This window comes from Bacillus mobilis, assembly GCF_001884045.1.
Taxonomy (GTDB): Bacteria; Bacillota; Bacilli; order Bacillales; family Bacillaceae_G; genus Bacillus_A; species Bacillus_A mobilis.
Map to the genome: position 1 here is coordinate 1 of NZ_MACF01000105.1, position 108,288 is coordinate 108,288.

97 protein-coding genes, 3 pseudogenes, 6 riboswitches and 1 other annotated feature are annotated in these 108,288 nt (G+C 35.9%); of the genes and pseudogenes, 33 read left to right on the top strand and 67 right to left on the bottom strand.

Annotated features, from left to right (window positions below; all coding sequences use genetic code 11):
* Positions 1-651: pseudogene (locus BAQ44_RS31445) on the top strand (cell wall anchor protein); the annotation flags it as partial.
* Between the two features lie 114 nt (positions 652-765).
* On the opposite strand, the gene proS reads toward BAQ44_RS31445, so the two are convergent.
* Together proS and BAQ44_RS17835 are read right to left on the bottom strand one after the other, a co-directional pair.
* On the bottom strand, positions 766-2,196 hold the full coding sequence (proS, locus tag BAQ44_RS17830) for a proline--tRNA ligase (protein WP_071722706.1): 1,431 nt from the start codon (positions 2,194-2,196) through the stop codon (positions 766-768).
* Between the two features lie 46 nt (positions 2,197-2,242).
* Positions 2,243-2,449 (bottom strand) — a binding site (T-box leader).
* Positions 2,450-2,542: 93 nt separating this feature from the next.
* Positions 2,543-2,836, bottom strand: a complete 294-nt coding sequence (locus tag BAQ44_RS17835; RefSeq protein WP_073518143.1) for a YesK-like family protein — start codon at positions 2,834-2,836, stop codon at positions 2,543-2,545.
* Positions 2,837-2,990: 154 nt separating this feature from the next.
* Between BAQ44_RS17835 and BAQ44_RS17840 the strand changes: the two genes are divergently transcribed.
* Positions 2,991-4,304, top strand: a complete 1,314-nt coding sequence (locus BAQ44_RS17840) for an alkaline phosphatase family protein (protein WP_071722708.1) — start codon at positions 2,991-2,993, stop codon at positions 4,302-4,304.
* 108 nt (positions 4,305-4,412) lie between these two features.
* Positions 4,413-5,696, top strand: a complete 1,284-nt coding sequence (locus tag BAQ44_RS17845) for an MFS transporter (protein ID WP_071722710.1) — start codon at positions 4,413-4,415, stop codon at positions 5,694-5,696.
* A gap of 43 nt (positions 5,697-5,739) precedes the next feature.
* On the opposite strand, the gene BAQ44_RS17850 is transcribed toward BAQ44_RS17845, so the two are convergent.
* From BAQ44_RS17850 to BAQ44_RS17885, 8 genes are all read right to left on the bottom strand, one after another.
* Positions 5,740-6,132: a hypothetical protein gene (locus tag BAQ44_RS17850; protein ID WP_071722713.1), complete on the bottom strand. Its 393-nt coding sequence runs from the start codon at positions 6,130-6,132 to the stop codon at positions 5,740-5,742.
* 12 nt (positions 6,133-6,144) lie between these two features.
* The gene (locus tag BAQ44_RS17855) at positions 6,145-6,396 is read right to left on the bottom strand and encodes a helix-turn-helix transcriptional regulator (protein WP_080119822.1); all 252 of its coding nucleotides are present in this window, start codon (positions 6,394-6,396) and stop codon (positions 6,145-6,147) included.
* Positions 6,397-6,452: 56 nt separating this feature from the next.
* Positions 6,453-7,685, bottom strand: coding sequence for an MFS transporter (locus BAQ44_RS17860; RefSeq protein WP_071722715.1), 1,233 nt, complete (start codon positions 7,683-7,685; stop codon positions 6,453-6,455).
* 65 nt (positions 7,686-7,750) lie between these two features.
* Positions 7,751-8,332, bottom strand: coding sequence for a TetR/AcrR family transcriptional regulator (locus tag BAQ44_RS17865; protein WP_001254436.1), 582 nt, complete (start codon positions 8,330-8,332; stop codon positions 7,751-7,753).
* An 80-nt stretch (positions 8,333-8,412) separates the two neighbouring features.
* A complete protein-coding gene (locus BAQ44_RS17870; RefSeq protein WP_000817921.1) occupies positions 8,413-8,556 on the bottom strand; it encodes a hypothetical protein in 144 nt (47 codons plus the stop codon).
* Between the two features lie 126 nt (positions 8,557-8,682).
* Positions 8,683-8,934: a hypothetical protein gene (locus BAQ44_RS17875; RefSeq protein WP_000394367.1), complete on the bottom strand. Its 252-nt coding sequence runs from the start codon at positions 8,932-8,934 to the stop codon at positions 8,683-8,685.
* A gap of 13 nt (positions 8,935-8,947) precedes the next feature.
* Positions 8,948-9,262: a thioredoxin family protein gene (locus BAQ44_RS17880; protein ID WP_063262170.1), complete on the bottom strand. Its 315-nt coding sequence runs from the start codon at positions 9,260-9,262 to the stop codon at positions 8,948-8,950.
* A gap of 10 nt (positions 9,263-9,272) precedes the next feature.
* Complete coding sequence (locus tag BAQ44_RS17885) at positions 9,273-9,644, bottom strand: DnaJ family domain-containing protein (protein WP_063262171.1); 372 nt, start codon at positions 9,642-9,644, stop codon at positions 9,273-9,275.
* 370 nt (positions 9,645-10,014) lie between these two features.
* Between BAQ44_RS17885 and BAQ44_RS17895 the strand changes: the two genes are divergently transcribed.
* Positions 10,015-12,039 (top strand): glycosyl hydrolase family 18 protein, encoded by a 2,025-nt coding sequence (locus BAQ44_RS17895; protein WP_071722719.1) that lies wholly within the window; start codon positions 10,015-10,017, stop codon positions 12,037-12,039.
* A 454-nt stretch (positions 12,040-12,493) separates the two neighbouring features.
* On the opposite strand, the gene BAQ44_RS17900 is transcribed toward BAQ44_RS17895, so the two are convergent.
* The 7 genes from BAQ44_RS17900 to BAQ44_RS17930 all read right to left on the bottom strand — a co-directional run bounded on the left by BAQ44_RS17900 (position 12,494) and on the right by BAQ44_RS17930 (position 19,990).
* Positions 12,494-14,032, bottom strand: coding sequence for an ABC-F family ATP-binding cassette domain-containing protein (locus tag BAQ44_RS17900; RefSeq protein WP_071722721.1), 1,539 nt, complete (start codon positions 14,030-14,032; stop codon positions 12,494-12,496).
* 305 nt (positions 14,033-14,337) lie between these two features.
* Positions 14,338-15,111 carry a hypothetical protein gene (locus tag BAQ44_RS17905; RefSeq protein WP_071722723.1) on the bottom strand — a complete coding sequence of 258 codons (774 nt, stop codon included), beginning with the start codon at positions 15,109-15,111 and terminating at the stop codon, positions 14,338-14,340.
* A 66-nt stretch (positions 15,112-15,177) separates the two neighbouring features.
* Complete coding sequence (locus BAQ44_RS17910) at positions 15,178-15,927, bottom strand: ABC transporter ATP-binding protein (protein WP_061676689.1); 750 nt, start codon at positions 15,925-15,927, stop codon at positions 15,178-15,180.
* Entirely contained in the window at positions 15,924-16,922 is a 999-nt protein-coding gene (locus BAQ44_RS17915; RefSeq protein WP_063262176.1) for an ABC transporter substrate-binding protein, read from the bottom strand. The genes BAQ44_RS17910 and BAQ44_RS17915 overlap by 4 nt, the downstream gene beginning before the upstream one ends.
* Positions 16,919-17,692, bottom strand: coding sequence for an ABC transporter permease (locus tag BAQ44_RS17920; RefSeq protein WP_001057159.1), 774 nt, complete (start codon positions 17,690-17,692; stop codon positions 16,919-16,921). The genes BAQ44_RS17915 and BAQ44_RS17920 overlap by 4 nt, the downstream gene beginning before the upstream one ends.
* Positions 17,664-17,984: an MTH1187 family thiamine-binding protein gene (locus BAQ44_RS17925; protein ID WP_000082898.1), complete on the bottom strand. Its 321-nt coding sequence runs from the start codon at positions 17,982-17,984 to the stop codon at positions 17,664-17,666. The genes BAQ44_RS17920 and BAQ44_RS17925 overlap by 29 nt, the downstream gene beginning before the upstream one ends.
* A gap of 100 nt (positions 17,985-18,084) precedes the next feature.
* Positions 18,085-18,186: riboswitch (TPP riboswitch) on the bottom strand.
* A gap of 61 nt (positions 18,187-18,247) precedes the next feature.
* Positions 18,248-19,990, bottom strand: a complete 1,743-nt coding sequence (locus BAQ44_RS17930) for a methyl-accepting chemotaxis protein (RefSeq protein WP_071722725.1) — start codon at positions 19,988-19,990, stop codon at positions 18,248-18,250.
* Positions 19,991-20,133: 143 nt separating this feature from the next.
* Positions 20,134-20,218: riboswitch (cyclic di-GMP riboswitch) on the bottom strand.
* A 283-nt stretch (positions 20,219-20,501) separates the two neighbouring features.
* Between BAQ44_RS17930 and BAQ44_RS17935 the strand changes: the two genes are divergently transcribed.
* A complete protein-coding gene (locus BAQ44_RS17935; protein ID WP_000498711.1) occupies positions 20,502-21,815 on the top strand; it encodes an anaerobic C4-dicarboxylate transporter family protein in 1,314 nt (437 codons plus the stop codon).
* Between the two features lie 182 nt (positions 21,816-21,997).
* Here BAQ44_RS17935 and thiE read toward each other — a convergent pair whose 3' ends face one another.
* Positions 21,998-22,657, bottom strand: coding sequence for a thiamine phosphate synthase (gene thiE / locus BAQ44_RS17940; RefSeq protein ID WP_071722727.1), 660 nt, complete (start codon positions 22,655-22,657; stop codon positions 21,998-22,000).
* 17 nt (positions 22,658-22,674) lie between these two features.
* Positions 22,675-23,490: a hydroxyethylthiazole kinase gene (thiM, locus tag BAQ44_RS17945; protein WP_116758380.1), complete on the bottom strand. Its 816-nt coding sequence runs from the start codon at positions 23,488-23,490 to the stop codon at positions 22,675-22,677.
* Positions 23,491-23,553: 63 nt separating this feature from the next.
* Positions 23,554-23,663, bottom strand: a riboswitch (TPP riboswitch).
* 267 nt (positions 23,664-23,930) lie between these two features.
* Here thiM and topB point away from each other — a divergent pair.
* A complete protein-coding gene (topB, locus tag BAQ44_RS17950) occupies positions 23,931-26,120 on the top strand; it encodes a DNA topoisomerase III (protein ID WP_071722729.1) in 2,190 nt (729 codons plus the stop codon).
* A 41-nt stretch (positions 26,121-26,161) separates the two neighbouring features.
* On the opposite strand, the gene BAQ44_RS17955 is transcribed toward topB, so the two are convergent.
* The 4 genes from BAQ44_RS17955 to BAQ44_RS17970 all read right to left on the bottom strand — a co-directional run bounded on the left by BAQ44_RS17955 (position 26,162) and on the right by BAQ44_RS17970 (position 33,597).
* The gene (locus tag BAQ44_RS17955) at positions 26,162-28,987 is read right to left on the bottom strand and encodes a YhgE/Pip domain-containing protein (protein WP_071722731.1); all 2,826 of its coding nucleotides are present in this window, start codon (positions 28,985-28,987) and stop codon (positions 26,162-26,164) included.
* A 306-nt stretch (positions 28,988-29,293) separates the two neighbouring features.
* The gene (locus BAQ44_RS17960) at positions 29,294-30,085 is read right to left on the bottom strand and encodes an endonuclease/exonuclease/phosphatase family protein (protein WP_071722733.1); all 792 of its coding nucleotides are present in this window, start codon (positions 30,083-30,085) and stop codon (positions 29,294-29,296) included.
* A gap of 4 nt (positions 30,086-30,089) precedes the next feature.
* Entirely contained in the window at positions 30,090-31,727 is a 1,638-nt protein-coding gene (locus BAQ44_RS17965) for a PTS transporter subunit IIBC (RefSeq protein ID WP_061678040.1), read from the bottom strand.
* Positions 31,728-31,932: 205 nt separating this feature from the next.
* The gene (locus BAQ44_RS17970; RefSeq protein ID WP_071722735.1) at positions 31,933-33,597 is read right to left on the bottom strand and encodes a glycoside hydrolase family 13 protein; all 1,665 of its coding nucleotides are present in this window, start codon (positions 33,595-33,597) and stop codon (positions 31,933-31,935) included.
* A gap of 245 nt (positions 33,598-33,842) precedes the next feature.
* On the opposite strand from BAQ44_RS17970, the gene BAQ44_RS17975 reads away from it, so the two are divergent.
* Positions 33,843-35,177 carry an FAD-binding oxidoreductase gene (locus tag BAQ44_RS17975; protein WP_071722737.1) on the top strand — a complete coding sequence of 445 codons (1,335 nt, stop codon included), beginning with the start codon at positions 33,843-33,845 and terminating at the stop codon, positions 35,175-35,177.
* 31 nt (positions 35,178-35,208) lie between these two features.
* Here the strand turns inward: BAQ44_RS17975 and BAQ44_RS17980 are convergent, their stop codons facing one another.
* Entirely contained in the window at positions 35,209-36,159 is a 951-nt protein-coding gene (locus tag BAQ44_RS17980) for a methyl-accepting chemotaxis protein (RefSeq protein ID WP_411931508.1), read from the bottom strand.
* Positions 36,151-36,501: pseudogene (locus BAQ44_RS31825) on the bottom strand (HAMP domain-containing protein); the annotation flags it as partial. The gene BAQ44_RS17980 and the pseudogene BAQ44_RS31825, both read right to left, overlap by 9 nt.
* 203 nt (positions 36,502-36,704) lie before the next feature.
* On the opposite strand from BAQ44_RS31825, the gene BAQ44_RS17985 reads away from it, so the two are divergent.
* The 4 genes from BAQ44_RS17985 (at position 36,705) to BAQ44_RS18005 (ending at position 41,003) form a co-directional block, all read left to right on the top strand.
* Positions 36,705-38,429 carry a methyl-accepting chemotaxis protein gene (locus BAQ44_RS17985; protein ID WP_071722739.1) on the top strand — a complete coding sequence of 575 codons (1,725 nt, stop codon included), beginning with the start codon at positions 36,705-36,707 and terminating at the stop codon, positions 38,427-38,429.
* Positions 38,430-38,599: 170 nt separating this feature from the next.
* The gene (locus BAQ44_RS17995; RefSeq protein WP_061678045.1) at positions 38,600-39,322 is read left to right on the top strand and encodes an amino acid ABC transporter ATP-binding protein; all 723 of its coding nucleotides are present in this window, start codon (positions 38,600-38,602) and stop codon (positions 39,320-39,322) included.
* Positions 39,323-39,422: 100 nt separating this feature from the next.
* On the top strand, positions 39,423-40,217 hold the full coding sequence (locus BAQ44_RS18000) for an ABC transporter substrate-binding protein (protein ID WP_061678046.1): 795 nt from the start codon (positions 39,423-39,425) through the stop codon (positions 40,215-40,217).
* A gap of 93 nt (positions 40,218-40,310) precedes the next feature.
* Complete coding sequence (locus tag BAQ44_RS18005) at positions 40,311-41,003, top strand: amino acid ABC transporter permease (RefSeq protein ID WP_061678047.1); 693 nt, start codon at positions 40,311-40,313, stop codon at positions 41,001-41,003.
* Positions 41,004-41,055: 52 nt separating this feature from the next.
* Here BAQ44_RS18005 and desB read toward each other — a convergent pair whose 3' ends face one another.
* Entirely contained in the window at positions 41,056-42,141 is a 1,086-nt protein-coding gene (desB, locus tag BAQ44_RS18010; protein ID WP_000661225.1) for a Delta(10) desaturase DesB, read from the bottom strand.
* Positions 42,142-42,723: 582 nt separating this feature from the next.
* On the opposite strand from desB, the gene BAQ44_RS18015 reads away from it, so the two are divergent.
* Positions 42,724-44,250 (top strand): FAD-dependent oxidoreductase, encoded by a 1,527-nt coding sequence (locus BAQ44_RS18015; protein ID WP_071722741.1) that lies wholly within the window; start codon positions 42,724-42,726, stop codon positions 44,248-44,250.
* Positions 44,251-44,393: 143 nt separating this feature from the next.
* Positions 44,394-45,695 (top strand): MFS transporter, encoded by a 1,302-nt coding sequence (locus tag BAQ44_RS18020; RefSeq protein ID WP_071722743.1) that lies wholly within the window; start codon positions 44,394-44,396, stop codon positions 45,693-45,695.
* A gap of 14 nt (positions 45,696-45,709) precedes the next feature.
* On the opposite strand, the gene BAQ44_RS18025 is transcribed toward BAQ44_RS18020, so the two are convergent.
* Positions 45,710-46,492, bottom strand: coding sequence for a nucleotidyltransferase domain-containing protein (locus tag BAQ44_RS18025; RefSeq protein ID WP_063262200.1), 783 nt, complete (start codon positions 46,490-46,492; stop codon positions 45,710-45,712).
* A 121-nt stretch (positions 46,493-46,613) separates the two neighbouring features.
* Complete coding sequence (locus tag BAQ44_RS18030) at positions 46,614-47,723, bottom strand: PRK06851 family protein (RefSeq protein WP_063262201.1); 1,110 nt, start codon at positions 47,721-47,723, stop codon at positions 46,614-46,616.
* A 148-nt stretch (positions 47,724-47,871) separates the two neighbouring features.
* Positions 47,872-47,984: riboswitch (SAM riboswitch) on the top strand.
* A gap of 84 nt (positions 47,985-48,068) precedes the next feature.
* Here BAQ44_RS18030 and BAQ44_RS18035 point away from each other — a divergent pair.
* A complete protein-coding gene (locus BAQ44_RS18035) occupies positions 48,069-48,701 on the top strand; it encodes a cyclase family protein (RefSeq protein WP_071722745.1) in 633 nt (210 codons plus the stop codon).
* A gap of 28 nt (positions 48,702-48,729) precedes the next feature.
* Here BAQ44_RS18035 and BAQ44_RS18040 read toward each other — a convergent pair whose 3' ends face one another.
* The 7 genes and pseudogenes from BAQ44_RS18040 to BAQ44_RS18070 form a co-directional block, all read right to left on the bottom strand.
* Positions 48,730-49,110, bottom strand: coding sequence for a hypothetical protein (locus tag BAQ44_RS18040; RefSeq protein ID WP_061678053.1), 381 nt, complete (start codon positions 49,108-49,110; stop codon positions 48,730-48,732).
* A 261-nt stretch (positions 49,111-49,371) separates the two neighbouring features.
* A pseudogene (locus BAQ44_RS31280) lies at positions 49,372-49,500 on the bottom strand (ATP-binding protein); the annotation flags it as partial.
* Positions 49,501-49,700: 200 nt separating this feature from the next.
* A complete protein-coding gene (locus BAQ44_RS18050) occupies positions 49,701-50,966 on the bottom strand; it encodes an S-adenosylmethionine decarboxylase related protein (RefSeq protein WP_063262203.1) in 1,266 nt (421 codons plus the stop codon).
* A gap of 236 nt (positions 50,967-51,202) precedes the next feature.
* The gene (locus tag BAQ44_RS18055) at positions 51,203-51,871 is read right to left on the bottom strand and encodes a YwrJ family protein (RefSeq protein WP_071722747.1); all 669 of its coding nucleotides are present in this window, start codon (positions 51,869-51,871) and stop codon (positions 51,203-51,205) included.
* 163 nt (positions 51,872-52,034) lie between these two features.
* Entirely contained in the window at positions 52,035-52,484 is a 450-nt protein-coding gene (locus tag BAQ44_RS18060; protein ID WP_063262205.1) for a PI-PLC domain-containing protein, read from the bottom strand.
* Positions 52,485-52,504: 20 nt separating this feature from the next.
* Positions 52,505-53,020, bottom strand: coding sequence for a hypothetical protein (locus BAQ44_RS18065; protein ID WP_063262206.1), 516 nt, complete (start codon positions 53,018-53,020; stop codon positions 52,505-52,507).
* A gap of 236 nt (positions 53,021-53,256) precedes the next feature.
* The gene (locus BAQ44_RS18070) at positions 53,257-53,496 is read right to left on the bottom strand and encodes a helix-turn-helix domain-containing protein (protein ID WP_080467727.1); all 240 of its coding nucleotides are present in this window, start codon (positions 53,494-53,496) and stop codon (positions 53,257-53,259) included.
* A gap of 179 nt (positions 53,497-53,675) precedes the next feature.
* On the opposite strand from BAQ44_RS18070, the gene BAQ44_RS18075 reads away from it, so the two are divergent.
* Entirely contained in the window at positions 53,676-54,044 is a 369-nt protein-coding gene (locus tag BAQ44_RS18075) for a hypothetical protein (protein WP_063262207.1), read from the top strand.
* A gap of 189 nt (positions 54,045-54,233) precedes the next feature.
* Here BAQ44_RS18075 and BAQ44_RS18080 read toward each other — a convergent pair whose 3' ends face one another.
* Positions 54,234-55,283 (bottom strand): NAD(P)/FAD-dependent oxidoreductase, encoded by a 1,050-nt coding sequence (locus BAQ44_RS18080; protein ID WP_071722749.1) that lies wholly within the window; start codon positions 55,281-55,283, stop codon positions 54,234-54,236.
* A gap of 331 nt (positions 55,284-55,614) precedes the next feature.
* Between BAQ44_RS18080 and BAQ44_RS18090 the strand changes: the two genes are divergently transcribed.
* From BAQ44_RS18090 to BAQ44_RS18100, 3 genes are read left to right on the top strand one after another with little or no spacing between them, the layout of a single operon-like run.
* The gene (locus tag BAQ44_RS18090; RefSeq protein ID WP_000732577.1) at positions 55,615-56,532 is read left to right on the top strand and encodes an iron-hydroxamate ABC transporter substrate-binding protein; all 918 of its coding nucleotides are present in this window, start codon (positions 55,615-55,617) and stop codon (positions 56,530-56,532) included.
* 48 nt (positions 56,533-56,580) lie between these two features.
* Positions 56,581-57,621, top strand: coding sequence for a FecCD family ABC transporter permease (locus tag BAQ44_RS18095; RefSeq protein ID WP_071722753.1), 1,041 nt, complete (start codon positions 56,581-56,583; stop codon positions 57,619-57,621).
* Complete coding sequence (locus BAQ44_RS18100) at positions 57,618-58,625, top strand: FecCD family ABC transporter permease (RefSeq protein WP_071722756.1); 1,008 nt, start codon at positions 57,618-57,620, stop codon at positions 58,623-58,625. The genes BAQ44_RS18095 and BAQ44_RS18100 overlap by 4 nt, the downstream gene beginning before the upstream one ends.
* Positions 58,626-58,674: 49 nt before the next feature.
* Here the strand turns inward: BAQ44_RS18100 and BAQ44_RS18105 are convergent, their stop codons facing one another.
* Genes BAQ44_RS18105 through BAQ44_RS31450 form a run of 3 tightly spaced genes read right to left on the bottom strand, consistent with a single transcriptional unit; the run spans position 58,675 to position 61,501 of the window.
* Positions 58,675-60,903 (bottom strand): S-layer protein, encoded by a 2,229-nt coding sequence (locus tag BAQ44_RS18105; RefSeq protein ID WP_071722758.1) that lies wholly within the window; start codon positions 60,901-60,903, stop codon positions 58,675-58,677.
* Positions 60,900-61,325, bottom strand: a complete 426-nt coding sequence (locus tag BAQ44_RS18110) for a hypothetical protein (protein WP_249024735.1) — start codon at positions 61,323-61,325, stop codon at positions 60,900-60,902. The genes BAQ44_RS18105 and BAQ44_RS18110 overlap by 4 nt, the downstream gene beginning before the upstream one ends.
* Complete coding sequence (locus tag BAQ44_RS31450; RefSeq protein WP_249024736.1) at positions 61,325-61,501, bottom strand: hypothetical protein; 177 nt, start codon at positions 61,499-61,501, stop codon at positions 61,325-61,327. The genes BAQ44_RS18110 and BAQ44_RS31450 overlap by 1 nt, the downstream gene beginning before the upstream one ends.
* A 272-nt stretch (positions 61,502-61,773) precedes the next feature.
* On the opposite strand from BAQ44_RS31450, the gene BAQ44_RS31135 reads away from it, so the two are divergent.
* Complete coding sequence (locus BAQ44_RS31135; protein WP_165761968.1) at positions 61,774-61,944, top strand: hypothetical protein; 171 nt, start codon at positions 61,774-61,776, stop codon at positions 61,942-61,944.
* A 65-nt stretch (positions 61,945-62,009) separates the two neighbouring features.
* Here BAQ44_RS31135 and BAQ44_RS18115 read toward each other — a convergent pair whose 3' ends face one another.
* Genes BAQ44_RS18115 through mtnK form a run of 3 tightly spaced genes read right to left on the bottom strand, consistent with a single transcriptional unit; the run spans position 62,010 to position 64,991 of the window.
* On the bottom strand, positions 62,010-62,651 hold the full coding sequence (locus BAQ44_RS18115; protein WP_000926556.1) for an L-fuculose-phosphate aldolase: 642 nt from the start codon (positions 62,649-62,651) through the stop codon (positions 62,010-62,012).
* Between the two features lie 54 nt (positions 62,652-62,705).
* On the bottom strand, positions 62,706-63,749 hold the full coding sequence (gene mtnA / locus BAQ44_RS18120) for an S-methyl-5-thioribose-1-phosphate isomerase (RefSeq protein WP_071722760.1): 1,044 nt from the start codon (positions 63,747-63,749) through the stop codon (positions 62,706-62,708).
* A 12-nt stretch (positions 63,750-63,761) separates the two neighbouring features.
* Entirely contained in the window at positions 63,762-64,991 is a 1,230-nt protein-coding gene (gene mtnK, locus BAQ44_RS18125; RefSeq protein ID WP_071722762.1) for an S-methyl-5-thioribose kinase, read from the bottom strand.
* Between the two features lie 588 nt (positions 64,992-65,579).
* On the opposite strand from mtnK, the gene ahpC reads away from it, so the two are divergent.
* Positions 65,580-66,143: an alkyl hydroperoxide reductase subunit C gene (gene ahpC / locus BAQ44_RS18130; RefSeq protein ID WP_000924417.1), complete on the top strand. Its 564-nt coding sequence runs from the start codon at positions 65,580-65,582 to the stop codon at positions 66,141-66,143.
* A 14-nt stretch (positions 66,144-66,157) separates the two neighbouring features.
* A complete protein-coding gene (ahpF, locus tag BAQ44_RS18135) occupies positions 66,158-67,684 on the top strand; it encodes an alkyl hydroperoxide reductase subunit F (protein WP_000599491.1) in 1,527 nt (508 codons plus the stop codon).
* A 47-nt stretch (positions 67,685-67,731) separates the two neighbouring features.
* Here the strand turns inward: ahpF and BAQ44_RS18140 are convergent, their stop codons facing one another.
* Both BAQ44_RS18140 and BAQ44_RS18145 read right to left on the bottom strand, forming a co-directional pair.
* Entirely contained in the window at positions 67,732-68,340 is a 609-nt protein-coding gene (locus BAQ44_RS18140) for an SAM-dependent methyltransferase (protein ID WP_071722764.1), read from the bottom strand.
* Positions 68,341-68,556: 216 nt separating this feature from the next.
* The gene (locus BAQ44_RS18145) at positions 68,557-69,672 is read right to left on the bottom strand and encodes a M20 peptidase aminoacylase family protein (RefSeq protein WP_061678069.1); all 1,116 of its coding nucleotides are present in this window, start codon (positions 69,670-69,672) and stop codon (positions 68,557-68,559) included.
* Between the two features lie 276 nt (positions 69,673-69,948).
* Here BAQ44_RS18145 and nhaC point away from each other — a divergent pair, with 276 nt between their 5' ends.
* Positions 69,949-71,370 (top strand): Na+/H+ antiporter NhaC, encoded by a 1,422-nt coding sequence (gene nhaC / locus BAQ44_RS18150; RefSeq protein WP_063262213.1) that lies wholly within the window; start codon positions 69,949-69,951, stop codon positions 71,368-71,370.
* Here nhaC and BAQ44_RS18155 read toward each other — a convergent pair.
* Positions 71,359-72,630, bottom strand: a complete 1,272-nt coding sequence (locus BAQ44_RS18155; RefSeq protein ID WP_063262214.1) for a hypothetical protein — start codon at positions 72,628-72,630, stop codon at positions 71,359-71,361. The two genes, nhaC and BAQ44_RS18155, sit on opposite strands and share 12 nt — an antisense overlap.
* A gap of 92 nt (positions 72,631-72,722) precedes the next feature.
* Between BAQ44_RS18155 and BAQ44_RS18160 the strand changes: the two genes are divergently transcribed.
* Together BAQ44_RS18160 and BAQ44_RS18165 are read left to right on the top strand one after the other, a co-directional pair.
* Positions 72,723-73,832, top strand: a complete 1,110-nt coding sequence (locus BAQ44_RS18160) for a mandelate racemase/muconate lactonizing enzyme family protein (protein ID WP_071722766.1) — start codon at positions 72,723-72,725, stop codon at positions 73,830-73,832.
* 15 nt (positions 73,833-73,847) lie between these two features.
* Positions 73,848-74,543 carry an N-acetyltransferase gene (locus tag BAQ44_RS18165; RefSeq protein ID WP_071722768.1) on the top strand — a complete coding sequence of 232 codons (696 nt, stop codon included), beginning with the start codon at positions 73,848-73,850 and terminating at the stop codon, positions 74,541-74,543.
* A gap of 193 nt (positions 74,544-74,736) precedes the next feature.
* On the opposite strand, the gene BAQ44_RS18170 is transcribed toward BAQ44_RS18165, so the two are convergent.
* From BAQ44_RS18170 to BAQ44_RS18180, 3 genes are all read right to left on the bottom strand, one after another.
* Positions 74,737-75,444 (bottom strand): M48 family metallopeptidase, encoded by a 708-nt coding sequence (locus tag BAQ44_RS18170; RefSeq protein ID WP_071722770.1) that lies wholly within the window; start codon positions 75,442-75,444, stop codon positions 74,737-74,739.
* A 94-nt stretch (positions 75,445-75,538) separates the two neighbouring features.
* Positions 75,539-76,057, bottom strand: a complete 519-nt coding sequence (locus BAQ44_RS18175; RefSeq protein WP_071722772.1) for a YehS family protein — start codon at positions 76,055-76,057, stop codon at positions 75,539-75,541.
* A 391-nt stretch (positions 76,058-76,448) separates the two neighbouring features.
* Positions 76,449-77,003, bottom strand: coding sequence for a hypothetical protein (locus BAQ44_RS18180; RefSeq protein ID WP_249024737.1), 555 nt, complete (start codon positions 77,001-77,003; stop codon positions 76,449-76,451).
* A 481-nt stretch (positions 77,004-77,484) separates the two neighbouring features.
* Between BAQ44_RS18180 and BAQ44_RS18190 the strand changes: the two genes are divergently transcribed.
* A complete protein-coding gene (locus tag BAQ44_RS18190) occupies positions 77,485-78,006 on the top strand; it encodes a hypothetical protein (RefSeq protein WP_249024738.1) in 522 nt (173 codons plus the stop codon).
* A gap of 57 nt (positions 78,007-78,063) precedes the next feature.
* Here the strand turns inward: BAQ44_RS18190 and BAQ44_RS18195 are convergent, their stop codons facing one another.
* The 4 genes from BAQ44_RS18195 to rlmD all read right to left on the bottom strand — a co-directional run bounded on the left by BAQ44_RS18195 (position 78,064) and on the right by rlmD (position 85,709).
* Entirely contained in the window at positions 78,064-79,704 is a 1,641-nt protein-coding gene (locus BAQ44_RS18195; protein WP_071722778.1) for a thiamine pyrophosphate-binding protein, read from the bottom strand.
* Between the two features lie 17 nt (positions 79,705-79,721).
* Positions 79,722-82,517, bottom strand: a complete 2,796-nt coding sequence (locus tag BAQ44_RS18200) for an EAL domain-containing protein (protein WP_071722779.1) — start codon at positions 82,515-82,517, stop codon at positions 79,722-79,724.
* Positions 82,518-83,094: 577 nt separating this feature from the next.
* Entirely contained in the window at positions 83,095-84,084 is a 990-nt protein-coding gene (locus BAQ44_RS18205) for a tRNA dihydrouridine synthase (RefSeq protein ID WP_071722780.1), read from the bottom strand.
* A 248-nt stretch (positions 84,085-84,332) separates the two neighbouring features.
* Complete coding sequence (gene rlmD, locus BAQ44_RS18210) at positions 84,333-85,709, bottom strand: 23S rRNA (uracil(1939)-C(5))-methyltransferase RlmD (RefSeq protein WP_000105045.1); 1,377 nt, start codon at positions 85,707-85,709, stop codon at positions 84,333-84,335.
* Positions 85,710-85,830: 121 nt separating this feature from the next.
* A riboswitch (purine riboswitch) is annotated at positions 85,831-85,932 on the top strand.
* 202 nt (positions 85,933-86,134) lie between these two features.
* Here rlmD and BAQ44_RS18215 point away from each other — a divergent pair.
* The 3 genes from BAQ44_RS18215 (at position 86,135) to BAQ44_RS18225 (ending at position 89,934) form a co-directional block, all read left to right on the top strand.
* The gene (locus BAQ44_RS18215; RefSeq protein WP_063262714.1) at positions 86,135-87,331 is read left to right on the top strand and encodes a NupC/NupG family nucleoside CNT transporter; all 1,197 of its coding nucleotides are present in this window, start codon (positions 86,135-86,137) and stop codon (positions 87,329-87,331) included.
* A gap of 174 nt (positions 87,332-87,505) precedes the next feature.
* On the top strand, positions 87,506-88,588 hold the full coding sequence (locus BAQ44_RS18220; protein WP_071722782.1) for a polysaccharide deacetylase family protein: 1,083 nt from the start codon (positions 87,506-87,508) through the stop codon (positions 88,586-88,588).
* A gap of 116 nt (positions 88,589-88,704) precedes the next feature.
* On the top strand, positions 88,705-89,934 hold the full coding sequence (locus BAQ44_RS18225) for an aminopeptidase (protein WP_061679424.1): 1,230 nt from the start codon (positions 88,705-88,707) through the stop codon (positions 89,932-89,934).
* Positions 89,935-89,974: 40 nt separating this feature from the next.
* On the opposite strand, the gene BAQ44_RS18230 is transcribed toward BAQ44_RS18225, so the two are convergent.
* The 10 genes from BAQ44_RS18230 to BAQ44_RS18275 all read right to left on the bottom strand — a co-directional run bounded on the left by BAQ44_RS18230 (position 89,975) and on the right by BAQ44_RS18275 (position 100,637).
* Entirely contained in the window at positions 89,975-90,298 is a 324-nt protein-coding gene (locus tag BAQ44_RS18230; protein ID WP_000263262.1) for a DMT family transporter, read from the bottom strand.
* Between the two features lie 47 nt (positions 90,299-90,345).
* Positions 90,346-91,797 carry an NADP-dependent succinate-semialdehyde dehydrogenase gene (gabD, locus tag BAQ44_RS18235; RefSeq protein ID WP_061679425.1) on the bottom strand — a complete coding sequence of 484 codons (1,452 nt, stop codon included), beginning with the start codon at positions 91,795-91,797 and terminating at the stop codon, positions 90,346-90,348.
* On the bottom strand, positions 91,790-93,157 hold the full coding sequence (locus tag BAQ44_RS18240; RefSeq protein WP_063262713.1) for a sigma-54 interaction domain-containing protein: 1,368 nt from the start codon (positions 93,155-93,157) through the stop codon (positions 91,790-91,792). Before BAQ44_RS18240 ends, gabD begins: the two co-directional genes overlap by 8 nt.
* A gap of 115 nt (positions 93,158-93,272) precedes the next feature.
* Complete coding sequence (gene gabT, locus BAQ44_RS18245) at positions 93,273-94,637, bottom strand: 4-aminobutyrate--2-oxoglutarate transaminase (RefSeq protein WP_071722784.1); 1,365 nt, start codon at positions 94,635-94,637, stop codon at positions 93,273-93,275.
* 154 nt (positions 94,638-94,791) lie between these two features.
* Entirely contained in the window at positions 94,792-95,538 is a 747-nt protein-coding gene (locus BAQ44_RS18250) for an HAD family hydrolase (RefSeq protein ID WP_071722786.1), read from the bottom strand.
* Between the two features lie 137 nt (positions 95,539-95,675).
* The gene (locus tag BAQ44_RS18255; RefSeq protein ID WP_061679429.1) at positions 95,676-96,581 is read right to left on the bottom strand and encodes a diacylglycerol kinase; all 906 of its coding nucleotides are present in this window, start codon (positions 96,579-96,581) and stop codon (positions 95,676-95,678) included.
* Between the two features lie 472 nt (positions 96,582-97,053).
* On the bottom strand, positions 97,054-98,481 hold the full coding sequence (gene gatB / locus BAQ44_RS18260) for an Asp-tRNA(Asn)/Glu-tRNA(Gln) amidotransferase subunit GatB (protein ID WP_046958896.1): 1,428 nt from the start codon (positions 98,479-98,481) through the stop codon (positions 97,054-97,056).
* A gap of 14 nt (positions 98,482-98,495) precedes the next feature.
* A complete protein-coding gene (gatA, locus tag BAQ44_RS18265) occupies positions 98,496-99,953 on the bottom strand; it encodes an Asp-tRNA(Asn)/Glu-tRNA(Gln) amidotransferase subunit GatA (RefSeq protein WP_000051449.1) in 1,458 nt (485 codons plus the stop codon).
* Positions 99,954-99,968: 15 nt separating this feature from the next.
* Positions 99,969-100,259, bottom strand: a complete 291-nt coding sequence (gene gatC, locus BAQ44_RS18270; RefSeq protein ID WP_000086999.1) for an Asp-tRNA(Asn)/Glu-tRNA(Gln) amidotransferase subunit GatC — start codon at positions 100,257-100,259, stop codon at positions 99,969-99,971.
* A 141-nt stretch (positions 100,260-100,400) separates the two neighbouring features.
* Entirely contained in the window at positions 100,401-100,637 is a 237-nt protein-coding gene (locus BAQ44_RS18275) for a YiaA/YiaB family inner membrane protein (RefSeq protein WP_001254393.1), read from the bottom strand.
* Positions 100,638-101,019: 382 nt separating this feature from the next.
* On the opposite strand from BAQ44_RS18275, the gene BAQ44_RS18280 reads away from it, so the two are divergent.
* The 4 genes from BAQ44_RS18280 (at position 101,020) to BAQ44_RS18295 (ending at position 103,472) form a co-directional block, all read left to right on the top strand.
* Positions 101,020-101,502 carry a MarR family winged helix-turn-helix transcriptional regulator gene (locus BAQ44_RS18280; RefSeq protein WP_071722788.1) on the top strand — a complete coding sequence of 161 codons (483 nt, stop codon included), beginning with the start codon at positions 101,020-101,022 and terminating at the stop codon, positions 101,500-101,502.
* A gap of 75 nt (positions 101,503-101,577) precedes the next feature.
* Entirely contained in the window at positions 101,578-102,759 is a 1,182-nt protein-coding gene (locus tag BAQ44_RS18285) for an ArsA family ATPase (protein ID WP_084669562.1), read from the top strand.
* Complete coding sequence (locus BAQ44_RS18290; protein ID WP_071722792.1) at positions 102,752-102,943, top strand: DUF3926 domain-containing protein; 192 nt, start codon at positions 102,752-102,754, stop codon at positions 102,941-102,943. Before BAQ44_RS18285 ends, BAQ44_RS18290 begins: the two co-directional genes overlap by 8 nt.
* 58 nt (positions 102,944-103,001) lie before the next feature.
* Complete coding sequence (locus BAQ44_RS18295) at positions 103,002-103,472, top strand: HXXEE domain-containing protein (protein WP_071722795.1); 471 nt, start codon at positions 103,002-103,004, stop codon at positions 103,470-103,472.
* A gap of 167 nt (positions 103,473-103,639) precedes the next feature.
* On the opposite strand, the gene BAQ44_RS18300 is transcribed toward BAQ44_RS18295, so the two are convergent.
* The 3 genes from BAQ44_RS18300 to BAQ44_RS18310 are packed head-to-tail and all read right to left on the bottom strand — an operon-like array spanning position 103,640 to position 106,190.
* Positions 103,640-104,494 (bottom strand): MetQ/NlpA family ABC transporter substrate-binding protein, encoded by an 855-nt coding sequence (locus tag BAQ44_RS18300; protein ID WP_071722798.1) that lies wholly within the window; start codon positions 104,492-104,494, stop codon positions 103,640-103,642.
* 21 nt (positions 104,495-104,515) lie between these two features.
* The gene (locus BAQ44_RS18305; RefSeq protein ID WP_001261881.1) at positions 104,516-105,181 is read right to left on the bottom strand and encodes a methionine ABC transporter permease; all 666 of its coding nucleotides are present in this window, start codon (positions 105,179-105,181) and stop codon (positions 104,516-104,518) included.
* Positions 105,171-106,190, bottom strand: coding sequence for a methionine ABC transporter ATP-binding protein (locus tag BAQ44_RS18310; protein WP_063262708.1), 1,020 nt, complete (start codon positions 106,188-106,190; stop codon positions 105,171-105,173). Before BAQ44_RS18310 ends, BAQ44_RS18305 begins: the two co-directional genes overlap by 11 nt.
* A gap of 123 nt (positions 106,191-106,313) precedes the next feature.
* A riboswitch (SAM riboswitch) is annotated at positions 106,314-106,419 on the bottom strand.
* Between the two features lie 242 nt (positions 106,420-106,661).
* Between BAQ44_RS18310 and BAQ44_RS18320 the strand changes: the two genes are divergently transcribed.
* Positions 106,662-107,225: a cysteine hydrolase family protein gene (locus BAQ44_RS18320; protein WP_071722803.1), complete on the top strand. Its 564-nt coding sequence runs from the start codon at positions 106,662-106,664 to the stop codon at positions 107,223-107,225.
* Between the two features lie 232 nt (positions 107,226-107,457).
* Here the strand turns inward: BAQ44_RS18320 and BAQ44_RS31140 are convergent, their stop codons facing one another.
* Together BAQ44_RS31140 and BAQ44_RS18330 are read right to left on the bottom strand one after the other, a co-directional pair.
* A complete protein-coding gene (locus tag BAQ44_RS31140; protein WP_000521647.1) occupies positions 107,458-107,607 on the bottom strand; it encodes a hypothetical protein in 150 nt (49 codons plus the stop codon).
* A 159-nt stretch (positions 107,608-107,766) separates the two neighbouring features.
* On the bottom strand, positions 107,767-108,288 hold a 522-nt coding region (locus BAQ44_RS18330), incomplete at its 5' end, for an IS200/IS605 family accessory protein TnpB-related protein (protein ID WP_084669564.1).

Consider the following 108,288-nt stretch of genomic DNA (forward strand, 5'->3'; position numbering starts at 1 on the left):
AATGGCTCCGGTGGTAACGGTTCTGGCGGCAATGGTTCTGGTGATAACGGTTCTGGCGGCAACGGCTCTGGTGGCAATGGTTCTGGTGGCAACGGCTCTGGTGGCAGTGGTTCTGGTGGCAGTGGTTCTGGCGGCAACGGCTCTGGTGGTAATGGTTCTGGTGGTAACGGTTCTGGTGGTAACGGTTCTGGTGGCAGTGGTTCTGGCGGCAGTGGTGCTGGTGATAACGGTTCTGGTGGCAATGGTTCTGGTGGTAATGGCTCTGGTGGCAACGGCTCTGGCGGCAACGGTTCTGGTGGCAACGGCTCTGGTGGCAACGGTTCTGGTGGCAATGGCTCTGGTGGCAATGGTTCTGGTGGCAATGGCTCTGGTGGCAACGGCTCTGGTGGCAACGGCTCTGGTGGCAACGGCTCTCAAGGTGGTAACCGTGTTAAAGGCGATAACAGTTCTCAAGGCAGCAACCGCGTTAAAGGCGATAGCAGCTCTCAGGGAGGCAACGGTTCTCAAGGTGGCAATGTAAAAGATAATGAGAAAAAACAAGGCGATAAGTTACCTAATACGGCAACACATTATCCTGCATCTATTTTAATGGGAATTTCAACATTCCTAATCGGTATGTTACTATTTATTCGCCGTAAAAATGCAAAATAAAACACATCCTTCCATCTAAAACATACATGAAGCAAATTGTAAAACTAAAAAGGACTTTGGATTGCATTTTATTATGCAGCCCAAAGTCCTTTTCATCCTCTATCAAAAAGCGCATTAATACGCTTTTCCCCAATACACCATTTGTTTAGCTTCTTTCCCACAACAAATACATTCATCAGCTACATGCTCTTGCTCAAAAGGCATACAACGTGAAGATACTCCAACCTCTTCTTTTAGTTTCTCTTCACAAGCCAATTCTCCGCACCACATTGCCTTAATAAATCCTTGCTTTTCATCCGCTACTTTTTTCATCTCTTCGAAATTCGTCGCACTATACGTATTCTCATCGCGAAATACTTTTGCCTTATTAAATAAAGAATTGTGAATTTCCTCAAGTAATGCTGGAATACGTTCTTCTAATTGATCCATTGATATAAATTCTTTTTCTTTCGTATCTCTTCTTACAAGTACGACTTGATTCTTTTCAATATCTTTAGGGCCAACTTCTAATCGAATTGGAATGCCCTTCATTTCATACTCATTGAATTTCCAGCCTGGTGTTTTATTACTAGCATCTATTTTTACTCGTGCAACCTTTTGAATATGTTCTTGTAACTCTGTTGCTTTCGCTAAAACTCCTTCTTTATGCTGAGCAATTGGTACAATAACAACTTGCACTGGCGCGACTTTAGGAGGCATTACAAGCCCATTATTATCACTATGAACCATAATAAGTCCACCTATCATTCTTGTTGATACACCCCAAGATGTTTGGTGTACATATTGCCACTTACCGTTACGATCTAAAAACTTAATATCAAATGCTTCAGAGAAATTCGTTCCAAAGTTATGAGATGTTCCTGTTTGAAGTGCTTTCCCATCATGCATTAAGCTTTCAATCGTATACGTCGCCTTTGCGCCCGCAAATTTTTCTTTCTCTGTTTTTTGTCCTTTAATTATTGGTATCGCTAAGTAGTCTTCACAGAAAGAAGCATATAGATTTAAAATATGTAACGTTTCAGCTTGAGATTCTTCTGCTGTTTCATGAATTGTATGACCCTCTTGCCATAAGAATTCAGTTGTACGAAGGAATGGTCGCGTCGTTTTCTCCCAACGAACTACTGAACACCACTGATTATATAGCTTTGGCAAATCATTATAGGATTGCACAATTTTTGAAAAATGTTCACAGAATAAAGTTTCAGATGTAGGGCGTACACAAAGTCTCTCCGCTAATTTTTCATCCCCGCCATGTGTCACCCATGCTACTTCAGGAGCAAACCCTTCTACATGATCCTTCTCTTTTTGCAATAAACTCTCTGGGATAAACATTGGCATATACACATTTTCATGACCAGTTGCTTTTAACTTCTCATCCATAACTTTCTGCATATTTTCCCATAAGGCATAACCGTACGGACGTAGAATCATACATCCTTTTACACTTGAATAATCAACAAGTTCTGCTTTTTTTACAATATCTGTGTACCACTGTGCAAAATCCTCTTCCATCTTCGTAATCGCTTGTACTTGTTCTTTTGCCATAGTCAGTCTTCCTCCTTTTGAAAATACAAAAAAGCCCGCGTCCCTAAATAGGGACCGAGCTTTGCCGGCGTTACCACCCTGATTCATGCACAAAAATTGCGCATGCTCTCTTTTTGATAACGGGAAATTCCCGCTGCATATGCAGAACTCAAAGGTAGGTTCCATATCGCCTTTTTAAGAATCTTTCAGCCTACTGGATTCTCTCTCTGCTAAAAAGGTTGAACATGTACTAGTCCTTTCTCATCGTTATAACGAAATAAATTTGTTGATTATCATAATACAAATTCTTTTTTAAAACAATAGCTAATTTTCTCATTTTTATATATTCTTTTCATTTTTTGCAGTTTTATACGTAGCTTTTTCTCGTGATTTTTAAAAGTTGATGTGCAATCATACCGATAAGTGTACCAAGTAGAACGAAGAAACCAATAAATCCATATCCCATTCCTTCCCATCCACCAATCACCATCATTGTAACCGGAAAGGATGCTAAGCAAAGAAGTATTAAACTAAGTGCAAATATAATATCGAACTGTTTGTTTGGAAACCGTTTCTTTAGTAAATACGAAATAGCAAATACAAGAATAATCGTAATTCCGCCAATGATATAAAAGATACTAAATTCATCTAGCCAATCCACAGTATTCCCTCCTTCCATTCATTCCCTTATACTTAATTATATGTTTAACTTTTCTGAAAATAAATAATAAATTTTCACCTAGAAATATATTTTTATTACTAGGTATTAATAGTAATATATAAGAATAGGTTTTATATAATCAGGAGGGAACTTTATGGATAAAGCATTAACAAATCACGTCATTATTTTATCTTTCGATTGCTTATCAGCTTTAGATTTTCCTATATTACAAAAACTTCCTAATTTCCAAACATTAATAAACAAGGGCGCGATGGCGAGAAAAGTGGAACCTATTTATCCTTCTGTAACATACCCAAGTCACTCAACAATCGTTACTGGAAACTACCCTAATAAACATGGCGTAGTTAGCAATACGTTACTTCAACCTGGACGCGAGTCACCAGATTGGCATTGGTACCGAAAATCCATTAAAGGAACAACGTTATACGATGAAGCACGTAAAGCAAATTTAACGACAGCTGCCCTTCTATGGCCTGTTACCGGCAGAGCAAATATTGATTACAATTTACCTGAAATTTTTCCAAATAGACCGTGGCAAAATCAAATTTTAGTTTCATTATTTAGCGGTAGCCCGCTATATCAATTAGATTTGAATCAGCGTTTTGGTCATATAAGAAATGGTTTATCACAGCCTGAACTCGATGATTTCGTACTCGCTTCTGCTGTGCATACAATCCAAACGAAGAAGCCGAATGTCATGTTTGTACATTTCACCGATTTAGACACCCAAAGACACTATCACGGCTTTGAATCAAAAGAAACAATAGCTGCAATTCATAGACACGATGAACGGCTAGGAAAAATTATTCAAGCTTTAAAAGACAGTAACCTATACGAAGAGAGTACAATTATCGCTCTTGGTGATCATAGCGCTTTAAGTGAAAACAAAGCCATTCAATTAAATGTACTATTCCATCAAAACGAGCTTATATCTATAAACTCAAAAGGAAAATTAATAGACTGGAAGGTCTATTGCCAAAGTTGCGACGGCTCTGCCTATGTATATGTAAAAGACAAAAATGATACAGATACCATTCGAAAAGTACAACTACTACTTGAAGAATTACTTCCAAATAAACAAAACGGTATTGAATTTATACTACATGATGAAGCTGTAAAAGACTGCGGTGCAGATGGTAATTGTTTATTTATGTTGGAAGCACAAGAAGGCTATTATTTCACTGAAAACTATACAGGAGATTTTATAAAGGAAATTACTGAAAAAGATGTTACGCCTAGTAAAAAATATACATTTGGTACGCATGGATACTCTCCAACAAAACCTAACTATGAAACAATTTTTATCGCTGCTGGGAAAGGGATAAAAAGCGGCATTACCATTCCATATATGAGGCTTATTGATGAAGGTCCGACTATCGCTAGACTACTCGGTTTACACTTAGGTGAAACAGACGGATCAATTGTAGAGGATTTACTTCAATTGTAAAGAACTGTGTATATATGTAAAAGTTATGTAAAAATCATCACTGTTTCTCTTTTTATAATTTTTATTTTTGTACACTGTTAGTAGAACAAATTTAAGGGGGAACATTATATGAAAAAAATGTCCAGACAAGAAAAAAGCTGGATATTATACGATTGGGCGAACTCGGTATATTCGCTCGTCATTACAACTGCATTATTCCCAATTTACTTTAAAGCAGCCGCAAAAGAAGCTGGACTATCTGGTGCAACTTCAACAGCATATTGGGGATATGCAAACTCGTTCGCTACACTTTTAATTTCTATACTTGCTCCTATTCTCGGCACAGTTGCTGATTATAAAGGGTTTAAAAAACGATTTTTCACATTCTTCTTCGGACTCGGCATCGTATTTACAAGTATGCTAGCAGTCGTCCCAACATCTCAGTGGTACTTATTACTAGGCTGCTATATGCTAGCACTAATCGGTTTTGCGGGAGCAAACATTTTTTATGATGCATTTTTAGTAGATGTTACCTCTAAAGATAGAATGGACCGAATTTCTACAAGAGGCTTTGCATTAGGCTATATTGGGAGCACCATTCCTTTTATCGGTTGTATCGCTCTTATTATTCTTGCTCAAAAAGGAACTATCCCTTTATCAGTCGGCATTGCTAGTCAAATTTCATTCGCGATAACAGCTCTTTGGTGGGGATTGTTTACAATTCCAATGCTAAAAAACGTAGAGCAAACGCACTATATTGAACGCGATCCAAGACCAATTGCAATGAGCTTCAAACGCCTTGCTGATACTTTTAAAAATATTAAAGAATATAAAACAGTCTTTATGTTCCTAATCGCCTATTTCTTCTACATTGACGGGGTCGATACAATTATTACTATGTCTACCGCTTACGGAACAGATCTCGGTATTAGTGCAACGAATCTATTAATCATCTTATTTGTTACACAAATTGTAGCTTGTCCATTCGCTTTATTATACGGAAAATTATCAGAAACATTTACAGGGAAAAAAATGCTATATGTCGGTATTATTATTTATATCATTATCTGCACATATGCTTATTTCTTAAAAACAACACTCGATTTCTGGATTTTAGCAATGTTAGTTGCCACTTCTCAAGGTGGTATTCAAGCGCTTAGTCGGTCCTATTTTGCAAAACTAGTACCTAAAGAATCTGCAAATGAATTCTTCGGATTTTATAATATATTTGGCAAGTTCGCAGCGATTATGGGTCCCGTATTAGTCGGTGTTACAACGCAATTAACGGGAAAAACAAACGCTGGTGTCCTTAGTATTATTGTACTGTTCGTTATCGGCGGATTTTTATTAACTAGAGTTCCTGAAAATAGTACATCCGTTACACCACCTAGTCCAAAAACCAAAACGCTATAAGAAAAAGATCCTCTTCATATGAGAAGAGGATCTTTTTCTTATTTTATCGATAACGTCTTACAATTAAAAATTCTACAGCCGGCTTTACAACTATCGCAGCGCATAACGCAAACAAAAGCGGTATGTTATGAAAATCAATCCATTTATTAAAACCTACCGATGCGAAAAACAAACCAAAAATTAATACAACAAGTACATAATACGTAACATTTGCACTTGTTTTTAATACATGCTTTTCTACATCTTCTTTCTCCTCCGTTGTCCCTTCCACATTATTCGATGCCAAACTTTTAAACATATAATGTAATGCGATGCTACAAATAAATAGTGCATACCAGTTTACTTGAAGTTCAATTAACCAATAATAAAGTGCAAACACTAACGTACTTATAGCCACTAATGTCGTAACTACAAGGCTTATTTTCTCTTTCCCCAACAACTATTCCCCCTACAGCTTGTACAAAAATAGTTTATCAACAGTTGTTCCTAATACTTCAGCTAAACGGAATGCTAACGCTAAGCTTGGATCATATTTATTATTCTCAATTGCATTTATCGTCTGTCTTGAAACTTTACACTTATCAGCTAATGCACCTTGTGAAATATTGTTTTCAGTGCGTAATTCATAAATTTGATTTTTCACATCTTTTCTCCTAACATGTAAAATCGTTTTTACAACATTAGTATATAGTCGGTACATTTCATTGTCAAAAGACTGCCACAAGAAAAGGGAGCAATTCTGCTCCCTTACAATGGTTATTTCGAGGCTAACGAATTTGTTAGTTCCTCTGTATTAGCGACATCTTCTTTATTTATTTTCATGCGTAGAACTGGCCCTATCGCAAATAAAATAAGTGACATTGCTATACAAAATACAGTAACTAGTGAGGTCATCTCCTTCAATCCTCCAGCTAGTGAAGTTCCAATTAACATTGCCCCCATAAACAGTGGCAAAATTGTTCCATTTACTCTTCCAATCATATTTTCTGGTACAAGTTGAATCATAAGCGTACCGACAACGATATTAACACAAGCTAAACAAATACCTGTTCCAAACCTCATGAAACTAGTAAGCCAAAATGATGTAGATAGCCCTTCTACTAAAAATGATATTGCTAATATGCTCATACCGAATACAAACATCTTTTTCGGATTCACTTTTGAAGCAAAAACTGCAGCAACAATCCCACCGACTAACATACCGATTCCATCAGCTGCGGCTAAATATTGAACTGCTTCTTTTTCCATTCCAAGCCGTTCTATTACAAGAAACACTTCTAATGGATTTGTTAGTCCAACAGCTAAGCCCATAATGGTGAAAGTGATCGTAATCATACGTAAATTTTTCGTATGAAGAACATATTTCCACCCCTCTTTTATATCATTTTTCAATGAATCTCTCGCCACTTGCTCTTGTTCCACCCATTTTGGTAAAAACGAAAGAGCAATAGCAGATAACAAAAATAAAATGATTAAGCTATATAGTGATGTAAATAAACCAAGTTGTGTGTACACAAGCGATCCTACTACTGGTCCAAAAATCAGAAATAATGACTGTAATGTTTGATTAAATGCAATCGCATTTGCTACCTGTTCTTCTTTTACGTAGCGCTTAAATATACGCGAAGATGATGGCTGAGAAAACTGACCTACAATCGCGGAAATGAGTGTTGCAAAAAATATAGCCTGCCAATAATCTAACTTTAACAACAAGACAATTCCTACAATAGACAGTACGCTTAATACATCTCCAGCAACCATCGTTCTTTTCGGATTCCAGCGATCAGCTAGCGCCCCACCGATAAACGAGAAAATAAAAATAGGTGCATATTCCATAACCGATAACAAAGAAACTGAAACTGGATCATTATTCGTTCGCTCCATTATGAAATATAAAAGAGCCATATTTCTGATCCAAATTGCAAATTGTTGTAAAATATCAGACGCCATAACGAGCATAAATGCTCGGTTTTTAAATAAAGCGTTCACTTTCATTCCCCTTTCATAAACCGACCGTTCGGTCTAGTTTTTTTGTAAGAAAAGCAACTGACTTATTATTCAGCTGCCATTCCTTTTAACAATACATCTATTGCCTTTTTATAAATACGTTGCAACTCTTTATAATCTAACTCGTAGTAAAGTACTCCAAGCCCCGATAATAATCCATTCACAATATACATAAGATCACGCGTATTATCTTCACGAAACTCTCCAGACTGTATGCCTGCTTCAATTAGTTTCTCAAACATAACATATGATTCTCTAGTTAAAGCCAATAGTTCATCCAAAATCTCTTTACTTACAACTTGGCTCATAGAGAATTCCTCTATTGCATTTGAAATGGGCTGCTGTATGTCCTCGACATGATATTCCGCGAGACCATATAGTTTTTCAGTATTCGTACTATACAACTTCTCTTTTTCATTCCATTTTTCAAGCCAATCATACGTATGCTGTTTCACTACAAATAAAAATAATTCTTCTTTACTTTTAAAGTGATAATAAATGCTTCCTTTACTTCTCTCTGTAATTTCACAAATCTCTTCCATAGATGTAGCTGCATAGCCCTTCTGTGAAAACAGACTTTCTGCTTTATAGGCAATTTCTTTCTTTATCTCTTCTGCGCTTCTTCTCATATTCACACCTCTTTAAACCGACCGTTCAGTCTAATAATAACAAATTAAAAACCTCTATCGCAAGAGGCTATATTCCTTATTTAAGAAAACGTACTTTCAAACCACGTTCGAATCATATGTATGATTCCAATTTTAAATCCTAATTTAACAAGAACTACGCCTCCCGCAGCTAATAAAAATAACACTACTTTCCCCTTGTTTTTCACTTTCAGTTCCCTTTTCATTTCTATTCCCCTTAGTACGTTAAAAATATTAATCAAACGTTTGTTTAACTGTTGTTATGCATATGTAAGCCAACTAATCAAACGTTTGTTTAAAAAGAAATACGCCCGTTATAGGGCGTATTCTCATCAATCACCGCCGCCTCCGCCACCATCGCAGCTACCTCCGCTATCTCCGCCAAAAGATCCCCCACAATCATGTGATCCTCCATGCGAGCTATCATTATCAGATCCAGCAAAGAAAAATAATGGTGATGAATTGTTAGATGAATTATGAATGTTATTTTGTTTCGTAAGATTTACCTTCTTTTTGTTTGATCGAACTGCTGTTACGATCGTTCCAACTACAACAAATAATAGTATGACAATAATAAATTCCATATAAAAGCCTCCCTTAATCTTCGAATAATTGAATGGTTCTTTCTAGATTTTCAAGTGAAATGAAGCGCGATTCACGAAGGATCTCTTTTCCATTATAAAATAATAAAACTGTTGGCCCTGTAAATACTGCATATCGCCCCGCAATTTCTTGCATGTCTTGTAGTAATATTTCTACTTTCTCTACGTATTCATAATTCTCTAGTACGCCATTTACTTTTCTTAGCATAACATCACAAACACCACAATTTTCTGTTTTAATAAAAAGCAGCACTAATTGTTGTTCTTCAATATATGTTGCTAATTCTTCTATCGTTTCAAATGTATTCATCTTATCCCTCTTAGCGTAATTTACGAAATACTTTACCTTGATACATACGAAAAGCTGAACTATCTTTAATCTTTCTCTTTTCCATTACCTGCTGAAAACGAAGCATTTTTGCTGTTAACTCTTCTTGTAATTCTTTTCTCTCTGCTTCATCATAACAGCACGCAATTAAGTCTTGTATTTTTAATATATCTTTTTGTAGTTCCATTTCTGGTGGAATCATGCCCGCATTTTTTAAAATTTTATAACTCATTCTAAGTTCTGGAGGTACCATTGAAAGGTCTTCTAATTGTAGTGGTTTTCCTTTTCCCGGAATATGATCAAGGTCTCCATTCCGTATTGCTTGTCGAATTTTTTCTTCAGCAATGTTCAAAAAGACATCCACACCATTCGCTCCTTTACATATTTTTACTATTATTTTACATGATATTTTCTCATCTTGCTACGCTATTACAAATTGACCCCATACAATTTTTTCTCAAATTTAATTACGAGGAGCCTTTTCCCCCCTAATCAATATTTTATTTTCATGTGTAATCTGTATTAAAGCCACTTCATATTGAGAAAGTCTTTTCGAGTCCAATAAAGCGTTTACACCAAATCTTACATTTGCTACGATTTAATCACCCCCAGCTCCCTTGTATAGACTTCGTGATGTCTGATCATTTTTATCAAGCTTTAATACGTCTAGATTCATTTTGGTTTATTGGCGCATGCCTTTAAATATATTTTTTATTTTGAAAGGAGAAATGACTATGAAATCAAAAAAATTCACGTTGCTATTACTATCCCTACTACTCTTCTTACCTCTTTTTCTCACAAACTTTATTACTCCAAATTTCGCATTAGCAGATTCACCAAAGCAAGGTCAAAAAATTGTTGGGTATTTTCCTTCGTGGGGCATTTACGGACGTAATTATCAAGTTGCAGACATTGATGCATCAAAGCTAACTCATTTAAACTATGCTTTCGCTGATATTTGCTGGAATGGAAAACATGGAAACCCTTCTACTCACCCCGATAATCCAAATAAACAAACGTGGAACTGTAAAGAATCTGGTGTACCACTGCAAAATAAAGAGGTCCCTAATGGCACTCTCGTACTCGGCGAACCATGGGCTGATGTCACAAAATCTTATCCAGGATCGGGTACAACTTGGGAAGATTGTGATAAATATGCCCGCTGCGGAAATTTCGGAGAACTGAAACGATTAAAAGCTAAGTACCCTCACTTAAAAACAATTATTTCAGTTGGTGGCTGGACTTGGTCTAACCGTTTTTCTGATATGGCCGCTGATGAAAAAACAAGAAAAGTATTCGCTGAATCTACAGTAGCTTTTCTTCGCGAATATGGATTTGATGGCGTGGATTTAGACTGGGAATACCCGGGTGTTGAAACGATTCCTGGTGGTAGTTATCGTCCTGAAGATAAACAAAACTTCACCCTACTCCTTCAAGATGTTCGAAATGCATTAACAAAAGCTAGTGCAGAAGATGGGAAACAATATTTACTAACAATCGCTTCAGGTGCAAGCCAACGTTATGCGGATCATACAGAGCTAAAGAAGATCTCTCAAATACTGGATTGGATTAATATTATGACATATGATTTCCACGGTGGATGGGAAGCTACTTCTAACCATAATGCAGCACTATACAAAGATCCAAATGACCCAGCAGCGGATACAAAATTTTACGTAGATGGTGCGATAGACATTTATACAAATGAAGGGGTTCCAGCGGATAAACTCGTATTAGGTGTACCTTTTTACGGACGTGGATGGAAAAGTTGCGGAAAAGAAAATAATGGGCAATACCAACCTTGTAAACCAGGTAGTGACGGAAAGCTAGCTTCTAAAGGTACTTGGGATGATTATTCTACCGGTGACACAGGTGTCTACGATTACGGTGATTTAGCAGCTAATTATGTGAATAAAAATGGTTTTGTTCGCGGATGGAACGATGTAGCGAAAGTACCTTATTTATATAATGCGACTACAGGAGCGTTTATTAGCTATGATGACAACGAATCTATGAAATATAAAACAGACTATATAAAGACAAAGGGTTTAAGTGGCGCAATGTTTTGGGAACTAAGCGGGGATTGCCGTACAAGTCCAAAATATAGTTGTAATGGACCAAAATTACTTGATACGTTAGTAAAAGAATTACTTGGTGGACCTATTACTCAAAAAGATACTGAGCCCCCAACAAACGTAAAAAATATTGCTGTTACAAATAAAAATTCAAACTTAGTTCAATTAAACTGGACTGCATCTACTGATAACGTAGGCGTTACTGAATATGAAATTACTGCCGGAGAAGAAAAATGGAGTACAACAACAAATAGTATTACAATTAAAAACTTAAAACCTAATATAGAATATACAATTTCAATATTAGCAAAGGATGCTGCTGGGAATAAATCACAGCCTACTTCCATTCTTGTAAAAACAGATGACGCTAACACAACACCTCCTGATGGAAATGGCAATGCTACCTTTTCAGTCACTTCAAATTGGGGAAGTGGTTACAACTTCTCGATTGTAATTAAAAATAGCGGAACGACCCCAATTAAAAACTGGAAATTAGAATTTGATTATAACGGCAATTTAACACAAGTTTGGGATTCTAAAATTAGTAGTAAAATAAATAATCATTACGTAATTACGAATGCAGGATGGAATGGTGAAATTCTTCCTGGTGGGTCTGTTACAATCGGAGGAGCAGGAACAGGGAATCCTACTGAATTTTTAAATGCATCCATTAGCGAAAACTAAATGTAACCTCCATTAATTATTTTACTAAAGTTTGAATTTAGGTTTGAGTGCTCTGACCTAAATTCAAACTTTTAATTTTATGAAAAATCACGAATATATATTACGATAACCTATTATAATCATATTTGGTTTCTAATATGAAGTTCATGTGAAGTTCATCTGAACTTTACATGAATTTCCTTCCAGTTCTATTGTCTTCTTATACTAATCACTTTATCCTTTACATATAGGAATTATTTTTCATTCCACTTCACACTATCTATATATACAAAGAAAAGATAGTGGCCTATTAGGGAAAGGCATCTAAATATAAACATAACATAAGAAAAAGCACGCTTATAAGCGCACCATAAGAGTGCTTCTTCATACAATTCTCATGTAAGAGTTCTCGAAAATCATGTTAATCACAAAGAAAAGGCCTTAGCTTATATAAGCTAAGGCCTTTTCTTTGTGATTATTGTTCAGCGTTCCATTCTTCTATATTCCATACTTTTGTAATCCACGCTTCATAGAAAGAAGGCTCATGTGAGACAAGTAAAACTGTTCCTGTATATTGTTGTAACGCTTCCTGCAAAGACTTCTTTGTTTCTATATCCAAATGATTAGTCGGTTCATCTAAAATTAAAACATTGCTTTTCGTTACGATAAGTTCACATAAACGCACTTTCGTTTGTTCTCCGCCGCTTAATAATCGAATAGGTTTTAATACGTGCTCTTCTTTCAAGCCACACTTTGCTAATGCTTGGCGTACTTCTTTCCTTGTCATATCTGGTCTTTCTGCCCAAACTTTCTCTAATGGTGTTGTTTCTGAAGCAAACTCTTCCTGTGCAAAATAGGCAGGATTTACTCGCTCGCCAACAGAAATTGAACCACTTAGCGGCTTTATTTGGCCTAATAACGTTTTTAACATCGTCGTTTTTCCGATTCCATTATGACCAACAATCGCTATCTTTTCTCCCTTTTTCACTTGTAAATTCAACTCTGGACATAACGGATCACTATAACCTATCCTTAGTTTCTCAGCCTGCAATATACGACTTACTGGCTCCTCAGAAACAGTAAAATCAAAACGGGATCGAGTTACATGATTAACCTTTTCAATCCTTTCCATTTTCTCTAATACTTTCTCTCGACTTTTAGCCTGTTTCGCTTTTCGAATTTTATTTTTTTGAATAAATGTTTCTAACTGAGCAATTTCTTTTTGTTGTTTCGCATGCGCCGATTGTAATTGTTTCCTTTGCAATTGATAACTTTGCACAAATTTTTCATAATTTCCTACGTACCGCTTCACTTTCCGTTCTTCTAGATGATAAATAACATTCGTAATACTGTTCAAAAATAATTCGTCATGTGAAATGATTACATAAGCTTTTTCATACAGTCTCAAATACGATTGCAACCATTCTATATGAGTTGTATCTAAATAGTTTGTTGGCTCATCTAGCAATAAAACATCAGCTTTTTCTAAAAGGAGCTTCCCAAGTAATAACTTCGTTCGCTGTCCTCCACTTAACTGTGAAACATCCTTTTTCAAACCTATTTCAAATAAGCCTAAGCCGATTGCTACTTCTTCAATTTCTGTATGAATTTGATAGAAATTAGAACTTTCCAATATAGTTTGTAATTCTCCATACTTTACTAACAGTTTTTCTATCTCTCCTGCCCCATTCATTTCTTCAGCAATTTTTAACATTTCACACTCAATCGCATACAGATTAGAAAATGCACTTTGTAAGTATCCCTCAATTGTTATTCCCTCTTGTAAATCCATATGCTGCTGTAAAAAACCTATCTTCACATGTGGAAACCATTCAATGTTTCCGTCATCATGTATAAGTTCTCCTGTTAAAATCCTTAACAATGTTGATTTTCCAATTCCATTTTTCCCAACTAATCCAACATGCTCGCCCTTTAATAGTCGAAAACACGCATTATATAAAATGGTTTTCTCACCATACGAATGACTTAAATTTTCTACTGTTAATATACTCATTTTTTTCTCTCCTCTACTTATAGTTCATAAGCTAAATAGAGAGAACAACAGTATAAAGCCTTATTTAATTGTATATATAAAAAATGGGTAAGGTGAATACACCTTACCCATTACATATTATCGTAAAAAAGGATTAAGGTTCTTTACCTGCTGTCTTCAATTTAGCTTAATTGTTAAAAATGGGCAGACTTCTCCCGTATCAAGCTAAAACCATTTGAAGAACAGTTGATAAAGTCATTTTATCCTTTCACTCCTTTAACATTTGTTATATTAAGAGTATAAACTACTCTGTTATATTCTATTCTCTATTTTTTCTTTTGTTCCTTCTCCGTTTTTTCATTTTCTGCGTAAATTTCTTTATACAACTTTTCTAATGCATATGGACTTGTAAAGATGAGCGTTAACGATTTCCACATATAAATTCTTCTTTGTAGTTCTATCCCATACTCTTTACTAACCATATTTTTCACTTCTGGAATATGTTCTTCGTTTTGAAATTGTTGTACAGATTTCAATTCCTTCGTCTTAAAATCCGTTAAAAGGCCTATTACAGTTCGTCCATGTTCCTGCGACCTTTCTTCTAAATCAAACTGAATGGAATGAACAAAACCTAAAACGTGAAAGATTTGAGCATGCAACCCGACAGCAGCACGCTGTTCCATTAAGTTGTAGCACTCTCGTTTTAACTCTTCTACCATTTCTAAAGAATTTCTATTAACTTTTCTTTTGCCAACAAACATAATTTTTACAATATGAGCGACTGCTCCCATACTTTTCAATACGCTCTCTAAAACTTCTACCGCATCTTCCACATAACCAGTTGAAATTATAGAATGAATAAATTCATCTAATAGCGCTTGAAACTTTTTAACTAAATGTAAATCACGTAATTCTGGAACATCTTTTCTCAATTGATCCCGGCCTTGAACCCACTTTAAAACTTCTGTCATTTCTTCTTCTCTTAATTCATGATGTTCCATACCATACTTCATTAATAAGATATGATTTTTTAATAAGGACTTTCTTTCTTCAATATTATCAACTGTTAACGAATCAACTATTTGCTCTATAGATTTCATCTTTCTCCCCCTATATAAAAAAGCCTCTTAACAGTAATTATACCAAAAACTGTTAAAAGGCTTTTTCTATTTTTTCATATACGGGGCTAATACTCTCAGAATTTCTTCCTTATCCTTCTTTAACTCAAGTGATGTTAACATATCCATCGTTCTCGGCCTAGGTAATTTCACTTGTACCTCACCAACTATTGAGGCTGGTCTTTGAGATAATATAAATATGCGGTCCGAAAGCAAGATAGCCTCATCTAAGTCATGTGTGACCATAACGATTGTTTGCTTCTCTTGATGCCAAGAGTTTAAAAGCCAGCTATGTACTTCCATTTTTGTAAAGGCATCTAATTTTCCAAAAGGCTCATCAAGTAGCATAATTGGCTTTTCACATAAATATGTGCGCAGAAAACTAATTCTTTGACGCATACCACCAGACAATTCATCTGGATAATGGTCTGCATATTCATCTAGCTCAAATTGCTTTAATGCTTCCATTCCCTCTGTTAGCCTTTGTTTTTTCGGTTTCCCTTCGATTTCCAATGGAAGAACTATATTTTGCAAAGCTGATCGCCACGGCAGTAATAAATCCTGTTGCGGCATGTAACTTACAACATCTTGCTCTTGCATTTGCTTATCTTTATACGTTACATTCCCACTTGTTGGATTTTCAACATTTGCAATCATATTTAATAATGTGCTTTTCCCGCAACCACTTGGGCCTACAAAAGAAACGAACTCTCCCTCTCGTATAGAAGCACTAATATTTGCTAATACATTCTTTCCATCAAAAGCTTTTACAACCTCTTTTATTTGTAATCCACTCATTTTTCGCTTGGAAGGAACTCATTTGTAAAGGCATCTTTTACATCAATCTTCTTCTTAATAACTTTGTTATCATATAAGAAATTCATGTAATTCGTCCAAACTTCTTCCTTCTGTACTCCCCATGCTTTTGCATCATCTTGATACTTCGTACTTAACCACTTTTGACTTTCTTGTACTAAGTCTTTATTTACATCTGGAACAGCTTTAATTAAAATATCAGCAGCTTCTTTCGGCTCTTTAATTGCAAAATTATACCCTTCTGTCGTTGCACTCATAAACTTTTTCACAAAGTCTTTATCTTGCTTCGTATGTTTTTCACTCGTAATCATAACAGGACTATAGAAATCAAGCGCTGGGTCTAAGTCTTTCACCATAATCGTATTTAACTCTTTTCCTTGGCGCTTCGCTTCAATTCCATCCCATCCGTAATAAATCCATTCAAAGTCTGCATCACGGCCTATTGATTTAAAGAAATCGGTTTGTCCTAAGATGATTTTTTCAACTTTATTAAAATCAGCTTGATGTTTCTCCATAATTGTCTTCAACGTTGCTTCTTCTGCTGGTCCTCCCCAGCCTCCGTAACGTTTACCTTCAAAATCTTTCGGTGAAGTCATGTTATCTTTCTTAAGCGATGCAAAAGCTGAAGTGTTATGCTGAATAATCGCTCCGACAGATACAACAGGAATACCTTCCACACGAGCCAACGTTACATTTTCTTGTGCGCTTATTGCGAAGTCAGCCTTTCCTGAAGCTATCATTTGCTCCGCTGTCACATTATCACCAGGCTGAATAATTTCTACATCTAAGCCTTGCTTTTTATAATAATCTTTCGCTTGCGCTACATATAAGCCAGTATGGTTCGTATTTGGAAACCAATCTAATACTACTTTTACTTTTTGATCTTTACTTGCACTATCTTCTTTCTTCGCCGGATTACATCCAGCCACACCTACTGCTAATAAGGCAGCCAACATAACTTTTAAACCTTTTTTCATTTTCTGCCGTCCTTTCTATATATCCATGGTGCTGTTATTCTTGCCATAAACTCCACGATAAAATACAGGCATAATGTCACCATAACAATAATCGCTGCCACACCAAATACTCGGGCTGTTAAAAAGGATTTTGTAGCTCGCGTAAGCATAACTCCTAACCCTTCACTGGCACCGAGCCATTCCCCAATAATCGCTCCCATTACGCTATATGTAACTGCAATTTTTAACCCTGAGAAAAAGTACGGAAGCACTGCTGGAAACTTTACTTTCTGGTAAACTTGCCATTTCGTTGCCTTCATCGTTTGCAACAACTTCAACATATTTTTATCTACCGTTTGAAAACCTTCTAAAATGCTAAGCGCAATCGGGAAGAAACAAACGAGTATGACTACCATTACTTTCGGTAGCATTCCATATCCAAACCAAATAATAAATAACGGTGCAAGTACAACGATTGGAATCGTTTGCGAAATAACAAGCAACGGATTTATTAAAATACGAAATAAAGGGATAACATCCATAATAATTGCAATACTTGTCCCAATTAAAATCGCAAAAAACAGTCCGATTAGAACCTCTTGTAACGTTTGCATCGTATTCGGTAATAGTAAATCTTTCATTCCAATTAATTCTTGAACAATGGCAGAAGGCTTCGGTAAAATCCACGGTTCAATTTTAAATAATGAAACAGATCCTTCCCATATCGCAATGAGAAGGATAAGCCAAATAGTTGTAATTATTTTAGATTGCTTCTGGTTTTGCATATTCATCACGGTACTTCCAAACCTTTTCATCTATCGTTACACCAGTGCTTGGACGATAATGGATTTTAATAGAAGTAATCACTTCCTCTGCTCCAGCATCCACACACGCTTGTTGTGCACGTTTAATGACATCAAGAAGTACATCTAATTCTCCTTCCAGCGTTGTTTCCATTGCCCCTACTTCATAACGAACTCCCGATTGTTGTACAACCTCAATTGCTTTATCAACAACAGAATACACATCTTTGTTCTTCGCTTGTGGTACTACTGAAAATGAAATTGTAACTTGTTGTGACATAGTAAAATCCCCCTTATAAAATAAAATGTTAAAACAAGAAAAGGCTTTCCTACTACGTAGGAAAGCCTTGTATGCAAGTTATTATAGAATAACATATGCTACATCACTTTAAGTAACTCCCTACGCTGGCATTATCCAGATCAGGTTGAGGGTCGATGTTTGTTTACATCCTCTCAGCCAATTGGCTCCCCGGTCCTTAATTCGTTTTCATTGTAGCATGATTTATTTTATTGAACAAACAAAAGCACGTATAATCATTTCATTTAACTTTTGAATTCCCCTATTAACTCTTGTAACTCCTGTGAAAGCCAGCTTAAAGAGCTAGCTAATTCAGCAATATCCTGTACAGACATTTCCTGTTCTTTCATACTTTCTTCAACATTACTATTACTATTCGCATACGTATTTGCGATAAGTGATAATTCATTTATAACCCGCACAATATTTTGGCTATTTTGCAATATATCACTTGAATTGTCAGAAACAACTCTAACTTGATTTGTAACAGATTGTGCTGATTTTGAAATTCCATCAAAGAAAGCACCACTACTTTCAACAAGTTTCATTCCAGATTCTACTTCTTTTAAAACATTTTGCATTGAAACAACAGCTTCTTCCGTCCCAGCTTGTGTTTCCCCTATTAATTTTGCTATATCTTTTGCTGACGCTGCGGTCTGCTCTGCTAATTTACGCACTTCATCCGCAACAACGACAAATCCCTCACCAGTTTTCTCAGCACATGAAGCTTCAATAGTAGTAGCATTTAGAGCTAGCGAATTCGTTTGATTTGAAATACCAGTAATTACTGTTATAATTTCACTAATTTCTTTCGATCTTGTTTCCAAAGAATAAATAATAGAAGATAAATCTTGTACTGCATTTTGTATTATGTTCATTTGATTAATCGTCTGTTCAATAATACCATTCCCTTTTACTGAATGATGCTTTGTACCTTCAGACTCTTTCGCCATTTGTTTTGCAGTATTAGTTATCTCTTCCATCCTATCTTCCATTTCATATATAATCTCTAAATACTTTGGTACTGCAGTTTCTTGTAATTGAATACCAGCCCTTAACTCAACTATAGAACTTACGATTCCTTGGACTGCCATGCTATTCTCTTTCGTACTCACTGACAATTCTTGTGAAGATGAGGAAACCTGTTCTGCTGTCTGCTTCACTTTATCTATAATCCCTTTAAACTTCTCGATGGTATTATTAAAATACGCATTAATAATACCAATATCATCTGGTCTTTCCTCTAATTTAATACTTAAGTCACCTTCACCGACTTTGCGCAATCCTTCACGTAAATCCCGCAATGGAGCAAGTGCGTTACGTACGATTAGAAATTGAATAACCGTTGCAATTAAAACAGAAATACAAATAAACAGTAAACCTTGTATAATGAACTTTTCTTTTGTCATAGGAACAATAGAAGCATCTACATCGGCTGCAACGATTGCCACAATATTATCTTTCTCATCTTTAATTGGCTCTAATATCGTTACCCATGATCCCAATGCGTCTTCATATACTACTGTCATGTTTGCTTTTTTTGTGCTCATTACTTTATCATATGCTTCCATCCAAAGATCTGGTTGTTTATAATATTCCCCCGGTCTTACTTCTACAACATTTGCTAAACCTGTGGACAAATCAATGATTTGTAGCTCACCTTTTTCATTTTTTTTCGCTCCAACAATATACGTTTGTCCAACACTGTTCAATTCTTCCGTTGATTCATCTAATTTCTCTGTTAACTTCTCTCTTTTTTCTCTTTCTGCGGTTGGATTTTTTGCAACATCTCTTAATATTTCTGCGTCTAATTTATGTAATACCGTATCTCCTGTTTCAAAAGAATGCCTTTCAAATATAGACATCATGCTATTTTGAAACATGTTAAAACTTAACGCTCCCATAGTACCAACAAGCGTCAAAATAACTGATACAGTTAGCAATACATTTTTTTGAAGAAATGATAGCTTGTGCCAATATTTTTTCATTAACATCACCTTTCTTAATTAACTTACTATAAAGTAACGCTATTAAAATATACACCTTATTAATAAATGATAATTATCCTCATTTGTTTACACACAAAAAAAAGACCAATGAAAAGAGCATTGGTCAAGACCAACCCTATCCGTCCGGTAACTGGCTAGCATAGCCTTACGGCCTTAGCTCCTGTAGTTTTGCGTCCTAATGTTTCCATTAGTTTGCCTTTCTCGCTGAACGAGTTGAACGATATGGGAGTTCTATGAGAATTAAAGTATTCTCTATCAAAGATTACAACATAAAAATTAAAATGTCTACCTATTTAGAGATGCAAATGTAAAGTTTCAACGTATTATTTTTTCGAAATAATTTAACAAAGTTCGTGAATGTTACAATTCTTGTGTTATATAATAAAAAATGTATATAACACAAGGATTGTTTTGAGTATTTAATTTAATTTTCATTCAAATTAAATTATTTAAATATATCTTAACTAATGAATTTCGGAGGTAGTTTATTATGTTTTGGCTACAATTTCTTACGTTACTACTCTGCATTTTTATTGGCGCACGCCTAGGCGGAGTTGGTCTAGGAGTAATGGGTGGCGTTGGTATGGCAATACTTGTTTTCGTCTTCCACTTACAACCTACAGCTCCTCCTATTGATGTAATGCTTATGATTTTAGCAGTAATTACAGCTGCCGGTGCACTGCAAGCCGCTGGAGGAATGGACTACCTTGTTCATCTGGCTGAAAAAGCATTACGAAAAAATCCAAAGCGCATTACATTCTTTGCTCCAATTGTTACTTATTTATTTACACTGTGCGCAGGAACTGGTCACGTTGCTTATTCTGTACTTCCTGTTATCGCAGAAGTCTCTCGCGAATCTGGGATTAGACCGGAACGACCAATGTCAATTGCCGTAATCGCTTCCCAACAAGCAATTACAGCTAGCCCTATATCAGCTGCAACAGTTGCTCTTTTAGCAATGTTAGCTGACTATAAAATCACTTTATTAGATATTTTAAAAGTAAGTATTCCTTCTACCTTCATCGCTTGTATGGTAGCTGCATTTGTTGCTAGCAAAATGGGGAAAGAATTAAATGAAGACCCTGAATACTTGAAACGATTAAAAGAAGGAATGATTCCTAAAATTGAAGAGAAGAAAGAATTTGTTGGTTTAAAAGGTGCTAAACTATCCGTTATCCTTTTCTTAGTAGGAACTTTCCTTGTCGTACTTCTCGGTTCATTTGAAGCACTTCGTCCAGGATGGATGGTCGACGGGAAGTTAGCTCGTCTTTCCATGCCAAACACAATTGAAATGGTTATGTTAACTATCGCAGCTCTTATTATTATTTTCTGCAAACCAAATGTAGAAAGCATCGTGTCTGGTAACGTCTTTAAAGCGGGGGCAACAGCAGTTGTTGCTATTTTCGGTATCGCTTGGATGGGAGATACTTTCTTTAACGGAAACTTAAATATGATTCAAGGATCAATTCAGCACCTAGTAACAAGTGCACCATGGCTATTTGCCATCGCATTATTCATTCTATCTATTTTACTATATAGCCAAGCCGCAACAGTACGTGCTTTAATGCCTCTTGGATTATCACTCGGTATTCCACCAGCACTACTAATCGCGATGTTCCCTGCAGTAAATGGATATTTCTTCATTCCAAACTATGGAACAATCGTTGCTGCCATTAACTTTGATCGCACTGGTACAACTGGCATTGGTAAATATGTTTTAAATCATAGCTTTATGATTCCAGGCCTAATCGCAACATTCACTTCTATCGGAATTGGAATGCTCTTAATTTCAATTATGTTTTAAAGAAAAAGCACAAACCTACAGTTTTAAAGGGTTTGTGCTTTTTTAATCAAACGTTTGTTTAAATAAACGAAACAACTCATTTTGCAACGCTACAAACCTATTCCGTTTCAAATAATCCCCCCTATTTCTAATTATCAATACCCAAAAAGCTATGTAGCATTTTAATACTACATAGCTTTTTTCTACAAACTCTTATTTACTTCCTCTACTAACTTCTTCGTACTTTCATACGCAGATTCTGCTAAACTAATTGCAGAAATAACTGAAACACCGTCCGCACCTGCTTCTATAACTGAAGCTGTATTTTCAATTGTAATGCCACCAATCCCAACGATCGGTATTGTAATTCCTTGTTCTCTAAAATGAGCTAAACCTTTCGTTCCTTGCACAGCTTTCGTATCTTTTTTCGTACTCGTTGGGAAAATAGGACCAACACCTAAATAATCAGCTCCGTTTTCAATTGCCCAATGTGCTTCTTCAATTGTATGTGTAGATACACCAACAATTTTATCTCCCATTTTTTCACGAACAGAAGTAATTCCTTCATCATCTTGTCCAACATGCACGCCATCTGCATCTAACTCGATAGCTAGTTCCACATCATCATTTACAATGAATGGGACACCGTACTCCTTACAAATTGCTTGTAGTTCTTTTGCGAAACAAATACGTTTCTCTCCCGTTAAAGCCCCTTCCCCTTTTTCACGGAATTGAAAAATTGTTATACCGCCTTCAAGTGCATCTCTCAACACTTGTAGTGGCTCCTTTGTACAATTGTTACTTCCCATAATGAAGTATACTGATAACAATCTAGACATTTCAGCCTTTGTAATACGTGACATCTAATTCCCCCTCCTTACTATATAAGCTCAATCTTCCCATACTTCTCAATATCATCTGAAGTTATATTCGCTAACTGATTTAAAAATTCAATTTGGAAACTACCAGGTCCCTGCTCCACCGTCTTAGCAGCTGCCAGTTCCGCAGCTACACCATAAAACGTTAATGCAGCTACTGCTGCCTTTACATAATCCTTTTCTACTGCTACAAATGCTCCTATTACAGAAGTTAGTAAACAACCAGTTCCCGTAACTTTCGTTAAAATAGAGTGACCATTTCGAATAAGAATCGTTCGCTCTCCATCTGTAACAACATCTTCTTTTCCAGTAATCACCGCAACTGTATTTAATTCATCAGCTGCCTGCCTTGCGATACTTACGATATTTCCATTTCCAGCACCGGCGTCTACTCCTTTAATTTCCCATCTCTCATTAATAACGTTCGCTATTTCAGCTGCATTTCCGCGGATAATCGCTAAATCAATTTCAGCTGGAATATGTCTTGCAACTTCTGTTCGATACGATGTTGCTCCTGCACCAACTGGATCAAACAATACTGGTACATGATTCACATTTGCTGATTTACCCGCAAGTAACATCGCTTCTACTTCTTCAGGACGAAGTGTCCCCATATTTAATACTAACGCTCCAGCAATGCTAGCCATTTCTGCTACTTCTTCTTTTGCATACGCCATTACAGGCGATGCCCCTAACGCTAACAAACCGTTAGCTGTAAAATTTGTTACAACAACATTTGTAATATTATGAACGAGCGGATTAGATTCTCTCACCAAATCCACTACTTTACTAATTTCTTTCATATTCATCCTTCTCATCCCCTAACTATAGTGATGGGAGATACACAAAAAGACACTTTGCGCGTACGCAAAGTGCCTGAACATGTGCTTTTACACTCTCCCTACGCTGGCATTATCCAACAGGTTCAAATGGTCAATGACGGATTAGTCATACTCTCAGTTTGCATCCACAAACTCCCATGTGTTTTGTATTCTTCTACTTCAAAGTCTACTCTTATTCTACTAAAATAACAAGTTCTTTACTTTTCTATTTCATATAGAAGCAATAATAAAACAACACGCATAATAAATATCTATTTCTCATAGTCTCATCATGGTGCATATTATGTTCTATCGCCATCATTCACCTTCAAATGGATGTTATCCCACTAAAAAACGTTCAAATCTGGAGCGAAACTGAATCTCAAGAAGATGTATGCTATAGTTAACGTATGGAAATTTGAAAGGATGTTTTAAATATGTCAAAAAGCGTTATAATCGCTGAAAAGCCTTCCGTTGCACGTGATATTGCGCGTGTACTTAAGTGCGATAAAAAAGGAAATGGCTACCTTGAAGGTAGTAAATATATTGTAACTTGGGCTTTAGGTCATCTTGTTACATTAGCAGATCCAGAAAGCTACGATGTGAAATATAAAAAGTGGAATTTAGAAGATTTACCGATGCTACCTGAGCGTTTGAAATTAACAGTTATTAAACAAACTGGGAAACAATTTAACGCTGTAAAAAGTCAGCTACTTAGAAAAGATGTAAATGACATTATTGTAGCGACAGATGCTGGACGTGAAGGAGAATTAGTCGCTCGCTGGATTATTGATAAAGTTCGAGTTAACAAACCGATCAAACGTCTATGGATTTCATCTGTTACTGATAAAGCGATTAAAGATGGATTCGCTAATTTAAAACCGGGTAAAGCATATGACAATTTATACGCTTCAGCAGTTGCACGTTCAGAAGCTGACTGGTATATCGGTCTTAACGCGACTCGCGCTTTAACGACTCGCTTTAATGCCCAGCTGAATTGCGGCCGTGTGCAAACACCTACTGTCGCTATGATTGCTAATCGTGAAGATGAAATAAAGAACTTCAAAGCTCAAACTTACTACGGCATCGAAGCACAAACGACGAATCAGTTAAAGCTGACTTGGCAAGATGCTAACGGTAATAGCCGCAGTTTTAATAAAGAAAAAATTGATGGCATTGTAAAAGTTTTAGATAAGCATAATGCTACTGTTGTGGAAATTGATAAAAAACAGAAGAAGTCATTCTCTCCTGGTCTTTACGATTTAACTGAATTACAACGTGATGCAAATAAAAAGTTTGGTTACTCGGCAAAAGAAACATTAAACATTATGCAGAAATTGTATGAGCAACATAAGGTGCTAACGTACCCTCGTACAGATTCACGCTACATTTCATCAGATATCGTTGGAACACTTCCAGAGCGTCTAAAAGCGTGCGGAGTTGGAGAGTACCGTCCTTTAGCATATAAAGTATTACAAAAGCCTATCAAGTCTAATAAGTCATTTGTTGATGATAGTAAAGTAAGTGATCATCACGCAATTATTCCGACAGAAGGATACGTTAACTTCTCGGCCTTCACAGATAAAGAACGTAAAATTTATGATTTAGTTGTAAAACGTTTCTTAGCTGTTTTATTCCCGGCCTTTGAATACGAGCAACTAACGTTACGCACAAAAGTTGGTAATGAAACGTTCATTGCACGCGGAAAAACTATTCTGCATGCCGGTTGGAAAGAAGTATATGAAAATCGCTTTGAAGATGATGATGTAACAGATGACGTAAAAGAACAACTTCTACCTCACATTGAAAAAGGCGATACATTAACTGTAAAGTTAATTATGCAAACATCAGGTCAAACAAAAGCACCTGCACGATTTAACGAAGCGACTTTACTTTCAGCAATGGAGAATCCTACAAAATATATGGATACGCAAAATAAACAACTTGCTGATACACTAAAATCAACTGGTGGATTAGGTACTGTAGCAACGCGTGCTGATATTATTGACAAGCTATTCAATTCATTCTTAATTGAAAAACGTGGTAAAGATATTCACATTACTTCAAAAGGCCGTCAGTTACTTGATTTAGTGCCAGAAGAGTTAAAATCACCTACACTAACTGGTGAGTGGGAACAAAAGCTCGAGGCAATTGCAAAGGGTAAACTGAAAAAAGAAGTATTCATTTCAGAAATGAAGAACTATACGAAGGAAATTGTTTCTGAAATTAAATCGAGTGATAAAAAATATAAACATGACAACATTTCCACGAAGTCTTGTCCAGACTGTGGCAAACCAATGCTAGAGGTAAACGGCAAAAAAGGAAAGATGCTTGTATGCCAAGACCGTGAATGTGGTCATCGTAAAAATGTATCTCGTACAACAAACGCTCGTTGTCCGCAATGTAAGAAAAAGTTAGAATTACGTGGTGAAGGTGCGGGACAAATCTTTGCATGTAAATGTGGCTATCGCGAGAAATTATCCACATTCCAAGAAAGACGTAAAAAAGAATCTGGAAACAAAGCTGATAAGCGCGATGTTCAAAAATATATGAAACAACAGAATAAAGAAGAAGAACCATTAAATAATCCGTTCGCAGAAGCTTTAAAGAAATTAAAATTCGATTAAATAAAAAGGTTCCTACCTCTATCGGTAGGAACCTTTTATTATTAATGAATAATTTTACTTCCTTTTGCGTTCTCAACGAATTTTTCACTCGATTTGTTAATTGGTGTTTTCAGTAATAACGCAGCAACAATCATAATTACTACGAAAGCACTTAACACAAGTAAATCTCGAGTTACAATATCCCATAGCATTCCGCCTACTGTTTCACGAATTGCACTAATTGCGTATGTGAACGGTAAGAACGGATAAATTGCTTGGAAGAACGCTGGTGTCATTTGAATTGGGAATGTTCCACCCGATCCTGCTACTTGCAGTACAAGTAAAATGATCGCCATCGATTTCCCAACGTTTCCGAAAATAGAAACGAGTGAGTATACGATACAAACGAAGACCCCACCAATAAATAAACTAAATAATACAAACCAGAACTTATCGACTACGTACGTACCGAGTAAGAATATATCTCCCATCGATACGATAAACGCCTGTGAAAGACCTATCGTTAAGAATGTTAATAAACGTCCGAAGTAAATTTCATGGCTCTTATAATTCGCGCCCTCTTCGTGTACTTCTACTGTTAATAATGAAACCATTAATAATGCGCCTACCCATAATGCAAGCACTGTATAGAATGGTGACATTGCTGAACCATAGTTCGGCATCGCAAATAATTTATTCTCTTTTAAATTTACTGGATTCGCAAAGTAGTCACTTTGCTTTTCAACATCATTTTTCAATAAGCGTATGATGTCTTTTATATCCTCTTCCGATTCAAAATCACGAATTTTATTTGCTAAGTCTTTAATCTTTTTCTCAGTCTCCGGCATGTCAGCTTTAATATCTGCTAATTTTTTTCTACCGTCTACTAAGCCTTTTGATGAATCTTCTAGTAGCTTTTTAACATCTGGAAGCTTTTTGTCTGCTTCTTTTAAAATTTGAGATGTGTTTTTAGACATACGTTTCGTACGTTCAATTGCTGTGTTAAAGTTTGGAACGATTTCTGAATCATATGTTGCTAAGAAATCGCCTAATTGAGCTGAAGCATTTTTAGTCGCTTCATTAATACTTTCTACAACCTCTTTTGTAGGCTTCTGTCCATTGTTAATTAGTGTAGTTGCCTTATTCGTTGCATCTATACCTTTTTGAACAGAATTTTGTATTTTGTTCAATTTTGCAATTCCGCCATTAAGGTTTTTGTCACTATTTACATCTGCTAATACCTTATTTGTGCTTTCTAGAACCGGAATTGCATCACCAATTAAATTCTTGGTAGCTTTTAATTGACCATTTAAATCGTTTAAAGATACTTTTGCCCACTCTAAATCAGTAACACCTTTATTTGATATGTTTGCTTTAGCATCTTCAACACCATTTTTAAACTTATCATATTCATTTTTCACACTATCGTATGCTTCATTTGCATCAACTTTAGCTTGATCGACTGCGCTAACTGCTTTTTTGTAATCTGCTACAAACGTTTCATTATAATCTTTTTCCGCTTGATCAATTAATCCATTTGCTGCATCTAATTTTTGATTCGCTACATCTGTTACATCTTTCTTTACTTCTTGTCCTGTACCGATAACATTTACAATATCTTTAATACCGTTGTTTGCATTTTCCATGCCGCTTTTTAGCTTAGTTAAGCGATCCACTCGCCCTTGGAAAAAGCTTTGACCAAAATCAGTCGTCGCCGATTTTTGTAGTTCAGTAAATACATTAATAAGATATGCAATACTATCTGTACGACCTTGAAGATTTTCAGAAACCGCATTAAGATCTTGTTTTGCCTTTTCTGGATCAAATTGACCATTTTGCAATCCATTCACAACACTTTTCCCGTATGTTGTTCCTGCACGTGCCGAGTTTAAAACGTTATTCACTGTTTGATTAATATTTCTTGCAATGTTTTTATAACCTTCATCGTTCAACTTTGAAAGATCCGGACGCGCTGGAAACTCCGGCAACCCTTTCATACCAGAAAAATCTATTCCCGGGTGCATTAGAAAATCCGTAAAAGCATTAGCTTTTTCCATTACATTTTTAGCCGCTGTTAAATGATTTCGTATCGTCCCAGGTGCATTTTGCAATGTTTGATCATTGTTTGCAAAGAACTTATCTAAGTTCCCTAACGCTTCTTGCCCATCATTAATAACACTTTCTACAACTGGCAACTCTTTCTGTGCCACTTTCACAACATCTTCTGCTCGAGTCGCATCATCTAACGCCTTATCCATTAATGTATTCATTTCTGGGAACTGCGCTTCTAACTTAAAGACAAGATCTTTTACTTTTTCGATACTTGGTAAGTTTGTTTCTAAATCGATTCCAAGGTCATTGAAGATTTTAAAAATCTCACCGTTCGCTGTTTTAACGAAGTTTTTACTAATTTCTTCCGTAATACCTGATGCACCTTTTGCTGTAATTTTCGGTGCAATCGCATTTACCTTTTCATTTACATAGTAATCAAGTTCTGGCTTCTGCGGATTTTCATCCAGAACAGTTGCAATCTTTTCAGAGAAATCTTTCGGGATTGTAATACTTGCATAGTAATCCCCGCGCTCAACTCCGTAAATTGCTTGTTTTTGATCTACAAATTTCCACCCAAGATTTTTGTTTTTCTTAAGAGAATCTACAATCTCGTCCCCGATATTGATATCTTTCCCTCTTAAATTAGAGCCTGCATCTTGGTTAGAAACTGCAATGGGAACCTCTTTTGTATTTCCATATGGATCCCAAGAAGCTTTAATGTTAAACCATGCATATAACGATGGTAAAATCATTAACCCTAAAACAATAACAATTGCAGCCCAATGTTTAGCTACATTCCGTAAATCTGTCTTATAAATACGCCAAATTTGTTTCATAGAAGTTATCACCTAATTATATATTTTTCCTTCTTTAGAAAATGATACATACATTTTGCAATTATATCACTTTCTGCATCGTGGATTAACCAAAAACGAACTATTTTTTCCCATTAACTTTGACTTACTACATTATATAACGAAGTCAGTCAAAGTATGAATACAAAATGACCAAATCAGTTTTACATTCAATAATAACAAATATATAGGAAATGTCATAAAAAATACAAGTATTTTATCTTGGAAATACTTGTATTCCTAAAAAAAATCCTCACAGCTTTTCATCATCTGTGAGGTTTTCTTCTATTATATATCTACTTGTACTTCTACACCGAAATGATCTGAAATTATATTTCGGTTTGTACCATTAAAAATGACTTTTGAAGAGCGAACTTTTTCACTTTGGTTACACAATATTAGATCGATTCGCAAATTATGTTTATTTTCATCCCAACCAGCAATCTCACCTTGGACAGTTGTTCCTTCATCCTTCTCTGTTGCTAGTTCATATGTGTCATACAAACCTTTTTGTATCATATACTCATAACCCTCTCCTTGCAAACGGGCATTATTATTAAAATCACCCATTAAGAAGGAAAGTTCATTGCGATTTACACGCTCCATTAAACGATCAACTTGAACTTTGAATGGCTCTTCTTCATCATTCCACCAACCGAGGTGACAAGAGTAAAACGTGATGTTCTTACCATTATAAGCAATTGTTGCACTTACAATTTTGCGTGTTTTCCAATACGTTGTATCCTTATTTTCTGATACAAAAAACGTATCTTCATTTATAACATTATGTTTCGTTAGAATCGCTAATCCTTCTTCATACACATCATATCCAATATGAGAAAAATCCCAAGTAATATTGTAATCTTTTACATGTAACACTCTTAACTCTTCTAATAGTAAAAGTCCAAAATTATCTTTTTTCTTGTGACCGCATACATTTTCAGCTTGTATAGACTGACTTACTTCTTGCAATGCGATCACATCATAATCTTCTTCTTGAATGACTTTAGCAAGATATTTTATCTTTTCTAGTTGATTCTCTTCTTGCCAAGAGTGACAGTTTAAAGTTAGCAATTTCATCTTATTACGCACCTAACATATCTTGAATGTCTGACTTTAATACATCAGCTTTCGGGCCATATACTGCTTGTACACCTTTATCTTTTACGATAAGTCCTAAAGCACCATTTTGTTTCCATTGTGCTTCTGGTGCAACAACATCTAAATCTTTTACTGTTACACGTAAACGCGTCATACAAGCATCTACGTCAGCAATATTTTCTTTACCACCTAATAAATCAATAACTTTTGTTGCTAATGAACCATCTTGTACATTTCCTGTTCCTTCTGATGACTCATCTTCATTATCAATGTAATTACCTGCACGGCCTGGTGTTGGTAAGTTGAACTTTTTAATTAAGAAATTGAATAATGTAAAGTTCAGACCGAAGAATACTAATGAAACGATAACGAAATTGATTAAATCTCTAGTTAATCCTGCATTAACCATCATCGGTGTACGAGTAATTAACTCAATAAATCCAAATGCGTGAACACGTAAGTTAATTAAATCTGCTAATGCGAATGCAAGTCCTGTTGTAATTGCATATACAACATACAATACTGGAGCAATAAACATGAACATGAATTCAATTGGTTCTGTTACACCTGTTAAGAATACTGCTAATGCTGCAGATAAGAACATTGGTTTATATTTTGCACGCTTTTCTTTATCAACATTACGGAACATCGCGAAAGCAATACCCATTAACGCTGCTGTTGAACCGATAACTTGTCCAGCTTTGAAACGAGCTGGTACAACATTATTTAATAGATCGTTATATGCTTTTGTATCTCCATTTGCTAATAAGTTATTTAAATCTGTAATCCATGCAAGCCATAATGGATCTTGTCCTGCTACAATTTGTCCCACTTTTGAGCCAGTTAACATCGTATACGTTCCGCCTAGCTCTGTGTAGTTCATCGGAATCGTTAACATATGATGTAAACCGAATGGTAATAGTAAACGCTCTAACGTTCCATATACAAATGGTGCAACAACTGGTGCACTATCTTTAGATGCTGCAATCCAGCGACCAAATTCATTTAATCCACTTTGGATGAATGGCCATAAAAGTGATAATACAATTGCAGTAACTGTAGACCAAACAATTACAACGAATGGTACGAATCGTTTTCCATTAAAGAATGCTAATGCCTGTGGCAGTTTGTTATAGTTATAATATTTGTTATATAAAGTAGCTCCTAAGAAACCTGTGATAATCCCTACGAAAACTCCCATGTTTAATGCTGGTGCACCAAGTACAGAAGTAAAGTAATCTTTTACAACTAAATCTCCTGCTAATACTGAAGAAACTGTCGCTTTTGAATCCGCTAACATTTGAGCGTTTACGCCAAATATAGCTCCTGTAATTCTGTTCGTTAAGACGAATGCTAATAGCGCTGCAAATGCACCACCTGCGCGATCCTTCGCCCAAGATCCCCCAATTGCTACTGCGAATAAGATGTGTAGATTTGTAATAATTGCCCAACCGATGTCTTCCATTACGCGAGCGATTGTATGAACTGCGTTAATATCCCCAGCAGACATCCCAATTAACTTACCGATAGAAATCATTAAACCAGCTGCTGGCATTACAGCTACAACAACTAATAATGCTTTCCCGAACTTTTGCCAAAAATCAAAAGACGTAATTTTCATCTGTTCTTCCTCCCCTTTATTTATAACAACATAATGATTTAAATTATAATTTCTGTTTCTATTATGAAAACGATTCCTTATACTACTTTATTTTTATCTTTACGCAACCGTTTTCATAAATCTATTTTAATAAAAGCGTTTTCACTTTGCAATAGAAATTTATTTTTTTTCATAAAAAAAGATGCTCTAAGAGCATCCTTTTTTATTACGAAATGCGATAAACCCTTGTTTCATAAGGCTTTAACGTAATTGTCGTCACTTGTTCATGTTCCGCAACTTTATAGTTATTTAAAAGCAAACGTTTGCGTTCTAGTGCAAATGAGCCCTCATTATACACTGCTTCCTCTTTTGAGATATTACTAATTACAACGATTTTTTCATCGTTTAATGTACGAGTATATACATAAATTTGCGGATCATCTTCTAAAAGTAAATCGTACGTACCGTAATTCAGTACATCATGCTCTTTTTTCAGGGCAATCATTTTCTTATAGAAGTTGAAAATAGAGTTTTCTTCATCCTTTTGCTTTTCAACATTAATTTCTTTGTAGTTTGGATTCATACCAAACCAAGGTGCACTTGTTGTAAAGCCAGCATTCATCTCATGGTTCCACTGCATAGGTGTACGTGAATTATCGCGGCAAGAAGCCCATATAATCTCCATCATATCTTGATGTGATACACCCTCTGCAATTTTCTCGCGATATAAATTTTTAATTGCTACATCATCGTAATCTTCAATATTTGGGAATTGAACATTCGTCATCCCAATTTCTTGTCCTTGATAAATAAATGGTGTACCGTGCATAAAGAAATACATTGCTCCAAGAGCTGTCGCACTTTCACGCCAATATTGTTTATCATCTCCCCAAGTTGAAACGATACGTGGCTTATCGTGATTCTCAATATATAAAGCATTCCATCCTTTATTTTCTAACCCTTTTTGCCATTTTGTTAATACCTTTTTCAATCCTACAACATCAAGATCTTTCTTCTTCTCTGCATCCCATAAACTTAAATGCTCGAATTGGAATACCATATTGAACTTACCTTGCTCTTCTCCAACCCAAAGCTCAGCATCTTCAATCTTAACGCCATTCGCTTCACCAACAGTCATAATATCATACTTAGAAAACGTATTTTCTTTTAATTCTTCTAATAAAGGTTGAATACCATCCACATTCATATGTTTATCAAAAGATGGTACATACTTTAGTTCTTTTGGATTTGGCATATCTTTAAAGCCATCTTCTTTTTTAATATGGCTAATTGCATCCACTCGGAAACCATCAATTCCTTTATCAAGCCACCAATTAACTGTATCGTATAACACTTCGCGAACTTCTTTATTCTCCCAGTTTAAATCTGGTTGTTTACGCGAGAATAAATGTAAATAATATTGTCCTGTTACTTCATCATATTCCCATGCCGAACCATTAAAAATACTTTCCCAGTTGTTTGGTTCCGCACCATCTTTACCATCGTGCCAAATATACCAATCACGCTTCGGATTGTCTTTAGATGAACGCGACTCAATAAACCATGGATGTTCATCACTCGTATGATTAATAACTAAATCAATAATAAGCTTCATATCACGCTTATGAACTTCATCTAGTAAAGCATCAAAGTCTTCCATCGTACCAAACTCATCCATGATATCTTGATAATCACTAATGTCATAACCATTATCATCATTAGGTGACTTATACATTGGACAAATCCAAATTACATCTATACCTAAATCTTTTAAATAATCTAGTTTCGCAATAATACCTTGTAAATCTCCAATACCATCACCATTTGAATCCATAAAGCTACGTGGGTAAATTTGATAAGCAACCGCTTCTTTCCACCATGTCTTATTCATAGTCATTCTCTCCTTTTGCATCCCATCGGAAAATTTATGCAAACGTTTTCGTAACACTATCATAACAAAATATGAATAGTTTGCAACTGTTTTCATTGAACTCTATGTAGATTCCTTATTCTTATGCTTTATTTATTTCTCACAAAAGCAAATCTCATTCCTCACCTGCTCTTGTCCACGCACGTTACATACGCTTTTCATATATTAATAAAAAGCACTGCTTATTTTTAGAAAGGAGTGATAAATTGAAACAAACAAAATTAACAGGTCGTATCGTTGTTCCCTCAGATCCTGACTATGACGTAGCCCGAATGAATTTAAATTTAAGTATTCCAAAACTCCCTTGTATTATTGTCTTTTGCCAAAATAAAAATGATGTGTGCAACGCCTTAAAATGGGCACGCGAACGTCATGTACCATTTCGCTTAAGAAGCGGCCGTCATAGCTATGAAAATTTTTCTCTTTTAAATAGAGGACTTATTATTGATGTGAGTGAAATGCATCGCATTACTGTTAATACAGATACATTAACAGCAACAATTGAAGCTGGTGCAAATCTTGGCACTGTTTATAAAGAGCTTTGGAATTATGGTGTGACAATACCGGCTGGTACAAGTGCAAGCGTTGGAATTGTTGGATTAGTACTTGGCGGTGGTATCGGTATGCTTTCACGCTTATTTGGATTAACATGTGATCAATTAGTAGAAGTTGAAATGGTACAAGCGTGCGGTAAATTTGGAGCAAAAATCATTCGCGCAAACGAACATGAAAACCATAACTTGTTTTGGGCATGCCGCGGCGGCGGCGGTGGAAACTTCGGAATTGTTACTTCTTTAACTTTTCGAGTGCATCCTATAAAGAATGTATCAATCTTCTCAATTACATGGGAATGGGAAGATTTTATCGCTGCATTTCAAGCGTGGCAAAACTGGGCACCTTATATAGACGAGCGTCTCACTTCATCAATTGAATTATTCGCAAAGCAACGAAATAAAATTGAAGTAAAAGGTGAATTTGTTGGCCCTTCCTCTGAACTCTATTCCTTATTATCTCCTCTTCTTGAAACTGGTACCCCCTCACTTTTTATAGATGAAGTTCCATATATAAAAGCTGTTCAATTCTTTAATAGTGGTAATATTCCTGAAAACTTTAAGCGTTCTGGTTCCTACGTGTATAAACCTATCCCTCTTAAAGGAATTCAAATCATGCAACATTTTCTTTCTCATGCTCCAAATAAAGGTGCGAGTATTTGGCACCAATCGCTCGTGGGCGCTGTTGAAAATATTCCGCCTACTGAAACAGCTTATTTTCATCGTAAAGCAATTATTGCGCAAGAATACATTACCTCTTGGAAATGCGATGATGAAAAAAATCTTAACATACGCTGGGTTAAAGATTTACGAGAAAGCTTAGATCCTTATACACTAGGTGACTATGTCAATTGGCCCGATATCGACATTAAAAATTGGCAAACTAGTTATTATGGTCCTAACTTTCAAAGATTGCGTAAAGTGAAAACCATATATGATCCGTGCAATGTTTTTCATTTTCAACAAAGTATCCCTCCTTTTCATACGTAAAAAAGGAAGAACAGAATGCTGTTCTTCCTTTTTACATTGAAAATCGTTCAATTGTTTGTTTCAAGTCCGCTGCTTGCTTCTCTAAATCCTTTAATAATTGATCGATTAGTACCATATTTTTTGATTGTTGCAACGTCACACGCGCTACTTCTTGTGAACCAGCTGATGTTTCCTCAGCAATTGCTGCTACAGCCTTCGTCTGTGCTCCTGTTTGATGAATGTGACTCACTTGTTCGTTCATATAGCCACTAATTTGCTTCGTTGCATCGGCAACTTCCATAATACTCGATGACATTTCTTTTAAAATTAATTCGGTAGCTGCCCCACGTTGTGCCTCTTCTTTAGCTGTTTTCACTTGCTCTGTCATTTTCAATGCGACTTGTTGCACTTCTTCTTGCATATTCTGTAATAATTGCGATATATTTCTTGCAGAATGATCGCTTTCATCAGCAAGTTTACGTACTTCTTCAGCTACAACTGCAAAGCCCCTTCCATGCTCTCCAGCACGGGCTGCTTCAATAGAAGCATTCAGTGCTAATAAATTCGTTTGACTAGCAATCTCACTCACAACAGAAACGATATGTTCCACTTGTTTCATTCGTTCTTCTAACTTCTGTACATTTTGCATCGAATTTTCATTTTCTTTTGCCAATGTTTGAATACCTTGAATTAAGGAAGTAAAGACTCGTGTACTTTGCCCTAAAGCTTGAACCATTTCTAAAGACAACTCGTCAGACTGTTTTGCTTTTTCTTCTACTTCACTTGCAATGGAAGTTGTTGTATCGACAGCCGAAACAATCGCCTGAATGGACGCTGCTGATTGCTCCGCGCCAGAAGAAATCTCTGCAAGGGTTTCAGACACACCTCGTGCTTGCTTTGTTGCTTCCCCTGTTTGTCTTCTAATTTGCTGAACTTGATTATTTGTATACGAAAATGTAGTATCAATATTTTTTACCATACCTCTTAAGTTCCCTAGCATCATATTGAATGCAACACTTAAAGATTTAATCTCATCATCTGTTTTTGGTAACGGGACATCTTCACGAATATCACCATCGGCGGCCTTCCTTGCAGCCTCCTCCAATTTTCGAAGCGGTTTAATTAAAAAGATTGCTGCTCCATACGCTAAAATTCCAGACCATACTACACCTAATAACATAACGATAATATTATAGACAGTTTGACTTACATAACTTTGAAAATAATCGTATATCACGTAAATAAAAAATATACTTGTTGAATATGTAATAAAAGCTAAAACTGTAGTAAATAGCATAAGTTGTGTACGTAAACCAAAGGAAAAAGTTTTCTTCTCCTTTTCCATTTCTCATTCCTCCTCATAAGTAATATACATACTATCTATATATTATTATCCATATTTTCCTTATAGAAAGATATATCGATTTTTGTTTTTTTATTTACATATTCATTACATTACTTTTTCTGTATATACAATAAAAATAATGTATACTTTTATTTGGATGCCAATTATATATTCAACTAAATAATGTAAGGTTAGGTGATTCTATGTTAAAAACTTTAGATCGTTTAAATGTTATAAACAGATTGATATTGTTAGTGGCAGTACCCATTCTTTCCATACTAATTATTAGCGTTGTAAATTATATAAATTTACAACAAATGCACAAACAGCTTCAAACAGTATATGTGGATCGTCTACAACCTATTAAATGGCTAGGCTCTATTGAGAGCAGCATGTACCAAGAGTTTAGTTATGTAAAGGAACTCATTATTACTGAAGATGAGAATCGACGTACTACAATTTTAATTAAATTAAATGATGCAAATAAAGAAACCGAAAAATTACGAGCTCAATATGAAAATACATATGTAACAGGCGAAGAAAAAAAACTCCTCAACCAATATAAAGAAAAACTTGCAAACTATGAAAAGCATCGTGCTCAAATGCTTGATCTCATTAAAGAGAATAAACTTAATCAAGCATATTCATTTTATCTAACTACAGTTGAACCTAATTTATCGGCTACAGTAGATTCTTTAAAAAATCTTAGTGATTATAACGAAAAGATAGCTGAAAATCTGTATAATGAAAGTCAACACTCTTATAAGCAAGTGATAAGCGTAACAATTACTTTATTCATTGCATGTTTAGTTCTTTGCATTCTTATCTCCTTATTTACTGCTAAATCTATTATCAATCCAATCAATTCATTACGAAACATAATGAATACAGCTGGAAAAGGTGATTTAACCGTTGCTGTACCAAAACAATATCGTCATGAATTTGGTCATATGTTTAATAGTTTTGATGAAATGATATTAAATTTACAGCAAATTATTAACAATGTGATTCAAACAAGTGCAAAAGTAAAAGGCTCTACAAACCACATTGTTGAAACAGCAACCGTTTCCTCTTCCACTATGGATAACATTGCAAATACAATGAAGCAGTTGTCTCACCATATTAATGATCAGTCTGCGAATATTAAAGATAGTTCTACAGCTATGGATGAAATAGCAAATGGCGTGCAAAGCATAGCTGAATCTTCTACAACGATTTCAAACTTAGCTATTTCTACTTCTGATAAGGCGAATATAGGAAGCGAAATCATTGAGAAATCCATTTCTCAAATGACAACTATCCATACCGTCATGGATGAAATATATAAAGTGGTAGATCAATTAGTTGTTCGTACACAAGATATCGATAAAGCATTACAAACTATTACTTACATTTCTGAACAAACAAATCTATTATCTTTAAACGCTGCCATTGAATCTGCTCGCGCCGGTGAACATGGAAAAGGATTCGCAGTTGTGTCTGAAGAAGTTCGTAAGCTTGCTGAACAATCAAAACAAGCAGCTACAGATATAACAAAACTAAACTTACTCGTACAAAATGATACAAAAGATGTAGTCAACGTTATGGGGAAAGGACAACAAGAAATTCAAGAAGGCATTCATGCCGTTCAAAATGCAAAATTAGCATTCCATAATATCGTGAATCATATTAATGAGGTTACAGATCAAATACAAGATATAACAGCAAGTGCAGAAGAAATGTCAGCAAGCTCAGAAGAAATAAATAGCGCACTTATTAATATCTCTTCAATTTCACAAAATATAGTTTCGGAGACTAATTATACATCTCAATCTTCACAAGCCCAGTCGGTATCAATACAGGATATTACAAATATGTCTCTTCAAATGCAAAAACTTGTTGAAGAATTAGAAGCGTTCGCAACTCAATTTAAAATTAAAAATTTGTAAGCATAGGAAAGACCACCTAAATTAGGTGGTCTTTCTAATTGAATTATACATTCAGATTTATTTATATAGGAACTATCCTCTGAAAAAAATGAAGGATTCTGACAATTTGTGGCTAATAACAGAAATAAGGGGCAACATTTGCAAAATATATTTTTGACTGGGGGTTTTGTATGATTCAGGTTCGAAATCTAGTAAAATCATTCGGCTCACTTGATGTTTTAAAAGGAATTGATTTAGAAGTAAAAGAAAAAGAAGTTGTTGTTTTAATTGGTGCCAGTGGTTCCGGTAAAAGTACATTACTTCGCTGTCTGAACTTTTTAGAAATGTACGATGAAGGTGAAATTCACTTACAAGGGGAACAAATTGATCCTAAGCATTCAAATTTAAACAAAGTCCGCGAGAATGTCGGTATGGTTTTTCAGCACTTTAACCTCTTTCCCCATATGACCTCACTAGAAAACATCATAGAAGCACCTATTCATGTAAAAAAATTAGAAGCAGCAAACGCAAAGGAAATCGGAAATCAGCTATTGCAAAAAGTCGGCCTACAAGATAAAGCAGATGTGACGCCTCACCTCCTATCAGGTGGTCAAAAACAGCGCATTGCTATAGCACGAGCTCTTGCTATGAACCCTAAAATTATGCTATTTGATGAACCTACCTCAGCCTTAGATCCTGAACTTGTTGGAGAAGTATTGCAAGTTATGAAAGAACTTGCTGAAGAAGGAATGACCATGATTATTGTTACTCATGAAATGAATTTCGCAAGAGATGTAGCTGATCGCGTCATTTTTATGGATGATGGAAAAATTGTAGAGGACGCTCCGCCAGCGCAATTCTTTTCAGCTCCATCACATGAACGAGCAAAACAATTTTTACGCAACGTTTTATAATGTAACTTCTGTTTCAAACGAAAAGAAATACATTCATACGGTGCACAACTCAATAACATACTTAAAACCATCCGTATGATCAATATATAGGAGGGGTTTTATGAAAAGAAAACTATTAACCATTGTTGCGAGTATTACATTATGTACATCCTTCATACTAGGAGCCTGTAGTAAGGAAAGTGCTACTACTTCTTCAAATGGTGAAAAAGAATTCCGTTATGCGATGAGTGGCTTATATAAACCTTTTAACTATAAAGAAAATGACGGAAAGCTTGCCGGTTTTGATGTGGAAATTGGTGAGGCACTTGCGAAAAAAATGAATATGAAACCCACTCCTATTACAAATCCGTGGGAAACGCTAATTCAAGGTCTACAATCGAAAAAATATGATGCTATATTGGGCAGTATGGCAATTACAGAAGAACGCTTAAAAGCTGTTAATTTCTCAAATCCTTATTATCGTTCTGGTGCCCAAATTTTTGTGGCTAAAAAGAATACATCTATCTCTTCCCCAGAGGATTTGAAAGGTAAGAAAATTGGTGTTGTAAAAGCTAGTACCTTTAAAGACCTTGTTGCAAAACATACAGATCAAATCACAGAATATGACAGCGATATTACTGCACTTATGGACTTAGAGCCTGGGCGTATTGATGCAGTAATCACTGATCAAATGGTCGGTTTACGTATGATCAAAGAAGGGAAATCAAATATAAAAGAAGCTGGAAAACCATTAAATCTTGATGAAATGGGAATTGCTATTCGTAAAGATGATAAAGAAATGGTTGAGAAAGTAAATAAAGCTTTAGATGAAATCATTAAAGATGGTACGTATGAAAAAATTAGTAAAAAATGGTTTGGGCGTAATATTCTCGGTGAAGAGGAAAAAACGAAGTAAATTAGCTAGTCAAATGTTTCATACATTATGCCCCACTTTTTATGTGGGGTATTTCATTCCCTACCAAAATCCATACAATATGAGGTGACACATATGTTTGAAATTTTTATGTCTACTTATCCCACACTCTTAAAGGCTACTATTGTCACATTACAATTAACACTAACATCCCTATTACTCGGTTCACTAATCGGATTACTATTCGCCTTTTTTCGAATCTCTAACAATAAGGTTTTAAATAGTATTGCTCATGTATATATTGCCATTATTCGTGGTACACCTTTAATTGTTCAAATTGCCATTCTCTATTTCGGTATTACATCAATTATTGTCTTCACTCCTTTTTGGGCAGGGGCAATTGCTTTAGCAATCCATAACGGTGCATATATTACTGAAATTTTCCGCGGATCCATTCAATCTGTCGACCGTGGACAGTTAGAAGCCGCTCGCTCTCTAGGTATGCCTTATCCTTTAGCAATGCGCCGTATTATATTGCCGCAAGCATTTCGTCAATCTCTTCCTCCTTTAGGAAATCAGTTTATTATTGGATTAAAGGATTCTTCGCTCGTTGCATATGTAGGATTGTCCGAATTATGGGGATCAGGTTTATCAATTGCTGCAAGTAACTTCCAACAATTAGATACATACATAATTGTTGGTTTATATTACCTCGTACTTGTTCTTCTATTTACTTACTTTGTTAATCTTTTAGAGCAACGATTACAAAGAAAAGAAACCAATTCAGTTCAAGTTAGTAGAAAGAATAAAAAAGAAGTCTCTTTATAAGAAAAAGCAAGCCTAAGATGGCTTGCTTTTTCACTGCAAAATATATCAATTTTTACTGATTTACTTTTTTAATACTCTCTTCTTCCTCTATATGTTCCTCACGATATGAAATATTATGAGGATCTAGTCCATTTCCTAAAGAACCATAGAAATGCTCTCTATGCGGATCCACTAATTCACTTCCTTGATAATACACACGTGGTGTATTCCATAGCGCTGCCAAAGCTTTTGTCATTGGCATCTCATGATAGCGTTCCGGCCACATTTCTTTAATTTTCTCTTTTACTAACGGATAGTATTTAGAGCTCATAGCAGGGAACAAATGGTGTTCTGTATGATATGAGAAATTGAAATGTAAAACGTCTACCCAGCGCGGCACTGTTACTGATAAACAGTTTGCTAATGGATCATTTACTGGAACAATTGGATTTAAGCGGTGATTTGTTGCGATATATGCCATTACAATAAAGTTAGCAATTAACAACGGAATCACATATGCAAATAACCATTTTCCAGGTCCCATAATAAACAATAAACTAATCCAAACTGTCCAAGGCAAAAGAAGTTGAAGCCATACAGATTTTTGATTGGATGACTTAAATTCTTTTATAAAATGAAAGAACATTCGAGTCGAATGCAATGTAAATTGAATGGTTAATGACAGAAAACTAAAGAATGAACGTACATGAAGAGGCATACGATATACCCAGCTCAAAAACTTACTCTTCTTAAGCTTCTCAAGTGTCGGCCATGCATCTGGATCATTCTCTTCATGTTGTGTATGAACGTGATGCGTTGCATTATGCCACTTTCTCCAAAGTTTAGGACCTGTTGATAATGGCATAAATGCGATCGCGCCTAAGAAATCACGAAGCCATGCTTTTCTTACAACAGTTCCATGTAAAATTTCGTGCCCTAAAAACCCAAGTGAAGCAAAACATAATCCAAGAACAATCGCAATTCCTAGATTCGCCCACACATTCAATTCAAATACACCAATCGATATTAACCCCGCCAATGCCACAAGCAAATAAGCCAGTCCACCAAATAAACGAGTAGGAACTGGTTTAAATGCTTTTTTCGGCAAATGTGGTGATACACGTGCTGCATACCACCCAAACGTATGAAGCTCCTTCATCCTTTTGCCCCTTTCTTATGCCGCGCCTTGCGCAACTTACATGTATCAATTCTTGCTTCCAGATTGATTTTACTAGGTGATCAAAAAAGCATCTATTATAAGGAAAATATACTCACTCTATCGTCACTTATTTTTTCGCTTTTATTATCAATGAAAAACATTTCTCTTTTTACTCTCTATCAACCTTTCCACATGATGAATCATATCAATAGAATTTCTATATTGTCAACAACTTTTATGACCTAGTAATAAAAGTTGGTTATATTTTTATAATCATACTTTATTTCACTAAAGAAAAAACATAGACTTTATAAGGTTTCACCCATCATGCATATACATACACTGACATACTATAGACTCTATGTTATTCAAGAACTCTCGGTGTAAACAACAAATAAACTCACCTGAATCTAGCTTTACACAACTCCTACCTCTTCATACCGATGACATTAAATAATTATATTAAAATAATTTTATCTTTCTTTTAATAAAAATAGACACCTTATAAAACAACACACATGAATTTCATATCATATGGAAATATTAAAAGGAAAATTGTTCTAAAATCGGGAGGTTTTTATAATGACAAGCGATACATTTCCACAATTTCCATTATCCTATTGGATTGAATCTACTCAAGTCCCTACTTTTCCTCATTTATCTGAAGATACAAAAACTGAAGTTGCTGTTATCGGAGCTGGGATTACAGGCATCACGACTGCCTATTTACTTGCAAAAGAAGGTATGAACGTTGTTTTAATTGATTCTGGCCTCATTTTAAATGGAACGACTGGGCATACAACAGCAAAGGTAACAGCGCAACACGATCTTATTTATGATGAATTAATCAATCATTTCGGCTTGGAAAAAGCGAGGCTTTACTATGAATCAAATAATCATGCTCTTCAATTTATAAATGAGACTGTACAAACATATAAAATCGACTGTAATTTCTCAAATGAAGATTCATATTTATATACAACTACTGATAATGGATTAAGAAATTTATCAAAAGAATATGAAGCCTATCAAAAATTAAATATACCTTGTGACTATGTTCAATCTCTATCGATTCCGATTCCCGTACAATCTGCACTGGTCATGAAAAACCAGGCACAATTCCATCCCATCCTTTATTTGAAAACACTTTTAGAAAAATTTGTGGAGATGGGCGGAAAAGTTTATGAACAAACAACAGCTATTGACGTGGAAAAAGGTGATTATCCACAAGTCATTACAAAGAACGGACATCGCATCACTTGCAAATATGTTGTCTCTTGCTCGCATTTTCCTTTTTATGATGCAAATAGCTTTTTCTTTACACGAATGTATGCTGAGCGCTCTTATGCTCTTGCAATCAAAGCAAAAACGGATTATCCAGGTGGCATGTATTTAAGCATTGATGATCCCAAACGCTCCTTACGCTATACAACAAACAATGGGGAAAGATTAATTTTAATTGGCGGAGAAAGTCATAAAACAGGACAAGGAATTAACACGATGCTTCATTACGAAGCACTGTATTCTTTTGCGGAAGCAACGTTTGGAGTAGATGAAGTTCCCTATAGATGGTCAGCACAAGATTTAATCACGCTAGATAAACTTCCTTATATCGGACATATTAACGAAAGGAATCCAAATATATTTGTTGCAACTGGATATCGTAAATGGGGAATGACAACTGGAACTGCTGCCGCTCATTTACTGAAGGACTCCATTCTAAAAGTCCACAGTCCTTATAAAGAACTGTATGCACCATCACGCTTCCATGCAAATCCAGATATAAAAACGTTCCTCTCCCAGAACATCGATGTTGCGAAACATTTAATTGAAGGAAAGATCGAAACCGCATTACGTAAACCAGAAGATCTCGAAGTTGGTGAAGGATCTGTCGTACATGTTAATGGGAAACGAGCAGGTGCTTATAAGGACAAAGATGGAAAATTACATATTGTCGATACAACTTGTACACATCTTGGCTGCGAGGTTGAGTGGAATAATGGTGATTGTACTTGGGACTGTCCTTGCCACGGTTCCCGCTTTTCAATTGAGGGCGATGTTATGGAAGGTCCAGCAGATCAACCGTTAAAACGAGTTGATAATGAGTAAACAAATAAAGAAGTTCAACAGGTTTCCTGTTGAACTTCTTTATTTGTTATAAAACATTTTCAGATAAATTTCGATACAAGAAGGAAAATATTAACACCAAATAAAATAATATATTCATCTACAAATTAAAAGGGGTGAATATTATGCAACCTTCAGCTCCACCTCATCTAGAATCTACAGAAACTATCTTTTCGAGCTCTATTACAAAACTTGTTGTTTTTATTTGTTGGCTAGCCATTCTAGCTGATGGATATGATTTAGGTATTTACGGTGCCGTTCTGCCAAAGCTCCTAGAAGACAAAAGCTGGGCACTTTCACCGGCACACGCTGGGACAATTGCTAGCTATGCTTTATTTGGTATGTTTATTGGCGCTATTCTAGTTGGAACCATTACAGATCTAATTGGGCGAAAATGGACGCTTATATGCTGTTTAGCACTTTTTTCTATCACAATGGGTCTAGCTGCACTTGCTCCTTCTCCCGAATTATTTGGTTTATCTCGGTTTATCGGAGGAATTGGGTTAGGCGGTGTTATTCCAACAGCTTCAGCACTTACCGTTGAATATTCACCAAAAAAACGACAATCTTTTATTTATGCTCTTATGTTTACTGGCTATCCTTTAGGAATCGTATTAGGCGCTATTTTGTCTATGTTTATGTTAGAAGATTTCGGATGGAGAACTATGTTTGGCATCGGAATGATTCCACTGCTCCTCATTCCTTTCATTATCCGTTATTTACCTGAATCCATTCAATTTTTATTATCACGTAATCGTCAAGAAGAAGTAGACAAAATCCTTCATCGTTTTCAAATTGCATTCCATGAAAAAGATGAAATTCATCAAAACTCATCTAATATACGAAAGAAAAATGGATTCCTTACTTTATTTTCAAAAGAATACAGAAAAGCGACGCTGCTTTTTTGGATTACTTATATAATGGGAATGTTTTTAATATATGGTTTAAATACTTGGTTACCACAGATGATGCGCCAAGCTGGATACCCTCTTGGATCTAGTTTATCATTTCTACTTATGCTAAATATTACTGCCGCTATCGGTGCATTATTTGCTGGAGCAATCGCGGATCGTATAGGAGCTAAAATTGTTATTAGCATCTCCTATCTTATGGCATCTATATGTATTGGATTATTAACAATTAAACCTTCTGTGACAATCATCTATCTTTTAATTGGTCTTGCTGGAATTGGATCAGTCGGCATTACTCAAATATTAAATGCATATGTAACACAATACTTCCCATCCCATATTCGAGCTACCTCCTTAGGCTGGGGACTTGGACTTGGCCGAGTTGGTGCAATTGCTGGTCCTATTCTTGTCGGCATTATTATGACAATGCAATACGAATTAGCATGGAATTTTTACTTATTCTCATTCGCAGGTCTCATCGCAGCTATATCTGTTTTCTTTATTCCTACAAAATAAAAAAGGGCACAAACTCACTTGTGCTCTTTTTCATATACTGCAAACAACATATCTCGAAACAATGTATTCAAACTCTCAATATCAATCCCTGATCCCTTTTCAATTCCTTTTACATATTGCTGATAGTAATGAATTTGTTCTTCTAAAAATTGATTCAAAACCTCAATTTTTAATCCAACATCTAATTCAGTACCTGCCTTTTTCTTTATTAACAACTGTTCAATTTCATCTAATACGCTACGCTCTAATGATAATTCTGTAATCAATCGATCGAATTCTACAGGAGGCAAAGTTGTTTTCTCCTCTAACCACTTACAAGCTAAAATAGGACGTAATACATAAAAGTACTTTTTCAATTTTACATTCTCACCTTGCAAAAATTCACGATAATTTTTTGAAGCCATATGTAAGTAATGATATATCGTTGCTTTTGGATCAAATTGCTTATCACTCATTTGCTGAAGCTGTTCTGGAAAATGAGTGTTTTTCGAATAAAAAATTGGTGATCGAATCCATTCAAGTAAAGCTGGGTTTGATTTTGCGAATAGTTGTAACGCCTTTTTAATATCCCATCCACTTATATCTAAATCATCACTAATTGGATACTCAATTACATCTCGTTTATCATGAATTGATAAATACCACTCTACCGGATGCATATAAACAAATCTAACATCATAATCGCTATCTTTCGATGGAAATCCCCAAGCGCGACTTCCTGATTCCACTGCAAATAAGATTTTCACATCATTCTCTTTTTCAATTCTTGCTAACTCCGCTTTAATTTTCTCTCTCATTTCATACCCTCTCCATCTTCTGATTATTTCCTTGGAAATTCGACAAATATATTACTAAGTTTACTACATACTAAAATAGCTGTCAGAAAATTCCCGACAGCCTGCCAAAATCCCTTATTTTTTACTTGTTCTTTTCTGTTACACTAACCGCAATTCGTTCAAACTCTTTTTGAATCTCCTCTTTATATACATCTACTTTTGAAAAATCCATAGCCGCAATATAAATTCGTTCTAATTTATCACGAACTGATTTCGCTTTCGCTAAGAAAGACATCGCCTCATTCATTTTTGCCTTATATTGAATCGACACGTCGCGAATTTCTGTCGCATACTTCTCATCTGTCCCTGGTGTCACGATCAGGGCATACATATCTATAACTTCATCACCTTCACGGCTTGGAAAATATTCATGTGGTGCGGTACTATCAAAAATTGCAAACCCTAACTCTCTTACGATAACCATATCAAGACTATTTGGATCAAATCCACAATGATATACTTCAACCGCAAAGCCTTTTTCTTCTGCTGCCTTAGCTAATTTTTTGAGCATAGTTGATTTCCCAGAGCCTGGGCGCCCTTTTATAAAATAACGATGTGATAATCCTTCTGTTAAATTAGGAACAAAATCAACTGCTCCTTTTGGTGTAGCTGCTCCTAAAAAACGATGTTTCACAAGCGATTGTTTCCCGCCTTTATCCGTAAAGAGCTTCTGGATCAGCTGATCAGTTAGTTCATTTGCTTTATTAAAATCAATGTTATTAATATATATTTTCTCCCACTCATCATGTATAATTAGCGCCTCGTGAAAGCAAGCGTAGGCAGTTTGAAAAGCTTTGCTTGCCTCTGAAACAAATCGTTCAATTTCCACCTTCTGCTTTCTTAATTTATCTGAGTCCCAAGCAACCCCTAAATTGATATACTCCTCAACAACTCCTGGCATTTTCGGCTCGATAACATGCGGAGATGTTCCATCAACAATTCCTACTTTTAACTTCGGGATAATTACACCATCAACCGATTTATTATCGGAAGAACAATGTAAAAATTCAATATCATATCCTTTTTCAACCCATTCACGACCTATTGCCTTAATTAAAGAAGATTTCCCCGTTCCAGGGCCACCCTTTAAAATAAATAATCTGTCTAACCCTTTTAAATTCTCATCATATAAATTATGAAATCCTCTAGCTGTATTTCCACCAGCATAATAATTCAATACAGTCCCTGTCACTGCACTCACTCCTTCGCAGCATTCTATTTACATAAGCTACAATATGCGAGCATCTTTATTTGGGTGAATACCTATTTTGTATTGCACGAAAAAAGGAAATGAATTACAATTTAAATACAATGAATATTCAGAACTGAAATTAAATATGTCTTTATCAAGAGAGGCAGAGGGACCGGCCCTTTGAAGCCCAGCAACCTCAGTTTATACAAACTGAATAGGTGCTAATTCCTGCAAAATGCATTGCATTTTGAAAGATAAAACGTAACTATTGTGTGCAAAACTCATCTTTCTTGATTACGAAAGGTGAGTTTTTTTATTTCAAAACATATATTGGAGGTATGTAAAGTGAAAGTAATTGACCTATCACAAACATTTGAAAACAATATGTCCCAGTTCCCTGGAACACCAAAAATCAATTTAGGGGCCATTACAAGCGTTGAAGAGACAGGCTATCAAGTTACAGATTTTCATTCTGTCGTTCATGTTGGCACGCATTGTGATGCTCCTGCTCATTTCATCTCAGGCGCAACGACTATTGATCAATTACCCCTAGATCAATTTGTAGGCGAGGCGGTTCTTATTGATGTAACTCATGTACAAGAACGAAAAATACCTAAAGAAGTATTGCACAATGCTGACATAAAAAAAGGGGATATTGTTATTTTCCATTCCAATCTATCTACTAAGTGGAATACAGAGGCATATGAGCAAGAAGCTTTTTATCTTTCTGAAGAATTAGCCGAGGAATTAGTTCAATTAAAAATAAAATCGGTCGGTCTAGATTTCATTTCTCCTGATGAGGTAACGACAGAAACATCACCAATTCATCACATACTACTTGGGAATAATATTTATTTAATTGAAAACTTAACAAACTTAGATGCCATTCACACGAAACGTTTCTTTTTCTCAGCGGCACCTTTAAAAATTAAAGATAGCGATGGTGCTTTTGCCAGGGCGTTCGCTGTAATTTTTTAAACAAACTATACAAAAAAAGCAAAGATCATCATTGACCTTTGCTTCTATTTTTTTTATTTAAACTAAGAAAGAATTGCTCAACACGAGGACGTAACCAAGCTAAATAATCTTTCTCTCTTTTCTTTGTACAAGCTATTTCTTCTCCATCTACCATTCCGACAAGTTCTAGCTCTAACAGTTGCCTCGTAAATGCTAACATATTTATTTCTTCGTCTGGATACTCTTCTTTTAATTTCTCCTCAATTTCTCCCAATAAAAAACCGTCACGCATCATTGCCAATGCATCAATCCAAAGTGGCGGCATTTCATATTTTTCTCCTGTAATTGTATCTTTTACAATATAATTCTTTTGCTCTTTTCTAAATTGAATCGTGTGTAAACATACAGTCGAATTTAATGTTAATTCCATCATACCACCTCTTTCATAATATCTGCATAGAAAAAAGGATGCGCGTGCACCCCTTCTTTTCCTAACACTACCGAACCGTTACATGAATAACAAATCTCATGTCGATATTTTCCTCCATTATAAACGAAGTATTTTATAAAAAAAACCCTTCTTTAAACATTTTATAAAATGTTTATATTTACACAACAAGAACACTTTTCTGAAAAATATTTTCTTCTAGTACATTATACTGTCGGTAAAGAAATTTTCACTTTCGTTCCTATTCCCATCTACTTGCAAATGAAATCTCACTCTATATTGCACTGCATAACTTTCCATTAGTTGTACAACATATAAAAGGATTGCTCGTATATTACATCATTCGTAATTTGTTGGCTTTGGTTTCCCTAAAAAATCCGTTAATTTTTTTAAATACTTTTAAAGCTTCTCTTTCCTCATAAATCAAGCTTTTAAATTTGTTCATATAAATACTCCTCATGATCCATACACATGTTATCTTTCTAAATTATAAGTATGAAATTGCTCTCAGGGCAATATACAACCTTATCATACGAAAAGGAAGGAGATCTCTCCTTCCTTTTCGCTATAACTTATATCCATCTTACCCGCTCATGCAGCAGACCATCTGTAAAATTATTATGTCCTATTACAAAATTATTCATATATAAATTTAGATATTCGCCGTACTTACTTTCTGTATTTAATAATAATTCCTCGACATAGTAAGCACCTTGTCCAAAGTGATCTAATAATAAACTGCACAAGCCTGCATAAATCCCGCACCCTACTTGAAAGTAAGTTGCATTCGTTTTATATTTATGAAAAACTTGGCTACTATTCATTACATTGTACATATACGTCTCGCTATTTTCATAAACGAGTAGCACACCAACCAGGTCCTCCCCTGCAATCTCTTCTTCCGCTGGATTAAATACTTTACGATTCCATTTCCATAAATCTTCTACTTGGTCTAAGTTCTGTCTAATTACATTGGTCGTATACTCATTAATTCGGTACAGAAAGCCTACTTCCATATTGAAGTTTTTCCCTAAAATTAAAACTTCCTCATGTGGCATTAAACAACCATGAAACTCTTTCTCTCCTAACTTTACTTTATACTCTGAAGCATATACATCTTCATAAAAGTAAAGGGGACGATGATGACTCATATACATCGGATAACTCCATATCGCTTCATCTAGAAATCGCTCTACTGCCCATGAAGCATAAAGTGTATGAGGCTTTATCAGTGCTTCATCATTCAAAAATGAAGTATCATGTTCTACTATATAGCATGCTTTTGGTTTTTCATTTGGACGTTCCTTCATAAGTTCAACAACCATCCATTGCACAACACCTGGATTCATACCTGAACCTATAATTGCTTTTGTATTTGTAAATTTCTCTTTCTCCTTCTCAAACCTCGTATATCTTTCCGTAAGCTGAAAACCGATTAAACTGTCGTCCTGATCTACTGCTTCATTTTCCAAAGCTGAATTAATATAACAAATTCCAAGTTCATTACAACAGCTTAATACTCTGATCGTATCTGCCCCCGAAACATCAATAACAACACCCGTACTTTTTTCTTTCAAATGTTGTTTAAATTTCACTACATCCTGAAGGTCAATTTCATATAAAAACAATTGATCTTTCAAATTTGGAAACAACTCATCATAATAAGTCCTATTTTTTTGTTTTATATCAACCAAATGAAATGTAACATTCCTTATCGCTTCATAAATCGGATCTTTTTCATTTACTATCGCTTGATTTAAAATTGCTAAAACTGCTTTTGCTGCTCCACCAGCACTACCAAGTAATGTAATCGATAACGAATTCGGAAACTGCTCCACCAACAAAACCCCTTTAATATAGTAGTTAAGCAGTTCTCCCTCAAAAAACAAATTGAATATATGAAAAAATGGCTCGTACATATTTTTTATAATTTCGCACAAGATTAGCTCTTCATAGATAAAGCTAACATATTTCTATTCAATTCATTTTTCCCCTCATATTCAAATCGAGCTAAACAAATAGGCTCGACCTTTTCTTCTACATATAAAAGAAAAAGCCAGCCCTTTCAACGAGTCTACGGACAATGGACAGATTTCACATGTTGAATATTCACATACATTTTTGCATCACGTGCTTTTAATATTTCAATATGCCCCTCATCAATCTTCGCCATTTTTCCGATTTTATTAGATTCCTCACCTAAATCAAACACCATGATTTTGCCAGCCATTTTAATAAGCTGCTCTTCAAATGTTCTAGCTAACGTAATATTTAACGGATTCACGGGGAGTTCATTTTTATTGAGGGCATAAGGGACTTGATTTTCTTTATACGGAATTAACCATTTCAAATGCTTTAAAGATATATATACTGTTTTATAAACTGGACTATAAAAAACAATATAATCGTTCATTACACTTGTAACATAACCATGTATTGGAGCATTTCCTGCTACATAAACTTCTGTAAAAATTCCTTTAGAAGTACTTAATACTTTTCTTAAAGAAATGGTAGGCGACTCCCTCTTAATTACAGAATCAACATCTGGTTTTATTATTTCTTCATCATGTGGTCTTAAAAATTTATAATATTGTACATGATATAAAGATATATATACGTAGTCTTGTCCATTGTAAAGAACAACAATATCATTTCCCACATCTATTAATACACCTTTAAATCTTTTTTCACCGATTAATTTAACATATATATTTTCTCCAATACTTTTGTTTAACTCATTCATCTATATCCTCCTTCCTATAAATTTTTTGCTTTCCTATTTTTCATTTCAAAAAATAATCAGGGGCAATGTTCCGTCTGAATAGTAAGGACTTCCTTTTCGTACTATCCGAAATAAGAAATCGTTCTTCACCTTCAACCATAATGCCCCTCTTATTTATCAAACATTATTCTTCTTCATTCTTTTTACATTTAACTATTTGGCTCACACTCTTAATATGAGACTTAATTACATAAATAACTTCATCACAGTTTACTAGTGTAATACATTTAGCATGTACTTCGCTTAATAAACCTTCCACACATTCTGGACCGCCACGATTAATTTTTACCCACTTATACTTCAAGTCTTTTAATATATCTAAAAAAGTATCCTCATCAGAGCAGAAACATGAACTATAGCAATCGCCACATTTACTTTCTTTCACTTTCTTAACTAGACTCTTCACATGTTTCAACTGATAATACACTAATTCACCATGAGGTAATTGTAACGTTAGATAATCTTTTCCTAACGATACGAGCTCACCCACTCGACTTTCTGGTCCACGAAGGTTTACCTTTACAGTCTCACCAACTAAACATTTAATTTGGTCACAGCATAATACGTTCTCCAATTTTGTATCCCCCTTTCTTATTATCTTCCTCTACTTGATTGTCTTTGTGCACGAGCGCGACCTGAATTATTGCTACTTTCCTTACTATCGTCGCTCTCATCGCTCTCTCCGCATGCTAATGCATTATAGTTAACGCTTTTAATATGCTTTATTGCAACTAATATAATTTCTTCTTTTACGATCAATGTCACGAAATCACAAGAAACATCTTGTAAGATGCCTTCTACTTTCTCTGGACCACCGCGATTAATTTTCACCCAGCAATATTTGAAGCTTTGAAGTAGTGCTTCAAAGTCTTCTGCACATGCGCAATCTTCCCAATCGCAATCACTTGATCCACAGTCTTTCGCATTTTTTGTAATACTTTTTAGATGATTAAGTTGATAGTAATACAGTTCACCTTTTTCATTCTGCAATACGAAGTAGTCCGAACATACTGATATTATTGTTCCTTTTTGAGATTCTGGACCACCCCTGTTTACTCTCACAAAAGATCCAATTAAGTCTTTCAAAAAATCCCAATGAAATAAACTCACGAGAAAACCCCTTCCATTAATTTATAAGCTTTTGCACTGATAGTATATGTATCTGTACAGGTTACGTTCTCTATGTTTGTCCTAGCTAGAAAAAAATATGCTTTTAACATGGTAGACTACTACCTATCAATATTCGAAGAAATGCTAAAAGCTCCTTAGGCTTTTGATATCTTTAAACAAAAAAATCCCGTATGGATATACATTTCTGCATATCTTCATACGGGATTTCCCATCGTTTAATCTTCGTCTTTAACATCCATATCTTCTGGAATTGGTTCGTTTAATATTTCTTCCACTAAATGCTTATATTTCTCCATTTGTTCTAAATGTGTATTGAATTGTTCTTTATTTAATAAATATTGCTCTCCATCAAACAGTGCACGAATTTTCTTTTGTTGAATTAGCTCTTCAATATACGACTTTGGTAAATTTAAATACTCCGCAGCTTCTTCTACTGTTATATACAACGCGTTCATTCCTTTATTGTTTTTTCCTATATACTGTATCTTACTTTATTTTTGTAAACAAATAAAAAAGATTTTGTAAATGCAATTTAAAAAGAAGGTGGATGCATTCCATATATTGTATAATAATATAGTAAGGATTTTTTAAATATAGAATGGTATTACCCATTTACACAAAGGAGAGTTAACATATGGCTACTCGTCACATCATTACAATGTTAGAAAAAACATTACAGGTTGAAACAGAAAACACAATTTCTCATTTAGCTACATCTTTATCTGATCGTATTCTTTCTCAAAGCTCAGTAATACATGAAAACAATTGTTACCATACAATTGGGGAATGGTACAAAAATCATTTTTTATTCCAACAAGATGATTTCCTTTGGGCTAAATACGCTTTCTATGACGCATATTGTGAAGCTATAAAGGCAGAAGGACATCTTACAAAACGCGTCCGTCAAATATTAGAATCATTAGCTCGAATGCATGGAAAACAGTACATTACTTCTATATTAAATATGCCATTTCCTAACGAACGAGCTAAAGGGACAGCATAATATAATACTGTTCTGCTTCAGCAAAACATATATTCATTGTTTTCTAGGAAGATTTACAAATAAAACGTTCATATCATATGGACTGATGAAACCGGTGTCATTATAATGATTGAAAATATAGTAAACAGGAAAACCCCCATTTACTTATCACTCGAATAGAGAAGTAAATGGGGGTATACTTGTTTTTTATTATTTCATCATCTGCTTAATCAATTCACGATTTCTCTTCTTAAATACTTCATTATGCGAAGAAACCATTCCATACTCGCTTGCATCTGGTTGAATAAATTGTTTCGCTTTATTTACAGCATTTCCAGCATCTTGGAACGCTCCCGCAATTAAGTGTAATTTCCCTTCATGTTTTAAAATATCTCCCGCAGCATATAATCCATCTACTGAAGACTCACTATTTGCATTACCTGCAATATAATAATTATCTATAATGGCAACGTCTAACTCACTATTTTCTAATAATGTAATGTCACGCTCATATCCATGATTAATAATCACTTCATCAATAGGTAAATGGGCAACTTCACCTGTCTCGTGATTTGTTAATTCTACATATTCAATTGCTTCATGATTATCACCAGCAATTAATTTTGTAATAGAGGTATTAAAGAAACACTCCGCTGAGCTGTTCATAAGTTGCTTCACTTGTGCTTCATGACCAGATAATTCTTCTTTTCTATATGTTAAATAAACTTTTTTCGCAATTGGTTCTAACTCATTTGCCCAATCAATTGCAGAGTTACCTCCGCCTGAAATAATGACCGTTTTATCTTTGAAACGTTTTAAAGATTTAACTGTATAATTTAAGTTTGATACTTCAAATCGCTCCGCACCTTCAATTGATAACTTTTGTGGATTCAATATACCGCTTCCAGTTGCAACGATCACTGTTTTTGAAAAGTGTTCTTCTCCATTGCTCGCCTTTAACGTAAAAGTGCCATCTTCATTACGAATAATCGATTCTATTTTTGTATTTACTACCACTTCAGGCTGAAATGTTAACCCTTGTTGTACCAGTTGCTCAATTAATTTTTCACCAGTAACCGGTAATAACCCGCCAATATCCCAAATCATTTTCTCCGGATAAACATGTATTTTTCCACCTAACTGTGGTTGAAATTCTATTATTTTCGTTTTCATCTCTCTGAGTCCACTATAAAAAGCTGAATAAAGCCCTGCAGGTCCCCCGCCTATCACGGTTACATCAAACAATTCTTCTCTATCCATTCACCTTCACTCCTCAGCTACTAATAATTGATTATCATTCTCAATAAAATATAACCTGTTTCCGCAAATTTTACAATCAAAATTACTATTGACAATACACCTATATAAAATTATATTATTTAAAGAATCAATAGTGATAATCATTATCATTTTGTTAATAATTAGCAAATTTGAGATTACATCTTCTTTCATTAATATGGTTAATACTATATTGTAAAATCTCGTATTCAAGATTATTAATGCATATTTTGTATTACCACTACTCTTTCAAAAGATTACAGTTAAACAAATTATTGTATACACATATCATCTATGTTAAAGGAGAAAGACGATGAAAAAGTTATTTATTTCACTAACAGTTCTTTTCGTTCTTGTTATGAGCGCTTGTAGCAATGGCTCTACAGACAAAAAGAACGATGCAAAAGGTAGTAAATCAGAAACAATTACATACCAATCTGAAAATGGTAAAGTAGAAGTTCCTGCAAATCCAAAACGCGTTGTTGTTTTATCATCATTCGCTGGTAACGTAATGTCATTAGGAGTAAATCTTGTTGGGGTAGATTCATGGTCTAAACAAAACCCACGTTTTGATAGTAAACTGAAAGATGTTGCTGAAGTATCAGATGAAAACGTTGAAAAAATCGCTGAACTAAATCCAGATTTAATCATTGGTTTATCAAATATTAAAAATGTTGATAAGTTAAAGAAAATCGCTCCTACTGTAACATACACTTACGGAAAAGTTGATTACTTAACACAGCATTTAGAAATCGGTAAGTTATTAAACAAAGAAAAAGAAGCAAAAACTTGGGTTGATGACTTCAAGAAACGTGCACAAGACGCTGGTAAAGAAATTAAAGCAAAAATCGGTGAAGATGCAACAGTTTCTGTTGTAGAAAACTTCAACAAACAGCTTTATGTATACGGCGAAAACTGGGGCCGTGGAACAGAAATTCTGTACCAAGAAATGAAATTAAAAATGCCTGAAAAAGTAAAAGAAAAAGCATTAAAAGAAGGTTACTACGCATTATCTACTGAGGTATTACCTGAGTTTGCTGGTGATTACTTAATCGTAAGTAAAAACAAAGATACTGATAACTCATTCCAAGAGACAGAATCATATAAAAACATCCCAGCAGTAAAAAATAATCGCGTATACGAAGCAAACATGATGGAATTCTATTTCAATGATCCACTTACATTAGACTTCCAACTAGACTTCTTCAAGAAGAGCTTTCTTGGTAAATAATACAAACATGAGGAATTCTTAAATTAAGAATTCCTCTTCCTTTATTCTATGAACAGAAAAGATGTGAAACGAATGACAAAAGATCACGACAATCCACGTTCTATAGCTTTTACATACAAACTCATTTTGAGCATAATTGCATTCTTTCTTATTTTTATGGTGGCAATGGTATTAGGGGCTGCCGATACTTCAATAAAAGATGTATGGTTAGCGCTCACTTCTTCTGCTAAAGGGGACAAAATATCTATTATTCGAGAAATTCGTTTACCACGTGAAGTAGCTGCAATTTTTGTAGGAGCTGGACTTGCTGTTTCTGGAGCAATTATGCAAGGGTTAACACGAAATCCACTTGCAGATCCTGGACTATTAGGATTATCTGGTGGAGCAAATGCTGCGCTTGCACTGACACTTGCTTTCAATCCTTCCATCAGCTATCTTTACTTAACATTTGCTTGCTTTATCGGTGCTGCAATTGGCGCAATTATGGTATTTGGAATTGGTATGGTGAAAAAAGGCGGGCTGTCCCCTCTTCGAATTGTATTAGCTGGTGCTGCCGTTTCAGCATTTCTACTCGCAATTTCAGAAGGAGTCGGCATTTACTTCAAAATTTCACAAGAGGTATCACTTTGGACTGCTGGGGGCGTAATTGGAACAACTTGGGGCCAATTGAAAATTATTATTCCAGTCATTTCAATTAGTATCTTCATCGCTATCTTACTAGCAAAAAAATTGACAGTTCTTAGTTTCAGTGAAGAAGTGGCTATTGGACTAGGCCAAAAAATTATTGTTATTAAAACCATTCTATTTATCATTATTATCTTACTTGCTGGTGCATCTGTAGCGCTTGTCGGAAATATGGCATTTATCGGTTTAATGGTGCCTCATATGGTACGTCCAATTGTTGGGCCGGACTACCGTTTTGTTATACCGATGTCAGCAATTACTGGAGCTTCCTTTATGCTACTTGCAGATACAGTCGGACGTACTATTAACGCTCCGTACGAAACACCAGTTGCCGCTATTGTCGCAATTGTAGGATTGCCATTCTTCCTATTCGTTGTACGTAAAGGAGGAAAAACATTCTCATGATGCAATCTATTCTAAGAAAACAACGTCTTATTATACTCGCTTTACTAATACTGACCATCACCACCATTGTAGTTGGAATGGGGCTTGGTTCAGCATCTTTATCTTATGATCGACTACTCCCAACATTAATGGGACAAGGGACTTTTAAAGAGGAGTTTGTTTTATACTCTTTACGACTACCTAGAATTATTATTACATTATTAGCTGGTATGGCTCTCGCTTTATCAGGTGCTATCCTGCAAGGTATTACCCGAAATGATTTAGCGGAACCTGGTATTCTCGGAATCAACTCCGGGGCTGGTGTTGCTGTTGCTATTTTCTTTTTATACTTTCCAATAGATGTAGGTTCATTTCTTTACTTACTACCTGTCGTTGGATTTATCGGCGCATTTCTGACAGCTGTTCTAATTTACGTATTTTCTTATAGTAAATCAACTGGACTTCAGCCAATCCGACTAACATTAACTGGTATTGGTTTTTCATTTGCACTATCTGGAATGATGATTGTCCTTATTTCATCCGCTGATCGTATGAAAGTGGACTTTATCGCCAAATGGATTGCCGGAAATATTTGGGGAGATGACTGGGTCTTCGTTTTAGCAATGCTCCCATGGTTAATCGTATTAATTCCGTTCGTTTTCTATAAAGCAAATCGATTAAACATTCTAGCATTAAACGAACCAGTCGCAATCGGCGTTGGAATTGAAATTGAAAAAGAACGCAGATACTTATTAGTTGCAGCCGTTGCGCTTGCTGCTGCAGCTGTTTCCGTAACAGGAGGAATTAGCTTTGTCGGACTAATGGCTCCTCATATCGCAAAATCTTTAGTAGGTCCAAGACATCAAATTTTCATGCCTATCGCCCTTTTAATCGGCGGATGGCTATTGCTATTAGCAGACACAATCGGACGTAATATCGTCGATCCTAACGGTATTCCAGCTGGTATTGTCGTTGCTTTAATTGGCGCTCCTTACTTTATGTATTTGTTGCTTAAAAAGGCGTAAGAAACACCCTCAAGATTTTTTCTTGAGGGTGTTTTTTATCTCCAGTATTTTATTCACTTTTATACATATCAACACGTTTTACAAAACCATCAGCGACACTGAAATAGATAGCGTAACCCTCCTTGCGATATACAAGGGCATCACTATCTATCCCTTCTTCTATTCCATATGGTTCACCTAACCAACTCTTTAACTCATTTACAGGGATATTCATATACAACCAAATTCTTTTAACTTTTGAAGGAAACATATCGAGATTGTAATCACCATAAGTAACAGTAGTAGGTGCATCACAAGCTGTACACTCCGCTCCCTGTAAAGCATCAGGTGTACCAAATTCTTGTTTCACTGCAGATTGCTCTTTTCCAATTACATTCAATCCAAATGGCCCTAATTTTCCATCCATTAAAGCTATTTCTAGAATCTGTTTTAGTTCTTGCTTTGTTTTAACTTTGAAATTATAAGAAGAACCAGCGCTATCATTTACCGAGATTGATGGAATTGAGGCATCTACTTCTGGTTCCTTCGCAAGAGTAGTATTCTCTTGAGGAGAACTCTGCTCTCCATTACTACGCCATACTATTTTATCTCCATGCCAGGCACTATTGTTATCCTCTTTCATCAAGTACATTCCACTTATACCAAACAGCATCAATGTAACCATACCAAGTGGAATATACATTCTTTTATCTTGTGTTATAACCTTTATCAAATCTTTCATCTTATCAAAGGCATTTGAAAGTCTTTCGTTAGTTGTACAAGCGAGTAAATATTTATAGAAAGAGTCCCATCCCTGTGTCTTTTTATACAATCTTTTCAAACTAATCATAACAGCGAATGGTACCTCTTCATTTTGTGATATCCGGTAAAAAGAATTTATTTTCTGACGCTTCGATTTCATAAATCGAGCAAGTAAAATAGCAAGGTATTGAGAAGAGCTAAACTCTTTTAATTCTTCACCAGGATATAAATCATGCTTATCTTTTCGTTTAACCATATTCATTTCATAGTCCAAAATCAGATTTAATTTTTGATTCTCTTTCAAACCATGATGCAAAAATTTCATTATAAACTCAGTCTTTGTCGTCAACCCTAAATTCCTAAGATCATGGTCATGAACTACCATCGGTAATTGTTTAAACAACTCTGCCGTAAAGGTGATAAAAGTATCCTTTTCTTTTTCGTATAGCTCTAACGATTTACACATAAGCGCTGCAAATTTTAATAAGTTCGCATAATATTTAATACTTTTCCCATTCTTGATAATCGTTCGTTCCATAACTGGATACTCGCTCACATGTTGATAAAACTGATTAGATACTTTAATTGCTTGATTGATTTTTCGTTGCTTTAATAACAACTGTATATGAGAAATCGTTTCTGTAGCCCATGTTATTACCTGTCCTTGTTCTTCTTTAATTAATTGCAATTTATAAACATTATCTTGCAAATATAACTTTTGAAATTCTATGCCACTCTTTTTTAGCTGTTTATTAACAGTTACAAATGCACCACCATATAAACTCAATTGGACGTACTTATAATGGGTTTTTAATTGTTCCAGATCCACCTTCAATTGTCCATTGTATTTCTCCCACATTTGTCGTACATTCTCTTGCGCGTTTACTATTTTTAAAGCATCTGGGTCTAATAGTTTTGCAAGACCTTTAACCAAGAGGGAGCCTCCAAACCCCATAACTAACGATGCCATTATTTGTGATACAAGCTGTACAAATTTTTTCCCTGGAAGCCTACTTTGTATATCACTTACTAATTCTGTATATTGCGTATATGCCTCATAGTAATTTTGAAAATTTTTAATCGTGGTATCCATTGAAAGGTTCATTTTTTTCTTTAAATCTTCAAAAACATTACCCGTAAAATATAATTTCTTAAATAAATGTCCATGCTGATTTTTTGATATCTCTTCAATAAAATCATAATAACCCTTACCTAAATGTGGAAAACCCAACATTCCCTTTAACTCATCTCTGATTTCCCCTACATGAGTTAGTTGAAAAAAACGGGTAATACACTGTGAATACACTTCTTTATTATCCGGATTCCGCAAGGGCTTTGAGACTTCTTCTTCTAACATTTCATTCCGTTTCTCAATACGATCATAAATTTTTTGGAAAAAAGCCTCCCCTATCCTCTCTACAAAAGATTCAATTTCTTCTGCAACATCGTAAGTAAGTTGTTCATATAATTGCTTTTTGGTTTCTAAATACAGCTCTGCTGGATCATCAGCTTGCTCTTTTTCTTTTATATAACTCAAAACAGATTACCAAACAAATCCAACGCATCTATTCCATCTGCAGATGCCGATAAAATAGAACTCACATCCGTTATATCCACAGCATGATTCACTACATCTAAAGCATCCAAATGAATAGTATCAATCGCACCTATATCTATATTCGGTGATGTAAATTCTGGACTTGTATCAATCTTCATTCCTTCTCCCAACGGATTCGAGTTCACATCATATAACTTTTCTCCCGTAGCTGTATTCATTGTTAATCCACCCGAACTATTAGGCTGGGTATACCCTATTACTCCTTCAAAATTATCATGAAAATTTTCTCCACCATAAATATTTTGGGTAGAAGTAACCGTATGTCCATCTCCAAAATCAAAGGTCGTACCATCATATACATTCTCTTGAACGCGAGCAATTGTTTCTCCATGCCCATTCATTATGATGCCCCCTCTCCAACTGGAGAGGGTTGATACGCCGCAATTACTTCACCGATTCTATCTCTTAAATCATACCCGCCAGTCAAATTAGGTAAAATAATTTTTTCTTCCAAACTATCATTAGTAGACTGTATTCCTTGAAATAATTGATTCATTAACATTTCACTATTCCCCAAATCCTCCCCATCCTTTCATCTTAATAATAGGATTTCGTTGATTTAATTATACGAAAAACAGGAATAAATATCCATTAGAAACATAGATACAGCTACGCTTTCTACCAAAAGTCTCCTCTGTAAATAACCAATATTTTACAGTTTTATTGTCTAACTAGTCTTAGTCCTTTTAGCCTTCTTAAGGTACTAGATAACGATAGGACTTTGATTTAACATTGGAATAATGTTATATTCTTATGTATTAAATTTACATTCGAAAGGGTTAATACTACATGAAAGCTATCGCTATTATTCTTATCTTAATTGGCATTTTCGGTATATTAATGGGCGGCATGATGTTCGGAGATATTGGTATTGCTGCAATTATTGGTTCATTAGCAGCCTTATTCTCTGGAATTGGTTTCTGGAAATTGGATGCTCAGCTAAAAAACATATCTAAGTGATTGAAAATCTAAAATAGCCGTGAATATACTTTCTTTCACGGCTATTTTTTAATCAATAATTAACTTTACTGCTGCCCATATCCTTCAAACTTCTTCGCCAAATTCGCCATCTCATCTTCTGGCAATAGCTTCGGCTCTCCGACGCTTTTCGTTTGATAATAAATTTGCGCACAAAACTCAATTTCTTCTGCAACAGTAAACGCCATTTTTATGTTATTTGCACCTGCAATTAAACCGTGGTTCTCAAGTAAAACGGCACGACGATCAATCATGCCCTCAAAAGCAGCATCTGCTAATTGCTTCGTACCAAATGTTTCATACGGTGCACAGCGTACATTCGGGCCTGCGAAAGCAATTAAATACGATACTGCAGGAAGTTCCCATCCTAATGATGCAATCGTCTTTGCGTAAGGAGAATGTGTATGCACAAGCGCATTTATATCTTCACGCTTTCTATAATAAATAAGGTGCATATCGAGCTCACTTGATGGTTTTCTCTCTCCCTCTACCACTTCACCATCTAAGTTTAATATAACTACATCCTCAGGTTTTGTTTCATAGTACTCTAAGCCACTTGGGCTAATGGCAACAAGACCTTGCTCGCGATTGAAAATACTAATATTGCCGCCTGTCCCCTTTGTTAAACCGCTAGAAATCATTTTCTTTCCATACGCTACAATTTCTTCTCTTTCTTTTTGTAATAACATATACATCCCCCTAAGTATGAAGCTTATGATGACTGCCTTTTTAACTCTAGCTACTTATTGAAATAAACTTTTTAAGTTCTCCGTAAACGGTGCTTTTACAATCCCTTTTTCCGTAATAATCGCTGTTATATTTTCATGTGGCGTGACATCAAATGCCGGATTATATACTTTACTTTCTTTCGGAGCAGAATATTGTCCGAAGCGATTAATCACTTCAGAAGCATCTCTTTCCTCGATCGGAATCTCTTTTCCTGTCGGTGTTTTTAAGTCGATTGTCGGTGTTGGTGCCGCTACATAAAACGGAATGTTGTAGTATTTCGCTAAAATAGATACGCCTAATGTCCCAATTTTATTTGCTACATCACCATTAGCTGCCACACGGTCGCACCCAACAATCACCGCATCAATCTTTCCTTGTGACATGACCATAGCTGCCATATTATCCGTAATAACAGTAACATCAATCCCCGCTCGCTGTAGTTCTAATGCTGTTAACGTTGAACCTTGTAATCTAGGACGTGTTTCATCTGAATAGATTTTTAAGTCCCATCCTTTTTCTTTCGCTAAGTACATTGGAGCTGTCGCAGTACCATACTTAGTCGTCGCTAATGCACCTGCATTACAATGTGTTAATACTCCCATTCCATCATGGAATAATGTTAGTGCATGTTCTCCAATTTGACGGTTAATTTCTTCATCTTCTCTATGAATCTCTTTTGCCTCTTCTAGTAATCTATCTTTCAACTGGGCGATTGATAAGTGTGCGTTCTCTGTCGCGACTGCCTCCATTCTTTCAAGTGCCCAGAATAAATTTACTGCTGTCGGTCTTGATGTTGCTAAGTATGCACATACCTTTTTTACTTCCTCTATCAATTCTTCCACCGTACTTTGAGTAACTTCCTTAGCTCCTAAATACACACCATAAGCTGCTGAAACACCAATCGCTGGCGCTCCTCTTACTTTCATTACTTGAATGGCATCCCACACACTTTCAGCTGTCCTGAAAGATTCATAGACAATCTCATTCGGTAGTAATGTTTGATCCAATAAAACTAAAGCATCATCTTTCCACTGAATTGGTATTAATTGTTCTTCCATCATCTTCTCCCCTTACTTCGCATAGTGCATGGACTGTTCTTTTAACGTTTCTACAAAGCTTGTACCTGTTTTATATTGATTCGCCTGTAAAATAAACTTCTTCGCTACTTGAAGACAAATGCGTTCTGCTCTAGCACGTGCTTCTTCGTTCTCGATACAAGTAATATCCTTTACTTTCGCTAGCCCAACAATACGACGAATTAACTCAAGGCCCGTCACTGCAGCCGTATCCTCTAATACAGATTGTAAATATACTTCGTTAAAGCCTTCTTCCTTCGCCATAATCTCTGTCACATGCATATTCCAAGCGTCTAAAAACTTCTTCTTAAATAAATCAATTACCTCTACCATTGTTGATTGTAGCCAATCTATATACGTATCTTTCTCAGCCCCGGGCGGCATGGACGCATCTGCATTTACCCAAGCAAACATTAAGTTCGCCATTACATTCCCAACGTCATATCCCATCGGTCCATAAAAAGCAAACTCAGGATCAATAACCTTTGTAGAATCATCTCTTACAAAAACAGAACCAGTATGTAAATCACCGTGAATAAGTGCCTGTGCATTCGTCATAAAAGAAAACTTAAGTTTTGCTACTTCCATACGAAGCTCTTTATCACTATAAATATGCTCTCTAATCCATCCTTCATTTAACGGAAATAACTCATTACGCTTATTATGATTTGTAAATGGCTCAGCGTAGACGAGGTCTTCTGTAATTTCACATAACTCAGGATTTATATAATTTTTCACAAGTTCCTTCTTCTCTTTATGATTCATTACAACATCTGATGTTAATAGAAGAGTATTTACCATAAAAGTAGTTAAATCATCCGCAAGATTTGGAAACATTTGATGATTTATAAGTGCTGTACGCAATATAGTGTGATCGGATAAATCTTCCATTACGCAACAATTCATCACACTATCAAACAAATACACCTCTGGAACAAGCCCAGGTGCTAACTCTTCCTCTAACTGCAAAACATCTGATTCTATACGAATACGATTCGTCGACAACTTAAACTCATCTGAAATGCGTGCTGTATGCCCAGCTTGCTTTACAATGACAGAAATATTCTTTTGTTCATCCCAAACGCGGAATACATAATTTAAATTACCATCGCCTATTTCTTTACACTGCAACCCCTTTGCATCCTCAAACCTAGATAATTTCTCTTTCACATACACAATCACATCGCTAGCTTCCATTAAAAAATACTTCGTGAACTTAGACATGGTTTCCCCTCCACACTAATTGTAAGCGTTTTCTAAAAGCTATAAAAATAATAGGGTGAAATTTTTTCATCCTATATTATATCTTCTTCTTTTTGAAAGGTATATCTAGGTTTTATTATATCTCGTTAACATTTTGAGTCAATGTTTCTATATCATTGCAATATGCTTCCTAATTATATGTTTGAGATGACATAAATTGTTCAAAAAGATTCTAATTCATTTTATTTTATTTATCACACAATTCTTTGTAAAATAGAAATAAGCAATCCCTTTTCAAATCCACAACTTCTAAGAAATATTCCCTTCCTAACAATTTATACTTACACCATGTCTCTAACATACGCACTACTCTTTTACATACTCGTTGAAAATCGATTACATGAAAACTACCTTTTCATTCTCTAACAACCTTAATTGAGAATAAATATTAATTAAATTGATATAAAGTTGGTTTATTCTCTTGACAAAATAACCACTTCTATATGATAATTAATATCGAATTAGAATTATTATAGTTAATTAAAAAATATATTTTATGAGCACACTATTTTTTGATGCTCAAAACCAACATTTAGGAGGAATTTTAATATGTTATTAATCGGCACAGAAGTAAAACCGTTTAAAGCTAATGCTTACCATAATGGAGAATTTATCCAAGTTACTGACGAAAGTTTAAAAGGAAAATGGAGTGTAGTTTGTTTCTACCCAGCTGACTTCACATTCGTTTGCCCAACTGAACTTGAAGACTTACAAAACCAATACGCAGCTCTTAAAGACTTAGGCGTTGAAGTATACTCTGTATCTACAGACACTCACTTCACTCACAAAGCATGGCATGATAGCTCAGAAACTATCGGCAAAATCGAATACATTATGATTGGTGACCCAACTCGCACAATCACTACAAACTTCAACGTTTTAATGGAAGAAGAAGGTCTTGCTGCTCGTGGTACATTCATCATCGATCCAGACGGCGTTATCCAATCTATGGAAATCAATGCTGACGGTATCGGCCGTGACGCAAGCATTCTTGTTAACAAAATTAAAGCAGCTCAATACGTACGTAACAACCCAGGTGAAGTTTGCCCAGCTAAATGGCAAGAGGGTTCTGCAACACTTAAACCAAGCCTTGACCTTGTAGGCAAAATCTAAGGAGTTCGATCAAAATGATACTAGATGCAGATATAAAAACACAACTATCCCAATACCTTCAGTTAATGGAGAACGATATTTTACTTAAAGTAAGCGCTGGAGACGACGACGTATCTAAAGATATGTTAGCTCTAGTAGACGAATTAGCTACTATGTCATCTAAGATTACAGTAGAAAAAGTTGAATTAGAGCGAACACCAAGCTTTAGCGTAAATCGCCCTGGTGAAGACACTGGTGTCGTATTCGCTGGTATTCCATTAGGACACGAATTTACTTCATTAGTGTTAGCTTTACTACAAGTAAGTGGACGCGCTCCAAAAGTTGAACAAAAATTAATCGATCAAATTAAAAACATTCAAGGCGAATATCATTTTGAATCTTATATCAGCCTAAGTTGTCATAACTGTCCTGATGTTGTACAAGCTCTTAACGTAATGAGCGTTCTAAACTCTGGTATTACACATACTATGATTGATGGCGCTGCATTCAAAGAGGAAGTAGAAAGCAAAGACATCATGGCAGTACCAACAGTTTTCCTAAACGGCGAATCTTTCGGAAGCGGTCGTATGACACTTGAAGAAATTTTAGCTAAAATGGGTAACGGTCCAGATGCATCAGAGCTTTCTGATAAAGATCCATACGATGTTCTTGTTGTTGGTGGCGGCCCTGCTGGTGCAAGTGCGGCAATTTATGCAGCACGTAAAGGCATCCGTACTGGTATCGTTGCTGAGCGCTTCGGTGGTCAAGTAATGGATACTATGGGTATTGAGAACTTCATCAGCGTAAAACGCACTGAAGGTCCTAAGCTAGTAGCAAGCCTTGAAGAGCACGTAAAAGAATACGACATCGATGTAATGAATCTACAACGTGCAAAACGTTTAGAGAAAAAAGAACTTATTGAAGTGGAACTTGAAAACGGCGCTATTCTGAAAAGTAAGAGCGTAATCGTTTCAACAGGTGCTCGCTGGCGTAACGTTGGCGTACCAGGTGAAGCTGAGTTCAAAAATAAAGGTGTAGCATACTGCCCACACTGTGACGGTCCATTATTCATTGGAAAAGACGTAGCAGTTATCGGCGGAGGTAACTCTGGTATTGAAGCAGCTATCGACTTAGCAGGTATTGTTAAGCACGTAACTGTTCTTGAATTCATGCCAGAATTAAAAGCTGATGCTGTATTACAAGAGCGTCTTAACAGCTTACCAAACGTAACTGTTCTGAAAAACGTTCAAACGAAAGAAATCACTGGTACTGATAAAGTAAACGGTATTTCTTACATCGATCGTGAAACTGAAGAAGTTCATCACGTTGAATTACAAGGTGTATTCGTACAAATCGGTCTTGTGCCAAACACAGACTGGTTAGGCGAAACAGTTGAACGCGCTCGCGGTGAAATCGTAACAGACAAGCACGGCGCTACAAACGTACCAGGAGTGTTTGCTGCAGGTGACTGTACAAATAATCCGTACAAACAAATCATCATCTCTATGGGTTCAGGTGCAAACGCAGCTTTAGGTGCATTTGATTACTTAATCCGTAACTAATTATATAGACGTGAGTAAAAAAAGCAGGTGCCAAAGCACCTGCTTTTTTATAATCTTAATGTATAAACTAAAAACCTCTCATTCGCATTCTTCTCATAAGCCCCAGGTAACCTTACTTCCCTCTTCAGCTCAAACGCAGTCTGATTCTCCAAGAAGAAAATATAATCTTCAGAAGGATAGTATAAAATAATATCGACTTCTCTCTCCGCCTCTTCTACCGAAAGTAAAATATTATTTACTACGTTCATAAATACTTGTACAGAAAATGGATTGAAGAAATAAAACCGATTATCACGTGGATCAATCTCATATTCCTGTGCTAAAAAACATTCAAACCCAATTTTATCCTTACTGTTTCTTACCTTTCGTGCATAGCGCTCTAGATTATCCATTGCTTCTTTATAAAACTCTTCATTCATTTCAATTCCAACCGCTGAAGCGCCACACTTATGGTGCATGTAAAAGTTTAATCGTCCTTTTCCGCATCCAAAGTCTACAACTCGGTCGCTACTTCTTATTTCATATTGATTTAATAGTTCATCTAATCCGCTATATGGCGTTGGTTCATAACGATGATAGTGCATAGACTTGTTAAAGCCCTTTTGCTCACCGACAGTTTTTATATTTAAAACTGCATCATAATATTGTTCGTTCATTGATTTTCTCCTATTAAGAAATGGTACTTATTATTATACACCATGTACTGGAGACTCATTTTTCATTGGATTAACTGGCACGTGAAATTATATCGACGATTTTCTGAATATATCTATCATAACTTCAAATATATCAACGATTCTTTCAATATATCGACGTTTCGACAAGGAATATCGACTTACCGACAAATTCCTACAAAAAAAAACAGGAGCTCTCTAGCCCCTGTCCTCTAATACTTTCCATACAGTTTGTTTCAATATTTCTACTCCGTCCATAATACAACTATGATCGAACTTCATATACGGATGGTGTAATCCAGGTTGTAGGTTTGCCCCTAGTCCAAGCATGACAGCTTTTAAATGCGGTCTCTTCACTGTGTAGTAATGGAAATCATCGCTCCCTGTCGTATACAGTGGTCCAGTGCATCCCTCTTCCCCGTATACTTCAAGAATTCCTTTTCGCATAAAGCGCTCAGCTTCTTCTGACACTTCAGCTCCTGGTGCGAGATCGATCCACTCATACGATACTTTAGATCCCATTGATTCCGCCGACAGAATTACTCGCTCTATTTTTTGCTTCAATTCATTTAGTAATATGTTATTTTCTGCTCGAACATCTAAGCTAAAATGGCCGTTCCCCGGAATAATATTTAAATTATCTCCACCAGCTTGGCACCTCGTCATCTTCACTGAATATGAACTTTGCGGTGGTAGCCATATATTTTTTAAACCGATATTAATCATAGAAATGACATCAATTGCATTTATCCCTTGATGCGGACGTGCCCCGTGTGCATCATCTCCATGAATCGTTCCTTCTAAAAACCCTGCCGCTCCGTGACGAATAGATGGGGCAGCTTGTTTCAAAGGCAGTTCTTCAATCGGTCGCAAATGAACACCGAATAGGAAATCCGCATCATCCACAGCACCCTTCTCTACCATCTTTAAAGAACCATTTCCTTTTTCCTCTGCCGGCTGAAAAATAAATCTAACTGTTCCACTATTCCATCTCATATTTTTCAATTGTAAAATAAGCCCCATCACAATTGTCATATGAGCATCGTGACCACATGAATGATTCGCTTTAAATTCTCCGTCCACTTCTTGCCAAAGTGCATCCATATCGGCACGAATCGCAATAACTGGATTCCCGCTTCCGATTTCAGCAATCACGCCTGGGCAATCATCAAATATTTTATATGAAATTCCTTCTTCTTTTAAAAAGTTAGTAATATACGCTGTCGTTTCATACTCTTTCCAACTCACTTCAGGGTTTTCATGTAAATGCTGAAAAATTTCAGTTAAACGCTCTTGTAGTTCTAATGTTTTCAAAGCTACATTCTCCTTCCCAAATTCCAAAACCATTCAGGTTAATTATACTTATGAAAAACAGATGTTTTTATGAACATATTGAATTTTAAGAAAAAAGTCAATTGTTTATTTTTAAATACGATCGACAACTTATTTCCACTCACTCTATAACGATAGAAGATTCCTTATTTTCTGTTTTTTATTGACGCTCATATCAGTTTTTAGTTATTATAATTTAATAACGTCTATTTTGCGACAATTCTAAAAATATAAACATACATAATGAGGAGGCAGTTTATGAAAAAAGAAATACCTTTTGGCGTAGCAATGATCCCTGTTATCGTTACAGTTGCAGTTATGATGGTTACAATTGTTGTATTAAAACAAAGCCCTCACGTCCCACTTATTATCGGTACTACCGTTGCTTCTATCGTAGCTTGGCGTTACGGTTACAAATGGCACGATATCGAAGAAGCAATGTATAAAGGAATTCGCCTCGCATTACCCGCTATCGTTATCATTATTCTAGTAGGTTTAACGATTGGTGCTTGGATTGGCGGCGGAATCGTCGCAACAATGATTTATTACGGTTTAAATCTTTTAACTCCATCGCTATTTTTAGTTTCAATTACAATTATTTGTTCTATTGTTGCATTAGCTATCGGTAGCTCTTGGTCTACAATGGGAACAATTGGTGTTGCAGGAATGGGAATTGGCCTAAGTATGGGAATCCCAGCTCCAATGGTTGCCGGTGCTATCATTTCCGGTTCTTATTTCGGCGATAAAATGTCACCGCTTTCAGACACAACAAACTTAGCTGCAGGATTAACAAATACAGATCTATTCACACATATTCGTCATATGTTATTTACTACAATTCCAGGTTTACTTATTACTCTTATCGTTTATGCGTTCTTAGGAAGAAGCTTCGGCGCTAACAATATTGATGCAAAAGGTATCGATCAAACGTTACAAGTATTGCAACAAAACTTTGTTATCTCACCTTTCCTATTAATCATACCTGTAGTCGTTATGGTATTGGTCGCTAAAAAGGTTCCTGCGATCCCAGCTATTCTGGTAGGTATTATTTTAGGATTTTTATCACAAGTCTTTATTCAAGGCGGTTCTGTCTCCGCATCTGTCGGTGCACTCCAAAATGGATTTGTCATAGACACTGGCAACAAGCTAGTAGACGAACTCTTTAACCGTGGTGGCTTAGATTCAATGATGAATACAGTTTCTATGACAATTGTCGCTATGACTTTCGGAGGGGTACTAGAACATACTGGCATTCTTCGCTCAATTGTAAATCAAATTTTAAAATTAGCGACATCAGCAAAAGGGCTTATCGCTTCTACTATCGCATCTTGCTTTGCAACTAACCTTACTTGCTCTGAACAATATATTTCGATTGTTGTTCCTTCAAGAATGTACGCAAATGCATACACAGAAAAAGGACTACATTCTAAAAATTTATCCAGAGCATTAGAAGATGGCGGAACATTAACTTCTGTCTTCGTACCTTGGAATACATGTGGTGTATTTATACTCGCAACACTTGGAGTTGGCGCATTCGAATATGCTCCTTATGCTATATTGAATTTCATCGTACCTATTATTTCAATCCTTTACGGCATAACTGGTCTCACAATTACGAAACTATCAGACATTGAAAAAGCAGAACTACTAAAAAAACAACAAGCTCAATTAGAAGCTTAAAGATAACGGTAAATTCAGTTCATATATTGCGCGAGGGCGCCCTTGTTGATAGGGCATTTCCTCCCCGCAAATATGAGCATATCCATAATCAACTAGTTTCTTTAATAACCTTTCTGTTGATCGGCGAGTCACTTGTAAGTATTCAGAAAGATCTGCTGCTGTAAACTTCAATGACGAATGTGATTGACTAAATTGAATAATTTTTGATAAGTTTGCTGGACTAAGTTTCGTTTCCTTCGCTATTTTCATGAGTTCCGGATTTTCATTCTTCAAACTTTGTACTCTCTGTTCTTTCGGGAACGGACCAAATAGTTCTTTATCACTTGTTAGTATATAAAAGCAGTGGTCTATTGGATTATTCTTCGCGAAACTTTGAGCGATTTTAGCATTTTGCTCCGCTTCTTTCACAGTTTTCCCGTAACCAAATCCAATAGCTATCGTTCCTTCTATACTCGCAAATAAAGTATTTATCATATTTGTTTTTATAATCGATTCAATATCACCACGAGTCGTATACAAAATGAACGTCATTTCATCAACTTTTTTAAATGAACCATGTAGTGCTTTTGAAATGGCATCTAATTGCTCAAGCAAATCTTCTCGTAATTCTAAAGAAGAAATCATACAAGCACCGACAGTAGCTGAATGGCTTTTTGCTAACTCAGCTTTTATTTTTGCATCTTTTAACCCATGTATAATGGATTGCTTCGGATCTATCATACGCTCTGAAGGAATACCTATTTTTTGCAGTTCATCATAGACAGCGTGGATACTAGTTAAAGCTAAATGAGCTTCTCCTGATTGATATTTAGCTATATGAAAATCCGTAACTCTATTTATTTCATCTTTACTCCACAGCATATTTTCATAATCAAACACTTGTGGACTTTCTTTTATACCGATATCATGGAACACATTTGTAATGAATGAGCTGTCTACTAAATCAATTGAAATTTTATGTGGTTGAATTCCTTGGTGATACATGACAGAAAGAATGGAAGATACGACAGTGGTCTCGTCTTGCTGTAAATACGTACTTGGAATTCGTAATTGTTCTCTTATTTCTTTTGCCATATAATAAGGTAAAGCACCTGAGAAAAAGATGAAGTCACAAGGCTTTAAACGCGTTAATAGTTCAGAAGATTCTGCCGGATGAAGGTAAATATATGGATCAATCTCTATTTCTTCTAGTTTATGAGCAATAGGTAAAAGTGTCTCCATAAACTCTTTTGAACCGACGACTGCAATTTTTATCATCATTTTTCTAACTCCTTATCATTAATTAACGACTATTTAACGTCAACTATATCAAATGTACAAAACTATTGTAAACAGGAAGGGGTCTCTACCTAATGAAAATTACAGCTATTCATCTTTATGCAATTCGTTTACCGCTTCGCGATCCGTTTGTTATTAGTTATGGTTCTTATTCTGATATGCCTTCTATTATCGTCAAAATGGAAACAGATGAAGGTATTATCGGTTACGGTGAAGGTGTTGCTGATGATCACGTTACAGGCGAATCATGGGAAAGTACTTTCCATACTTTAAAACATACACTTGCTCCTGCGCTCATCGGGCAAAATCCAATGAATATCGAGAAAATACACGATATGATGGACAATACAATTTACGGTGTGCCTACTGCGAAGGCTGCGATTGATATTGCTTGTTTTGATATAATGGGCAAAAAACTAAATCAACCTGTATATCAATTAATTGGCGGGCGCTACCATGAAGACTTCCCTGTCACTCACGTCTTAAGTATTGCCAAACCTGAAGACATGGCTGAAGAAGCTGCTTCCATGATTCAAAAAGGTTATCAATCTTTCAAAATGAAAGTCGGTACGAATGTAAACGAAGATGTAAAAAGAATTGAAGCGGTACGTGAACGTGTAGGAAATGATATCGCAATTCGTGTTGATGTAAACCAAGGGTGGAAAAATAGCGCCAACACATTAACGGCACTTCGTTCATTAGTTCATTTAAACATCGATTGGATTGAACAGCCTGTTATCGCAGACGATATTGACGCAATGGCTCACATTCGTTCGAAAACAGACCTTCCGCTTATGATTGATGAAGGATTAAAAGGTTCTCGTGAAATGCGCCAAATCATTAAATTAGACGCGGCTGATAAAGTAAATATCAAACTAATGAAGTGCGGCGGCATATATCCCGCTGTAAAACTCGCTCACCAAGCAGAAATGGCCGGCATTGAATGCCAAGTTGGATCCATGGTCGAATCATCCGTTGCCTCTTCCGCAGGATTCCATGTCGCTTTCTCGAAAAAAATCATTACGAGCGTTGAACTTACAGGTCCATTAAAGTTCACGAAAGACATCGGAAACTTGCATTACGACGTACCATTTATTCGCTTAAACGAAAAGCCAGGACTCGGCATTGAAATAAATGAAGATACATTACAAGAACTAACCGTCTTTCAAGACGTTGTACGCTAAAGGAGGACTAAACACATGACAGTTCTATACAAAGGATCATTAAAACAAAATAACGAGCCATTTCACGTTACATTACTATCACTAGAGCACATCGATCAAATCTTATCACTACAAAACGTTGTAGTTGAAGCGCTAGAGGATAAAAGTCGCCTACAACCACTCTCGTTAGAAGAATTTCAATACATTCTAGAAGGAAACGGCATGATGATCGGTGCTTTTATCGAAAACGAACTCATCGCATTTCGTGCCCTACTCGTCCCTCCTATTGACGATGAACATTTAGGACTTGATATTGGTATAGCAGAAAGCGAACTACACCGCGTCATCTATCAAGAAATCTCAAATGTTCACCCAAACAGCCGAGGAAATGGGATGCAAAAAATATTAGCTACAGTTATTATGGACGAATTACAAAAAGAAGATAGCAAATACGACTATGTTTGTTGCACCGTTGCCCCTTTTAACATTCCGAGTTTGAAGGATAAGTTTGCGCAAGGAATGGAGATTGCTGCATTGAAGGAGAAATATGGTGGTAGTATGCGGTATGTTTTTGTGAAGGAATTGCGTGGGGACAAGGAGAGAGATTGGACAGAGATTGAGAACGTTCTGATGAGCGATGCTGGTGGACAGCAGGCGTTGCTTTCAGAGGGGTATCATGGGTATGGATTGGAGAAAATAGACGAAGATTTTGTTGTGAAATTTGGACGATAATTGCTAAGTAAGAAAAAGGAGATGTCTGCTGTGACATCTCCTTTTTCTTCATTGAACATATCGATTGCAACTCCAAATATATCAGCGATTTTTGAAATATATCGGCGCAAATCCAAATATATCAGCGATTCTTCAAATATATCGACTTATCGACAAACATCGCCAATAATCGCAACCTACATAAAGTACACCACTAAACCGTCATCTTCCAACTAGATAACGCTAACCAATTCTCCATTTTCTTATAATCAGGCATTATCTTCCCTACAAGACGCCAAAAAGAGCGATCATGATTTAAATGAACCATATGACACATTTCATGGACAACTACGTAATCAATTACTCTCTGTGGTGCCATCGCTAGCTTCCAATTGAATGTCAGCTGTAAATTCGAATCGCAAGTGCCCCACGTGCGGCTACTATCTGTAATACGAATAGAGCGTGGTTTTGTTTTGAAGTTACTTTGATGCACTTTAATACTCTTCTCTACTAATGACTTACACTGCTTATAATAAAATCGTTTTAACGCTTGTTGTATTTTCTCATCCTTAAGCTCGTTCACATAAATGTGTAGCTTATCTCCTTCAAACACTGCATTGTCTTGCGTAATACTTGCATCTTGGGAGATCTGTATCGGATACGTATGCCCTAAATACAGAAAGCCCTCTCCTTGATCATAATCCTTTTCCTGTGGACCAAGCGCTCGCTCCTGCATTTCCTTACGTGTTGCCTGAATCCAATCCCATTTCTCCTCTAGCAACTGGACTAAGTATTCAACAGGTGTCCCTTTCGGAGCCTGCACTTCCACATTTCCGTACGAATCTACAAAAAGACGCACGGACTTTTTCTTCTTATAAGTTATATGAAAATGAATCGTCTCACCTAAATATGTATGTACCATTTCATCACCTAACGTATTATTTTATAAATAAAAAAGAATAGGACACGAACGTCCTACTCTACCTATTATATCATTTGCTGCTTTAACAAACTCATTACCCTCTATACTTTACACCTAATCCCTTAATGAAGTTCCTTGCATATCTATCGCCGCACTCTTTGTAATTTTTATGGCCTTTTTTTCTTAATAGAGCGCCTAGTTCTCCCTTAGTCACCGTAACGCCTACGCTATCTAATATATCAAGTACATCCTCACTCGTTAAAGAGAGTGCGATTTTCATTTTCTTTAGAAGAAGGTTATTCGCACTCTCTTTGCTTTGTACAGGTGCCGGTTGTCCTGGTTTCGGATCTTGCTTCCCTCTTTTTAAAGTAATAAACCCATTGAAAAATGCCTCTAACATCATCATATCGCATGTTTTTACGTACTCATCTTCGATTACATCAGCATTTTCTGCTTCATGCTGGGGCGCTCTCTTTATTTTTGTAAGCATATCAACTACGTCTTCTTTCGTTACTTCCATACCGCCAAGTTTAAAGATTTCTACCATATCTATATCTCTTATATCTAAAGCATACCTTACTCTTTTTAATATATCGTTGTTGCTCATTGCCATTGTGTTGCCTCCTGAAATGTTGATTATAGTAATGCTTTTAGCATGTGTAAATGAATGTCGTTAAGTTACTACTTTAACATTTTAGAGGGAGGTTTTGTAGTCTTAGGTGGATTAATGCGTGTGGAGGTTATATCAAAACGTAGAAAAATATTGTGAGTAAAGAGAAACTACAATATTGTTTGAGTTTATATTCATCTTCCTATTGTTTATTTGGTTTAGTACATACTTATAAAAAAGGGGTGGGCATAATGTTAATTAATAGAAAAAGCAATGCTTTGATTTCTCAAACACACTGCCTGTTTTCTCCCAAAAAAATTGAAGTAAAATTGAATTTTTTTAAAATCTTAAGTCCTTTTTAAAAATATTTCATTTCATCTTTATCAAAATACCATTAATTTTTTTTGTAAGTTTTTGTAATTTCAAATAGACTGTTAAAACTATTTTCATTCATCTTTGATTTTCCCCCTGATGCGCTCTCTATTATATAATCGTATCCATCTGTATAATAATCATATGAAAAACCCCCAAGCAATGTAGATTTACATTCGCGTTGGATTTCTTCAAGCAATTTATATTTATTTTCTGCCTCTGTTTGAATAGCATCCTTTAATTCTTCTTCTGTAAAATAGTAATCTGTTTTATTAAAAACTAATTTGGCTACTCCCTTTGTTGGTTCCGTACCATCGTTCTGCCATATAAATAATTCTTTATCCAAACATTCTTGAGGATCATTATACAAAGTATTTAGATTTTTGCTCCCACCTTTACCAATATTCCAATCCGCGTATGTTATACAGTGTGATTCAAACTCTTCATAGCTTGCAATTTTTTCTTTTAAGTCTGCTTTTTTCTCTTCCGGTGTCTTATAGATCCAATTAATAACTACAATTGCTATTAGCACATACATTAAAATCTTCATAACCGGTAGCTTTTTCTTCTTTTTCACTTCAACTTTCTCCATTCACTCTAATTACTTGCCTTTATATATACTGTAAAGCATAAAAGACAACTTTCCAAAAGGAAAGTTTCCTCATTATCTCTTATATCTAAAGCGTACCTTACTCTTTTTAATATATCGTTGTTGCTCATTGCCATTGTTTTTCCTCCTGAAATGTTGATTATAGTAATGCTTTCGATGCACCTTCACCTATATTATTTTTTTATAACAATATACGTATATTAATTAGTATAATAAGAGTAACAACGTCTTAAGGGCTTTTAGTTGAGCGGAGAATATCCAGCCTATAGCAAGTAATTTGTAAACTCTTTCTATGTTATGGATAAAAAGCATACTTTATTTTTACGATTGGAGTTTGTTGTACATGTTAGAAAAAGATTTAGACCTAATAAACAAAGTAGAATTAATGGACAAACATCTTGATTCTCATCAAGGAAAAATAACTAGTACCGAGATTTGTAATATCGTAATGTCCATTTTCAAATTTGATTTAACAACTAAACCTGTCCTATCAAAAGAATGGATAATGGCAGGAGCGGTTTCCTCAACTGAGAACATTGCTAAAAGGGCCATAGATTCTGCCCTCGCACATTACGGAAGTACGGTCGCAGGAATAGAGATTCGCCAACTTATCAATCAAATTTTTGGTATTAACTTAGATGCGATATCCTCTTTAGAGGGAGCAAGAATTTCTTTATTTTCTAAAGAGCAGTGGGTTGTTCGAGATGAACAAGACTTATTTGTTGTTCATACTGGATTAGGAGATGTCGATGTGAAAATTTTTCCTACCGACTATTTCACTGAACAAACTGGATTAGAGGAATTGCCAAAGACCCTACAGCAATCATTAACAAACTTTGGGTTCTCTTGCGATGAAGAACACGGATATTATTACTCAAATCCATCTGGAGAAGCAATTCCAGATGCCTTTAAGGGGCAGATCATCGGAACAATTCTGAAGGAAATTCACGATTCATATCAATCTTTATAAAAAAAATCATATAGGGAATCCCTATATGATTTTTTTTAGTCGGTGAATACAACAACTTTATTTTCCGAAAGACGATAAAAATTTAACTCTATCTCCCATAGGAGGAGTATTATTATCGACTAAAGCAACTTCTAGAACTGCTGGTCCCTTTGAATTCATCAAGCCGTTTATAACATCTTGATCGATATCTTCTAATTCAGTGATTCTGTAACTTGGGATATTCATAGCCGCGGCCATTGCGCTAATATGAATGGATTCCTGTTCGAAGGATGGATGAGTCCTACGAAACTGTAGCGAATGACCATGATATACCATCCCTAAACGGGCATTATTCATCACAACAAATAAAATTGGCAAATTGTATTCCTTTGCCGTCAGTATTTCCATTCCGTGCATGAAGAAACAACCATCACCCGTAATACATACAACAGGGCGTTCCGGTTCAGCCAGTTTTGAACCAATCGCTGAACCAATCCCGCTTCCCATTGCGCCAAAATGCACATTAATATTATAGGAGTCAAAATCTATGACCTTCATGTGATGGATAACATACGCCATAAACTCACCAATATCAATGGTATACCTAGTAGTTGAAGGTAAACATTTTTGAAGGGTCAGGAGAACATTTTTCGTATTATATTCCTCCGTATTCTCTTCCTCTTTTTTCTTTTCAGCGGTAAGCTCAGCGCTCTCCTTTTGCAATCCTAAAGCTTTTAATTCTTCTATTAACAATAATAAACTTAAATTTATATCGCCTAGTACTGGAATATCCACGTTGTACTTCCGATTAAAGACAGATTGGTCAAAATCCATTTGAACAGAGAAGCGATCTTTTATTAAGTTTCCATTATAATTATTTGTCGCAGTTTCTCCCAAGCTGGAACCTACAATCAATAATGCTTTTCCATCACCCTCATTAATCAACGCTGAAGCAGCCTCATGACCAGCAAATCCAAATACTCCGACTAAAAGCGGATGTTCCTCAGGGATATACCCCTTTGCTTGTGGAGTTGTTATAATCGGCCAATTCAGCAATTCTGCCAACTCTATTAATGACTCAACAGAGTTTCTTATTCCCTGTCCTGCAAAAATATAACCCTTATCCCTTTTTACTAGCTCTCTAGCTGTTTCTTTTATTGTACCTAGGTCAGGAACAATAGGAAGTCTTTTAGGAATCGGCGGCATTTCAACACCTTCAATATTTTCGTGTTGAATATCAATCGGTATCGCAACATGGACAGGTCCTGGTACTCCGGATAGAGCAATTTCAATTGCTAGTGCAACTTCTTTAAGTACATCCTTTACATCATTAACCGTAACGCTATATTTTGTAACAGACCTGAAGACTGGTTCTACATCTAATTCTTGTGATGCATTTAAACCTACCGTATTCATAGGTACAGCACCTGTAATGAATAAAACAGGTAAATGCTCTCGCATAGCATTAGCAGCACCCGTCACAAGATTTGTGGCACCTGGTCCGCTACAACCAATACATACACTTAGCTGATTTGTGTATTTCGCATAAGCGGCAGCCATATAGGATGCTGCTCCTTCATGCTTTGCTACAATTGGTGTTAATTCAGGCATATCATACAACTCATCGAAAAACGCATTTACAGAACCGGCTGGAATACCAAATATATGTTGAACTTCATTAGCTATTAAATATTCTAATACATTTCGAGCTGCTCTCATGCTTATTCCCCATTCATTTAAAATTGATTTTCTCTATTAAAAAGTTTTTCTATGTCTTCAGCCGTTATAGGACGACTGAAAAAATACCCTTGCATCAAATAACAATTTCGTGCAGATAAAAATTCGACCTGTTCCTTTGTCTCAACACCTTCAGCAATAACGTCAAGATTCAAATTCTTAGCCAGCGTAATAATAGTATTCGTAATGGCTGCATCATCTTTTGTCATATCACGGACAAAGGATTTATCAATTTTCAACGTTGAAATAGGCAAGCTTTTTAAATACCCTAAAGATGAATAACCAGTGCCAAAATCATCAATAGCGAGGTTTATTCCTAGCCCTTTTAATTTCTTCATTGTTTTTAAAGTTGATTCTGTATTTTTAACAATTAAATTTTCCGTGAGTTCTAGTTGTATATACTTCGGTGATAGCTCTACTTTCTCTAAAACGTTTTTTACGACAGCAAATAAATCACTTTGTTCAAATTGACGTGCAGATAAATTCACCGACATACTAATTAATGGAAATCCTTGATCGTGCCATTTTTTTAATTGCTTGCAGGCCTCTTCCAGAACCCATTCACCTATCGGGACTATTAATCCGGTTTCTTCAGCTATTGGGATAAATTGATCAGGCGATATCATCCCATGTTCTCGATGGTTCCACCTAATTAAAGCCTCTACTCCCTCGATCTTATTCGTTTTACCATTTATTTGCGGTTGGTAATAGATTTCAAGTTCCTCTTGTTCCAAAGCCTTATACAAATCATTTTCTAACTTGACGCTTTCAAAAGTTCTAGTATCCATCCCTTCACTGAAGAAATGATAGCTACTTCCTGATATTTCTTTAGATTTGTACATAGCTGTGTCTGCATTTTTAATTAAGATTTCAGTCGTATCACCGTTATCAGGAAATATACTAATACCAATACTCGTTTTCATATAGATTTCATTGTCTACTAACTGAAAAGGCCTTGAAAAAGAATCAATGACACGATTTACTACCTTTAACACTTCTTTTTCACTTTTGATATTAGGTAAATAAATAGTAAATTCATCCCCGCCCTGTCTCGATACCGTAGCACTTTTGGAGACGCAAGCACTTAATCGGTTTGCAACTTCTCGTAGTAATAAATCACCGAAGCTATGTCCAAGTGTATCATTCACAAATTTAAACCTGTCTAAATCCAAATACAGAACTGCTAATTTTTCAGCATTTAATTGAGCATATGTCAGCCCTTGGGTTAGCCTGTCCTTTAATAAAACTCTGTTAGGTAAATCCGTTAAACTATCAAAATAGGCATGATATTTTATTTCTTCCTCCATTTGTTTCCGTTGCGTTAAATCTTTAAAGGTAATAACTTCTCCGACAATCTCGGCCTCTTCTTTTATAGAAGAAATGACATATTCCACCGGAAAGCGGGATCGATCTTTTCTAAAAAATTGCTCGGTTTTATCGTACAGATTCCAACTCTCATCGCAATCGGAAATAGCCTGCTTTTTCTTTCCTGTTTCAATTCCGTTGAAAACCATACTGGATGGTTTTCCTATTAGTTCATTTTCCATATCATAACCTAACATGGAGGCACCAGCCGGGTTACAGAAGGTTATATTCCCTTCAAGGTCTAAACCAAAAATCCCTTCCCCAGCAGAATTGAGAATCAATTCTTTCTCACGGCTAAGCTGCTGCAATTCCGTTATTACTCGTTCCAGTTCCTTATTTTTCACGGTAATTTCTGAGGTTCTCTCTTCGATAATGACTTCCTGCTTTTCCATATATAGAAGATTCGATAGCGTAGAGGTAGTTGCATCGACAATAGATTGTGACAGCTGTATTTGTGCTTCAGAATAATTGAAATTACTATCACCTAGATTGACTACAGATATTTGCCCTAATACCTCTCCCATTGAAACCAGTGGCAGCATCAAAAGTCCCTTCATGTCAAAATTACGACAAACATCATGGTTTGGCCGCGAATCTGCATAAACATCTGGAATCCAAATTGGTTTTTTTGTTTTAATAACTTCTTGCGTAACTCTATCATTGCTTTGATCAAATTGTATCTTATCGTGTGTCTTCATCCAATCTTCTTCTGTCCACTCGGAATCCTTACTTAATTTCACTGGTCTAATTCTTTTCTCAGCTAAAGGCTCTAGTAAGTGAACCCCGATATTATAATTACCTAAAACCTTTCCCAAATAAGAAAAACAAGTATCCAGACTTTCCTGCATGGAGGAACACATAGATAGATCCCGTGTCACATCAAGCAAGAGCTGCTTTTCAGCAATAAGGTTTACCTTATGAGTTAAATTGTTCGCATTTTGAATGGCAACAGCCGCCATATTCACATATGCCTCAACTGTTTGAATTTCTGACTCTGTTAAATTCATGGGAATTCCATAATCAAATAAAAAAACTAGACCAAATAACTCTTCTTCAAAAGAGATAGGTAGTACGAATAAAGATTTAATTCGAAACCCTTCCACCGCTCTCGGGTCCGGCCTGCTATCCTTTGATGTATCAGGTATATAGATGGCTTTTTTTGTTTCAATTACTTCTTTCGCCAGCAGATCAATATCTGTATCAATGACATGCATATCCAGTGTCCATCCATTAATAACTTCCGGTTTTCCTACATACCCCCTAAACGTTCCATCTTCCTGTGGTAAATATATACCAACAGAATCGCATTGAACGATTTCTTCAGAAATTGCTATTGTGACTTGCTCTAAAACTTCACGTAAATCCAGCTTTGTATTAATCATTTTAGTTATATTCGCAAGTCGAGAATACCTCGTTTGTTCCTTCAACATAAAAACGAACTCCATTTCATTGAAAATATCTATTTATATTCAAACTTAAATTCTTATTTAAAACCAATCAATACTATCAGTTTACTATTCAATCATTACTGATTCGACAAAATATTTCATATTTCTCACTATTATAATGTTTTTTATAGATTTAATATAGGAATTGTTTGCATAATCATTTAATATTTTTATTACTCAGTTGCGCGATACATACGTTGTCATTACTAAAGGTCATACAGCCACAAAAATTCATTTACTGATGATACAAATCAGCTTACTTAAAATGAAACAAATACCACTTCATTCAGGTAACAATGTACAACATTACTTATTGCTTTTTAATACATTACAACAAAAAACAGATGGGAATCCCTACTCATCTGAGTCAAAATTCCCATCTGCCTATTCAAACTATCTCTACACGCCAGTCACAAACCCCACATACACAGAGTATACGCAGAAATACAAAAAGCGCTGGTTTGTTCAATACGTTTATAAAACTGTTTTCTTTCTATTGTAATCTACAACAGAAGTCAAAACTAAATAAATAGAATCCATTCCCCTCTATTTCAGGGAGTTACACTGTTTCACTACTTTCTACCACATTCACACTCGCCTCAAACTTATCAAGTAATGCGCGTACTTCATCAGTTGATTTTGTACTCATCAATTGATTTCTTAGTTCAGCAGCTCCAGGGAAGCCTTTTACATAAATTTTGAAGAAGCGATGTAGTCCTGTGATGGAGCGTGGTAATACTTCTGCATATTGATCTTGAAGATCAAGTTGTAGTCTTAAAAGATCTAGGTGTTCTTTACTGCTATGCTCTCTTGGCTCTTTTTCGAAAGCAAATGGATTTTTAAAGATACCTCGTCCAATCATAACACCATCAATGCCGTATTTTTCAGCAAGTTCTAGTCCGATTTTACGGTCAGGAATATCTCCGTTAATTGTTATTAGCGTATTTGGTGCGATACGGTCACGTAATTTTTTAATTTCCGGAATTAGTTCCCAGTGCGCATCCACTTGGCTCATTTCTTCTCTTGTACGTAAGTGAATAGAAAGGTTTGCGATATCTTGTTTGAAAATATGCGTTAACCAATCTTCCCATTCGCTTAACTCCTTAAAGCCCAGTCGCGTTTTTACGCTGACAGGTAGTCCACCCGCTTTTGCTGCTTGAATAAGTTCTGCCGCAACGTCTGGACGTAGAATAAGGCCACTACCTTTTCCTCTTGATGCTACGTTCGGTACAGGGCAGCCCATATTAATATCGATGCCTTTAAATCCTAACTCTGCCATACCAATACTCATTTGACGGAAATATTCAGGGTTATCTCCCCAAATATGCGCCACGATTGGTTGTTCATCTTCTGTAAAAATTAAACGGCCACGTACACTTTTCATACCTTCTGGATGACAATAGCTATCCGAGTTTGTGAACTCTGTGAAGAATACGTCTGGGCTACCAGCTTCACTTACTACGTGACGGAAAACAACGTCTGTCACATCTTCCATTGGTGCAAGTACGAAAAATGGTCGTGGTAAATTACGCCAAAAATTATCTATCATTTCAAATTCAAATCCTCTCAATATGAATGCAATTTTAAACTCTCAATAAAGTGAAACTTTAATCAGTGGGGGTTTTCTTCATCCCCCACTGGTTATTAGTTGAACCAATCGGACTTTTATAGGCAGTTGATTCCCCACCTAACTTCTTTGCTTTCGTTGAATTTTGAGGTGGGGGTCTTACTGCCCATTAAAGCGGGATAAACCAAAAAGCAGATGGTATAGATTTTCCTATATCAACTGCTTTCCTATTATACCAACTTCAGCCAAGCTACACACTCCACATGAGTCGTGTGCGGGAACATATCAACAGGTTGTACTTCCTGCGTTTTATATCCGCCTTCTTCTAGTACTTTTAAGTCACGTGCTAATGTTGCTGGGTTACATGATACGTATACGACGCGTTTTGGTTTCATGTCGATGATTGTGTTTAGTAGTGCATCATCACAACCTTTACGCGGTGGATCTACGACCATTGTGTCGGCGATTATGCCTTCTTTGTACCATTTTGGAATAACTACTTCTGCTTCCCCTACGCCAAATTCAGCATTTGTCATGTTGTTTAGTGCTGCGTTTCGGTTTGCGTCTTCGATTGCTTCCGGAACGATTTCAACGCCGTACACTTTTTTCGCTTTTTGCGCTAAGAATAAGGAGATTGATCCAATTCCGCAATAGGCATCAATTACTGTTTCGTTGCCATCTAATTTTGCATATTCTAACGTTTTGTCGTATAACACTTTCGTTTGTTCTGGGTTTACTTGATAGAATGAACGTGCTGAAATTGCAAATTTAATGTCACCGATAAAGTCATAAATATATTCTGATCCGTACAGTACTGTCGTTGTGTCTCCGAAGATTACATTTGTACGTTTCGTGTTTACGTTTTGAACAATCGATTTTACTTCTGGGAATTTTGCAGCAATTTCTTCAATGATTGCTTTTTTGTTTGGTAATTCTGCTGTACGAGTAATGAAGACAAGCATAATTTCCCCTGTTACTTGTCCGTAACGAGCCATTACGTGGCGAAGTGTTCCTTTATTACGCTCTTCGTTGTATGCCGAAATACCGTGTTTTTCACAAATACGTTTTACTTCCTGGATTAATGTATCGTTTTCTTCTGCCTGAATTAAACATGATTCCATATTAATGATGTCATGTGTTCCTTGGCGATAGAAACCAGCGACAAGTCCACCTTCACGTTCTCCAATTGGTACTTGTGCTTTGTTACGGTATACCCATGGGTTCTTCATACCAAGTACAGGGTGCACAGGAACATCGCTTAATCCGCCAATACGCTGCATAACGTCACGTACTTGTTTTTCTTTCGCTTGTAATTGTCCTTCATATGTTAAGTGCTGAAGCTGACAACCGCCGCACTGATTGTACACCGGGCATTCTGCATCTTTACGATATGGGCTTTCTGTATGAAGTTTCATTAAACGACCGAATGCGAAGTTTTTCTTCACTTTAATAATTTTAATTTGTGCTTCTTCACCTGGTAATCCGTTTTTAACGAAAATAGGATAGCCCTTTACTTTCGCAACACCGGCACCATCATGTGTTAAATCTTCAAATACTACATCTATAAACTCGTTTTTCTCAACTGGTGGCGTCATTTTTGTACTCATTTTCCGACCTCTCTTTTTCATAACACTGCGTTACATTTTATCATACTTATATGGTCTATTTCTATCGGAAGAAAAAAAGCTATTGACGATAGTTCTCTGTTAATGTTACGCTACTACTAATTTAATACGGACGATGTTACCTCATATATATTCGATAATATGGATCGAGAGTTTCTACCCGGCAACCTTAAATTGCTGGACTATGGGGAAAACTAATGAATATTAGCCTATGTGCAAAAAAAGACTCATATTGATTAGCTTTCTCTCATAGATGAAAGTGAATCCATATGGGTCTTTTTTTATTTTTATTTTTCTAAAAGGTCAGACATCTTACGTATGACATAAAACCTCTTTGTTTTATTTTTAGTAATATAACGAGCGTTTTATGTACAAACTTTATACGAACTTCTGAAAGGGGCAACTACATGCAATATGTAATGAGCATTATCGGTATTCTTGTCGTTTTAGGTTTATGCTTTGCTTTGTCAAACAATAGAAGTAAAATCAACTTCCGTGCAATTGCTATTATGATTGGTTTTCAAATTTTAATCGGTTGGTTTATGTTTGGCACAAAGATTGGTCAACAAATCATTATTTTCATTGGTAAAGTTTTCAACAAACTAATTAAACTTGGTACGACAGGTGTCGATTTTCTCTTTAATGGAATTCAAAGAGATTTTGTCTTTTTCTTAAACGTACTATTAATTATCGTATTTTTCTCAGCACTACTTTCTATCTTTAGCTATTTAGGTGTTTTACCATTCATCGTTCGCGTTGTCGGCGGTGCCATTTCAAAAATCACTGGTTTACCACGCGTCGAGTCATTCCACGCAGTAAACTCTGTATTCTTCGGTTCAAGTGAAGCGTTAATCGTTATTAAAAACGATTTACAGCATTTTAACAAAAACCGTATGTTTATCATTTGTTGTTCTGCGATGAGCTCAGTTTCTGCTTCTGTTACAGCATCATACGTAATGATGTTAGATGCGAAATATGTACTAGCAGCTCTTCCGCTAAACTTATTCTCAAGCTTGATCGTTTGTTCGCTATTAACACCAGTTGATACGAAGAAAGAAGATGAAGTAATTCAAAAATTTGATAGAACTTTATTCGGAGACAGCTTTATCGGCGCAATGATTAACGGTGCGCTTGATGGTTTAAAAGTAGCTGGTATCGTTGCCGCATTAATGATTGCCTTCATCGGTGTAATGGAAGTTGTAAACTACGTAATTAGCGCAGCTTCAGGTGCAATGGGATATGCTGTTACTTTACAACAAATCTTCGGTTATATACTTTCTCCATTCGCGTTCTTAATGGGTATTCCAACTCAAGATATTATCCCAGCTGGTGGTATTATGGGTACGAAGATTGTATTAAACGAGTTTGTAGCAATTCTTGATTTAAAAGATGTTGCAGCAACATTATCTCCACGTACAGTTGGAATCGTTACAGTATTCTTAATTAGCTTCGCAAGTATTAGCCAAATTGGTGCGATTGTAGGTACAATCCGTGCCCTTTCTGAAAAACAAGGAAGCATCGTTTCTAAATTTGGTTGGAAAATGCTATTTGCATCAACACTTGCTTCTATTTTATCTGCAACAATCGCTGGATTGTTTATTTAATAAAAAATCACCTTACTCGTTGAAGTAAGGTGATTTTTTTATCTATTGTTACTTTTCTCATTCCATCCATTTTCCTCAAATGATATGATGAACAAGGGTATGTCCCCACCTCTCTAACAGCGGGGGGATTTTAAATATAAGCATGCAACATAATACACAATAGAAGGTGATTTTATGAAAAAATACGCAGCAATCGCTTTATGTACGTCTGCCATTTTAGCTGGCTGTAACAGTAGCAACGTAAGTCCTGAACCTAAAAAAGAGAAAAAGGTTCAAGAGACTAAGAAGCAAGAAGTGACCGTACAAGAACAAGGTAAAATTTCTTATACTCCAATTACACATGAATCTACAAACACTACTATTCATATGACAGATATAAAGGATACTTTAACTGAGGTACAATATAAAATTTGGCGCACAGCTGACGGAAAAGAACACACTAAATCCTTTTCTTCTAAAGAAAAGGATAAACAGTTTACAATGCCTTTTGACATAAAAGAATTTGAAGGAAAACGCGGTGAGTTTCAAATTGAAGCAATAGGAATGAAAGAAGATGGGAAAACCATTCCGCTCACAAAATCTGCTATTACTTTCGAGCAAAAGGTTCCCGTTCTTATGTACCATGCAATCGATGATTATCACGGACAAGGCATTAAAGATTTATTCGTATCCCCCGCTAACTTCGAAGCCCAAATGAAATATTTAAAAGACAATGATTATACATTACTAACTTTTGAACGCTGGGGCGATATAAATAAAGTGAATAAACCTATCTTTGTTACATTTGATGACGGTATGAAAAATAATATGAATGCATTTCATATTTTGCAAAAGCTAAAAAACGATACGTTTAAACCAACAGCAACAGAATATATGATTGTTGATAACGTTGATGTAGAAGGATCACTGTCTACATCTGACATAAAAGAAATGATTGATTCCGGCATTTTCTCCATGCAATCTCATACTGCAACGCATGCAGACTTACCGAAGATTACAAACTATGAAGAAGAATTAAAGGGATCGAAAGAAAAGCTAGAAAAAATAACAGGTAAGCCCGTTATCGCAGTTGCTTATCCATTCGGTCATGTAGATGATAAAGTCGTTGCAGAAACGAAGAAATATTATCAATTTGCGACGACAACAAAACCCGGAAAGTTCATCACAAAAGGTGAACCCGATGAGTTGTTAAAAATGAAGCGCGTTCGCATACACAATTCGACGACTGTAGAACAATTTGCTTCTTCGATTAAATAACGATGAGAGCTCAATATATTTTGAGCTCTCTTTTTATGCTATATTTATATATATTTTTTGAATTTTCTTGTATTATATATAGTAAGAAATCTTTCAAATTAAAGGAGATTATACATATGTCATTTGAACAAACGTTAGAGAAATATGCTGCTCTTGCAGTCAATGTTGGTGTTAATATTCAACCAGGACAAACATTATCAATTAGTGCACCTCTTGAAGCTGTACAATTTGTACGCCTTGTTACAGAAAAAGCATATAAATCTGGTGCAAAACACGTATATGTGGATTGGAATGATGAGACGTTAACACGCTTAAAGTTCGATCTAGCTCCTGAAGAAGCATTCGCTGAGTTCCCATCTTGGAAAGCACGCGCTCGTGAAGAATTAGCAAAAGAAGGCGCTGCATTTATGTCTATTTATGCAGAAAACCCAGATTTATTAAAAGGTGTAGAAGCAACGCGTATCGCAACAGCTCATAAAGTAGCTGGTGAAGCAATGAAAGTATACCGTGATTACGTACAAGCTGATAAAGTAAGCTGGTGTGTCATTTCTGTTCCTACGAAAGAATGGGCTGCGAAAGTATTCCCTGACGTTGCACCAGAAGAACAGGAGGCAAAACTATGGGATGCTATTTTCAAAGCTACTCGTGCTGATTTAGAAAATCCTGTGGAAGCATGGAAAGAACACGATGAAACGTTACATACAAAAGTTGATTACTTAAACGAAAAGCATTATAAAGCTCTTCACTATACAGGTCCTGGAACAGATTTAACAATCGAACTTCCAGAAAAGCATGTATGGGCTGGTGCTGGTAGCTTAAATGAAAAGAACGTACCATTTATGGCGAACATTCCAACTGAAGAAGTATTTACAATGCCACTTAAAACAGGTGTGAACGGTCAAGTATCTAGCACAAAACCGTTAGCATTTGCAGGTAACATTATCGATAATTTCACGTTAACATTTGAAAACGGACGTATCGTAGACTATAAAGCTGAAACTGGTGAAGAAGCTTTAAAACATTTAGTAGAAACAGATGAAGGTTCTCACTTCTTAGGAGAAGTGGCTTTAGTACCTCATGACTCACCAATTTCAAACACAAATATTTTATTCTACAATACGCTATTTGATGAAAACGCATCTTGCCACCTTGCAATCGGAAGTGCTTATGCTTTCAACTTAGTTGGCGGAAAAACAATGTCTAAAGAAGAACTTGCTGAAAACGGAGCAAATACTAGTATTACACATAACGACTTCATGATCGGATCAGCCGAGCTTGATATCGATGGTATTACAGATGATGGAAGACATGAACCAATCTTCCGTAAAGGTAACTGGGCATTTTGATACAAATAAAAGGCTATCTTCCACATCGGAAGATAGCCTTTTATGATGCCGATGAAACCTTAAGTCCAATTACTCCTAAAACGATAAAGAGAATACAAAATGCTTGGAATAAGCTAATGTGCTCTTTAAAGAAATACACGCTAATGATTGTAATAAGTAATGTTCCTACGCCAGACCAAATGGCATAAGCGATACTTAAATGAATTTTTTTGACAACGATAGCAAATACGCTGAAACAAATTCCATAAAATACGAAAATCAGTACACTTGGAACGAGCTTTGTTAAACCATTCGATAATTTCATCGCAATTGTTCCAGCTACTTCAAAAATAATTGTTACGAGTAATAATAGCCAATATACCATACTAGAATCTCCTTCTCTGTTACCTTATAGAGATTCTAGTATACTACTTATAGTCCTAATGAAATATATTTAATTTCTAAATATTCTTCGATACCGAAATGGCCTCCTTCGCGGCCAATACCACTCTCTTTAAAGCCACCGAACGGTGCTTGTGCAACTGATGGAAGACCATCATTTAATCCGATAATGCCGTACTCTAATGCTTCACTAATTTGGAATGCTTGACTAATATCTTTTGTAAAAATATATGCAGCTAAACCATATGGTGTATTATTTGCACGTTCGATTACTTCTTCAACCGTTTTAAATTTCGCAACTGGTGCCACTGGTCCGAATGTTTCTTCATTCATACAAAGCATCGTATCATTCGCCAATCCAATTACAGTTGGTTGCATAAAGTGTCCATCTAGCTCTGCAACCTTTTGACCACCAAATAAAACTGTTCCACCCTGTTGGATAGCATCTTCGATATGTTCCTGTACTTTCGAAACTGCATTCTCGTCAATAAGTGGTCCTACAGTCGTTCCGTCACCGAAACCATCTCCTACTTTCAACTGCCCTACTGCCTTTTGAAACTTCTCTGCAAATACTTCATACACTTCTTCCTGAACAAATACTCGGTTTGTACATATACACGTTTGTCCTGCGTTACGGAATTTCGAACCGATTACCGCCTCTACGGCTTTATCTAAGTCCGCATCGTTCATAACAATAAACGGCGCGTGACCACCTAATTCAAGTGAAACCTTTTTCATCGTTTGTGCAGCACTAGCCATTAATTCTTTCCCAATTTCCGTTGATCCTGTAAAGGAAACCTTTCGAACACGTCCATCTTCCATCCACGTATCAGCAATTGCTTTCGCACTGCCTGTTACAATATTTATTACGCCTTTTGGAATGTCCGCTTCATGAGCTAATTCAGCTAATTTCAACGCAGTTAACGGCGTTTGACTTGCAGGCTTTACAACTGCTGTACATCCTGCTGCAAGCGCCGGGGCTACCTTTCTCGTAATCATAGCAGCAGGGAAATTCCAAGGTGTAATAGCTGCCATAACTCCAACTGGTTGCTTCATAACTAAAATACGCTTATTCGGATGAGAAGCAGGAATCATTTCACCGTATACGCGTTTTCCTTCTTCTGCATACCATTCAACAAAGCTATTTGCATAATTCACTTCACCAAGTGCTTCTGCAAACGGCTTTCCTTGTTCTCTCGTCATGATCGCTGCAATCTCTTCTTTATTTTCATCAATAAGTGTGAACCATTTTTTCAACTTCACTGCACGGTCTGCTGCTGTTAACTTAGACCATGATTTAAAAGCTTCATGGGCCGCATCAACAGCTTGCTTTGCCTCTGTTACTCCGCCCCTTGGTACCGTCGCAAATATTTCCTTCGTTGCTGGATTATTTACTTCGATTTGTTCTTGCAATGTAATCCACTCACCATTTATATACATCGCCTTTTTCTCTACATTTACAAACGTCGCTTTTTTATCCAATGTTTTCTTCCTCCTCTATAAGTTTCTTTATTTTCCTAGTGGCAGCAGATTGACTTATTTTTAAAAACTCCGCTACTTTATAACTCGATCCATATGTTTTATATGCTTTCAAAATAATATTCCGTTCTACTTCTTCTAACATTTTATAGAGACTTTGACCGGACTGTTCAACCGTTGATTCTTGCATCGCTATTGGCAAATCTTCTATCGTAACGATATCGTCAGCAGTTATAACAATTCGCTCAATCACATTTTCAATTTCTCTATTATTTCCTTCCCAAGGGTAACCAACAAACATTTGCAATGTGCTAGGTGCTAATTTTACATTCCGGCCATATTTCTCATTAAAGTGCTGTAAATAATGATAAATGAGTGGCAAAATGTCTTCGGTTCTTTCCCGGAGTGGTGGAATTAAAATTGGAATGACATTCAGACGATAATATAAATCTTTTCGGAATGTTCCCTGTTTCACCATCATACTTAAATCTCGATTTGTTGCCGCTACAATTCTCACATCCACTTTTTTTAATTCCCTTCCGCCTATAGGGCGAAACGTTTTTTCTTGCAACACTTGCAAAAGCTTTGCTTGAATTTCAAGCGGCATTTCGCCAATTTCATCTAAGAAAAGAGTTCCTCTATGCGCTGACTCTAATAATCCCTTTTTCCCTTCACGATTCGCACCTGTAAAAGATCCACCTGAATATCCAAAAAGCTCTGATTCAATTAAATTCGTTGGCAATGCCGCACAGTTAATTTCATAGAAACTTTCATTCTTCCGGTTACTCACTTCATGTAAATGACGTACTAATCGACTCTTCCCTACTCCTGTCTCGCCTAAAACGAGAACTGTACTATCTACCACGGATACTTTCTTGATTGTCTCGACTATTTTTTGCATAGCGATACTTTTAAAAATAAGTCCTTCATGTTCATACGTTTCTCTTAATTCTTTTTTATATGTTTTTAACTGATTATCCATTTCCTCTACCTTTTGACGTAATTGGTAGAGTTCTGTAAGATCACGAGAATAACTAATTACTCTTCTTAAATTTCCCTCATCGTCAAAAACAGGCCTTGTACGAACATGTAAATACTCTCCTGATTTTGTCGTTTGAACGAGTTCAATCGGTCTCTTTTTTTCAATTACTTCTAACGTTGCCGATGGATAAAAGATACCATCCTTCTGCAATTCTTTCACATGCTTTCCTACTAACTCTTTAGCAGCTAATTGATAGTGCCCTTCACATGTACTATTTACACGCACAACGATTCCCTTTTCGTCAGTTACAAAAATTTCGTCAAACGCATATTCAAATACATCTTGTAAATCCATTAACATTCGTTCCTTTTCTGCAACCATCCTAGCCACCCCTAACTTCCAATCCATCGATTCACTTCACTACCTTTATTATAAAGTGAATTTTCTGCATTTTATATAGAGTCAGCTAGAATGTTTGCGATTTATTATTTAGCTTTTAAACATGCGCAGTATTTGCTTTCTCATAACAGACTTGTAATGATTCTTCAATGATTGTTAATCCTTCTTCAAGTTGCTCATCTGTAATAACTAATGGCATTAACACACGAATAACATTACCGTATGTCCCTGCTGATAGTAGAAGTAATCCGCGTTTGTTTGCTTCTGCGCACAAGTTAGCTGTTAACGTTTTATCAGGTACTTTCGTCTTACGATCTTGAACGAGCTCGAATGCACACATTGCCCCTAAACCACGCACATCACCAATGCAATTATATTTATTTTTCATCTCTTCGAATCGGTTCATTACGACTTTTCCTAACTCTATCGCTCTATCATTTAAATTCTCTTTCTCTATTACATCAAGTACTGCCAATGCTGCTGCACATCCTAGCGGGCTTCCTGCATACGTTCCACCAAGCTCTCCCGGCGCAGACTCATTCATAATTTCCTTGCGCCCAATAACACCACTAATCGGTACACCAGCGCCTAATGATTTAGATACCGTAATTAAATCTGGAACGACATCATAATGATCAATGGCAAAATATTTTCCTGTACGACTAAATCCTGTTTGAATTTCATCCGCTACAAATAGGATGCCGTGTTCTGAACAAATATTGCGCACTTCTTGCACAAACTTCTTACTTGGAACGATAAATCCGCCTTCCCCTTGAACAGGTTCCATTACAACGGCTGCAATTGTTTCTGGTGCTACTTCTGATATGAAGAAATTCTTAAACTCTTCAATCATAAAGTCATCATACTGCTCTTCCGTTAATCCTTCTGGGCGGCGATATTCGTATGGGAATGGTGCTTTATAGACTTCAGGCGCAAATGGGCCAAATCCAAATTTATATGGTTTTACTTTACTTGTCATCGTCATTGTCATTAATGTACGCCCGTGGAACCCTTTAGAAAATGCAATAATACCAGATCTTTTTGTATATTTACGAGCGATTTTCACAGCGTTCTCAACTGCTTCTGCACCACTATTTAAAAATAGTACTTGCTTATCAAAACTTCCCGGTGCTAATGCTGCAAGTTTTTCTGCTAATTCAATATATGGCTCATACATCATGACATTAAATCCAGTATGAATGTATTGATCTACTTGTTTATGGAGCGCCTCTTTAACAGCTGGATGACAATGCCCTACGTTTATTGTTCCGATTGCTCCCGCGAAATCAATGTACTGATTGCCATCAACATCTGTTACAAGAGCACCACTTGCAGATTGTACAAACGTTGGGATGCCGTTACTTACTCCTTTTGGTACTATATTTTGGCGGCGTTCTAATAAAGACGCTGCTTTCGGTCCAGGAATTTGTTCATTTACTTTAGCAAATTTTTTTGTGTTCATTACGTACCCCATCCTTTTCTTTACATTGTTTTCTTTTTACATTGCAAAATGTATGCCAACATTCTTTTCCAGCATTCATCCTATATGCCTTCTATTTCAGCATAAAAAATAAGTCTATAAAGACTCATTAAGAGTCCCTATAGACTTATTTTTCTTATACATTAGACTTTCCTTGTTCCCAAATAAACTCACCTGAATGAGAAATAAAATCCTCAACAGATTGTACTACTAAATCCGCAAGTGGTTCTAAAGTTTGACGATCCCCTGTACCAGATAGTACTCCAATTGCATAGCAATCGCCGCCATTTTTCGCTAAATGTAAATCAGTTGGAGTATCTCCAACGACCGCTACTTCACACGCCTCTAAATGAAACATTTCACAAAACGATTCTACAATTCTTTTATCTGGTTTTTGTGCCGGAAACGTATCTGAAGCTACAACATAATCAAAATAAGACTCTAATTGATACTGTTTTAAAAATAATTCTGTCGGTGCGAAATCATCAGCTGTAACAACGCCTAAAATAAATCCTCTATCCTTTAAGCTTTGTAAAATTCTTGGTAAATCCGCCGTCATTCTCATATAGGAACGGTGCTCGTACATAAGGGAAAATAATTTTTCACTTACCCACTCATGCATCTCTTCTTCCTTAGATGACGTAATATACTTACAAAGCCCTTTTGCAACATCAAGGCTTGTTCCTGCCGCTATTGCGCTACGAGGGTTCACAAATACCCCATCTACACCGATTTCTTTTAATAAAGTAGGCTGCATTGACTTTGGAAGTTGATATAAATCTATACATTCTGCCACCAGTTCTTCAGCTACTTTTATCCAAATTGAGTGAAAATCCATTAACGTCCCGTCTTTATCAAATAGTATTGCTTTTACCTTCTCCATAGCACCCTACCTCTCGTTTCTTATCTCCTCCAGTGTATCAATAAAGTATGGATATAACATAAACGAATTGTAAAAATACCATAAAAATCAAACTAACTTCCAATTTACAATTCCTCTATATAATAAAAAGGATGCCTTTACAGGGCATCCTCTTGATGTTCAGGAACAAATAGTTCCAGACAATGGTATATATTTTCGAATTCCATCGGTGCATCTCCACCGTATTCACCATCTAAGTTAATCATTAATTTATCTGGTGAATGCACTTTAATTCGATTTGCTTGTGTGTATAACACTTTTGGATTGTTAATATGTTCACCACGCTGCGCTTGTGTTGCAGCTTTAATTAAGTCAGCGATAGAACCTTTTTTCAGTACTAATAAATCAAATAATCCATCGTTAATTGATGCATATGGTGCTACCTTTTCAAAGCCGCCCACTGAACGAGTATTCGTAATTAAAAACATCGTAATTTCTTCTTGTAGCATCTTTCCATCATACTCAATTTCAACATATGTTGGATGTAATGATGGTAACATTTCGATCCCTTTTAAATAGTAAGCAAGTTGGCCTAATACTGTCTTTAGCTTACTCGGTACTTCATATGTTAATTCTGTTATACGGCCGCCACCAGCGATATTAATGAAATATGTATCATTCGCTCTACCAAGATCTAACGGAACTGTTTTCCCTTCACAAATAATATCCGCAGCCTCTTCAATCGCACGAGGTACACCAATCGCACGCGCAAAATCATTTGTCGTTCCAACTGGAATAATTCCAAACTTCGGACGATGTTCATGTCCTACTAAACCGTTCACCACTTCATTTAATGTACCATCACCACCAGCTGCGATAACAACATCAAACTTACGATCCGCAGCTTGCCTCGCTGCCACAGTCGCATCGCCAGGACCAGTTGTCGCATGACAAGACGCTTCATATCCAGCTTGTTCTAATTTTTGTAATACTTCCGGTAAGCTCTTCTTAAATAGCTCGCGCCCAGAAGTAGGATTATAAATAATTCTTGCTCGCTTCATCATTTATTAGCACAGGAAATTTCTTTATTGTTTCAAAAAAGAACATACCGAACTTCTATTCAGTATTCCCATGCCTACCTCCTCTCATCTTCCTATCCTTCTTTTATCCCGCTCAAACAGGCAGTAAGAACCCGATTCGTGTAGTCCATCAAAAGTAAATATTCATTTCAATGGTTTTGTTTTATTTAACAAAAAATTTATGTCCATCTATTTCCTCACAACAATTTACATATAACGAATAATAATTATCTATTATTTCATGAGATGAAAAAAAACCTCTATGTCTAGATTTATCATTATTCCCACCTTTTTGCAACTATCATACCATAGTTGCTATACAAACATTTTTCCACTTTTGACAGTTAATCAAACGTTTGTTTAAATGATCTTCTCTCATTTAAACAAACGTTTGATTAACCTAGAAAAACACCCATGTACGGGTGTTTTTCTGCTTAATCTTTAAAAGTTATTACTATTATCGCTTATTAATCTCTTCAAGTAAGATTTTGTTAACAAGCGGTGGATTTGCTTGTCCTTTTGTAGCCTTCATAATTTGACCAACTAAGAAGCCAATTGCACGGTCTTTACCGTTTTTAAAGTCTTCGATAGATTGTTCATTGTTATCAAGAATTTCTGTTACAACTTTACGAAGTGTACCCTCGTCAGAAATTTGAACAAGACCTTTCGCTTTAACGATTTCTTCTGGGTCTCCACCTTTTTCAATTAATTCGTTAAATACTTTCTTCGCGATTTTAGAAGAAATTGTACCTTTTTCAATTAATTGAACCATTTTAGATAAACCAGCAGGCGTTAATGCAACGTCTTTTAATTCTTTTTGTTGCTTGTTTAAGTATGCAAGCACTTCACCCATTAACCAGTTTGATGTTAATTTCGCATCAGCACCGTCTGCAACAGTTGCTTCAAAGAAATCAGACATCTCTTTCGTTAATGTTAATACGTGTGCATCATAAGCCGGTAAGCCAATTTCTGCAACGTAGCGAGCTTTACGTGCATCTGGAAGTTCTGGAATCGAAGCACGAATTTCTTCTTTCCACTCATCATCAATGTAAAGTTCAACTAAGTCTGGCTCTGGGAAGTAACGGTAATCGTCAGATCCCTCTTTCACACGCATTAAGATTGTTTTCTTCGTTGCTTCATCATAACGACGTGTTTCTTGTTGGATGATACCACCAGATAACAATTCTTTCTCTTGGCGCACTTGCTCGTGCTCAAGACCTTTTTGTACGTAAGTGAATGAGTTTAAGTTTTTCAGTTCCGCTTTTGTACCGAACTTCTCTTGTCCAACAGGACGAAGGGAAATGTTTGCATCACAACGCAAGGAACCTTCTTCCATCTTACAATCAGATACGCCAGTGTATTGAATGATTGATTTTAACTTCTCTAAGTATGCATATGCTTCTTCTGGCGTACGCATATCTGGCTCAGATACGATCTCGATTAAAGGCATACCTTGACGGTTGTAGTCTACTAATGAACCATCAGCTGTATGCGTTGATTTACCAGCATCTTCTTCTAAATGAAGACGTGTAATACCGATACGTTTCTTTTTACCGTCTACTTCGATTTCAATCCAACCATTTTCACCGATTGGCTTATCGAATTGAGAAATTTGGTAAGCTTTCGGATTATCTGGGTAGAAATAGTTTTTACGGTCAAACTTCGTTTCCGTTGCGATTTCACAGTTTAATGCCATTGCAGCTTTCATTGCAAAGTTAACTGCTTCTTTATTTAAAGTAGGAAGTACCCCTGGGTATCCTAAGTCAATTACACTTGTTTGTGTATTTGGCTCCGCTCCGAATTCTGTTGGACTCGCAGAGAAAATTTTCGAATTTGTTTTTAACTCAACGTGAACCTCTAAACCAATAATTGTTTCTAAATTCATCTATGCTCGCCTCCTTACAGACTTGCTTTTTTTGTATGATAGTCTGTTGCTTGCTCAAACGCATGTGCAACGCGGTAAATTGTCGCTTCATCGAAGTGTTTACCAATGATTTGTAGACCAAGTGGCATGTTGTTAGCACCGAATCCACATGGAACAGAAATCGCTGGAACACCCGCTAAGTTTACTGGGATTGTTAAAATGTCATTTGCATACATTGTCATTGGATCATCAACTTTTTCGCCCACTTTAAATGCCGGAGTTGGCGTTGTTGGTCCAATAATAACATCGTAGTTAGCAAATACATTTTCAAAGTCATTTTTAATTAATGTACGTACTTGTTGTGCTTTCTTGTAATATGCATCATAGTAACCAGAGCTAAGTGCAAATGTACCAAGCATAATACGACGTTTTACTTCATCACCGAAACCTTCGCTACGTGTGTTTTTGTAAAGATCTAATAAATTATTTACATTATCAGAACGAACACCGTAACGTACGCCATCAAAGCGTGAAAGGTTAGCAGATGCTTCAGAAGAAGATAATAAGTAATACGTTGCTAGAGCGTATTTAGAGTGTGGAAGAGATACTTCCTCCCAAGTTGCGCCCATACCTTCTAATACTTTTAAAGCAGCTAGTACTGACTCACGAGCTTCTTCGCCAACACCTTCTCCTAAGTATTCTTTCGGTACAGCAATACGTAAACCTTTAACGTCACCTGTTAAACCAGCTAAGTAGTTTCCTACTTCAACGTTTGCAGAAGTTGCATCCATACGGTCAATACCTGAAATAGCTTGTAATAAGTATGCATTATCTTCTACTGTACGTGTAATCGGTCCGATTTGGTCAAGTGAAGATGCGAATGCAACTAATCCGTAACGAGATACACGTCCGTAAGTTGGTTTTAAACCTACAACGCCGCAATATGCAGCTGGCTGACGGATAGAACCACCCGTATCAGAACCTAGAGAGAATAATACTTCTCCTGCTGCTACAGCTGCTGCAGAACCACCACTAGATCCGCCTGGAACGTAATCTAAGTTCCATGGATTTTTCGTAGCGTAGAAACCTGAGTTTTCATTTGAAGAACCCATTGCGAACTCGTCCATATTTAACTTACCGATTGTAACTGTGTCAGCAGCTTTTAGCTTTTGCACAACTGTTGCATCATAAATCGGATCAAAGTTTGCTAACATTTTGCTCGCACAAGTAGTACGAAGCCCGTTAGTTACAATGTTATCTTTTACACCAATTGGCATACCGAATAATAAACCATTATCTTCAGCACCAATTTTCGCGTCTAATTCTTTCGCTTTCGCGCGTGCGTTTTCTTCATCTAATGTAAGAAAAGCTTTTACGTTATCTTCAACATCCGCAATACGTTTGTAAGATTCTTCTACTAAATCCGTAACGGAAATTTCTTTGTTGTTTAACTTCTTATGTAACTCTGATACTGAATGATCAAATAATGACATCGAAATTCCCCTCCTCTATTCTAATACTGCTGGAACACGGATTTGATTATCTTTGTGATCCGGTGCATTTTTTAATACTTCTTCGACTGGTAAACCTTTTTCTGGTACATCTTCACGCATAACATTTTTCATAGTTAATACATGAGTTGTTGGTTTTACATCAGTTGTATCTAATTCATTTAACTGTTCTGCAAATGTAACAATTGCATCTAGTTGTTTTTGAAATTTTTCAGCTTCTTGATCAGTAATTGCAAGACGTGCTAAATGTGCTACGTGCTTTACATTCTCAACGGAAATTCTTGACACGGCTAGGCCACCTCCATAATATATCGTTCAATCTACAATACTATTGATGATACCAAATTTTCAGTACTTCAAGCAAGTCAACACACGACACTTACTGCATTTTTACATAAAAAAAGAAAGGCGAATGCCTTTCTTTACGATTTACTCTTTATCTAACGGTTTATTTTTCGGAAATCTCTCGTTATCTTCTTCATTATCACGAATTGTTTTTTGTAATACAAAACAAGACATCGTTAAAAATAATGTTCCAATTAAATAATATCCTTTTACACTAAGCGTTTCATCTAACGTATAAATTCCAATTAGCATACCTGAAAGCGCGCAAACAAATGAAGTCCATGCTAAAAACGTGAACGCTTGCGTATTACGTCTTCTCATCGTTCTCCCCCTCGTTAGCTGTACATCCATTATAGATAAGTATATTTACCATGATGGATTTTTATCCCACTTTAATGGGCAGTAAGACCCCCACCACAAAATTCAGCGAAAGCAAAGAAGTTAGGTGGGGGATCAACTGCCCATAAAAGTCCGATTGGTTCAACTAATAATCAGTGGGGATGAAGAAAACCCCCACTGATTAAAGTTTCACTTTATGTAAATTCTAGTTTTATATTTATAAATCTACCATAAAACAATACTATTTTAAAGTTAGTTTTCTGGCTAATCTGAAAAAACAGTTAAAATCATTGACATTTATTTCTATTCTACATAAAATAAAAATAAATATTACGAACCTCGAAATATACGGGAGTGGAATTAATTGTTGCAATACGAACATTTTTTAGACTTACTGCTAGATAACGCCAAGAAGCTTTTCTATCCTGAGGAATGGGTAAGCCTAGATTTAACACTTTCTAAAACAGAAGTATTTTGTTTACTTTGGATGGAGCGAAATACAGATATTACAATGACAAAAATCGCTGACCTTCTTGATATACCAATGAGTACAACGACGGGTGTTGTAAATCGCCTTGTAAAAAAGGGATATATCGAAAGGTATCGTGATGAAAATGACCGACGCATTGTATTAATTCATTTAACAGAAAACGGCGTAATGCTCGTTCAAGAAGTAAAACAAAATGCAGCCCATTACTTTAGCCTAGTGACAGAAGCATTATCAGAAGAAGAAAAAGCATTCTTACTACAAATCTTCCAAAAGATTATGAACCACATTGCTACGTCACAGCAAAAAACAGAAGAAAATGTTTCTACACCTAAAATGAAAAACATTCCGATTGAATAAAACCCTACTAGGGTTTTTATTCAAAAAAATATTTCGTAACTCGTAATATCCGACACTCGAAATAAAGGGGATAGAATGATGAGAATTATTTTGTATACAGGTAAAGGCGGCGTAGGAAAAACTAGCATTTCAGCAGCAACAGCACTTCAAAGCGCAAAACAAGGATTAAAAACATTAGTAATGAGCACAGACCCAGCCCATAGTTTAGGAGACTCATTTGGTATAAAGTTATCTTCTGAGCCACTAGAAATTCGTGAAAATTTGTGGGCACAAGAAATTAATACGATTTATGAGATGGAAAAAGGCTGGGGAAAATTACAGAAATATATTACACTACTCTTCACTTCCAAAGCAGCTGATGATATTACAACAGAAGAGTTAACGATGTTTCCTGGTATGGAAGATTTAATTAGCTTACTCCGCGTACTCGATTATTATAAACAAAACACATATGATGTTATTATCATTGATTGTGCTCCAACAGGAGAAACATTAGCAATGCTCAGCTTTCCAGACATGCTTGGCTGGTGGATGGAAAAACTCTTTCCTATTAAAAGAAAAGTTTTAAAAGTTGTTCGCCCTGTAGCTCAACCACTTCTTGGTGTCCCCCTTCCAACCGATGATATTATGGACGAATTAACAAATACACTTGAACAGCTTGGAGAAATGAGAGATATTTTATCAAACCGAGACGTAACAAGTATCCGCATCGTTGTAAATCCCGAAAAAATGGTCATTAAAGAGGCTCAGCGTAGCTTCACGTATTTAAATTTATACAATTATAACGTAGATACGATTATGATTAACCGCGTCATCCCTAACACTGTCACCGATCCTTATTTTCAAGCTTGGAAAGATACGCAAAAGAAATATAAAACATTAATTCAAAATAGTTTTGATCCGCTTCCTATTTACGAAGCTCCAATGTTTGAACAAGAAGTTGTTGGTTTGTCTATGTTAGAGCGTGTAGGAGATGCTTTATTTAAATTAGATTTTTCTCCTACGGAAGTGAAATTTAACGGTCGTACTCAATATGTAAAAAAAGATGGTGATGAATATATTTTTGTACTATCCCTTCCCTTCTCAAATAAAAGTGAACTTTCACTAAATCAAAAAGGTGATGAGCTTATCATTCGTGCTGGTTCTGTTAAACGGAACATCACATTACCCAAAACGTTAACACACCTTTCTATTCAAGGAGCAAAATTCGAGGATGATGTACTAAACATTCGATTTGGAGGTGTAGTGCATGCGTGAGGAATTACTAAGGAAGATAATTCATGCAAAAATAAAAGTCGGTATGAATATATTAGAAGAATTACCCGCCCCAATCCAGCAATCAGCTAAGCAAATGCTAAATATTTTACAAGAGGAGCTAGCTGCCTATCCGAAAGAACGAGAGCACCAAGAAGATGATTTAAAAAGTATTATAATTGAATGAATATCTCTGGATAGAAGGCCTTTCTAGGCTTTCTATCTCCATATTGGAGTGATATAAGTTGTTGAAAAAACATTCCACTATTATGCTTTGGATTATTCCCTTGTTATTTTTCATTCATAACCTTGAAGAATCTTTCCAAATGCCGCAATATCTTGCTAATCAATTTTCAATTCATTTTATAACAAGCCAGCAATTTTTCATTGCCATTTCCGCATTAACAATCTTTATATTACTTATCGTCTTTCTATATCAACTAAACTTCTTGTCTTCTATATACTGGGTTATTTTTATACTGGGGGCTATATTCTTCAACTCTGTTCAACATATTATTTTGTTTTTCATATATCGTTCGTATAATCCTGGCGTAATATCAGCAGTTTTCATTATGATCTTTTCTATTTTCTTTTTTTCATTCGAAAAACACCTCATGCATAAAAAACAATTCATAATTACACTCATTTTCAGCTTATTTTCTTATCCTATTATAATTTGGATTACCTTACTATTTGCTAGCTGCTTTCATCCATAAAAAAAGACCAGGAAAACTCCTGGTCCATCACTCTACTTAACAAACATTGGATTCTACGTTATACAGAATTGGAAGGTACAGAATTAGGGTTTTGTTTGTTAAGTAGATTATATGTTGAACGAGCTAACAGCGGAGGGGTTCCTACTGTTAATCGTTAAACCCAATAATTATTTTACGATTTTTTCAAGCTCATCAAGCGAAAGATCTACTGAAATGGAACCATCATTTGTTTCTTTCTTAATTGCATCTGTTACTTCTTTTGAATGATAGAGTTCAATTACTTTTTTCAGTGTTGGATCATCTTTATCTTTCGTACGAGCTGCAAAAATATTAATATATGGCTTCGCATTTTCATTCTTTGGATCTTCTAAGAAAATTGGATCCTTCGCTGGATCTAATCCAGCTTGACCAGCAACACCGTTATTAATAACTGAAGCTGCAACATCTTTTAATACACGAGGTGTTTGCTGTGCGATAACCGGTGTAATTTTTAACTTCTTCGGATTTTCAGCAATGCCGCTTGGATCTCCGAATAAGCCAAAGTCTTTCTTAAGCTTTAATAAACCTGCTGCATCAAGAAGTTTTAATGCACGAGCTTGGTTCGTTGGATCATTTGGAATCGCAATTTCTGAACCATCTGGAATTTCATTTGCCTTCTTATATTTTTCAGAGTATAAGCCCATTGGTGCAATTTGCGTTGTACCGACAGCTGTAATATCTAACTTATGCTCTTTTTTAAATTGCTCTAAGAAAGCAACGTGCTGGAATGAGTTTAGTTCAATATCTCCATCAGCTAACGCTTTATTTGGCGTCGTGTAATCAGAGAACTCAACCAGTTTAATTTTAATTCCTTCTTTTTCAGCTTTTCTTTTCAAAATTTCCCAAGCGTCTCCATCCGTTCCAGTTACACCGACGCGAACTACTTTCTCTTTCGCTCCTGCCCCAGTATCCCCACTTGAACAGCCGCTTAATGCTGAAATCCCTACAATTGTTGATAATGCAAATGCTAAAATTTTCTTCATTTTCTTTTCCCCTCTTCCTTTTTATGATCTGCGTAAAAAGACTTTCGCAAAGTAGTTTCCTAAGTTCTGAGCTACCTGTACGAGAATAATAAGTAAAACGACCGTTACGAACATAACTGATGTATCAAAACGTTGATAACCATATGTCATTGCTAAGTCACCAAGACCGCCACCACCGACAAGCCCAGCAACTGCAGAAAATTCAATTAAACCAACTGTCATAAATGTAACCCCTAAGATCAATGGTGCTAACGCTTCTGGTACAAGAATTTCAAAAACAATTCTAATTGGTGAAGCCCCCATTGCTTGAGCTGCTTCAATGACTCCCTTTGGAACTGAAACAAGATTTGTTTCAACCATTCTAGCAATACCGATTGATGCAACTAACGTCATCGGAAAGATTGCTGCTGCTGTTCCAATCGTCGTTCCGATAACACTTCTTGTTAGTGGGCTTAAAGCTACTAAAAAGATAATAAATGGAACCGGGCGAATTGTGTTAATAATGATATTAAGAATAGAAAAGACCCATTTGTTTTCTAAAAAGTTTCCTTTTCTCGTTACATACAACAGTAAACCTAGAGGTATACCAAGAATTGTGGCGAATATAAGGGTTACAATTACCATTAAGAGGGTATCCCCCGTCGCATCTACTATGCGGGGCCAAAATATACTCCAATCAACTCGCATGAGCTTCTACCTCCTTCAGCTGCACTTGCAGTCGTAGATGTTGTAATGCTTTTTGAATTTCCTTCTGTTCACCTTGCAATTCTACAAGAAGATTTCCAAATAGCACATTTTGAAGTTCAATAATATTTCCATACAGTACGTTTACATCGACGTTATAATTTTTCGCGATATATGATAGTACTGGCTGCCCTGTCTCTTCACCCGTAAATGTTAAGCGATAAATCTGTCCACCATTTTGAATTTTACCTAGAACACTTTCCGGTAAATGATCATTAATAATAGAGCGTACAAAGTTTTGAGTCGTCTTTGTTTTCGGTTGTGTGAAAACGTCAAACAGTTTTCCTTCTTCAATAACTTTTCCCTTCTCCATTACAGCTACACGGTGACAAATTTCCTTCACAACATGCATTTCATGTGTAATGAGTAGAATTGTTACATTATATTCTCGATTTACTTTCTTTAATAAGTTTAATATCTCTGTCGTTGTTTCTGGATCTAAAGCTGATGTTGCCTCATCACATATAAGGATATCCGGTGATGTTGCAAGTGCTCTTGCAATACCAACCCGCTGCTTTTGTCCACCTGATAGTTGCTCTGGATAATAGTTTGCTTTATCTTCTAACCCTACAAACTTCAACAGTTCATTTACTCTTTCTTTTATCTCATTCTTTGGTACTTTCGCTAATTTTAATGGATAAGCAATATTCCCAAACACTGTTCTTGAATTAAATAAATTAAAACTTTGAAAAATCATCCCGATTCTTTGTCTTAGCTTCCGTAATTCTTTCGTCGATAATGATGTAATATCTTTATCATCTATTGAAATCGTTCCCGCTGTTGGTCTCTCTAACATATTTACTAATCGTAACAATGTACTCTTTCCAGCGCCACTAAAACCGATAATACCGAAAATTTCGCCCTTCTCAATTGATAAAGTTACATCTTCCACCGCATGAACAGATTGCCCACCTGATTCATATACTTTACTTACATTGTTAAAAGAAATCATTTTTCCCCCTCCTATATGCTGTAAAAACTTGAAGTAGAGCTTTCGAGGTAAAATAAAAAGTGCTCTCCTTCTTATCAACCATAAAGATAAGAAGGAGAGCACTTATATGTACTCGTTCACATCTTCTCATCTTCCAAGCCTTTCATAGGCTTGCTGGAGTTAGCACGGTATTAAAAAACCCGTTGCTGAGGTATCGTAGGGCCAGTCCCTCCACCTCTCTGGATAAGAATGTATCGATTTAATTGTCGTTTAATTAATTCTCATTATAGAACTCAGAATAATAAGAGTCAATACATTTTTTAGAAAAATATTAATTATTTCTCTATTAAAATTTTTAAATAAAAAACTCACAATACAATAGTGATTTTTAAAGTTATGTTAAATTCTCCTCCCTCATATTTTTTAAAAGGAGAATCCTTTCTATAAATTGAATACCATTATTTGAATATGAAATCGGAGGAAGATAAATATATGAAAACAGCTCTTTTACTCGTTGATATTCAAAATGATTATTTTCCACATGGAAAGATGGAGTTGCGTAATCCAGTAGAAGCAAGCAAATATGCTAGTCAGCTACTACAACTCTTTAGAACGAAAAACAAACCTATTTTTCATATCCAACATGTAGCAATTAAAGATGACGCTACTTTTTTCCTACCCAATACAGAAGGTGTACATATTCATGAAAGCGTACGCCCACTTAGAGAAGAAACCGTTATACTCAAACATTATCCAAATAGTTTTCGCGAAACCGATCTTCTAGAACAATTACAACGTTTAAATATTGAGCACGTCGTCATATGTGGGATGATGACTCATATGTGTATTGATGCCACCGTAAGAGCTGCTTTTGATTTCGGCTTTCCATGTACCGTTATACATGATGCTTGTGCGACAAAAGATCTTTCTTTTAAGAATGCTACGATACCAGCCGTTTATATTCATAACACAATTTTGGCTAGTTTAAATGGAGTATATGCAAATGTAATGAGTACAGAGGAGTTTTTGGCTACAAAAAAACACTCCCTTCAGTGAGCAAAACCGAAAAGAGTGTTTCTTGTCAAACCATAGATTTTCTTTCAAATTGTATTATACAGGAAATCCTTAAAATGAATACTAAAAAATATGACTAATAAGTCAACTTTTCTCGTTGTTTTGTTTCTATTTACATGTTTATCCCGATATGAATAGGGTTTAGCTAGTTCTAATCACCAAACGGTAATATATGGTAATTAGAACTAGTTTCTCCTATCAAAAACGTAACATATTATTTATCTGTTTGTTTTTGCTTCTTTTTCAAATACTCCGCACGCAATTTTTCAATTTGTTGCTTTTTATCAAATTTGGCAGGCGTCTGTTTTTCATGAAACTTTGCCACAGCTACCTGACCTTTATAATCCAATTGATATTTCCCCACTTTGTTCACCTACTTTTCTTATCTTTAAAGAGAATCTATCCAACAAATATAATATATCTTATTTACTGAAGTAAACCTTATTAGTTTTTCTACGTATATCTATCTTAATCCACATATGAACACTCCCCAGCTTGAAGTGGGGGTTTCTAACGTTTCGACCTAACGGACGATTAACGTCAGGGGAGTTAACACATTAGCGAGCTGTTTCACGCCTAACCCCTCTATCCCATTTGTCCATGCATTTGGGATTACTTTTCGTAAAATGTTAGCCGCAGCATTTACATCTGCATTAATTAAAGTTTTATTTGCTGAACGATATATGCCGCGCTTTATTCGTTTTCCTGAAAAAGTTGTATTTTGGTCATTTTCTCCATACGTTGGAATGAAGTCGTTATCCAGAAAACTTGCTTTCGATGTATATGATTCTTCAGTTACAGCAACTTGAATGCCTACAGCATTTGCTTTGTATGTAATCATTTGAATCAGTAAATTATGCGGGATATGACAAAACGATTGGTTATTTCTTTTTCCCATATTCGTTTCTTGTTTCCAACTTTTGTTTTGACCAATAACGATTTTACAAACTTCTTCTTCTTGAGCTAGTTTTACGATGTGGTGACTAACTTTATGGAAGACGTCTTTTATTTTCAAATAACGTTTTTGATGAAGTTTTTCTATCCT

Bases quoted from the DNA above. Each gene is read 5' to 3' on its own strand.
- proS (WP_071722706.1), bottom strand. From the start codon at position 2,196: ATGGCAAAAGAACAAGTACAAGCGATTACGAAGATGGAAGAGGATTTT.
- BAQ44_RS17840 (WP_071722708.1), top strand. From the start codon at position 2,991: ATGGATAAAGCATTAACAAATCACGTCATTATTTTATCTTTCGATTGC.
- BAQ44_RS17845 (WP_071722710.1), top strand. From the start codon at position 4,413: ATGAAAAAAATGTCCAGACAAGAAAAAAGCTGGATATTATACGATTGG.
- BAQ44_RS17855 (WP_080119822.1), bottom strand. From the start codon at position 6,396: ATGTACCGACTATATACTAATGTTGTAAAAACGATTTTACATGTTAGG.
- BAQ44_RS17865 (WP_001254436.1), bottom strand. From the start codon at position 8,332: ATGAGAAGAAGCGCAGAAGAGATAAAGAAAGAAATTGCCTATAAAGCA.
- BAQ44_RS17870 (WP_000817921.1), bottom strand. From the start codon at position 8,556: ATGAAAAGGGAACTGAAAGTGAAAAACAAGGGGAAAGTAGTGTTATTT.
- BAQ44_RS17875 (WP_000394367.1), bottom strand. From the start codon at position 8,934: ATGGAATTTATTATTGTCATACTATTATTTGTTGTAGTTGGAACGATC.
- BAQ44_RS17880 (WP_063262170.1), bottom strand. From the start codon at position 9,262: ATGAATACATTTGAAACGATAGAAGAATTAGCAACATATATTGAAGAA.
- BAQ44_RS17895 (WP_071722719.1), top strand. From the start codon at position 10,015: ATGAAATCAAAAAAATTCACGTTGCTATTACTATCCCTACTACTCTTC.
- BAQ44_RS17900 (WP_071722721.1), bottom strand. From the start codon at position 14,032: ATGAGTATATTAACAGTAGAAAATTTAAGTCATTCGTATGGTGAGAAA.
- BAQ44_RS17905 (WP_071722723.1), bottom strand. From the start codon at position 15,111: ATGAAATCTATAGAGCAAATAGTTGATTCGTTAACAGTTGATAATATT.
- BAQ44_RS17910 (WP_061676689.1), bottom strand. From the start codon at position 15,927: ATGAGTGGATTACAAATAAAAGAGGTTGTAAAAGCTTTTGATGGAAAG.
- BAQ44_RS17915 (WP_063262176.1), bottom strand. From the start codon at position 16,922: ATGAAAAAAGGTTTAAAAGTTATGTTGGCTGCCTTATTAGCAGTAGGT.
- BAQ44_RS17920 (WP_001057159.1), bottom strand. From the start codon at position 17,692: ATGAATATGCAAAACCAGAAGCAATCTAAAATAATTACAACTATTTGG.
- BAQ44_RS17925 (WP_000082898.1), bottom strand. From the start codon at position 17,984: ATGTCACAACAAGTTACAATTTCATTTTCAGTAGTACCACAAGCGAAG.
- BAQ44_RS17930 (WP_071722725.1), bottom strand. From the start codon at position 19,990: ATGAAAAAATATTGGCACAAGCTATCATTTCTTCAAAAAAATGTATTG.
- BAQ44_RS17935 (WP_000498711.1), top strand. From the start codon at position 20,502: ATGTTTTGGCTACAATTTCTTACGTTACTACTCTGCATTTTTATTGGC.
- thiE (WP_071722727.1), bottom strand. From the start codon at position 22,657: ATGTCACGTATTACAAAGGCTGAAATGTCTAGATTGTTATCAGTATAC.
- thiM (WP_116758380.1), bottom strand. From the start codon at position 23,490: ATGAGAAGGATGAATATGAAAGAAATTAGTAAAGTAGTGGATTTGGTG.
- topB (WP_071722729.1), top strand. From the start codon at position 23,931: ATGTCAAAAAGCGTTATAATCGCTGAAAAGCCTTCCGTTGCACGTGAT.
- BAQ44_RS17955 (WP_071722731.1), bottom strand. From the start codon at position 28,987: ATGAAACAAATTTGGCGTATTTATAAGACAGATTTACGGAATGTAGCT.
- BAQ44_RS17960 (WP_071722733.1), bottom strand. From the start codon at position 30,085: ATGAAATTGCTAACTTTAAACTGTCACTCTTGGCAAGAAGAGAATCAA.
- BAQ44_RS17965 (WP_061678040.1), bottom strand. From the start codon at position 31,727: ATGAAAATTACGTCTTTTGATTTTTGGCAAAAGTTCGGGAAAGCATTA.
- BAQ44_RS17970 (WP_071722735.1), bottom strand. From the start codon at position 33,597: ATGAATAAGACATGGTGGAAAGAAGCGGTTGCTTATCAAATTTACCCA.
- BAQ44_RS17980 (WP_411931508.1), bottom strand. From the start codon at position 36,159: ATGATGCTAGGGAACTTAAGAGGTATGGTAAAAAATATTGATACTACA.
- BAQ44_RS17985 (WP_071722739.1), top strand. From the start codon at position 36,705: ATGTTAAAAACTTTAGATCGTTTAAATGTTATAAACAGATTGATATTG.
- BAQ44_RS17995 (WP_061678045.1), top strand. From the start codon at position 38,600: ATGATTCAGGTTCGAAATCTAGTAAAATCATTCGGCTCACTTGATGTT.
- BAQ44_RS18000 (WP_061678046.1), top strand. From the start codon at position 39,423: ATGAAAAGAAAACTATTAACCATTGTTGCGAGTATTACATTATGTACA.
- BAQ44_RS18005 (WP_061678047.1), top strand. From the start codon at position 40,311: ATGTTTGAAATTTTTATGTCTACTTATCCCACACTCTTAAAGGCTACT.
- desB (WP_000661225.1), bottom strand. From the start codon at position 42,141: ATGAAGGAGCTTCATACGTTTGGGTGGTATGCAGCACGTGTATCACCA.
- BAQ44_RS18015 (WP_071722741.1), top strand. From the start codon at position 42,724: ATGACAAGCGATACATTTCCACAATTTCCATTATCCTATTGGATTGAA.
- BAQ44_RS18020 (WP_071722743.1), top strand. From the start codon at position 44,394: ATGCAACCTTCAGCTCCACCTCATCTAGAATCTACAGAAACTATCTTT.
- BAQ44_RS18025 (WP_063262200.1), bottom strand. From the start codon at position 46,492: ATGAGAGAGAAAATTAAAGCGGAGTTAGCAAGAATTGAAAAAGAGAAT.
- BAQ44_RS18040 (WP_061678053.1), bottom strand. From the start codon at position 49,110: ATGGAATTAACATTAAATTCGACTGTATGTTTACACACGATTCAATTT.
- BAQ44_RS18055 (WP_071722747.1), bottom strand. From the start codon at position 51,871: ATGAATGAGTTAAACAAAAGTATTGGAGAAAATATATATGTTAAATTA.
- BAQ44_RS18070 (WP_080467727.1), bottom strand. From the start codon at position 53,496: ATGAACGCGTTGTATATAACAGTAGAAGAAGCTGCGGAGTATTTAAAT.
- BAQ44_RS18075 (WP_063262207.1), top strand. From the start codon at position 53,676: ATGGCTACTCGTCACATCATTACAATGTTAGAAAAAACATTACAGGTT.
- BAQ44_RS18080 (WP_071722749.1), bottom strand. From the start codon at position 55,283: ATGGATAGAGAAGAATTGTTTGATGTAACCGTGATAGGCGGGGGACCT.
- BAQ44_RS18090 (WP_000732577.1), top strand. From the start codon at position 55,615: ATGAAAAAGTTATTTATTTCACTAACAGTTCTTTTCGTTCTTGTTATG.
- BAQ44_RS18095 (WP_071722753.1), top strand. From the start codon at position 56,581: ATGAACAGAAAAGATGTGAAACGAATGACAAAAGATCACGACAATCCA.
- BAQ44_RS18100 (WP_071722756.1), top strand. From the start codon at position 57,618: ATGATGCAATCTATTCTAAGAAAACAACGTCTTATTATACTCGCTTTA.
- BAQ44_RS18110 (WP_249024735.1), bottom strand. From the start codon at position 61,325: ATGAATGGGCATGGAGAAACAATTGCTCGCGTTCAAGAGAATGTATAT.
- BAQ44_RS31135 (WP_165761968.1), top strand. From the start codon at position 61,774: ATGAAAGCTATCGCTATTATTCTTATCTTAATTGGCATTTTCGGTATA.
- BAQ44_RS18115 (WP_000926556.1), bottom strand. From the start codon at position 62,651: ATGTTATTACAAAAAGAAAGAGAAGAAATTGTAGCGTATGGAAAGAAA.
- mtnA (WP_071722760.1), bottom strand. From the start codon at position 63,749: ATGGAAGAACAATTAATACCAATTCAGTGGAAAGATGATGCTTTAGTT.
- mtnK (WP_071722762.1), bottom strand. From the start codon at position 64,991: ATGTCTAAGTTCACGAAGTATTTTTTAATGGAAGCTAGCGATGTGATT.
- ahpC (WP_000924417.1), top strand. From the start codon at position 65,580: ATGTTATTAATCGGCACAGAAGTAAAACCGTTTAAAGCTAATGCTTAC.
- ahpF (WP_000599491.1), top strand. From the start codon at position 66,158: ATGATACTAGATGCAGATATAAAAACACAACTATCCCAATACCTTCAG.
- BAQ44_RS18140 (WP_071722764.1), bottom strand. From the start codon at position 68,340: ATGAACGAACAATATTATGATGCAGTTTTAAATATAAAAACTGTCGGT.
- nhaC (WP_063262213.1), top strand. From the start codon at position 69,949: ATGAAAAAAGAAATACCTTTTGGCGTAGCAATGATCCCTGTTATCGTT.
- BAQ44_RS18155 (WP_063262214.1), bottom strand. From the start codon at position 72,630: ATGATGATAAAAATTGCAGTCGTCGGTTCAAAAGAGTTTATGGAGACA.
- BAQ44_RS18160 (WP_071722766.1), top strand. From the start codon at position 72,723: ATGAAAATTACAGCTATTCATCTTTATGCAATTCGTTTACCGCTTCGC.
- BAQ44_RS18165 (WP_071722768.1), top strand. From the start codon at position 73,848: ATGACAGTTCTATACAAAGGATCATTAAAACAAAATAACGAGCCATTT.
- BAQ44_RS18170 (WP_071722770.1), bottom strand. From the start codon at position 75,444: ATGGTACATACATATTTAGGTGAGACGATTCATTTTCATATAACTTAT.
- BAQ44_RS18175 (WP_071722772.1), bottom strand. From the start codon at position 76,057: ATGGCAATGAGCAACAACGATATATTAAAAAGAGTAAGGTATGCTTTA.
- BAQ44_RS18190 (WP_249024738.1), top strand. From the start codon at position 77,485: ATGTCCATTTTCAAATTTGATTTAACAACTAAACCTGTCCTATCAAAA.
- BAQ44_RS18195 (WP_071722778.1), bottom strand. From the start codon at position 79,704: ATGAGAGCAGCTCGAAATGTATTAGAATATTTAATAGCTAATGAAGTT.
- BAQ44_RS18200 (WP_071722779.1), bottom strand. From the start codon at position 82,517: ATGTTGAAGGAACAAACGAGGTATTCTCGACTTGCGAATATAACTAAA.
- BAQ44_RS18205 (WP_071722780.1), bottom strand. From the start codon at position 84,084: ATGATAGATAATTTTTGGCGTAATTTACCACGACCATTTTTCGTACTT.
- rlmD (WP_000105045.1), bottom strand. From the start codon at position 85,709: ATGAGTACAAAAATGACGCCACCAGTTGAGAAAAACGAGTTTATAGAT.
- BAQ44_RS18215 (WP_063262714.1), top strand. From the start codon at position 86,135: ATGCAATATGTAATGAGCATTATCGGTATTCTTGTCGTTTTAGGTTTA.
- BAQ44_RS18220 (WP_071722782.1), top strand. From the start codon at position 87,506: ATGAAAAAATACGCAGCAATCGCTTTATGTACGTCTGCCATTTTAGCT.
- BAQ44_RS18225 (WP_061679424.1), top strand. From the start codon at position 88,705: ATGTCATTTGAACAAACGTTAGAGAAATATGCTGCTCTTGCAGTCAAT.
- BAQ44_RS18230 (WP_000263262.1), bottom strand. From the start codon at position 90,298: ATGGTATATTGGCTATTATTACTCGTAACAATTATTTTTGAAGTAGCT.
- BAQ44_RS18240 (WP_063262713.1), bottom strand. From the start codon at position 93,157: ATGGTTGCAGAAAAGGAACGAATGTTAATGGATTTACAAGATGTATTT.
- gabT (WP_071722784.1), bottom strand. From the start codon at position 94,637: ATGAACACAAAAAAATTTGCTAAAGTAAATGAACAAATTCCTGGACCG.
- BAQ44_RS18250 (WP_071722786.1), bottom strand. From the start codon at position 95,538: ATGGAGAAGGTAAAAGCAATACTATTTGATAAAGACGGGACGTTAATG.
- BAQ44_RS18255 (WP_061679429.1), bottom strand. From the start codon at position 96,581: ATGATGAAGCGAGCAAGAATTATTTATAATCCTACTTCTGGGCGCGAG.
- gatB (WP_046958896.1), bottom strand. From the start codon at position 98,481: ATGAATTTAGAAACAATTATTGGTTTAGAGGTTCACGTTGAGTTAAAA.
- gatA (WP_000051449.1), bottom strand. From the start codon at position 99,953: ATGTCATTATTTGATCATTCAGTATCAGAGTTACATAAGAAGTTAAAC.
- BAQ44_RS18275 (WP_001254393.1), bottom strand. From the start codon at position 100,637: ATGAGAAGACGTAATACGCAAGCGTTCACGTTTTTAGCATGGACTTCA.
- BAQ44_RS18285 (WP_084669562.1), top strand. From the start codon at position 101,578: ATGATGAGAATTATTTTGTATACAGGTAAAGGCGGCGTAGGAAAAACT.
- BAQ44_RS18290 (WP_071722792.1), top strand. From the start codon at position 102,752: ATGCGTGAGGAATTACTAAGGAAGATAATTCATGCAAAAATAAAAGTC.
- BAQ44_RS18300 (WP_071722798.1), bottom strand. From the start codon at position 104,494: ATGAAGAAAATTTTAGCATTTGCATTATCAACAATTGTAGGGATTTCA.
- BAQ44_RS18305 (WP_001261881.1), bottom strand. From the start codon at position 105,181: ATGCGAGTTGATTGGAGTATATTTTGGCCCCGCATAGTAGATGCGACG.
- BAQ44_RS18310 (WP_063262708.1), bottom strand. From the start codon at position 106,190: ATGATTTCTTTTAACAATGTAAGTAAAGTATATGAATCAGGTGGGCAA.
- BAQ44_RS18320 (WP_071722803.1), top strand. From the start codon at position 106,662: ATGAAAACAGCTCTTTTACTCGTTGATATTCAAAATGATTATTTTCCA.